The 115,343-nt window shown below is 72.7% G+C and carries 93 protein-coding genes, 2 pseudogenes and 1 riboswitch (1 of these 96 running past the window's edge); of the genes and pseudogenes, 69 read left to right on the top strand and 26 right to left on the bottom strand.

Annotation, left to right across the window (positions count from 1 at the left end):
- Nucleotides 1-881 carry the 3' portion of a signal recognition particle protein gene (gene ffh / locus ACFY9V_RS13940; protein ID WP_391050350.1) on the top strand. The gene continues 679 nt to the left of window position 1, outside the view, so the window shows 881 of its 1,560 coding nt (coding positions 680-1,560); the start codon falls outside the window, past its left edge; it ends in the stop codon at nt 879-881.
- Between the two features lie 72 nt (nt 882-953).
- Nucleotides 954-1,478, top strand: a complete 525-nt coding sequence (locus tag ACFY9V_RS13935) for a GNAT family N-acetyltransferase (protein ID WP_391161455.1) — start codon at nt 954-956, stop codon at nt 1,476-1,478.
- 64 nt (nt 1,479-1,542) lie between these two features.
- Here ACFY9V_RS13935 and ACFY9V_RS13930 read toward each other — a convergent pair whose 3' ends face one another.
- Nucleotides 1,543-2,049 carry a DUF402 domain-containing protein gene (locus ACFY9V_RS13930; protein ID WP_355346374.1) on the bottom strand — a complete coding sequence of 169 codons (507 nt, stop codon included), beginning with the start codon at nt 2,047-2,049 and terminating at the stop codon, nt 1,543-1,545.
- Nucleotides 2,050-2,312: 263 nt separating this feature from the next.
- A complete protein-coding gene (locus ACFY9V_RS13925) occupies nt 2,313-3,188 on the bottom strand; it encodes an SAM-dependent methyltransferase (RefSeq protein ID WP_391161454.1) in 876 nt (291 codons plus the stop codon).
- A gap of 212 nt (nt 3,189-3,400) precedes the next feature.
- On the opposite strand from ACFY9V_RS13925, the gene proS reads away from it, so the two are divergent.
- The 18 genes and pseudogenes from proS to ACFY9V_RS13835 all read left to right on the top strand — a co-directional run bounded on the left by proS (nt 3,401) and on the right by ACFY9V_RS13835 (nt 18,418).
- Nucleotides 3,401-4,813, top strand: a complete 1,413-nt coding sequence (proS, locus tag ACFY9V_RS13920; protein WP_391161453.1) for a proline--tRNA ligase — start codon at nt 3,401-3,403, stop codon at nt 4,811-4,813.
- 198 nt (nt 4,814-5,011) lie between these two features.
- Nucleotides 5,012-5,602: a hypothetical protein gene (locus ACFY9V_RS13915; RefSeq protein WP_188281222.1), complete on the top strand. Its 591-nt coding sequence runs from the start codon at nt 5,012-5,014 to the stop codon at nt 5,600-5,602.
- 149 nt (nt 5,603-5,751) lie between these two features.
- Nucleotides 5,752-6,204, top strand: a complete 453-nt coding sequence (rpsP, locus tag ACFY9V_RS13910; protein ID WP_355346383.1) for a 30S ribosomal protein S16 — start codon at nt 5,752-5,754, stop codon at nt 6,202-6,204.
- A 2-nt stretch (nt 6,205-6,206) separates the two neighbouring features.
- Entirely contained in the window at nt 6,207-6,446 is a 240-nt protein-coding gene (locus tag ACFY9V_RS13905; RefSeq protein ID WP_355346386.1) for an RNA-binding protein, read from the top strand.
- Between the two features lie 114 nt (nt 6,447-6,560).
- Complete coding sequence (gene rimM / locus ACFY9V_RS13900) at nt 6,561-7,202, top strand: ribosome maturation factor RimM (protein WP_391161452.1); 642 nt, start codon at nt 6,561-6,563, stop codon at nt 7,200-7,202.
- Nucleotide 7,203: 1 nt separating this feature from the next.
- Entirely contained in the window at nt 7,204-8,025 is an 822-nt protein-coding gene (trmD, locus tag ACFY9V_RS13895) for a tRNA (guanosine(37)-N1)-methyltransferase TrmD (RefSeq protein ID WP_355346392.1), read from the top strand.
- Between the two features lie 140 nt (nt 8,026-8,165).
- Entirely contained in the window at nt 8,166-8,516 is a 351-nt protein-coding gene (rplS, locus tag ACFY9V_RS13890) for a 50S ribosomal protein L19 (RefSeq protein ID WP_093716565.1), read from the top strand.
- A gap of 32 nt (nt 8,517-8,548) precedes the next feature.
- Entirely contained in the window at nt 8,549-9,310 is a 762-nt protein-coding gene (gene lepB / locus ACFY9V_RS13885) for a signal peptidase I (protein ID WP_355346395.1), read from the top strand.
- Nucleotides 9,303-10,037 (top strand): annotated as a pseudogene (gene lepB / locus ACFY9V_RS13880) (signal peptidase I); the annotation flags it as partial. The gene lepB (ACFY9V_RS13885) and the pseudogene lepB (ACFY9V_RS13880), both read left to right, overlap by 8 nt.
- Before the next feature lie 280 nt (nt 10,038-10,317).
- Nucleotides 10,318-11,460 (top strand): signal peptidase I, encoded by a 1,143-nt coding sequence (gene lepB / locus ACFY9V_RS13875; protein WP_391161451.1) that lies wholly within the window; start codon nt 10,318-10,320, stop codon nt 11,458-11,460.
- Nucleotides 11,461-11,557: 97 nt separating this feature from the next.
- The gene (lepB, locus tag ACFY9V_RS13870) at nt 11,558-12,322 is read left to right on the top strand and encodes a signal peptidase I (RefSeq protein ID WP_355346404.1); all 765 of its coding nucleotides are present in this window, start codon (nt 11,558-11,560) and stop codon (nt 12,320-12,322) included.
- Nucleotides 12,319-12,807 (top strand): NUDIX domain-containing protein, encoded by a 489-nt coding sequence (locus ACFY9V_RS13865; RefSeq protein WP_391161450.1) that lies wholly within the window; start codon nt 12,319-12,321, stop codon nt 12,805-12,807. The genes lepB (ACFY9V_RS13870) and ACFY9V_RS13865 overlap by 4 nt, the downstream gene beginning before the upstream one ends.
- Nucleotides 12,808-12,847: 40 nt before the next feature.
- On the top strand, nt 12,848-13,174 hold the full coding sequence (locus tag ACFY9V_RS13860) for a DUF2469 domain-containing protein (RefSeq protein WP_188281213.1): 327 nt from the start codon (nt 12,848-12,850) through the stop codon (nt 13,172-13,174).
- 41 nt (nt 13,175-13,215) lie between these two features.
- A pseudogene (locus ACFY9V_RS13855) lies at nt 13,216-13,690 on the top strand (YraN family protein).
- Complete coding sequence (locus ACFY9V_RS13850; protein WP_391161449.1) at nt 13,690-15,321, top strand: ATP-binding protein; 1,632 nt, start codon at nt 13,690-13,692, stop codon at nt 15,319-15,321. The pseudogene ACFY9V_RS13855 and the gene ACFY9V_RS13850 overlap by 1 nt, the downstream one beginning before the upstream one ends.
- A 194-nt stretch (nt 15,322-15,515) precedes the next feature.
- A complete protein-coding gene (dprA, locus tag ACFY9V_RS13845) occupies nt 15,516-16,682 on the top strand; it encodes a DNA-processing protein DprA (RefSeq protein ID WP_391161447.1) in 1,167 nt (388 codons plus the stop codon).
- A gap of 281 nt (nt 16,683-16,963) precedes the next feature.
- On the top strand, nt 16,964-17,800 hold the full coding sequence (gene whiG / locus ACFY9V_RS13840; protein WP_355346480.1) for an RNA polymerase sigma factor WhiG: 837 nt from the start codon (nt 16,964-16,966) through the stop codon (nt 17,798-17,800).
- Nucleotides 17,801-17,830: 30 nt separating this feature from the next.
- On the top strand, nt 17,831-18,418 hold the full coding sequence (locus tag ACFY9V_RS13835) for a helix-turn-helix domain-containing protein (protein WP_355346483.1): 588 nt from the start codon (nt 17,831-17,833) through the stop codon (nt 18,416-18,418).
- Here ACFY9V_RS13835 and ACFY9V_RS13830 read toward each other — a convergent pair.
- Nucleotides 18,381-19,088: a peptidoglycan DD-metalloendopeptidase family protein gene (locus ACFY9V_RS13830; protein ID WP_391161445.1), complete on the bottom strand. Its 708-nt coding sequence runs from the start codon at nt 19,086-19,088 to the stop codon at nt 18,381-18,383. The genes ACFY9V_RS13835 and ACFY9V_RS13830 overlap by 38 nt on opposite strands.
- 265 nt (nt 19,089-19,353) lie before the next feature.
- Between ACFY9V_RS13830 and rpsB the strand changes: the two genes are divergently transcribed.
- The 9 genes from rpsB to ACFY9V_RS13785 all read left to right on the top strand — a co-directional run bounded on the left by rpsB (nt 19,354) and on the right by ACFY9V_RS13785 (nt 29,499).
- Nucleotides 19,354-20,292, top strand: coding sequence for a 30S ribosomal protein S2 (rpsB, locus tag ACFY9V_RS13825; protein ID WP_355346489.1), 939 nt, complete (start codon nt 19,354-19,356; stop codon nt 20,290-20,292).
- Nucleotides 20,293-20,465: 173 nt separating this feature from the next.
- On the top strand, nt 20,466-21,302 hold the full coding sequence (gene tsf / locus ACFY9V_RS13820) for a translation elongation factor Ts (protein ID WP_391050340.1): 837 nt from the start codon (nt 20,466-20,468) through the stop codon (nt 21,300-21,302).
- Nucleotides 21,303-21,468: 166 nt separating this feature from the next.
- Nucleotides 21,469-22,227, top strand: coding sequence for a UMP kinase (gene pyrH, locus ACFY9V_RS13815; protein WP_355346495.1), 759 nt, complete (start codon nt 21,469-21,471; stop codon nt 22,225-22,227).
- Nucleotides 22,228-22,372: 145 nt separating this feature from the next.
- Nucleotides 22,373-22,930: a ribosome recycling factor gene (gene frr / locus ACFY9V_RS13810; protein WP_188281238.1), complete on the top strand. Its 558-nt coding sequence runs from the start codon at nt 22,373-22,375 to the stop codon at nt 22,928-22,930.
- Between the two features lie 219 nt (nt 22,931-23,149).
- A complete protein-coding gene (locus ACFY9V_RS13805; protein WP_391161444.1) occupies nt 23,150-24,175 on the top strand; it encodes a phosphatidate cytidylyltransferase in 1,026 nt (341 codons plus the stop codon).
- Between the two features lie 87 nt (nt 24,176-24,262).
- Complete coding sequence (gene rlmN / locus ACFY9V_RS13800; RefSeq protein WP_355346501.1) at nt 24,263-25,369, top strand: 23S rRNA (adenine(2503)-C(2))-methyltransferase RlmN; 1,107 nt, start codon at nt 24,263-24,265, stop codon at nt 25,367-25,369.
- A 91-nt stretch (nt 25,370-25,460) separates the two neighbouring features.
- Nucleotides 25,461-25,572: riboswitch (TPP riboswitch) on the top strand.
- Nucleotides 25,566-26,663 carry a thiamine ABC transporter substrate-binding protein gene (locus ACFY9V_RS13795; RefSeq protein WP_391161443.1) on the top strand — a complete coding sequence of 366 codons (1,098 nt, stop codon included), beginning with the start codon at nt 25,566-25,568 and terminating at the stop codon, nt 26,661-26,663. (Overlaps the previous riboswitch by 7 nt.)
- Before the next feature lie 158 nt (nt 26,664-26,821).
- Nucleotides 26,822-28,459: an iron ABC transporter permease gene (locus tag ACFY9V_RS13790; RefSeq protein ID WP_355346599.1), complete on the top strand. Its 1,638-nt coding sequence runs from the start codon at nt 26,822-26,824 to the stop codon at nt 28,457-28,459.
- The gene (locus ACFY9V_RS13785; protein WP_391161441.1) at nt 28,459-29,499 is read left to right on the top strand and encodes an ATP-binding cassette domain-containing protein; all 1,041 of its coding nucleotides are present in this window, start codon (nt 28,459-28,461) and stop codon (nt 29,497-29,499) included. The genes ACFY9V_RS13790 and ACFY9V_RS13785 overlap by 1 nt, the downstream gene beginning before the upstream one ends.
- A gap of 122 nt (nt 29,500-29,621) precedes the next feature.
- On the opposite strand, the gene ACFY9V_RS13780 is transcribed toward ACFY9V_RS13785, so the two are convergent.
- The 5 genes from ACFY9V_RS13780 to ACFY9V_RS13760 form a co-directional block, all read right to left on the bottom strand.
- Nucleotides 29,622-30,764: an LOG family protein gene (locus ACFY9V_RS13780; protein WP_391161440.1), complete on the bottom strand. Its 1,143-nt coding sequence runs from the start codon at nt 30,762-30,764 to the stop codon at nt 29,622-29,624.
- Between the two features lie 26 nt (nt 30,765-30,790).
- Nucleotides 30,791-31,948 carry a hypothetical protein gene (locus ACFY9V_RS13775; protein WP_391161439.1) on the bottom strand — a complete coding sequence of 386 codons (1,158 nt, stop codon included), beginning with the start codon at nt 31,946-31,948 and terminating at the stop codon, nt 30,791-30,793.
- A gap of 109 nt (nt 31,949-32,057) precedes the next feature.
- Nucleotides 32,058-32,801 carry an ATP-binding cassette domain-containing protein gene (locus ACFY9V_RS13770; protein ID WP_391161438.1) on the bottom strand — a complete coding sequence of 248 codons (744 nt, stop codon included), beginning with the start codon at nt 32,799-32,801 and terminating at the stop codon, nt 32,058-32,060.
- 216 nt (nt 32,802-33,017) lie between these two features.
- A complete protein-coding gene (locus ACFY9V_RS13765) occupies nt 33,018-34,409 on the bottom strand; it encodes an aspartate aminotransferase family protein (RefSeq protein WP_355346519.1) in 1,392 nt (463 codons plus the stop codon).
- Nucleotides 34,410-34,411: 2 nt separating this feature from the next.
- The gene (locus tag ACFY9V_RS13760) at nt 34,412-34,888 is read right to left on the bottom strand and encodes an Lrp/AsnC family transcriptional regulator (protein ID WP_355346522.1); all 477 of its coding nucleotides are present in this window, start codon (nt 34,886-34,888) and stop codon (nt 34,412-34,414) included.
- 192 nt (nt 34,889-35,080) lie between these two features.
- On the opposite strand from ACFY9V_RS13760, the gene ACFY9V_RS13755 reads away from it, so the two are divergent.
- Nucleotides 35,081-36,517: a gamma-aminobutyraldehyde dehydrogenase gene (locus ACFY9V_RS13755; RefSeq protein ID WP_355346525.1), complete on the top strand. Its 1,437-nt coding sequence runs from the start codon at nt 35,081-35,083 to the stop codon at nt 36,515-36,517.
- 48 nt (nt 36,518-36,565) lie between these two features.
- On the opposite strand, the gene ACFY9V_RS13750 is transcribed toward ACFY9V_RS13755, so the two are convergent.
- Nucleotides 36,566-37,258: a glycerophosphodiester phosphodiesterase family protein gene (locus ACFY9V_RS13750; RefSeq protein WP_391161436.1), complete on the bottom strand. Its 693-nt coding sequence runs from the start codon at nt 37,256-37,258 to the stop codon at nt 36,566-36,568.
- Nucleotides 37,249-38,292: an adenosine deaminase gene (locus ACFY9V_RS13745; protein WP_355346531.1), complete on the bottom strand. Its 1,044-nt coding sequence runs from the start codon at nt 38,290-38,292 to the stop codon at nt 37,249-37,251. The genes ACFY9V_RS13750 and ACFY9V_RS13745 overlap by 10 nt, the downstream gene beginning before the upstream one ends.
- A 309-nt stretch (nt 38,293-38,601) precedes the next feature.
- Here ACFY9V_RS13745 and ACFY9V_RS13740 point away from each other — a divergent pair, with 309 nt between their 5' ends.
- From ACFY9V_RS13740 to ACFY9V_RS13705, 8 genes are all read left to right on the top strand, one after another.
- Nucleotides 38,602-40,116, top strand: coding sequence for an aminobutyraldehyde dehydrogenase (locus ACFY9V_RS13740; protein ID WP_391161434.1), 1,515 nt, complete (start codon nt 38,602-38,604; stop codon nt 40,114-40,116).
- 16 nt (nt 40,117-40,132) lie between these two features.
- Nucleotides 40,133-41,365 carry an extracellular solute-binding protein gene (locus ACFY9V_RS13735; RefSeq protein ID WP_391050330.1) on the top strand — a complete coding sequence of 411 codons (1,233 nt, stop codon included), beginning with the start codon at nt 40,133-40,135 and terminating at the stop codon, nt 41,363-41,365.
- 47 nt (nt 41,366-41,412) lie between these two features.
- Entirely contained in the window at nt 41,413-42,576 is a 1,164-nt protein-coding gene (locus ACFY9V_RS13730; protein ID WP_188280859.1) for an ABC transporter ATP-binding protein, read from the top strand.
- Nucleotides 42,573-43,520, top strand: coding sequence for an ABC transporter permease (locus tag ACFY9V_RS13725; RefSeq protein ID WP_355346541.1), 948 nt, complete (start codon nt 42,573-42,575; stop codon nt 43,518-43,520). The genes ACFY9V_RS13730 and ACFY9V_RS13725 overlap by 4 nt, the downstream gene beginning before the upstream one ends.
- On the top strand, nt 43,520-44,320 hold the full coding sequence (locus ACFY9V_RS13720) for an ABC transporter permease (RefSeq protein WP_188280861.1): 801 nt from the start codon (nt 43,520-43,522) through the stop codon (nt 44,318-44,320). Before ACFY9V_RS13725 ends, ACFY9V_RS13720 begins: the two co-directional genes overlap by 1 nt.
- Nucleotides 44,321-44,377: 57 nt before the next feature.
- Nucleotides 44,378-45,772, top strand: a complete 1,395-nt coding sequence (locus tag ACFY9V_RS13715; protein ID WP_391161432.1) for an FAD-dependent oxidoreductase — start codon at nt 44,378-44,380, stop codon at nt 45,770-45,772.
- A gap of 201 nt (nt 45,773-45,973) precedes the next feature.
- Nucleotides 45,974-46,426: a hypothetical protein gene (locus tag ACFY9V_RS13710; RefSeq protein ID WP_355346550.1), complete on the top strand. Its 453-nt coding sequence runs from the start codon at nt 45,974-45,976 to the stop codon at nt 46,424-46,426.
- A gap of 68 nt (nt 46,427-46,494) precedes the next feature.
- Nucleotides 46,495-48,027, top strand: a complete 1,533-nt coding sequence (locus ACFY9V_RS13705; protein WP_391161430.1) for a CoA-acylating methylmalonate-semialdehyde dehydrogenase — start codon at nt 46,495-46,497, stop codon at nt 48,025-48,027.
- Here ACFY9V_RS13705 and ACFY9V_RS13700 read toward each other — a convergent pair.
- Together ACFY9V_RS13700 and gabT are read right to left on the bottom strand one after the other, a co-directional pair.
- Nucleotides 47,999-48,943 (bottom strand): phosphatase PAP2 family protein, encoded by a 945-nt coding sequence (locus ACFY9V_RS13700; RefSeq protein WP_391161429.1) that lies wholly within the window; start codon nt 48,941-48,943, stop codon nt 47,999-48,001. The genes ACFY9V_RS13705 and ACFY9V_RS13700 overlap by 29 nt on opposite strands.
- 158 nt (nt 48,944-49,101) lie before the next feature.
- Nucleotides 49,102-50,433, bottom strand: a complete 1,332-nt coding sequence (gene gabT / locus ACFY9V_RS13695; protein WP_355346559.1) for a 4-aminobutyrate--2-oxoglutarate transaminase — start codon at nt 50,431-50,433, stop codon at nt 49,102-49,104.
- Nucleotides 50,434-50,711: 278 nt separating this feature from the next.
- Between gabT and ACFY9V_RS13690 the strand changes: the two genes are divergently transcribed.
- Nucleotides 50,712-53,054: an ATP/GTP-binding protein gene (locus ACFY9V_RS13690; RefSeq protein ID WP_391161428.1), complete on the top strand. Its 2,343-nt coding sequence runs from the start codon at nt 50,712-50,714 to the stop codon at nt 53,052-53,054.
- 262 nt (nt 53,055-53,316) lie between these two features.
- Nucleotides 53,317-54,864, top strand: a complete 1,548-nt coding sequence (locus ACFY9V_RS13685; protein WP_355346565.1) for a PucR family transcriptional regulator ligand-binding domain-containing protein — start codon at nt 53,317-53,319, stop codon at nt 54,862-54,864.
- 15 nt (nt 54,865-54,879) lie between these two features.
- Here ACFY9V_RS13685 and ACFY9V_RS13680 read toward each other — a convergent pair whose 3' ends face one another.
- Genes ACFY9V_RS13680 through ACFY9V_RS13660 form a run of 5 tightly spaced genes read right to left on the bottom strand, consistent with a single transcriptional unit; the run spans nt 54,880 to nt 64,431 of the window.
- Nucleotides 54,880-60,030, bottom strand: coding sequence for an SAV_2336 N-terminal domain-related protein (locus ACFY9V_RS13680; RefSeq protein ID WP_391161427.1), 5,151 nt, complete (start codon nt 60,028-60,030; stop codon nt 54,880-54,882).
- Between the two features lie 12 nt (nt 60,031-60,042).
- Nucleotides 60,043-61,143 (bottom strand): AAA family ATPase, encoded by a 1,101-nt coding sequence (locus tag ACFY9V_RS13675; protein ID WP_391161426.1) that lies wholly within the window; start codon nt 61,141-61,143, stop codon nt 60,043-60,045.
- Between the two features lie 54 nt (nt 61,144-61,197).
- Nucleotides 61,198-62,925 (bottom strand): hypothetical protein, encoded by a 1,728-nt coding sequence (locus ACFY9V_RS13670; protein ID WP_391161424.1) that lies wholly within the window; start codon nt 62,923-62,925, stop codon nt 61,198-61,200.
- A gap of 4 nt (nt 62,926-62,929) precedes the next feature.
- Complete coding sequence (locus ACFY9V_RS13665) at nt 62,930-63,892, bottom strand: trypsin-like peptidase domain-containing protein (RefSeq protein ID WP_391161423.1); 963 nt, start codon at nt 63,890-63,892, stop codon at nt 62,930-62,932.
- Entirely contained in the window at nt 63,889-64,431 is a 543-nt protein-coding gene (locus ACFY9V_RS13660) for a CU044_2847 family protein (protein WP_391161422.1), read from the bottom strand. Before ACFY9V_RS13660 ends, ACFY9V_RS13665 begins: the two co-directional genes overlap by 4 nt.
- A gap of 495 nt (nt 64,432-64,926) precedes the next feature.
- Here ACFY9V_RS13660 and ACFY9V_RS13655 point away from each other — a divergent pair, with 495 nt between their 5' ends.
- From ACFY9V_RS13655 to ACFY9V_RS13620, 8 genes are all read left to right on the top strand, one after another.
- A complete protein-coding gene (locus ACFY9V_RS13655; RefSeq protein WP_355346583.1) occupies nt 64,927-66,387 on the top strand; it encodes an aldehyde dehydrogenase family protein in 1,461 nt (486 codons plus the stop codon).
- Nucleotides 66,388-66,572: 185 nt separating this feature from the next.
- A complete protein-coding gene (locus ACFY9V_RS13650; RefSeq protein WP_391050318.1) occupies nt 66,573-68,513 on the top strand; it encodes an acyl-CoA dehydrogenase family protein in 1,941 nt (646 codons plus the stop codon).
- 29 nt (nt 68,514-68,542) lie between these two features.
- Nucleotides 68,543-69,853: a 1-deoxy-D-xylulose-5-phosphate reductoisomerase gene (dxr, locus tag ACFY9V_RS13645; protein ID WP_355346589.1), complete on the top strand. Its 1,311-nt coding sequence runs from the start codon at nt 68,543-68,545 to the stop codon at nt 69,851-69,853.
- Nucleotides 69,850-71,166, top strand: a complete 1,317-nt coding sequence (locus tag ACFY9V_RS13640) for a site-2 protease family protein (protein ID WP_355346592.1) — start codon at nt 69,850-69,852, stop codon at nt 71,164-71,166. The genes dxr and ACFY9V_RS13640 overlap by 4 nt, the downstream gene beginning before the upstream one ends.
- A gap of 100 nt (nt 71,167-71,266) precedes the next feature.
- Entirely contained in the window at nt 71,267-72,421 is a 1,155-nt protein-coding gene (ispG, locus tag ACFY9V_RS13635) for a flavodoxin-dependent (E)-4-hydroxy-3-methylbut-2-enyl-diphosphate synthase (RefSeq protein WP_391161421.1), read from the top strand.
- 172 nt (nt 72,422-72,593) lie between these two features.
- The gene (locus tag ACFY9V_RS13630) at nt 72,594-73,439 is read left to right on the top strand and encodes a GNAT family N-acetyltransferase (protein WP_355350332.1); all 846 of its coding nucleotides are present in this window, start codon (nt 72,594-72,596) and stop codon (nt 73,437-73,439) included.
- 43 nt (nt 73,440-73,482) lie between these two features.
- Nucleotides 73,483-74,016 (top strand): GNAT family N-acetyltransferase, encoded by a 534-nt coding sequence (locus ACFY9V_RS13625; protein WP_355350329.1) that lies wholly within the window; start codon nt 73,483-73,485, stop codon nt 74,014-74,016.
- Between the two features lie 99 nt (nt 74,017-74,115).
- The gene (locus ACFY9V_RS13620) at nt 74,116-75,813 is read left to right on the top strand and encodes a proline--tRNA ligase (protein WP_391161420.1); all 1,698 of its coding nucleotides are present in this window, start codon (nt 74,116-74,118) and stop codon (nt 75,811-75,813) included.
- A gap of 239 nt (nt 75,814-76,052) precedes the next feature.
- Here ACFY9V_RS13620 and ACFY9V_RS13615 read toward each other — a convergent pair whose 3' ends face one another.
- The 3 genes from ACFY9V_RS13615 to ACFY9V_RS13605 are packed head-to-tail and all read right to left on the bottom strand — an operon-like array spanning nt 76,053 to nt 78,002.
- The gene (locus ACFY9V_RS13615; RefSeq protein WP_391161419.1) at nt 76,053-76,997 is read right to left on the bottom strand and encodes an aminoglycoside phosphotransferase family protein; all 945 of its coding nucleotides are present in this window, start codon (nt 76,995-76,997) and stop codon (nt 76,053-76,055) included.
- Nucleotides 76,998-77,040: 43 nt separating this feature from the next.
- Nucleotides 77,041-77,460 (bottom strand): ferritin-like domain-containing protein, encoded by a 420-nt coding sequence (locus tag ACFY9V_RS13610; protein WP_355350320.1) that lies wholly within the window; start codon nt 77,458-77,460, stop codon nt 77,041-77,043.
- Complete coding sequence (locus tag ACFY9V_RS13605; protein WP_391161418.1) at nt 77,457-78,002, bottom strand: hypothetical protein; 546 nt, start codon at nt 78,000-78,002, stop codon at nt 77,457-77,459. Before ACFY9V_RS13605 ends, ACFY9V_RS13610 begins: the two co-directional genes overlap by 4 nt.
- A gap of 147 nt (nt 78,003-78,149) precedes the next feature.
- Here ACFY9V_RS13605 and rimP point away from each other — a divergent pair, with 147 nt between their 5' ends.
- From rimP to ACFY9V_RS13540, 13 genes are all read left to right on the top strand, one after another.
- Complete coding sequence (gene rimP / locus ACFY9V_RS13600; protein ID WP_391161417.1) at nt 78,150-78,758, top strand: ribosome maturation factor RimP; 609 nt, start codon at nt 78,150-78,152, stop codon at nt 78,756-78,758.
- A gap of 2 nt (nt 78,759-78,760) precedes the next feature.
- Nucleotides 78,761-79,747 (top strand): transcription termination factor NusA, encoded by a 987-nt coding sequence (gene nusA / locus ACFY9V_RS13595; RefSeq protein ID WP_188279440.1) that lies wholly within the window; start codon nt 78,761-78,763, stop codon nt 79,745-79,747.
- Nucleotides 79,748-79,885: 138 nt separating this feature from the next.
- Nucleotides 79,886-80,164, top strand: a complete 279-nt coding sequence (locus ACFY9V_RS13590; protein ID WP_355350310.1) for a YlxR family protein — start codon at nt 79,886-79,888, stop codon at nt 80,162-80,164.
- A gap of 157 nt (nt 80,165-80,321) precedes the next feature.
- Nucleotides 80,322-83,468, top strand: coding sequence for a translation initiation factor IF-2 (infB, locus tag ACFY9V_RS13585; protein WP_366823806.1), 3,147 nt, complete (start codon nt 80,322-80,324; stop codon nt 83,466-83,468).
- 116 nt (nt 83,469-83,584) lie between these two features.
- Nucleotides 83,585-83,878, top strand: coding sequence for a DUF503 domain-containing protein (locus ACFY9V_RS13580; protein WP_355349778.1), 294 nt, complete (start codon nt 83,585-83,587; stop codon nt 83,876-83,878).
- A 34-nt stretch (nt 83,879-83,912) separates the two neighbouring features.
- The gene (rbfA, locus tag ACFY9V_RS13575) at nt 83,913-84,422 is read left to right on the top strand and encodes a 30S ribosome-binding factor RbfA (protein ID WP_391050311.1); all 510 of its coding nucleotides are present in this window, start codon (nt 83,913-83,915) and stop codon (nt 84,420-84,422) included.
- Entirely contained in the window at nt 84,419-85,357 is a 939-nt protein-coding gene (truB, locus tag ACFY9V_RS13570; RefSeq protein ID WP_391161416.1) for a tRNA pseudouridine(55) synthase TruB, read from the top strand. Before rbfA ends, truB begins: the two co-directional genes overlap by 4 nt.
- Nucleotides 85,358-85,648: 291 nt before the next feature.
- A complete protein-coding gene (locus ACFY9V_RS13565; RefSeq protein ID WP_391161415.1) occupies nt 85,649-89,848 on the top strand; it encodes a serine protease in 4,200 nt (1,399 codons plus the stop codon).
- Nucleotides 89,849-90,165: 317 nt separating this feature from the next.
- Nucleotides 90,166-92,637, top strand: coding sequence for a PEP/pyruvate-binding domain-containing protein (locus ACFY9V_RS13560; RefSeq protein ID WP_391161414.1), 2,472 nt, complete (start codon nt 90,166-90,168; stop codon nt 92,635-92,637).
- Nucleotides 92,634-93,596: a hypothetical protein gene (locus ACFY9V_RS13555; protein ID WP_391161413.1), complete on the top strand. Its 963-nt coding sequence runs from the start codon at nt 92,634-92,636 to the stop codon at nt 93,594-93,596. Before ACFY9V_RS13560 ends, ACFY9V_RS13555 begins: the two co-directional genes overlap by 4 nt.
- Nucleotides 93,597-93,960: 364 nt before the next feature.
- Nucleotides 93,961-94,593 carry a dual specificity protein phosphatase family protein gene (locus ACFY9V_RS13550; RefSeq protein WP_391161412.1) on the top strand — a complete coding sequence of 211 codons (633 nt, stop codon included), beginning with the start codon at nt 93,961-93,963 and terminating at the stop codon, nt 94,591-94,593.
- Between the two features lie 294 nt (nt 94,594-94,887).
- A complete protein-coding gene (locus ACFY9V_RS13545; RefSeq protein WP_391161411.1) occupies nt 94,888-95,895 on the top strand; it encodes a bifunctional riboflavin kinase/FAD synthetase in 1,008 nt (335 codons plus the stop codon).
- Between the two features lie 50 nt (nt 95,896-95,945).
- Nucleotides 95,946-96,278 carry a DUF664 domain-containing protein gene (locus ACFY9V_RS13540; RefSeq protein WP_391161410.1) on the top strand — a complete coding sequence of 111 codons (333 nt, stop codon included), beginning with the start codon at nt 95,946-95,948 and terminating at the stop codon, nt 96,276-96,278.
- Nucleotides 96,279-96,324: 46 nt separating this feature from the next.
- Here ACFY9V_RS13540 and ACFY9V_RS13535 read toward each other — a convergent pair whose 3' ends face one another.
- From ACFY9V_RS13535 to ACFY9V_RS13515, 5 genes are all read right to left on the bottom strand, one after another.
- Entirely contained in the window at nt 96,325-96,945 is a 621-nt protein-coding gene (locus tag ACFY9V_RS13535; protein WP_391161731.1) for a response regulator, read from the bottom strand.
- A 134-nt stretch (nt 96,946-97,079) separates the two neighbouring features.
- Nucleotides 97,080-98,330 (bottom strand): histidine kinase, encoded by a 1,251-nt coding sequence (locus ACFY9V_RS13530; protein ID WP_391161409.1) that lies wholly within the window; start codon nt 98,328-98,330, stop codon nt 97,080-97,082.
- 165 nt (nt 98,331-98,495) lie between these two features.
- Nucleotides 98,496-99,338, bottom strand: coding sequence for an ABC transporter permease subunit (locus ACFY9V_RS13525; RefSeq protein WP_391161407.1), 843 nt, complete (start codon nt 99,336-99,338; stop codon nt 98,496-98,498).
- Complete coding sequence (locus ACFY9V_RS13520; RefSeq protein ID WP_391161405.1) at nt 99,335-100,270, bottom strand: ATP-binding cassette domain-containing protein; 936 nt, start codon at nt 100,268-100,270, stop codon at nt 99,335-99,337. The genes ACFY9V_RS13525 and ACFY9V_RS13520 overlap by 4 nt, the downstream gene beginning before the upstream one ends.
- A gap of 257 nt (nt 100,271-100,527) precedes the next feature.
- A complete protein-coding gene (locus ACFY9V_RS13515; protein WP_391161404.1) occupies nt 100,528-104,379 on the bottom strand; it encodes an SCO5717 family growth-regulating ATPase in 3,852 nt (1,283 codons plus the stop codon).
- A gap of 411 nt (nt 104,380-104,790) precedes the next feature.
- Here ACFY9V_RS13515 and rpsO point away from each other — a divergent pair, with 411 nt between their 5' ends.
- From rpsO to ACFY9V_RS13490, 5 genes are all read left to right on the top strand, one after another.
- Nucleotides 104,791-105,078, top strand: a complete 288-nt coding sequence (gene rpsO, locus ACFY9V_RS13510; RefSeq protein ID WP_033173003.1) for a 30S ribosomal protein S15 — start codon at nt 104,791-104,793, stop codon at nt 105,076-105,078.
- A gap of 346 nt (nt 105,079-105,424) precedes the next feature.
- A complete protein-coding gene (locus ACFY9V_RS13505) occupies nt 105,425-107,644 on the top strand; it encodes a polyribonucleotide nucleotidyltransferase (RefSeq protein ID WP_355349816.1) in 2,220 nt (739 codons plus the stop codon).
- On the top strand, nt 107,641-109,017 hold the full coding sequence (locus tag ACFY9V_RS13500) for an insulinase family protein (RefSeq protein WP_391161402.1): 1,377 nt from the start codon (nt 107,641-107,643) through the stop codon (nt 109,015-109,017). The genes ACFY9V_RS13505 and ACFY9V_RS13500 overlap by 4 nt, the downstream gene beginning before the upstream one ends.
- Before the next feature lie 75 nt (nt 109,018-109,092).
- Nucleotides 109,093-109,872 carry a 4-hydroxy-tetrahydrodipicolinate reductase gene (dapB, locus tag ACFY9V_RS13495; protein ID WP_355349822.1) on the top strand — a complete coding sequence of 260 codons (780 nt, stop codon included), beginning with the start codon at nt 109,093-109,095 and terminating at the stop codon, nt 109,870-109,872.
- Nucleotides 109,873-109,904: 32 nt separating this feature from the next.
- Nucleotides 109,905-110,363, top strand: coding sequence for a hypothetical protein (locus ACFY9V_RS13490; protein WP_391161401.1), 459 nt, complete (start codon nt 109,905-109,907; stop codon nt 110,361-110,363).
- A 90-nt stretch (nt 110,364-110,453) separates the two neighbouring features.
- On the opposite strand, the gene ACFY9V_RS13485 is transcribed toward ACFY9V_RS13490, so the two are convergent.
- Nucleotides 110,454-110,999, bottom strand: a complete 546-nt coding sequence (locus tag ACFY9V_RS13485) for a hypothetical protein (RefSeq protein ID WP_391161399.1) — start codon at nt 110,997-110,999, stop codon at nt 110,454-110,456.
- 257 nt (nt 111,000-111,256) lie between these two features.
- Here ACFY9V_RS13485 and thyX point away from each other — a divergent pair, with 257 nt between their 5' ends.
- From thyX to ACFY9V_RS13470, 3 genes are all read left to right on the top strand, one after another.
- The gene (thyX, locus tag ACFY9V_RS13480) at nt 111,257-112,003 is read left to right on the top strand and encodes an FAD-dependent thymidylate synthase (protein WP_391161397.1); all 747 of its coding nucleotides are present in this window, start codon (nt 111,257-111,259) and stop codon (nt 112,001-112,003) included.
- 188 nt (nt 112,004-112,191) lie between these two features.
- Nucleotides 112,192-113,091, top strand: a complete 900-nt coding sequence (dapA, locus tag ACFY9V_RS13475) for a 4-hydroxy-tetrahydrodipicolinate synthase (RefSeq protein ID WP_355349834.1) — start codon at nt 112,192-112,194, stop codon at nt 113,089-113,091.
- Nucleotides 113,092-113,274: 183 nt separating this feature from the next.
- Nucleotides 113,275-114,960: an RNase J family beta-CASP ribonuclease gene (locus tag ACFY9V_RS13470; protein ID WP_391161396.1), complete on the top strand. Its 1,686-nt coding sequence runs from the start codon at nt 113,275-113,277 to the stop codon at nt 114,958-114,960.
- Nucleotides 114,961-115,343: the final 383 nt, after the last annotated feature.

The raw sequence follows: 115,343 nt of genomic DNA, 5'->3' as shown, positions 1-115,343 counted from the left end.
TCGGCCAGGACGCGGTCAACACCGCGGAGGCGTTCCGCGACGGCGTCGGCTTCGACGGCGTGGTGCTGTCCAAGCTGGACGGCGACGCCCGAGGCGGCGCCGCGCTGTCGATCGCGCACGTCACCGGCAAGCAGATCATGTTCGCGTCGAACGGCGAGAAGCTGGACGACTTCGACGCGTTCCACCCGGACCGGATGGCCTCCCGGATCCTGGGCATGGGCGACATGCTGTCGCTGATCGAGAAGGCCGAGCAGACCTTCAGCCAGGCCGAGGCCGAGAAGATGGCCGCCAAGCTGCAGAGCAGCAAGGGCGGCAAGGACTTCACGCTCGACGACTTCCTGGCCCAGATGGAGCAGGTCCGCAAGATGGGCTCCATCTCCAAGCTGCTCGGCATGCTGCCGGGCATGGGCCAGATCAAGGACCAGATCAACAATCTGGACGAGAAGGACGTCGACCGCACCGCCGCGATCATCAAGTCGATGACGCCCGGCGAGCGGCAGGACCCGCACATCATCAACGGCTCGCGCCGCGCCCGTATCGCCAAGGGCTCCGGCGTCGAGGTCAGCGCGGTCAAGGGCCTGGTGGAGCGGTTCTTCGAGGCGCGCAAGATGATGTCGCGGATGGCCCAGGGCGGCGGTATGCCCGGAATGCCGGGGATGCCCGGCATGGGCGGCGGTCCGGGGCGGCAGAAGAAGCAGCAGAAGCAGGCCAAGGGCAAGCGGCAGTCGGGCAACCCGATGAAGCGCAAGGCGGAGGCCGCGGCTGCCGCCGCCCGCCGCGAGCAGCAGGGCCAGGGGCAGGAGGGCGACAGCCCGTTCGGTCTGCCCCCGGGCGGCGAGAACTTCGAACTGCCCGACGAGTTCAAGAAGTTCATGGGCTGAGCCCGGTGACGGGACCCGGCGGCGTGCGCATCCCGCAGGCGCGCACGCCGTACGGGAGGCGATGATGGGCGCATGCGCGTTTCCATTCGAGAGCCCAGGCCCGCAGACGCCGAAGCCCACCGCGCGGCGGTGCTGCGCTCGGCGGAACACCTCAGACCGTGGAATCCGGTGGACCCGGACGGCTTCCACGAGCTGCTGCGGCAGCAGGGCGGCGAGCTGCGGACCTTCCTCATCGTCAACGACGAGGACGGCGGCCTGGTCGGCAAGTGCAATGTCGCCAACATCGTGCGGGCCCGCTTCCGCAACGCCGCGCTGGGCTACGACAGTTACCTGCCGTACAACGGCACCGGCCGGATGAGCGAGGGGCTGCGGCTGGTGGTGGACCGCTGCTTCACCAGCTATCCGAACGGGCTCGGGCTGCACCGCCTGGAGATCAACGTCCAGCCGGACAACAGCCGTTCGGTCGCGATGGCCAAGCGGCTCGGTTTCCGCCACGAGGGCTTCTCGCCGCGCATGCTCTTCATCAACGACGCGTGGCGCGACCACGAGCGGTTCGCGCTCACCGCCGAGGAGTGGCCGGGCCTGCCGTCCGACTGACGACCGGCCGCCGTACGCGTACCCGTATCCGTATCCGCGGGGGTGCGGTCGCAGGGCCCGGCGCTCAGGCCAGCAGCCCGCGCAGCCCTCCGGCCCGTGCCAGCGCCTCCAGTTCGTCCAGCGCGCGGACGGCCCGCCCCGCGGCCTCGGGGTCGGTGCCCGGCAGGCCGCTCGCCGCGAACTCGTCCTCGTCCAGGCGCAGTACGGCCGTGCCGTCGGCGGACACCCACAGGTCGAGGTCCAGATCCTCGACGGTGAGGCCGTCGGCGGCCACGAGCGCGGGCCTGGCGATGTCGCAGTACCAGCCCTTGAGGCAGCCGCGCCCGTCGCGCACCTCCTTCACGGCGTACCAGCGGTCGCGCCAGTAGGTCTCGGTGAACACGTCGCCGGGCTCGAAGCGGACGAAGCCGAAGTCCCTGGCCTCGGGCGCCGCCCAGTCGGCGCGTACGGTCACGCGTACGCCGTCGTCGTGCAGCACGGTTGCGGGATAGCGGCGCTTCTCGCGGCCGGCCTTCGTCAGACGGACGGTGGTCGGGGCGGCGGCCGGGAGCGGCGGGGGAGTGTCGGGCATGCCGCCGACCCTGTCCGACGCGCGGCGGGGCGGGCCACCGAATTTCCGCGGACCGCCTGGTTCCCCGCGAGCCACCGGATGCCTGCGGACCGCCTGGTTCTGCGCGAGCCACCGGATGCCAGCGGACCACCGGATTCCTACGGCCCCGCGAGGTTTCGGCGGGTGGGCCGGCCGGACCGCGTGCGCCGCTTCGTATACGACGCCGGCGCGGGTTCGGACGCGGACCCGTTATCGGAGCGGGGCAAGATTTTACCTACGCCCGCCTACGCCCGCCTCCGCGCGGCCTGCCCGCCGGGCCGGTCTGCGCCGGGATCACCCGCGTCCGGCGTGCGGACGATCAGATACCGGAAGACGTTCTCCATCCGCACCGAGCCGTCCGGCCGCCGGTACGGGTGCAGCGCCTCGGCGATCTCCTTGTCGACCTGCTGCCGGTCGGTGGCCTCGACCGCCGCGTCGAAGAGCCCGGTGGAGAGCAGACCGCGCACCGCGCTCGGCAGATCCGGGTAGCCGAAGGGGCAGGACACCCGCCCCGAGCCGTCAGGGCGCAGCCCCGCGGCGAGCGCCAGATTCTCCAGGTCGTCCCGGCCGCTGAGCCGTACCTCCCGGGCGGCGGGCCCGCGCGGCTCCGCCAGCCGCGTCGCCACCCGCAGGACCCGCGAGGTCGCGCACCGCTCGGGCGGACCCCAGCCCGCCAGGACGATCGCGGTGTCCGGGTCCGCCGTGGCCGCGGCGGCGCACAGCGACGGCAGCAACTCGGCCGCCGGAGCCGCCGGGTCGAAGGCCGTGACCAGGTCGAAGCCGCCGGTGAGCCGGTGCGGAACACCCGCCGTCAGCCGCGTCCTGCCCCGGGCGCGCGCCGGTCCGCCCCAGGGATGCGCGGGAAGCAGCCGCTCGCGGGCCAGCGCCAGCCGCTGCTCGTCCGTCTCGAAGCCGGTGACGGCCGCGCCCCGGTCCGCCGCCAGCAGCAGCGCGAGCCCCGCGCCGCAGCCGAGGCCCAGTAACCGGGTGTCCGCGCCGACCTCCAGCCGGTCGTACACGCTCTCGTACAGCGGGACGAGCATCCGTTCCTGGATCTCCGCCCAGTCCCGCGCCCTGCTCTCCGCGTCGGACCTGGTTCCGCGATAGAGCGTAGAAGCCATCGACCGCCCCAATCAGATGTGCGCCGTCGTTTTGCCCCCGTGGTGCCGTACCTGCCGCTTGCGTCCCCGAAAGCCAGACAACTGCTGAATCCCGACGCCGTCCAGGGTCCGGAGTGCCCATTTTTGGAACTACCCGCCCAGGCGCCGCACCGGTCCCGGGGCCGACCGGACCGATTCACGCTCGGGGCGGGCGGGGCCGTAACATCTGCGTCATGGCAAAGGCTCCCGTTCTCACCCCCCAGGCGGACGATTTCCCGCGCTGGTACCAGGACCTGATCAGCAAGGCCGAGTTGGCCGACAACGGCCCGGTGCGCGGCACCATGGTCATCCGGCCTTACGGCTACGGCCTGTGGGAGCGGATGCAGCAGGACATGGACGCGCGGATCAAGGAAGCGGGCGCGCAGAACGCGTACTTCCCGCTCTTCATCCCGCAGTCGTACCTGACGCGCGAGGCCGAGCACGTCGAGGGCTTCGCGCCCGAGCTCGCGGTCGTCACGCACGCCGGCGGCAAGGAGCTGGAAGAGCCGATCGTCGTCCGGCCCACGTCCGAGACGATCATCAACGAGTACTTCTCCAAGTGGGTGCAGAGCTACCGCGACCTGCCGCTGCTGATCAACCAGTGGGCGAACGTGGTCCGTTGGGAGCTGCGCCCGCGGCTGTTCCTGCGCACCACCGAATTCCTCTGGCAGGAGGGCCACACCGCCCACGCCACGTACGAGGACGCGCGCGCCTACGCCGCCCGGATCCAGAAGGACGTCTACGCGGACTTCATGGAGAACGTGCTGGCGATGGACGTCGTCCTCGGCCGCAAGACCGCCAAGGAGCGGTTCGCGGGCGCGATCAACACCCTCACCCTGGAAGGGATGATGGGTGACGGCAAGGCGCTCCAGCTCGGCACCAGCCACGAACTGGGGCAGAACTTCGCCAAGGCGTTCGACACGCAGTACCTGTCGAAGGACGGCACGCAGGAGCACGTCTGGCAGACGTCCTGGGGCAGCACGACGCGGATGATCGGCGCCCTGGTGATGACACACGGCGACGACAACGGGCTGCGGGTGCCGCCGAGGCTCGCGCAGACCCAGGTCGTGGTGCTGGCGATCAAGGGCGACGAGGCGGTCGTCGCCAAGGTGCGGGAGATCGGCGAGACGCTGCGCGCGGCCGGGCTGCGCGTGCACGTGGACGACCGTACCGACACCCCCTTCGGCCGCCGCGCGGTCGACTGGGAGCTGAAGGGCGTGCCCGTCCGCGTCGAGATCGGGCCGCGCGACCTGGAGGCGGGCACCGCGATGCTGGCCCGCCGGATTCCCGGCGGCAAGGAGCCGGTCGCGATCGACACCCTGGCCGACCTGCTGCCCAAGGTGCTCGAAGAGGACCAGGCGACGCTGCTGCGCGAGTCCCGCGAGCGCCGGACGTCCCGCACCGTGGACGTCACGACGATCGAGGAGGCCGCCGAGGCCGCCGCCACCGGCTGGGCCCGCATCCCCTGGGCCGACCTCGGCCCCGAGGGCGAGGCCAAGCTGGCTGAGCAGGGCGTTTCCGTACGCTGCCTGGTCGCGCCCGACGGTTCGGTGCCGGATGCCGATGACACCCCGGGCACGCTGGCGATCGTCGCGCGCGCCTACTGAGGCCGCTCGCGTCCGCTGACCGAAAAGCGGCGTGCGTTATATGTGAATCGTCCGTCGATGGGGCGGGTGCGCGGGTTCTCCACAGACCTGCACACCCGCCCTTCGTCATGCGCATCATCCGGAACTGACCGATCAGTGCAAATTATTTACGGTAGCCCGGTATCGGAACACCGGGAGCGCCCGGCTCGTTGTCACGGCGTGAGCACGACACCACCTGTTCTCGCCGCCGAGCTGGCAGTCGCCTGGGCCGATATTCAACGGCACCATCCCGAGCTGCCCGACCTGGCCGCGCCCGAGTCCCTGATCGGAGAGTCGTCGTCCGCCTGCGGCAACGAGCTCTCCTTCGAAAGGCTGCTGCACGAGGCCGTGCACGGGATCGCCGCTGCCCGCGGAATCCGTGACACCTCGCGTGCCGGCCGCTACCACAACCGCCGATTCCTGGCCATCGCCGACGAAATGGGCCTCGATCACGCGGAGGAGCCGCACCCGAGCAGCGGCTTCTCCCTCGTGGTGATGCGCCCGGACACCCGGAAGCGTTACCGGGTCACCATCGACCGGCTACAGCGCGCCCTCAAGGCGCACACCGTGGCCACCACCGCCGACACCGCACGCTCCTTCCGCGGGCCGGCCGCCAGGCACGGCTCGTCGGGCGGCGGGGTACGGGTCAAGGCCGTGTGCGACTGCGGGCGCAATGTCCGGGTCGTCCCGTCGGTGCTGGCCCAGGCGCCCATCATGTGCGGGGCCTGCGGGCAGCCGTTCCGGATCCCGGAGGTCGTCGGGGTCGGCTGAGTGTGGCAGAATGTCCAGTCGAGAACTCGACAGCCGTGCAGGAACCCTCTCTCCTTCGGCTGACGCGTCCACCGGGCGCGACGACTCCCACAACCCCACGTGGAAGTCCGCCGTGCCCAAACACGTCAATTCCAGGAGAACCCACTCCCGTGGCAGTCAAGATCAAGCTGAAGCGTCTGGGCAAGATCCGTTCGCCTCACTACCGCATCGTCGTCGCCGACTCCCGTACCCGCCGTGACGGCCGGGCCATCGAGGAGATCGGCCTGTACCACCCGGTGCAGAACCCCTCGCGCATCGAGGTCGACTCGGACCGCGCGCAGTACTGGCTCTCCGTCGGCGCCCAGCCGACCGAGCCCGTGCTCGCCATCCTGAAGCTCACCGGCGACTGGCAGAAGTACAAGGGCCTCGACGCCCCGGCACCGCTGCTCGTCGCCGAGCCGAAGGCCGACAAGCGCGCCCTCTTCGAGGCCGCCGCCAAGGACAGCGCGGACGAGCCCAAGGGTGAGGCGATCACCCCGAAGGCGAAGAAGTCCGAGAAGTCCGAGAAGAAGGCCGATGACACCGCCGAGGCTCCGGCCGCGGCCGAGTCGACCGAGGCCTGAGCATGCTCGAGGAGGCCCTTGAGCACCTCGTGAAGGGCATCGTCGACAATCCTGACGATGTGCACGTGGGTATGCGCACCCTGCGTCGCGGCAGCGTGCTCGAGGTCCGGGTGCACCCCGACGACCTCGGCAAGGTGATCGGCCGCAACGGCCGTACCGCCCGCGCGCTGCGTACCGTCGTGGGCGCCCTCGGCGGCCGTGGTGTCCGTGTCGACCTCGTCGACGTGGACCAGGTTCGCTGAGCGGGCCGACACAGAGAACACCGGCGCGGGCCGGGGGTGGCAGTCGCCGCTCCCGGCCCGCGCCGCGTTCGTACCCTTTTCATCCCTGTTCCGGAGTCGGAGAGTGAGCCGTACATGCAGTTGGTAGTCGGCAGGATCGGCCGCGCCCACGGCATCAAGGGCGAGGTCAGCGTCGAGGTGCGGACCGACGAGCCGGAGTTGCGGCTCGCGCCCGGGGCCGTCCTCGCCACCGACCCGGCCGCCACGGGCCCGCTGACCATCGCCACCGGACGCGTGCACAGCGGCCGGCTGATGCTGCGCTTCGAGGGCGTCGCCGACCGCACCGCCGCCGAAGCGCTGCGCAATACGCTGCTGATCGCCGAGGTCGACCCGGAGCAGACGCCGGAGGACCCCGAGGAGTTCTACGACCATCAGCTCATCGACCTCGACGTGGTGACGGCCGACGGGCGCGAGGTCGGCCGGATCGCCGAGATCAGCCATCTCCCGTACCAGGACCTGCTGATCGTCCGGCGGCCTGACGGCACCGAGGTGCTCATCCCGTTCGTCGGCGAGATCGTGCCGGAGATCGACCTGGAGGAGCAGCGCGCGGTGATCGACCCGCCGCCGGGGCTGCTGGACGAGGCCGACGCGGAAGTGGCGACGTCCGGCGAGGGCGCGGGCGGCACCACGTCCGGCGGCGCCACGTCCGGCGGCGCCACGGATGACGGCGCCACTGATGCCGACGCCACGTCCGGCGACGACGCGGGCGGCGTGTGACATGCGGATCGACGTCGTCACGATCTTCCCCGAGTACCTGGAGCCGCTGAACGTCTCGCTGGTCGGCAAGGCACGGGCGAGCGGGCGGCTCGACGTGCGGGTGCACGACCTGCGCGGGTGGGCGTACGACCGGCACAACACGGTGGACGACACCCCGTACGGCGGCGGACCCGGCATGGTCATGAAGACCGGCCCCTGGGGCGAGGCGCTCGACCAGACCCTCGCCGACGGCTACGAGGCGGGCGCCCGCCGCCCCGCGCTCGTCGTCCCCACCCCCAGCGGCCGGCCCTTCAGCCAGGCGCTCGCCGTCGAACTCTCCGCCAGCCCCTGGCTGATCTTCACACCCGCCCGCTACGAGGGCATCGACACCCGCGTCACCGACGAGTACGCGACCCGGCTGCCGGTCCACGAGGTCTCCATCGGCGACTACGTGCTGGCCGGCGGCGAGGCGGCGGTCCTGGTGATCACCGAGGCGGTGGCCCGGCTGCTGCCCGGCGTCCTCGGCAACGCCGAGTCGCACCGCGACGACTCCTTCGCGCCGGGACCGATGGCCAATCTGCTGGAGGGCCCGGTCTACACCAAGCCGCCGCAGTGGCGCGGGCGCGGCATCCCCGACGTGCTGCTCAGCGGCCACCACGGCAAGGTCGCGCGCTGGCGGCGGGACGAGGCGCTGCGCCGTACCGTCGCCAACCGGCCCGACCTGGTGGAGCGTTGCGACCCCGCGGCCTTCGACAAGAAGGACCGCGAGATGCTCTCCATCCTCGGCTGGGGGCCCGGCCCCGACGGCCGATTTGGGCCCAGCCCGGAGGCCGTGGAAGAATGAGCCGCTGCTGTCCGTCCGGCGCGCGCCCCTGCCACAGGGGGAACGACGTCCGTCCGACGTGGCGGCACCCCATTTTTTGGCAAATCCGCATCGCGACATTCCGTCGATGACCTGTGGCATCGGCGAGGAAGCAGAATCTCATGCCCAACCTGATCGACAGCGTCAACAGCGCCTCGCTGCGCACCGACGTCCCGGCCTTCCGCCCCGGCGACACCGTCAACGTCCACGTGCGCGTCATCGAGGGCAACCGCTCCCGTGTGCAGCAGTTCAAGGGTGTTGTCATCCGCCGCCAGGGCGCGGGCATCAGCGAGACCTTCACGGTCCGCAAGGTCAGCTTCTCCGTCGGCGTCGAGCGCACGTTCCCCGTGCACACCCCGATCGTCGAGAAGATCGAGGTCGTCACCCGCGGTGACGTCCGTCGCGCGAAGCTGTACTACCTCCGTGAGCTGCGCGGCAAGGCCGCGAAGATCAAGGAGAAGCGCGACAACTGATCCATGGGAAGGCCGGATAAGCTCTGGCCTCGATGGACAGCGAAGCGACACTTCCGGAACGCGACCGTTCCTCTCCCGCCGACGAGGCGGATACGGAGGAGCGGTCGCGTTTCGTCGTGTCAGGACGCGATGCGGCGGGTCCCGGATCCCGGTCCCCGATGCGGGTCCTCGTGCGCGAGGCCGTGCCGCGCTGGTGGGCGGAGTGGCGGCGTACGGTGCTGCTCGCGGTCGGCTGCGTCGTCGCGCTGCTGCTGGTGAGCACGTATGTCGTGCAGCCCTTCCAAGTGCCCAGCGGCTCCATGGAGAACACGCTGCGGGTCGGCGACCGGGTGCTGGTCAACAAGCTGGCGTACCGTTTCGGCGGCCATCCGCGGCGCGGGGACGTGATCGTCTTCGACGGCGACGGATCGTTCACTCAGCAGGGTGGGACGGACTACGTGAAGCGCGTCATCGGCATCGGCGGCGACCGCGTCACCTGCTGCGACAAGCAGGGCAGGCTGCTGGTCAACGGCCGCCCGCTGGACGAGGGCTACCTCTTCCCCGGCGACGCGCCCTCGCGGGTACCTTTCGACATCGTGGTGCCGGACGGAAGGCTGTGGGTGATGGGCGACCACCGCGACGACTCCCGCGACTCACGGGACCACCTCGGGGAACCGGGCGGCGGCACCGTACCGCTCGGCAAGGTGATCGGCCGGGCCGAGTGGATCGGCTGGCCGTTCGGCCACTGGACCCGGCTCAACCGCCCCGCGACCTTCGCCGCCGTCCCCGCACCCGCCGCGGGTCACCATGGGTAACCGCGGGCGGCCCCGCTACGGCCACCACCGCGCCGCCCCGGTGACGGGCGCGGCGGGCTCCGGCGCGGGCGGCGCCCCGGGAAGCGGCACGGGCGACGGCGCGTACGGCGGACCGCCCGGCGGCGGCAGCACCCGTATCGAGCGCCGCAAACTGGCCCGCAAGGTCAAGCGCAAGCGCCGCCGCTCGCTCGCCAGGGAGGTGCCGCTGCTGGTCATGGTGGCCCTGCTGATCGCGCTGGTGCTCAAGACGTTCCTGCTCCAGGCGTTCGTCATCCCGTCCGGGTCGATGGAGCAGACCATCAAGATCGGCGACCGGGTGCTGGTCGACAAGCTCACCCCGTGGTTCGGCGCCGAGCCGCACCGCGGTGACGTCGTGGTCTTCAAGGACCCCGGCGGCTGGCTGCCGCCCGAGGAGCAGAAGAAGCCCGACCCCGTGGTGATCAAGCAGGTGAAACAGTTCTTCACCTACATCGGCCTGCTGCCGTCCGCCGACGAGCAGGACCTGATCAAGCGGGTCATCGGCGTCGGCGGCGACACCGTGAAGTGCTGCGACGCCGACGGGCGCATCACCGTCAACGGCGTGCCCCTCAGTGAGCCGTATCTTTACGCCGGTAATCCACCCTCAATGATGAAATTCACCGTGCACGTACCCCAGGGCAGGCTCTGGGTGATGGGCGACCACCGGTCGGATTCGGCCGACTCGCGGTACCACACGGACAAGCCCGGAGGCGGCACGATTCCGCTGAATCTGGTGGTGGGAAGGGCCTTCGTCATCGCCTGGCCGTTCGGTCACTGGGAGCGACTGAAGGAACCCGGCACGTTCGCGTCCGTCCCCGACGCGCAGGTGGCGGCGACCGTGGCCACAGCCGGGACGGCTAGGGTGGCCCAGGCCAACAACGGCCAAGGAACGAGCCAGACACCGACTCCTGCGGAACTCCCGCTCGTTATGGGAGTGGCGGGCCTGCGCCGGAAACGGGGCAGGCGGCGGACTGGAGTGAGGAGTGGATGTGGGGGACCTGGTGGTCGGCGCACGGTCTGGATCCGGCGAGCCCGAAAAAGGGGATGTCACGGTGCCGTCTGTCGACAAGTCGGAGGCCGATGGCCGAGTCCCCGAGCCCGCGGACAGTACGGAGTACGGCGGCGGGCAGTACCCGGGCGGCGGGTCGTACCCCGGCAGCCACGCCGATGCGGGTCAGGTTCCCGGCCAGGCTCCGGAGGCCCCCGCGGGGCCGGCGGACGGCACGGACCCGCGGGACCCCGCGGCGGGCGGTCCCGCTGACCGCCCCCAGGGCCCCGGCGGCCCCGGGGACCCCGGCTCGGGTGACGAGCCGCCGTCCCACTCCTCGGGCGGCTCCGCGAGCAAGAACCGGTCGTTCTGGAAGGAACTGCCGCTTCTGATCGGCATCGCGCTGGTCCTGGCGCTGCTGATCAAGACCTTCCTGGTGCAGGCGTTCTCCATCCCGTCCGACTCCATGCAGCACACGCTGGAGCGCGGCGACCGTGTCCTGGTCGACAAGCTCACCCCCTGGTTCGGCTCCAAGCCGAGCCGCGGCGAGGTCGTCGTCTTCCACGACCCGGGCGGCTGGCTCGGCGAGAATCCGCCCGCCAGCGGCAACGCGGTGACCAGGGGCGTGCAAAAGGGCCTCAGCTTCATCGGCCTGATGCCGTCCGCCGAGGAGAAGGACCTGATCAAGCGGGTCATCGGCGTCGGCGGCGACACGGTCGAGTGCAACGGCACGGGACCGGTGAAGGTCAACGGCAAGGCGCTGGACGAGCCGTACGTCTTCGCGGGCAACACCCCCTGCACCCCCGACCGGCCGTTCAAGGTCACCGTGCCCAAGGGCCGGATCTGGGTCATGGGCGACCACCGCCAGGACTCCCTCGACTCGCGGTACCACATGACGCTGCCCGGCGGCGGCACCGTGTCCGACAACGAGGTCGTCGGCCGCGCCGTGACGGTGGCCTGGCCGGTCAACCGCTGGGACTGGCTCTCCATCCCCAGCACCTTCAGCCAGCCGGGCATCAACGCGGCGGGCACCGCGGGCCCGGCCGCGGTGGGCCTCCTCGGTGCCGCGCCGCTGGTGCTGATGCGCCGCCGCAAGCTGCTGCGCGCACAGCCGCCGGTCACTGCGGAGACGGAAGAGGACTGACGGACGTACCCGGCCCGCGGCGGCGGGCGCCCGATCGAGCACCGACGGGCGTCCGCGCCTACGGTCCGGGGCGTACCGCCGGGTAGGGTTCCGGTCCATGAGCAGCAGCAGTGCGATACGCAAGGGCGAGGGCCGGTTCGGACGTACGGTGTCCGGGCTGGCCATCGCTCTTGGCTGTGCCCTGTTCCTCGGCGGCTTCGCCTGGGGAGCGGTCGAGTACCGGCCGTACACAGTGCCCACCAATTCCATGCAGCCGACCGTGCAGCCGGGCGACCGGGTGCTGGCCCAGAAGGTCTCCGGCTCCGATGTGCGCCGCGGCGACGTGGTGGTCTTCCAGGACAAGCTCTGGGGCGACCTGCCCGAGGTCAAGCGGGTCGTCGGCGTCGGCGGCGACGTCGTCAAATGCTGCGACACCCAGAGCCGCCTCACGGTGAACGGCACGGCGGTCGACGAAGAGGGCTATCTCGACGGCTCCGACGCCTCCGCCGCGCCCGGTGGCTCCGGCCTTCCCGGCGTTCCCGCCTCCGTGACGAAGTTCAGCACCACGGTGCCGCGCGGCTCGCTCTTCCTGCTCGGTGACAACCGCGCGGTCTCCCAGGACTCCCGTATCCGCCTCAGCGACGCCCAGCACGGCGCGGTCCCCGTGAGCGCCGTCAAGGGCCGCGTGGACGGCACGGTGTGGCCCATGGGGCGGATGGGGACGCTGTCGCCCACGACCGCCTTCAAGGCCGTGCCGGGCGGCGGTACGTCCGCCGAGGGGCCGCTGCGCTGGATCGTCGTCATGGTGGTCGTGGGCGCCGTGCTGATTCTCGGCGGCGCGGCGTACGGACCGGTGGCCGGGCTGCTGAGGCGGCGCAGATGACCGTGGTGCGTCGGCGCGTCGCCCGTGTGGTGCTGCTCGACCCGGCGGACCGGATCCTGCTGCTGAACGGCGTCGATCCGGCCGATCCGGCGGTGGGCTCGTGGTTCACGCCGGGCGGCGGGGTCGAGGGCGGTGAGAGCCTGGAGGAGACGGCGCTGCGCGAGCTCGCCGAGGAGACCGGCATCACCGATGTACGGCTCGGCCCGGTGCTGTGGGAGCGGACCAGCTCCTTCAGCTTCGACGGGCGGCGCTGGGAACAGGACGAGTGGTACCACCTGGGCCGTACCGACACCGTCGACGTCGACACCAGCGGCCAGACGGACCTGGAACGCAGAAGTGTCTCGTCGTTGCGCTGGTGGACCTGCGAGGAACTTTTGCGCACTCGTGAGACGGTGTACCCCATCAGACTCGCTGAGCTGCTGCGTACGCTGCTCGGCGAAGGCCCCCCGCAATCCCCGATCCCCCTGGGGACGGAGCGCGACTGACGCACAATGGGGGGCACGTACGGCTGAAGGGGAACATGCCATGAGCGCCGAGGACCTCGAAAAGTACGAGACCGAGATGGAGCTGAAGCTCTACCGGGAGTACCGCGATGTCGTTGGCCTGTTCAAGTACGTGATCGAGACCGAGCGACGCTTCTACCTCACCAACGACTACGAGATGCAGGTGCACTCGGTCCAGGGTGAGGTCTTCTTCGAGGTCTCGATGGCCGACGCCTGGGTCTGGGACATGTACAGGCCCGCCCGCTTCGTCAAGCAGGTCCGTGTCCTCACGTTCAAGGACGTGAACATCGAGGAGCTGAACAAGGCGGATCTGGATCTGCCGTCGGACGAGTCGGGCTTCAATAGTTGAAGCTGAGGCCCTTTTGAGGGGGCCTTCGCGGGCCCCGGTGCATGGGCGCGGCGCGGGCCACGGTGCGGGGTCGCGGGGAGTTATCCACAGGCTGGGACCAAGATCATCTTCGGCGGTCGAACTCTGTCACAGTGAGTGACGGAGGTGGTACGCATGAACGCACGAGGTGCGCTGGGGCGGTACGGCGAGGGGCTGGCGGCCCGCAGGCTGGAGGACGCGGGACTGACCGTGCTCGACCGGAATTGGCGGTGCGGGCGCGACGGGGAGATCGACATTCTGGCGTCCGAGGGGGACGCCCTGGTGGTGTGCGAGGTGAAGACCCGCCGTGACGGCGGCTTCCAGCACCCCATGGCGGCGCTCGGGGCGCGGCAGATCCACCGGCTGCGGTCGCTCGCCGACCGCTGGGCGGCGGAACACGGCGGCGCGCCACCGGGCGGCGTGAGAATCGACCTGGTCGGCGTCCTCCTGCCCGCCCGCGGCGCGGCCCGCGTCGAGCATGTGCGGGGGGTGGCGTGATGGGCTTCGCCCGTACGTGCTCGGTCGCGCTGATCGGCGTCGAAGGCGTCGTGGTCGAGGTCCAGGCCGACCTCGAACCCGGCGTGGCGGCCTTCGCCCTGGTCGGACTGCCCGACAAGAGCCTCACCGAGAGCCGCGACCGGGTGCGCGCCGCGATCGTGAACAGCGGCGAGGTCTGGCCGCAGAAGAAGCTCACCGTCGGCCTCAGCCCGGCCTCGGTGCCCAAGGGCGGTTCGGGGTTCGATCTCGCCGTGGCGTGTGCGATCCTCGCCGCCAACGACCGCATCGCCCCCGGATCCATCGCCGATCTCATGATGATCGGCGAACTGGGACTCGACGGACGGGTCCGCCCGGTCCGCGGGGTGCTGCCCGCCGTCCTGGCGGCGGCCGACGCCGGATACCGGCACGTCGTGGTGCCGGAGCGCACCACGGCCGAGGCATCCCTGGTCCCCGGCGTCTCCGTCCTCGGCATCCGCACCCTGCGGCAGCTCGTCGCCCTCCTCAACGACGAACTGGCCCCCGAGGAGGACCAGGACCCGGCGCGGGCGGACGGCCGCCCCGACCCGATACTGGCCGGGCTGACCGTGCCGGGCGGCGGCGTCGGGACCGGACTGGCCGGCGGCCTCGGCGACGCCTCGCTCACCGGGCACGGCCCCGACCTGGCCGACGTCGCCGGACAGCGGACCGCCCGCACCGCGCTGGAGGTCGCCGCCGCCGGCGGACACCATCTGTATCTGAAGGGCCCGCCGGGCGCGGGCAAGACGATGCTCGCCGAGCGACTGCCCGGCATCCTGCCGCCGCTCACCCGCCAGGAGTCCCTGGAGGTCACCGCCGTCCACTCGGTGGCGGGCATCCTCCCGCCAGGACGGCCCATGGTCGACGCCCCGCCGTACTGCGCGCCGCACCACTCGGCCACCATGCCCTCGCTGGTCGGCGGCGGCAGCGGACTGCCCCGACCGGGTGCGGTCTCGCTCGCCCATCGCGGGGTGCTGTTCCTTGACGAGGCTCCGGAATTCAGCGTGCGGGCGCTGGAGGCGCTGCGGCAACCGCTCGAATCGGGCCATGTCGTGGTCGCCCGCGCGGCGGGCGTGATGCGGCTCCCGGCCCGCTTCATGCTGGTGCTCGCCGCCAACCCCTGTCCCTGCGGGCGCTACTCGATGCTGGGCGAGGGCTGCGACTGCTCGCCCACCGCCGTCCGCCGCTACCAGGGCAGGCTTTCTGGGCCGCTGCTGGACCGCGTCGACCTGCGCGTCGAAGTGGAATCCGTCAGCAGATCCGACCTCCTCGGCCAGGGCCCCGGCGAATCCACCGCCACCGTCGCCGCCCGGGTCGTCGCCGCCCGCGAGCGTGCCGCGACCCGCTACCGGGACACCCCCTGGAAGCTGAACAGCGAGATCCCCGGCCACGAGATGCGCACCCGCTGGCACGTCGCCCCCGGCGCCCTGCACCCCGCCGAGCGCGACATGGAACGCGGCCTGCTCACCGCCCGCGGCCTCGACCGCGTCCTGCGCGTCGCCTGGTCCCTCGCCGACCTCGCGGGCCACGACCGCCCCCACGTCGACGACGTCTTCCAGGCGCTCCACCTCAGGACCGGTGTCAGCCGCGGGGTGCCCGTAGCGGGAGGCGTGTGATGCGGCGGCGGAGGGGGTCGCCGGGCCCCGATGGGGCCGGGCCGCCGGGGGAGGAGACGGCCACTGGTTCAGCCGCCGAGGGTGGCGCAGGGAGGGTCCGGGGTTCGCAGGCCGCCGATGGCTCTCAGATCGGCCCCGCGGCCGGTGGGGCCGGTCCACCGACGCTGGCGGTGCCCCCGCCGACGGTGCCCGCTTTGGCGGTACCTGCCTTGGCGGCTGCCGTGCCGGAGGCGGAGCGGTTGGCGCGGGTGGCGATCACGCGGATCGCCGATCCCGGGGACGAGGTGGTGGGGCGGGCGCTGCGGGAGAGGGGAGCCGAAGAGGTGCTGCGCGCGCTACGGGAGGGGGAGGCGCTGCCCGGAGCCGGTTTGCGGCGGACCGACGGATACCGGACGCGGTCGGTTCGGGCCGACCCCGAGGGGGATCTGGAGGCCGCACGCCGGGCCGGAGGACGGTTCGTCTGCCCCGAGGACGCCGACTGGCCGGGGCAGTTGGACGACCTCGGGCCGCAGCGCCCGTACGGCCTGTGGGTACGCGGGCAGCCGTCGCTACGGCTGTGGGCGCTGCGCTCGGTGGCCGTGGTCGGCGCACGGGCCTGCACCGACTACGGCGCCCACATGGCGGCGCGGCTCGGCGGGGGACTGGCGCGGGCGGGCTGGGTGGTGGTTTCGGGAGCCGCCTACGGGGTGGACGGTGTGGTGCACCGGGGCGCGCTGCGGGCGGGCGGCGCCACCATCGGCGTGGTGGCCAGCGGCGTCGATGTGCCGTACCCGCCGGGCAACACCCAGTTGATCGGCGAGATCGCCGAACGCGGCCTGCTCGTCGGCGAACTGCCGCCGGGCGACCACCCCACCCGCAGCAGATTCGTGCTGCGGAACCGGGTGATCGCCGCCCTGACCCGCGGCACGGTGGTGGTCGAGGCGCGCTACCGCAGCGGTTCCCTGGTCACCGCGCGGCGGGCCGCCCAGTTGGGGCGGGTGACGATGGGGGTGCCGGGGCCCTGCACGAGCGGTCTGTCGGAAGGGGTGCACGAACTGCTGCGCGGAGACGCCGTGGTGGTGACCGACGCGGCCGAAGTCATCGAGATGGTGGGGGAGATCGGCGCCGACCTCGCACCCGCCCGCCGCGGACCCGTACTGCCGCGCGATCTGCTCGACCCGGCGGCGGCCCGCGTACTGGAAGCGCTCCCCGGTCAAGGGGACGCCCGCGAAGAGGAGATCGCCCTCGCCGTGGGGTCCACCAGCGACGACACGCTGAGACGGCTCTACGAATTGCAGGCCCTCGGCTTCGTCGAACGCGACGACGGGCGGTGGAAGTTGGTCCGTACCGCGCACGACGGCGCGCCGCGTCGGGAGGGTTGACGCCATCGACACACCATCAGGTGACAGGAAACCGCCGTGACCTGGGACGATCGTAGGACCGGCCGTGGGCGGCCCGGCGGCCCACCATGATGACCCGAGGGGCTCCCGCGCGGGCCCCGTACCGGGCGGTATAGCCGGTCCGGTGAGCGCGCACCGGTAGAGGAACGTATCTGCGCATGTCCCATACGGATGATGTAGCAATAAGCGACACTATGGTCACGCTACGCTCGCGGAGGCTCGATTTCCCGCCCACGTCTCGGCAGAACGGCTCAAAACGGCACATGCCCCAGTACACCCCCGGGTCCGAGCGGGCGACGGCGGCGACCGCCCCCCGCACCTCCCCTCGGCCAGCCGCCCCCACGTCGCTCGACGAACTGTGGCGGACCTATAAGTCCACGGGGGACGCCCGGCTGCGGGAGCAGTTGATCCTGCACTACTCGCCGCTGGTGAAGTACGTGGCGGGCCGGGTCAGCGTCGGACTCCCGGCCAACGTCGAGCAGGCCGACTTCGTCTCCTCCGGGGTGTTCGGACTCATCGACGCGATCGAGAAGTTCGACCCGGAACGCGCGATCAAATTCGAGACCTACGCGATCACCCGTATCCGCGGCGCCATGATCGACGAACTGCGCGCGCTCGACTGGATCCCGCGCTCCGTCCGGCAGAAGGCGCGCGCCGTCGAACGCGCCTACGCCACCCTTGAGGCCAAGCTGCGCCGCACTCCGAGCGAGCCCGAGGTGGCGGCGGAGATGGGCGTCGGGATCGAAGACCTGCACGCGGTGTTCAGCGCGCTGTCCCTGGCCAACGTCGTCGCGTTGGAGGACCTCCTGCACGCGGGCGGCGAGGGCGGCGACCGGCTCAGCCTCGTCGACACCCTGGAGGACACCGGCGCCGACAACCCCGTCGAGGTCGCCGAGGACCGTGAGCTGCGCCGACTGCTCGCCCGCGCGGTCAACACCCTTCCCGAACGCGAGAAGACCGTCGTCACCCTCTACTACTACGAGGGCCTGACACTCGCCGAGATCGGCCAGGTACTCGGCGTCACCGAAAGCAGGGTCAGCCAGATCCACACCAAGTCCGTCCTCCAACTACGGGCAAAGCTGGCCGACGTCGGGCGGTGACAGGCGCGGCACAGTGTCTACAGTGGTGGGATGCCCAGGATTCGAGCGGCCTCGGTGGCCGAACACCGGACGATGCAGCGCCAGGCCCTGCTGGACGCCGCGCGTTCGCTGCTGTCCGAGGGCGGCACGGAGGCGCTGACCTTCCCCGCCCTGGCCGAGCGCACCGGACTGGCGCGCTCCTCGGTCTACGAGTACTTCCGCTCCCGCGCCGCGGTGGTCGAAGAGCTGTGCGCCGTGGACTTCCCCGTCTGGGCCGCCGAGGTCGAGGCCGCCATGCAGGCCGCCGACACCGCAGAGGGCCAGATCGAGGCCTACGTACGCAGCCAGCTCGCGCTGGTCGGCGACCGCCGCCACCGCGCCGTCGTCGCGATCTCCGCCGGTGAACTGGACGCGGGCGCCCGCGAGAAGATCCGCGCCGCCCACGGCGGCCTGGTCACGATGGTCGGCGCCGCCCTCGCGGCCCTCGGCCACGCCGAGCCCCGCCTGACCGCCATGCTCCTGCAAGGCGTGGTCGACGCCGCGGTCCGCCGGATCGAACTCGGCGCCGCAGAAGACCCCGTCCACATCACCGAGTCGGCCGTCACGATGGCGCTGCACGGGGTGACCGGCCGCCCCTGACCCGGGCTGCCGCCTCCGCCTTCCGTACCGTCCCGTCCGCCGCCGCGCCGAACACCGGCAGCAGCCGGGAGGGCCCCGCGCGCAGCAGCCACGGCGGCAGCAGGGTCAACGGGTCGAGGTAGACGTCACCCCGCAGGAGGCCCCAGTGGAGGCAACCGGGTGAGCGGTGGACGGCGGAGTCGGTCACCACTCCCAACGGCCCGCCCGCCGCGAGCCGGGTGCCGACCGCGACCGTCCCCCGTACCGGCTCATAGGTGACGCGCAGGCTCGCGTCCGGCCGGTCGAGCCGCAGCACGACGACATCGGTGCCCGCCACCTTCCCCGCGAAGGTCACCTCGCCGGGAGCCGCCGCCCGCACCACGCTCCCCGGCCCCGCGCGTAAGTCGACCCCGCGGTGTCCCGCGGCATAGGGCGTCGCGGGCGGCTCGAAGGCGCGCAGCACCGCCGGCCGCCCCCGTACTCCCGGCCCTGCCACGGGCCAGCAGCGCGCGTCCGAGCCGGCGCCCGCGCACCCCGCGCCGCCCGCCGTCCCCGTGCCGCCGGCCGTCCCCGCGCCGCCCGCCGTACCGGCGCCGCTCGCCGTCCCGGTGCCGCCCGCCGTCCCCGTGCCGCCGGGGAGGGCCGTCAGCAGGGCCGTCATCACCACCGTCAACCACATGTGAAGTGCCATGGCACGAGCATCCCGGATCCGGGCCGCGAAAGATGATCATGGTCCTGGCCTGTGGATAACTCGGGTGTCGCCCGGCACTCCACCGGTCCCGTACACTTTCTCTGGCGATCCGGGTCACCGGGTCGACTTCGCACGCCCCGCCACCCACTCCCCTCATCGGGACGGTGGCCGCGCCCCTCGGTCCCTCGTGGCACGGCGCGTCGGGACGTCAGGCGCGACCGCCGTCCGGCGGTCGCGATAACCGAGTACCTCAAGGAGTACGGCCATGGCCGTCGTCACGATGCGGGAGCTGCTGGAGAGCGGCGTCCACTTCGGGCACCAGACCCGTCGCTGGAACCCGAAGATGAAGCGCTTCATCTTCACCGAGCGCAATGGCATCTACATCATCGACCTGCTCCAGTCGCTGTCGTACATCGACCGCGCCTACGAGTTCGTCAAGGAGACCGTCGCGCACGGCGGCTCCATCATGTTCGTCGGCACCAAGAAGCAGGCGCAGGAAGCCATCGCGGAGCAGGCCTCCCGCGTCGGCATGCCCTACGTCAACCAGCGCTGGCTGGGCGGCATGCTCACCAACTTCTCGACCGTCTACAAGCGCCTCCAGCGCCTGAAGGAGCTCGAGGAGATCGACTTCGACGACGTGGCCGCGTCCGGCCTCACGAAGAAGGAGCTGCTGGTCCTCTCCCGCGAGAAGGACAAGCTGGAGAAGACCCTCGGCGGCATCCGCGAGATGCAGAAGGTGCCGAGCGCCGTCTGGATCGTCGACACCAAGAAGGAGCACATCGCCGTCGGTGAGGCGCGCAAGCTCCGCATCCCGGTCGTCGCGATCCTCGACACCAACTGCGACCCCGACGAGGTCGACTACAAGATCCCGGGCAACGACGACGCGATCCGTTCCGTCACGCTGCTCACCCGTGTGATCGCCGACGCCGTCGCCGAGGGCCTCATCGCCCGCTCCGGTGCCGCCACCGGTGACAAGAAGGCCGAAGGCGTCGCCGAGCCGCTCGCCGAGTGGGAGCGTGACCTGCTCGAGGGCGAGAAGAAGGCCGACGAGGCGCCCGCCGCCGACGCGACCGCCGCCGCTGCCGAGGCGCCCGCCGCCGAGGCCGAGGCTCCGGCCGACGCCGCTCCGGCCGCCGCCGAGACCGCCGAGGCTCCGGCCGACGCCGCCCCGGCCGCCACGGAGGGCGAGTCCGAGCAGGCCTGAGCCTGTTCCGACCCGTACCGACGGCACACCGGCACCACCGGTCAACCGCACAGCAGCAGGACGCGTATCGCGTACGACGCGTACGACGTGAACCACGCGTGACGACGGCGGGGGCCCATGCCCCCGCCGTCCACCCGTAGATCCACCGACCATTCGGGAAGAGACTTAAACCCATGGCGAACTTCACCGCCGCTGACGTCAAGAAGCTCCGCGAGCTGACCGCCGCGGGCATGATGGACTGCAAGAACGCCCTTGTGGAGGCCGAAGGCGACCTGGACAAGGCCGTCGAGATCCTTCGGGTCAAGGGCCAGAAGGGCGTCACCAAGCGCGAGGGCCGCTCGGCCTCCAACGGTGCGGTCGTCTCCCTGATCGCCGCCGACAACTCCGAGGGCGTCCTCGTCGAGCTGAAGTGCGAGACGGACTTCGTCGCCAAGGGCGACAAGTTCGTCGCCGTGGCCGACGCCATCGCCGCCCACGTCGCCGCCAGCAAGCCGGCCGACATCACGGCGCTGCTCGGCTCCGAGATCAAGGACGGCCAGACCGTCCAGGCGTACGTGGACGAGGCGAACGCCACCCTCGGCGAGAAGATCGTGCTCGACCGCTTCGCCCAGTTCTCCGGCACCTACGTGACCTCCTACCTGCACCGCACCAGCCCCGACCTGCCCCCGCAGGTCGGCGTCCTGGTCGAGCTGGACAAGGCCGACGCGCAGGTCGCCAAGGACGTCGCCCAGCACATCGCCGCCTTCGCGCCGACCGCCCTGTCCCGCGACGAGATCCCGGCCGAGACGGTCGAGAACGAGCGTCGCGTCGCCGAGGCCACCGCCCGCGAGGAGGGCAAGCCCGAGGCCGCCCTGGCGCGCATCGTCGAGGGCCGGGTGAACGGCTTCTTCAAGGAGAACGTCGTCCTGGAGCAGGCCTTCGCGAAGGACTCCAAGAAGACCGTCCAGAAGGTGCTGGACGAGGCCGGCGTCACGCTGAAGCGTTTCGCGCGTTTCCGCGTCGGCGTCTGATCGCGCTGGACACGAAAGCAGCGAATGACCGACGGCCCGGCTAGGGTCGTACGCGGTCGGCCGCCCGCCGACCGGCCGCAGATGTGACGAGGAGGCCATTGCCGTACAGGGAACCCACGAGGACCCGCGGCAATGGCCTCCTTCGTACGTGCACGAGGAGATCTCCATGGACAAAGGCGCCGATACGGCCCACCACACCACCGCCCACCGCCGCTATCTGCTGAAGCTGTCCGGCGAGGCGTTCGCCGGGGGAGGCGGTCTCGGAGTCGATCCCGACGTCGTGCACGCCATCGCCCGCGAGATCGCCGCGGTCGTCGCGGACGGCTACGAGATCGCCCTCGTCGTCGGCGGCGGCAACTTCTTCCGCGGCGCCGAACTCCAGCAGCGCGGCATGGACCGGGCCCGCTCGGACTACATGGGCATGCTCGGCACGGTCATGAACTGCCTGGCCCTCCAGGACTTCCTGGAGAAGGAGGGCGTCGAGACCCGCGTGCAGACCGCGATCACCATGGGCCAGGTCGCCGAGCCGTACATCCCGCTGCGGGCCGTACGGCACCTGGAGAAGGGCCGCGTCGTCATCTTCGGCGCCGGTATGGGCATGCCGTACTTCTCCACCGACACCACCGCCGCCCAGCGGGCCCTGGAGATCGACGCGGCGGCCATGCTGATGGGCAAGAACGGGGTCGACGGGGTCTACGACTCCGACCCCAAGCTGAACCCGGACGCGGTGAAGTTCGACGCCCTGGAGTACGGCGAGGTCATCACCCGCGACCTGCGGGTCGCCGACCTCACCGCGATCACCCTCTGCCAGGACAACAAGCTGCCGATCCTCGTCTTCGAGCTGCTCGCCGAAGGGAACATCGCGCGGGCCGTGAAGGGTGAGAAGATCGGCACGCTGGTCAACGACCGGGGCTCCAGGGCTTAATGACCGCCCGAGCGCCGGGTGGTGACACGTCCCGGTTCGCCCGGTCCGGGGATGGACAACAGGCTGCCGGTCGGACACCGTGCAGGAAAGACGCGCGCAGGGGCCCGACCGTCAGGCTCCGCCTTCTGAATACCAGGAGCACATGGTGATTGAAGAGACCCTCCTCGAGGCCGAGGAGAAGATGGAGAAGGCCGTCGTCGTCGCCAAGGAGGACTTCGCGGCGATCCGTACCGGCCGGGCGCACCCCGCGATGTTCAACAAGATCGTGGCCGAGTACTACGGCGCGCCCACCCCGATCAACCAGCTCGCCTCGTTCGCGGTGCCCGAGCCGCGGATGGCGGTGATCACCCCCTTCGACAGCAGCAGTCTGCGCAACATCGAGGAGGCGATCCGCAACTCCGACCTCGGCGTCAACCCGAGCAACGACGGCCGGATCATCCGGGTGGCGTTCCCGCAGCTCACCGAGGAGCGGCGCCGGGAGTACATCAAGGTCGCCAAGACCAAGGGCGAGGACGCCAAGATCTCGATCCGCAGCGTCCGCCGCAAGGCCAAGGAGACCCTCGACAAGCTCGTCAAGGACGGCGAGTCGGGCGAGGACGAGGTGCGCCGCGCGGAGAAGGAGCTGGACGACACGACGTCGAAGTACGTCGCCCAGGTCGACGAGCTGCTCAAGCACAAGGAAGCCGAGCTGCTGGAGGTCTGACCGGGCCGGGCCCCCGGGCCCGCCCCGGAAACACCGCCCCGGACATCTCAGTCCGTCCGGACACGCCCGTCCGGACACGCCCGTCCGGACACGCCCGTCCGGACACGCCCGTCCTGGCACCGTTCCTGACGCCCGTCCGGACACCGGCAGTACGACCGTATGCACGATCCCGCCCTCAGCCCTTCCCGGCCGACACACGACGACGCGAGGCGAAGCTCAGTGAACGACTCTTCCTGGGGCGCTTCGCCACGCGCCGGTCACTGGGGAGCGCCCGAGGACACGGTCACCAACGGCGCGGCCGACGGCTCGATTGCGGATGACACGATCATCTATCCGGCGGGTTCCGCACCCGATTCCGGGCGCGGCAGGAAGACTCCTCCTATGCCAACCGCCCCGGAGCCGACACCGCCGCCGCAGCCCCCCGCGAAGAAGTCCGCAGGGCGGAATCTGCGCGCGGCGATAGGGGTCGGCCTCGGCCTCGGCGCGGTCATCGTCGCCTCGCTCTTCATCGTGAAGGCGGTGTTCGTCGGCGTCGTGGTCGTCGCCGCCGCCGTCGGCGTCTGGGAGCTGACCTCGCGGCTGGCGGAGCGCAAGGGCATCCGCGCCCCGCTGATCCCGATCGCGGCCGGCGGTACGGCGATGATCATCGCCGGGTATCTGCGCGGCGCGGACGGCGCCTGGGTGGCGATGGCCCTCACCGCGCTCGCCATCCTCGTGTGGCGCATGACGGAGCCGCCCGAGAACTACCTGCGCGACGTCACCGCCGGCGTCTTCGCCGCCTTCTACGTGCCCTTCCTGGCCACCTTCGTGGTCATGATGCTCGCCGCCGACGACGGCCCGCGCCGCGTCCTGGTCTTCCTGCTGCTCACCGTGATCAGCGACACCGGCGCCTACGCCGTCGGCTGGCGCTTCGGCAAGCACAGGCTCGCGCCCCGCATCAGCCCCGGCAAGACCCGCGAGGGCCTGCTCGGCGCGATCTCCTTCGCCATGGTCGCGGGCGCCCTGCTCATGCAGTACGTCATCGACGACGGCCGCTGGTGGCAGGGCCTCCTCCTCGGCCTCGCCGCCGCCGTCAGCGCCACCCTCGGCGACCTCGGCGAATCCATGATCAAGCGCGACCTCGGCATCAAGGACATGGGCACCCTCCTGCCGGGCCACGGCGGCATCATGGACCGCCTCGACTCCCTGCTCCCCACCGCCCCCGTCGTCTGGCTCCTCCTGGCCGTCTTCGTCGGCACCGGCTGACCCCCCGGACGGCCCGCCGCCCGAGCGACAGCCCCGGACCAGCGGGCGACCGGCCGACCCATTTCGATCTGCGACACTTGTCAGATCATGCCTGTACCCGGAGAACTCACTTTTGCCGCGCCGCGTGGGGCCAAGAAGCCGCCGCGGCACCTTGCCGACCTCACTCCCGTCGAGCGGCGGGAGGCGGTGGCCGCGCTCGGGGAGAAGCCGTTCCGGGCGAAGCAACTGTCGCAGCACTACTTCGCGCGGTACGCCGACGATCCGGCGGCGTGGACGGACATTCCGGCCGCGGCGCGGGGGAAGCTGGCGGAGGACCTGCTGCCGGAGCTGATGACGGTGGTGCGGCACGCGTCGTGCGACGACGGGGACACCCGTAAGACGCTGTGGAAGCTGTTCGACGGGACGCTCGTCGAGTCGGTGCTGATGCGGTACCCGGACCGGGTCACGATGTGCATCTCCTCGCAGGCGGGCTGCGGCATGAACTGCCCGTTCTGCGCGACCGGGCAGGCCGGTCTCGACCGGAATCTGTCCACCGCCGAGATCGTGCACCAGATCGTCGCGGGCATGAAGAGCCTGCGCGACGGCGAGGTGCCCGGGGGGCCCGCGCGGCTGTCGAACATCGTCTTCATGGGGATGGGCGAGCCGCTGGCCAACTACAAGCGCGTGATCGGCGCGATCCGCCGCCTCACCGACCCCGAGCCGGACGGCCTCGGCCTGTCGCAGCGCGGCATCACCGTCTCCACGGTCGGCCTGGTCCCGGCGATCTACCGGTTCGCCGACGAGGGGCTGAAGTGCCGCCTCGCGGTCTCGCTGCACGCGCCCGACGACGAGCTGCGCGACACCCTGGTGCCGGTCAACACCCGCTGGAAGGTCCGCGAGGTGCTGGACGCGGCCTGGCACTACGCCGAGGTCTCCGGCCGCCGGATCTCCATCGAGTACGCGCTGATCCGGGACATCAACGACCAGGCGTGGCGCGCGGACCGGCTCGGCCGGATGCTGAAGAACCACCGGGTGCACGTCAATCTGATCCCGCTCAACCCCACGCCCGGCTCCAAGTGGACGGCCTCCCGGCCGGAGGACGAGCGGGCGTTCGTCGCCGCGCTCGAGTCCCACGGCGTGCCCGTGACCGTGCGGGACACCCGCGGCCAGGAGATCGACGGCGCGTGCGGCCAGCTCGCGGCCTCGGAGCGCTGAGGCGCCGGGCGCGTTAAGGGCCCGGCGCTGACCAGCCCTTTCGCACCTGCTGCTATCGTGCTCGTGCAATCACACAAGTACGTACAAGTGAACATTCCGACAGGGGAGCGCCTGAGACGGCGCTGAGAGTGCGGCCCACGAGACCGCAGACCCTCGGACCTGATCCGGGTCATACCGGCGTAGGGAGTCTGCACAGATGAACACCATCCGTCGGCGTGCCATCGGCGCGCTCGTCCTGGCCACGGTCGGCGCCACCGCGCTCGCCGCGTGCGGCAGCGACTCGGGCGGCACCAAGACCAGCGGCGGCAGCACGTCCAAGACCGTGACGCTGGTCAGCCACGACTCCTTCGCGGCGTCCGACGCCGTGCTCAAGGACTTCACCAAGGAGACCGGCTACACGGTCAAGGTGCTGCGCGGCGGAGACGCGGGCGCGGCCGTCAACCAGGCGATCCTCACCAAGGACCACCCGCAGGGCGACGTCTTCTTCGGCGTCGACAACACGCTGCTGTCCCGCGCGCTCGACAACGGCCTGTTCACCCCGTACGCGGCCAAGGGCCTCGACCAGGTGCCCGCCGACCTCCAACTCGACGCGGCCAAGCACCGGGTGACGCCCATCGACTCCGGTGACGTCTGCGTCAACTACGACCGGGCGTACTTCACCGCGCACAAGCTGGCCCCGCCCGTCACCTTCGCGGACCTGGTCAAGCCGGAGTACAAGAACCTGCTGGTCACCGAGAACGCCGCGACGTCCTCGCCCGGTCTGGCCTTCCTGCTCGGCAGCGCCGCCGCCTACGGGGACTCCGACTGGCAGTCGTACTGGAAGCAGCTCAAGGCCAACGGCGTCGAGGTCGTGGACGGTTGGGAGCAGGCGTACAACGACCGCTTCTCCGGTTCCTCGGCAGGCAAGAAGGCCAAGGGCGACAAGCCGCTGGTCGTGTCGTACGCGTCCAGCCCGCCCGCCGAGGTCGTGGGCGTCACCCCCGCACCTGCCCAGTCCCCGACCGGGGTCTCCACCGGCACCTGCTTCCGGCAGATCGAATTCGCCGGGCTGCTGCACGGCGCGAAGAACACCGCGGGCGGCCAGGCGCTGATCGACTTCCTGCTGAGCAGGACGTTCCAGGAGGACATGCCCCTCCAGATGTACGTCGACCCGGTGCGCAAGGACGCCGCCGAGCCCGAGGTGTTCACCACATACGGCGCGAAGATCACCGACCCGAAGACGCTGGCGCCCGACAAGATCGCCGCCAAGCGCGACGAGTGGGTCAAGGCATGGTCGTCGATCGTCCTCAAGTGACGCCCGGCGCCGAAAAGACGGACGCGGCCGATACGTCGGGCCACGCCGATACGACGGACACGACCGGCACGTCGGACGCGACCGGCACGGCATCGGCGGTACGCGGCAGGGGCCGGTCGCTCGTACCCGGTCGCGGCACCGCGATCCGACTCGCCCTGATGGCCGTGCCCGCCGCCTTCTTCGGGGTGTTCTTCGCCTACCCCGTGATCTCCATCGTCGGCCGCGGCCTGCACCAGGGCGGCCGGTGGCAGCTCGGCCGGATCGGCGACGTCCTCGGCGACGGCTCCATCCGGCACGTGCTGTGGTTCACCTGCTGGCAGGCCGCCGCGTCCACCGCGCTGACCCTGGCCGTCGCCCTGCCCGGCGCGTATGTCTTCGCGCGGCTCGACTTCCCCGGCAAGCGGCTGCTGCGGGCCGTCGTCACCGTGCCCTTCGTGCTGCCGACCGTGGTCGCCGGTTCGGCCTTCCTCGCGCTGCTCGGCCGCGGCGGCTTCACCGACTCGCTGTGGGGCGTCCGCCTGGACACCACCGTGTGGGCGATCCTCATCGCGCACGTCTTCTTCAACTACGCGGTGGTCGTCCGCACCGTCGGCGGCCTGTGGGCGCAGCTCGACCCGCGCCAGGAAGAGGCCGCGCGGATGCTCGGCGCGAGCCGGCTCGCCGCCTGGCGGCGGGTCACGCTGCCCGCGCTCGGCCCCTCGGTGGCCGCCGCCGGGCTGATGGTGTTCCTGTTCACCTTCACCTCCTTCGGCGTGATCCAGATCCTCGGCGGCCCGCTGTACTCCACCCTCGAAGTGGAGATCTACCGGCAGACCGCGGAACTCCTCGACCTGCCGACCGCCGCCGTGCTGACCCTGCTGCAATTCGCCGCCGTCGCCGCGATCCTCGCCGTGCACGCCTGGACCGTACGCCGCCGGGAGTCCACGCTGCGGCTGGTCGACGCGGCCACCACCGCGCACCGGCCGCGCGGCAGGGGGGAGCGGACGCTGCTCGCCGGAGTGCTCGCCGTCATCGCGCTGCTGATCCTGCTGCCGCTGGGCGTGCTCGTCGCCCGCTCGCTGGACGGCCCCGACGGCTACGGCTTCGCCTTCTACCGCTCGCTCGGCTCCGTCGGCTCGGGCCGGAGCGGCGGCACCTTCACCGTCGCCCCGCTGGAGACGGTCTGGAATTCGCTGCGGTACGCCGCCGTCGCCACCGTCATCGCCTTGACGGTCGGCGGGCTCGCCGCCGCGGCCCTGGTCCGCAGGGCGGGACGGCTGGTCCGCGGCTTCGACGCGCTGCTGATGCTGCCGCTCGGCACCTCCGCCGTCACCGTAGGCTTCGGCTTCCTGATCACCCTCGACAAGCCGCCGCTCGACCTGCGGTCCTCCTGGATCCTGGTGCCGCTCGCCCAGGCGCTGGTCGGTGTGCCGTTCGTCGTACGCGTCATGCTGCCGGTGCTGCGCGCCGTGGACGACCGGTTGCGGGAGGCCGCCGCGGTGCTCGGCGCGTCACCGCTACGGGTCTGGCGCGAGGTCGAACTCCCGCTCGTCGGACGGGCGCTGGCCGTCGCCGCGGGCTTCGCCTTCGCCGTGTCGCTCGGCGAGTTCGGCGCCACCGTCTTCATCGCCCGCCCCGACAGCCCCACTCTCCCGGTCGCCGTCGCCCGCCTGCTCGGCCGCGCGGGCCCGTCCACGTACGGCCAGGCCATGGCACTGAGCACCATCCTCATGCTGGTCTGCGCCGCGTCGCTGCTGGTGCTGGAGAATCTGCGCCCGCGCGGCCGGGGCGCCGACCCCTCACCCGGGGAGTTCTGATGACGCTGCTGCGAGTCGAGGACGCGACCGTACGGTTCGGCGCGCGGGCCGCGCTGGACGCCGTCACGCTGGAGGTGGCCGCGCACGAGACGGTGTGCGTGCTCGGGCCCAGCGGCAGCGGCAAGTCCACGCTGCTGCGGGCCGTCGCCGGACTCCAGCCGCTGGACGGCGGACGGGTGCTGCTCGACGGCGCCGACCAGGCGGGCGTTCCCGCGCACCGGCGCGGCGTCGGCCTGATGTTCCAGGACCACCAGCTCTTTCCGCAGCGCGACGTCGGCGGCAACGTCGCCTTCGGGCCGCGCATGCACAAGGTGCCGCGCGAGCGGCGCGAGGAGCGGGTGCGCGAACTGCTCGACCTCGTCGGGCTGCCCGGCGCGGGCGGGCGCGGCGTCGCCACGCTCTCCGGCGGGGAGCAGCAGCGGGTCGCCCTGGCCCGCGCCCTCGCCCCCGAGCCGCGCCTGCTCATGCTCGACGAGCCGCTGGGACAGCTCGACCGGGCGCTGCGCGAACGGCTCGTGGTGGAGCTGCGCGAACTCTTCCGTCGCCTGGGGACGACGGTCCTGGCCGTCACGCACGACCAGAGCGAGGCGTTCGCCCTCGCGGACCGGGTCGTGGTGATGCGCGACGGGCGCATCGCACAGTCCGGTACGCCGCTGGAGGTCTGGCAGCGGCCGGTGTCGCCCTTCGTGGCCCGCTTCCTCGGCTTCGACAACATCGTGGACGCCAGCGTCGGGGGTGGCGTCGCCGATACGCCGTGGGGGAAGGTGCCGGTGCCCTCCGGCACCCCGCAGGGGCCCTGCCACCTGCTCATCCGGCCCGCCGGGGTGCGCCTCACCGGACCCGGGTCCGGGCTTCGCTGCACTGTCGTCGCCCGCACCTTTCGTGGCGACCACATCACGCTCGTCCTGGCGCCGGAGGCGGGGCCGCGCCTCGAAGCCGGGTGCCCTTGGCGGGCGGCACCCGAGGTCGGCGCCGAGGTCGCCGTGACCTTCGCCCCCGAAGAGGTCGTCCTCCTCGCGGACGCCCCCCACCGCCCCTAGGGCCGGTCCTTCAGGGGCGCGGGGAACCGCGCGAGCAACCCCCCACCGGCCGGTGGTCCGACGACAACCGATCCGCCCCGTTGGGGAAGAAGACCGCTGACCGTCTCGGTCAGAGAGCCGTTCTAGGGGGCGGCCAGCTTGGACAGGGCGGCGGGGACTTCCGCGACGGAGTCGACGAGGGCGAGGAGGGGGGACATGGGGCGGCCGGAGGCGAGGGCGGTCAGGAGGGGCCAGGCGGGGAGAGTGGTGGTCCAGTGGACGCGGTCGACGAGGACGAGGGGAACGGGAACCCCTCGGGAGCAGTAGTAGTCGGGGGTGGCGGCGTCGAAGATCTCCTGGACGGTCCCGGCGGCGCCGGGGAGGAAGACGACCCCGCCGGTGCAGCGCGAGAGCAACCCGTCCTCGCGGGTCGCGTTGGCGAAGAACTTGGCGATGCCGGAGGCGAAGGCGTTCGGCGGCTCGTGGCCGTAGAACCAGGTGGGCAGCCCGTAGGAGGGTCCGCCGTCCGGCCAGCGGTCGCGTACCTCGAAGGCGGTACGGGCCCAGTCGCCGACGGAGGGCGCGAAGGACGGGACGCCGGCCAGGACGGCGAGGGCCTTGCGGAGCATCAGGTCGTCGTAGGGCGCGGCGTAGGCGCCGAAGTTGGCGGCCTCCATCGCGCCGGGGCCGCCGCCGGTGGCGACGGTGTGCCCGGCCCTGGCGAGGTCGCGGCCGAGCCGTGCGGCGCCCGCGTAGGCGTCGGAGCCGCGCTCCATGGCGTGGCCGCCCATGACGCCGACCACGCTGAGGCCGCGCAGGCGCTCGTCGAGGGCGTCGGACACGGCGTCGTCGTGGATCGAGCGCAGCATCGAGGCGAGTATGTCGCCCTCCGCCGCGGCGGAGCGCGCCCAGGCGTGCGTACGGGCGTCCGGCGTCCGCTCGTAACCGTCCTCGTCGAGGCCCGCGTACAGCTCGTCGGGGCTGTAGAGCGCGCCCCGGTACGGGTCGAAGGGCAGGTCGGGGACGGGCGGGAAGACCAGCGCGCCGCCCGCGCGCACATGGGCGAGGGCCTGCGGCTCCATCGGGCAGCCGAGGAAGACGGCCTGCGAGGTGTCGGTGACGAGGAGCGCGAACGTACGGTCGGTCAGGTCGACGGCCTGTACGCGGTATCCGGCGAAGGAACCGCTCAGGGCGACCTGGTCGAATTCGGCCAGCGACTCAACTTCCCTGTCCCGTCCGGGAGTTCGGGGAGTGTCGGGCGCTGCGGGCGGGATGTCGGCGGGCACGTCTGAACGATAGTCCTCGGTGCGGCTCACCGGCCCGGCGGGACGGTGGTGAGTACGGCGACCAGGGCCGTGAGGGGGACGGCGGCGGCCAGCAGGACGCCCGCCCGCAGCGCGACCGCGCCGCGCAGGAGCGCGGGGGAGGCGCCGACCTGGCGCAGGGCGGCCATCGCGGGCTCCCGGCCGCGCCGGGCCTCCAGCAGCGCGGTGCCCGCGGTGGCCAGCACGCACACCACGATCAGGACACCGGCCAGGGCGGTGAGGGGGCCGAGGGGGCGGGCGCCGCCGCGGTGCAGGTCGTACGCGGCCACGGCCGCGGCGGCGGTGGCGCACAGGGCGCCGAGCGGGCGGCCGATCGCACCGGCCTCCTCCTGGAGGGCCCGTCCGGCCAGCAGCCGGAGCGCGCCGGGGCGGAAGGCGGCGAGCAGCCGTCCGCAGGCGTGCACGAGGCCGGGGCCCGCGAGGACCATGCCCGCGGTGGCGACGACCCAGCCGCCGAGCGCGAGCGGCGCGATGGAGCCGAGACCGCCGGGCAGCGGCACCTCGTGGCCGTGCGGCGCGGCCACCTCGGCGGCGAGCCCGACGGCGATCAGGGCGACGCCCCAGGGCAGGCCGCCGGGCGGATCGGCCGCGGAGACCTTGCGGGTCGCGGGGGCGGGCGCGGTGGAGACGGTGCGCGGTGGCCACAACTGGGCCGCGCCGATGACGGCGGCGCTCACCGGGACCAGCGCGAGCAGCGTCAACGCGCCCGCGAGCGGCACCTGTTCGCCGCCGCCGAGGAGGTCGGAGGCGGCGCCGTGGAGGGGCAGCGCGCCCGTCAGGTCGCCGCGCAGGTGCAGAAACGCCAGCAGGGCCACCGCGCTGCCGACCGCGCAGGTCAGGGCGGTCGCCGACGCGGCGAGCAGGGCCACGCCGACCCGGCCGAGGCCCACCGCGGCCAGTCCGGGACGCGGCCATCGCGCGGGCACCGCCCGCCCCGCGGCGACCGCGAACTGCACGGTCACCACGACCGGCAGCGCGCACCACGCCAGCCGCGCGGCGGCGTCGGCCGGCCGGTGCGGGTGCCCGAGGGCGTATCCCAGCGCGGCCAGCAGCAGCAGTCCGGTGGCCGCCGACGCGGCGGCGACCAGCACCCACCGCACCAGCGCGGTGTACCGCGCCCCGCGTACGACACGAAAACTCAGCACGCCCGGCTCCCTTCCGACACGGGCCGCCGCCCCGCACGGGCCATGGCCACGGCACCGGCCCCGCCGAAGCGGGCACCCGTAAGGGCACGGGCGGTGTGGACAGTCGAGGTCATACGGACGCGGCCCGCGTCGTCGTCGTCGCGGTCGGCTCGGAATCCCGCTCCTGCGCGGGCATCGCGGCGTTGACCCGGCCGTCGAGCAGCGGGATCACGCGGTCCGCGAAGGGCGCGATGTCGTGGTCGCAGGCGCTGAGCACGACGGTGATGCCGTGCGAGCGGGCCGCGCTGGTGAGGGTCCGCATCACCAGGGCGCGGTCGGGGCGGTGCAGCGGCGCGCCCGGGTCGTCGGCGAAGACGATCTCCGGGGTGGTGACCAAGGCGCGGGCCACCGCGATCCGCTGCCGCTCGGCCTGGAGGAGTTCGGCCGGGCGCTTGCGGGCGGCGGCCCCGATGTCGAGCCGGTCAAGCCACTCTTGCGCCGCGGCCCTGGCCGCGCGGTACTTGGTGCCGCGCAGCAGCAGCGGCAGCGCCGCGTTCTCCCAGGCCGTCAGCTCGGGCAGCAGTTGCGAGGTGCTGCCGACCCAGCCGAAGCGGTCCCTGCGCAGCTCGTCCCTGGCCGTCTCGGGGAGGGTGTGGACCGGGGCGCTGTTGAACCACACCTCGCCCTCGTCCGGCACCAACTGCCCCGAAAGGCAGCGCAGCAGCGTCGACTTGCCCGCGCCTCGCGGACCCACGACGGCCAGGATCTCGCCCTGCCGTACGCCCAGCGACACACCCAGCAGCGCGGGGGACCCGTCGTGCGCGTGGCGCAGCGAACGGGCCCACAACACGTCATTGTCCGGCGGGGCCACCATGCCGTTACCTCCGCGGTTCGCGAACCAATCCCCTCCGGGGAGGTTAGGCGCCGCCGGCCCCCGCGGCCCGCAGGCACGGCGTACGTCCCCCGCGAGCCGCCCGTCCGGGTGACAAGCCCCCGACGCCTGCCTGACGCAGGCGGGTGCCCCAGTTCCCCGCGCCCCCAAAAGAAGCACGGCGATGGCGTCTCACGCCGCGGGAGCGCGCTGGAAGCGTCAGAGCTTGGTCCACGCCTCGGTCAGGACGCCGCGCAGGATGGCCTCGATGTCGTTGAAGAGGGACTGGTCGGAGGTGAGCGGCGGGGCGAGCTGGACGACGGGGTCGCCGCGGTCGTCGGCGCGGCAGTAGAGGCCGGCGGCGTACAGCTCCTTGGAGAGGAAGCCGTACAGGACGCGCTCGGTCTCCTCGTCGGTGAAGGTCTCCTTGGTGGCCTTGTCCTTGACGAGTTCGATGCCGTAGAAGAAGCCGTTGCCGCGGACGTCGCCCACTATCGGCAGGTCGTTGAGCTTCTTGAGGGTGTCGAAGAACGCGCCCTCGTTGTCCAGGACGTGCTGGTTGAGGCCCTCGCGCTCGAAGATGTCGAGGTTGGCGATGCCGACGGCGGCCGAGACGGGGTGGCCGCCGAAGGTGTACCCGTGGAGGAAGGTGTTGTTGCCCTTGTAGAAGGGCTCGGCGAGCCGGTCGGAGATGATGCAGGCGCCGATGGGGGAGTACCCGGAGGTCATGCCCTTGGCGCAGGTGATCATGTCGGGCACGAAGTCGAACTTGTCGCAGGCGAACATCGTGCCGAGCCGCCCGAAGGCGCAGATGACCTCGTCGGAGACGAGCAGCACGTCGTACTGGTCGCAGATCTCGCGGACGCGCCGGAAGTAGCCGGGGGGCGGCGGGAAGCAGCCGCCCGCGTTCTGCACCGGCTCCAGGAAGACGGCGGCGACGGTGTCGGGGCCCTCGAAGAGGATCTGCTGCTCGATCTGGTCGGCGGCCCAGCGGCCGAACGCCTCGGGGTCGTCACCGTGGATCGGGGCGCGGTAGATGTTGGTGTTGGGCACCTTGCGCGCGCCGGGGACCAGCGGCTCGAAAGGGGCCTTCAGGGCGGGCAGCCCGGTGATCGACAGGGCGCCCTGCGGGGTGCCGTGGTAGGCGACGGCCCGTGAGATCACCTTGTACTTGGTGTGGTTGCCGGTCAGCTTGTGATACTGCTTCGCGAGCTTCCAGGCCGTCTCGACGGCCTCGCCGCCGCCGGTGGTGAAGAAGACCTTGTTGAGGTCGCCGGGCGCGTAGTGCGCGAGCCGCTCGGCCAGTTCGATCGCCTTGGGGTGCGCGTAGCTCCAGATCGGGAAGAAGGCCAGCTCCTGGGCCTGCTTGTACGCGGTCTCGGCCAGCTCGTGCCTGCCGTGACCGGCGTTGACCACGAAGAGCCCCGACAGACCGTCGATGTACCGCTTGCCGTGGTCGTCGTAGATGTACGTGCCCTCGCCGCGCACGATGGTCGGCACGGGGGCGTTCTCGTACGACGACATGCGGGTGAAGTGCATCCACAGGTGGTCGTGGGCGGTCCTGGAGGAGTCCGAGGCAGTCGCGGACGGTGCGGGGTTCGTGGAGGTCATGGCTATCTGGTTCCCCAGGTGTAGGTCTGCTTCCGCAGCTTGAGGTAGACGAAGGTCTCGGTGGAGCGGACGCCGGGCAGTGCCCGGATCCGCTTGTTCACCAGGTCCAGCAGGTGGTCGTCGTCCTCGCAGACGATCTCCACCATCAGGTCGAAGGAACCGGCGGTGATGACGACGTAGTCGACCTCGTCCAGCGCGGTCAGGGTCTCGGCGACCGGGTCGATGTCGCCGTCCACGTTGATGCCGACCATCGCCTGCCGCCGGAAGCCCACGGTGAGCGGGTCGGTGACGGCGACGATCTGCATGACGCCCTGGTCGAGCAGCTTCTGTACGCGCTGCCGCACCGCCGCCTCGGACAGGCCCACGGCCTTGCCGATCGTCGCGTACGGACGGCGTCCGTCCTGCTGGAGCTGTTCGATGATCGCGTTCGACACCGCGTCTATCGACGGCGCTCCGCCGTTCTTGTCCCGAGTGGCCACGCGCCCCACTGTGCAGGAGAGGTCGACGGTCGCGCAAGCCCTTCACGATGAAAATCGTCGCCGACGGCCCTCTGTGGTACCGAATCGGTTGTTGAGGGGGGATGGGTGTGTCGAATACGGCAGTCCTGCGGCTAAGCTGGGGAACGTCTCAGCCCGTGGACACCGGACTCGTACGACCAGGGAGCAAGCGCCGTGACCGAACTCCGTACTCTGCGCAATTACATCGACGGAGAGTTCCGCGACGCCGCGGACGGCCGGACCACCGAGGTGGTCAGCCCGGTGACCGGCGACGCGTACGCCACCGCGCCGCTGTCCGGCGCGGCCGACGTGGACGCGGCGATGGCCGCCGCGGCGGCCGCCTTCCCCGCGTGGCGCGACGCCACCCCGTCGGAGCGGCAGAAGGCGCTGCTGAAGATCGCCGACGCGATCGAGGCGCGCGCCGATGAGCTTATCGCGGTGGAGAGCGAGAACACCGGCAAGCCGATCGGACTGACCGCCAGCGAGGAAATCCCGCCGATGGTGGACCAGATCCGCTTCTTCGCGGGCGCCGCGCGCATGCTCGAAGGCCGCTCGGCCGGTGAGTACATGGACGGCATGACGTCCATCGTGCGGCGCGAGCCGGTCGGCGTCTGCGCGCAGGTCGCGCCCTGGAACTACCCGATGATGATGGCCGTGTGGAAGTTCGCCCCGGCCATCGCGGCGGGCAACACCGTCGTCCTCAAGCCGTCCGACACCACGCCCGCCTCCACCGTGCTGCTCGCCGAGATCCTCGGCGGCATCCTCCCCAAGGGCGTCTTCAACGTCGTCTGCGGCGACCGGGACACCGGCCGGGCGATGGTCGAGCACCCGGTGCCCGCGATGGCCTCCATCACCGGTTCGGTGCGCGCGGGCATCGAGGTCGCCGGATCGGCCGCCAAGGACGTCAAGCGGGTCCACCTCGAACTGGGCGGCAAGGCCCCCGTCGTGGTCTTCGAGGACACCGACATCGCCAAGGCCGTCGAGGACATCGCCGTCGCCGGATTCTTCAACGCCGGGCAGGACTGCACCGCGGCCACCCGCGTCCTGGTCCAGGAGTCGATCCACGCGGAGTTCACCGCGGCCCTCGCCAAGGCCGCCGCCGAGACCAGGACCGGCCTGCCGGACGACGAGGACGTGCTGTACGGGCCGCTGAACAACGCCAACCAGCTCGCCCAGGTCAGCGGCTTCATCGAGCGGCTGCCCGCGCACGCCAAGGTCGAGACCGGCGGCCACCGGGTCGGCGAGCGCGGCTACTTCTACGCGCCGACCGTCGTGTCCGGGCTGCGGCAGGACGACGAGATCATCCAGCGCGAGGTCTTCGGCCCCGTCATCACCGTCCAGTCCTTCACCGACGAGGAGCAGGCCGTCGCCTGGGCCAACGGCGTGGACTACGCGCTGGCCTCCTCGGTGTGGACCAAGGACCACGGGCGCGCCATGCGGATGTCCAAGCGGCTGGACTTCGGCTGCGTGTGGATCAACACCCACATCCCGCTGGTCGCCGAGATGCCGCACGGCGGCTTCAAGCGGTCCGGCTACGGCAAGGACCTGTCGGGCTACGGCTTCGAGGACTACACGCGGATCAAGCACGTGATGACCTCGCTGGACGGCTGAGCCGGCCGTCCGGCCTCCCCCGCGGGCGGGCCCGCGGGGGAGGGGCGGTCAGGCGCGGCGCCGCAGCAGCCGCTGCAAGGCGTCCAGCCGGTTCGTGGTGATCGCGTCCACGCCCAGGTCGAGCAGCCGGGTCATGTTGCGCTGCCAGTCCGCCGTCCACGCGCCGACCAGCAGCCCGTTGTCCGCGGCCCACCGTACGGTCGTGGCGTCGATCAGCCCGAAGCGCAGATTGATCCACCGCGGCTTCAGCTCGTCCAGGAGCGAGCGCGGCGGCGGGGCCACCGTCGTCCAGGTCATGGCGATCTCCGCCGACGCGTCCAGGTCGCGCACCGTCAGCATCGCGCCGAGCCCGCCGCAGTAGTAGACGCGGTCGCCGACGCCCGCCTCCGCCACCGCGGCCACGGTCGCCTTCACCTGGCCGACCGAGGTCAGGTCCAGCATCATCCGGCCGCCGCCGGGGTGCCGCAGCAGCTCGGCGAAGGCGTCCGCCAGGGTGGGCACACGGCCGTCGGTGAGGTCCACGACGTCGTTCAACGACAGGTCGCCGACCGCCTCCGGCACCTTCCACAGCCGCTCCAGCGTCTCGTCGTGCAGCAGCACCGGCACGCCGTCGGCGGTCAGCTTCACGTCGACCTCCACCGCGCCCGCGCCCTTGAGCAGCGCCGACCGCACGGAGGGCAGGGTGTTCTCGCGCTCGTGGTACGGATCGCCCCGGTGGGAGACCGCGACGGTCACCGCCACGCCGCCGTGTACGCGTCGATCTCGGCGGCCAGCGCCCGCTTGCCCGCCGGGTCGAGGAAGGAGACCTCGACGGCGTTCTTGGCGAGCGCCGCGACCCCGGTGTGGTCCAGCTCCAGCAGCCGGGCGGCGACCGCGTACTCGGTGTTGAGGTCGGTGCCGAACATCGGCGGGTCGTCGCTGTTGACCGTCACCAGCACGCCCGCGTCGATCATCTCCCTGATCGGGTGCTGGTCGATCTCGGTGACCGCGCGGGTGGCGATGTTGGAGGTGGGGCAGACCTCCAGCGGGATGCGCTGCTCCGCGAGGTGATCGAGCAGCCGCCGGTCGCGTACCGCGCTGGTGCCGTGGCCGATGCGCTCCGCGCCCAGTTCGTTGATCGCGTCCCAGATCGTCTCGGGGCCCGTCGTCTCGCCCGCGTGCGGCACGCTGTGCAGACCGGCGGCGCGCGCCCGGTCGAAGTACGGCTTGAACTGCGGCCTCGGCACGCCCAGTTCCGGGCCGCCCAGACCGAAGGAGACCAGGCCCTCGGGGCGCAGGTCGAGCGCCAGGTGCGTGGTCTGCTCGGCGGACTCAAGGCCCGCCTCGCCGGGGATGTCGAAGCACCAGCGCAGGGTCACGCCCAGCTCGGACTCCGCGGCCTTGCGCGCGTCCTCGATGGCCTCCATGAACGCCTGCTCGTGGATGCCCCGCCGGGTCGAGCTGAACGGGGTGACGGTCAGCTCCGCGTAGCGGATGTTCTGCCGCGCCATGTCCCTGGCCACCTCGAAGGTGAGCAGCCGTACGTCCTCGGCGTCCCTGATCAGGTCGACCACCGACAGGTAGACCTGGATGAAGTGCGCGAAGTCCTTGAAGGTGAAGAAGTCGGCGAGGGCCGCGGGGTCGGCGGGGACCGCGGAGTCCGGGTGCCGGGCGGCCAGTTCCGCGACGATCCGCGGTGACGCGGACCCGACGTGGTGGACATGCAACTCGGCTTTCGGAAGTCCGGCGATGAAGGTGTCGAGGCCGGAGCCGAAGCCGGGCGCGGTGTCGGGCATGCGGGGGTCCTCCCAGGGGTCCGATCGGTGCGGTTCATCGTAAACGGCACCGGGAAACGGCGCTGGGACGGCGGGCGGCGACGCCGTGACGGCGGGCGGCGACGGCCGACGTCGCACCATGGCCCCCTGACGTCCCCCGGTCACGCCGCCGGGGATCGCCGCGACGGCCGGATTCACACAGAATTCGTCGCGTAACCAAAAGGCAACAACGGAATCACTTGTTGAAGGACAGCTCCTCTGCCAGGATCGGCGATCAATCCAGAGTTTGGCCACGCCGCCAGGAGTGGGCGCGGAGGCGAGGAGAACGTGATGGACCACGTGACGGACGTGGCGAAACGGTTCGCGGGCGGAGCCCAGTACATCGACGGCCGCCCGCGAACCGGCGGCAGCGGCGACACGCACTCCGTCGTGGACCCGGCGACGGGCCGCACGGTGTGGACGTACGCCACCGCGGGACCCGCCGACGTGGACGCCGCCGTCGCCGCCGCGAAGGCCGCGCTGCCCGGCTGGGCGGCCACCGCGCCCGGCGAGCGCTCCGCCGCGCTGCACCGGCTGTCCGCCGCCCTCGACGCGCGCGCCGACGAACTCGCCCGCGCCGAAACCCTCCAGTGCGGCAAGCCGATCAAGCTCAGCACCGAATTCGACGTACCGGGCACCGTGGACAACGCCGCGTTCTTCGCCGGGGCCGCCCGCCACCTGGAGGGCAAGGCGGCAGGCGAGTACAGCCCGGACCACACCTCGTACGTGCGCCGCGAGCCGGTCGGCGTCATCGGTTCCGTCGCCCCCTGGAACTACCCGCTCCAGATGGCCGGGTGGAAGATCCTCCCGGCGGTCGCGGCGGGCAACACCATCGTGCTCAAGCCGTCGGAGCTGACCCCGCTGACCGCCCTGATGTTCGCCGAGGCCGCCACCGAGGCCGGAATCCCGGACGGCGTGCTCAACATCGTCACCGGCACGGGGCAGGGCGCGGGCGAACACCTGGTCACCCACCCCGACGTCGCCATGACGTCCTTCACCGGCTCCACCGCCGTCGGCACCCGGATCGCCCGGCTCACCGCGGGCACCGTCAAGCGCCTGCACCTCGAACTCGGCGGCAAGGCCCCCTTCGTGGTCTTCGCCGACGCCGACCTCGACGCGGCCGTGCACGGCGCGGTCGCCGCCGCCCTGATCAACAGCGGCCAGGACTGCACCGCCGCCACCCGCGCCTACGTCCAGCGCCCGCTGTACGACGCCTTCGTGACCGCCGTCGCCGACCTGATGGCGACCGTACGGCTCGGCGACCCCGCCGACCCGGCCACCGACCTCGGCCCGCTCATCTCCTTCGCGCACCGCGACCGCGTCGCGGCCGTCGTCGAGCGGGCCCGTACGTACGCCACCGTCGTCACCGGCGGCGCGGCGCCCGGCGGCGGGCTCGCGGCGGGCGCGTACTACCGGCCCACGCTGCTCACCGGCGCGCCGCAGCACAGCGAGGCCGTCCAGCAGGAGATCTTCGGCCCGGTACTGGCGGTGCTGCCGTTCGACAGCGACGATCAGGGCCTGGCGTACGCCAACGACACCCCGTACGGCCTGGCCGCCTCCGCCTGGACCCGCGATGTCTACCGGGCCGGGCGGGCCGCGCGGGAGATCACCGCGGGCTGCGTCTGGATCAACGACCACATCCCGATCGTCAGCGAGATGCCGCACGGCGGAGCGAAGTCCTCGGGCTTCGGCAAGGACATGTCCACGTACTCCTTCGAGGAGTACACGCAGGTCAAGCACGTGATGTTCGACAACACCGCGGTGGCGCGCAAGGACTGGCACCGCACCGTCTTCGGAGACCGATAGCGGAAGGGCACCACCCATGGAGCAGTACGAGACCCTGTCCCCGCCGGTGCGCGCGGCGATACTCCGCAGCATGACCGGCGGGCGCGGCGCCCTCGGCCGCCGGACGCTGCTGCGCGCCGCGGGGCTGGGCACCGTCGCCACGGCGGGACTGACGGCGTGCGGCATCCCGGCCGCGGGCCGCAAGGGCGACACCACGGCGTCGACCGACCACTCGGCGCAGGAGAAGGTCGTGAACTTCTCCAACTGGGACCAGTACATCGACGTCACCGACGACGGCAAGCACCGCCCGAGCCTCGACCAGTTCACCAAGGCCACCGGCATCAAGGTCGACTACACCGAGGACATCAACGACAACGTCGAGTTCTTCGGCAAGATCAAGCCGCAACTGTCCGCCGGCCAGGACACCGGCCGCGACCTGATGGTGCTCACCGACTGGCTCGCGGGCCGGATGATCCGGCTCGGCTGGGTCCAGAAGCTCGACCCCTCGAACCTGCCGCACGCCTTCGCCAACCTGGAACAGCGCTTCCGCAGCCCCGACTGGGACCCCGGCCGCGCCTACTCCTACCCCTGGGCCGGCATCCCCACCTGCATCGCCTACAACAAGAAGGTCACCAAGGGCCGCAAGGTCACCTCGGTGTCGCAACTGCTGGACGACCCCGCGCTCAAGGGCAAGGCCGCCATGCTCTCCGAGATGCGCGACACCGTCGGGATGACGCTGCTCGACATGGGCAAGAAGCCGGAGACCGTCACCGACGACGAGTACGACGCCGCGCTCAACCGCATCCAGGGCGCGGTGGACAAGGGGCAGATCCGCAAGTTCACCGGCGGCGAGTACACCGACGGCCTCAGCAAGGGCGACATCGCCGCCTGTATCGCCTGGGCCGGTGACCTGGTGCAGCTCAGGCTCGACGACCCGAACATCGAGTACTCCTTCCCGGCCGCCGGTTACATGACCTCCACGGACAATCTGCTGATCCCCGCCAAGGCGCGGCACAAGACCAACGCCGAGCGGCTGATCGACTGGTACTACCAGCCGCGGATCGCGGCCGAACTGGCCGCCTACACCACCTATGTGTCACCGGTGATGGGCGTCCGCGAGGAACTGGCCAAGATCGACCCGTCGCTCGCCACCAACCCGCTGATCATCCCGAACGCCCAGATGAACGCCACGTCGCACGCCTTCCGCTCGCTCAGCGAGGACGAGGACACCCGGTACGAGGCGAAGTTCTCCAAGCTCACCGGCGCCTGACCGGCGCTCCAGCAGCCCGCACTCCCCGACGACTTCCGGGACACCTCATGACGACCCCCAAGACCCCGGCCGACGACGCCGTCAGCCTCACCGGGATCAGCAAGACCTACGGCTCCTTCACCGCCGTCCACCCGCTGGACCTCGCCGTGCCCGCCGGTTCCTTCTTCGCTCTGCTCGGCGCCTCCGGATGCGGCAAGACCACCACCTTGCGCATGATCGCGGGCCTGGAGGACCCCTCCTCCGGCTCCGTACGCCTCGGCGGCCAGGACGTCACCGCCCTGCCGCCGTACAAGCGCCCGGTCAACACCGTCTTCCAGAACTACGCGCTCTTCCCGCACCTCGACGTCTACGAGAACGTCGCCTTCGGGCTGCGCCGCCGCGGCATCAAATCCGTCAAGAAGCAGGTCGGCGACATGCTGGACCTCGTCCAGCTCGGCGCGCTCGCCCGCCGCAAGCCGCACCAGCTCTCCGGCGGCCAGCAGCAGCGTGTCGCCGTGGCCCGCGCGCTGATCAACCAGCCGCAGGTGCTGCTGCTCGACGAACCGCTCGGCGCGCTCGACCTCAAGCTGCGCCGCCAGATGCAGCTCGAACTCAAGCGCATCCAGACCGAGGTGGGCATCACCTTCATCCACGTCACCCACGACCAGGAGGAGGCCATGACGATGGCCGACACCGTCGCGGTGATGAACGCCGGACGCGTCGAGCAGATGGGCGCGCCCGCCGACCTCTACGAGAACCCCGCCTCCACCTTCGTCGCCAACTTCCTCGGCACCTCCAACCTCATCGAGACCGAGGTGACCGGCGTCAGCGGCGGCGAACTCCAGCTCACCGCCGCCGGACAGAAGCTGACCCTGCCCGCCGCCCGATGTCGCGTCGACGTGACGACCGGCGGCCGGGTGCTGGCCGGGGTCCGCCCCGAGAAGATCACCCTGGCGCACAGCGACGACGAGCACGAGATAGCCGAGAGCCGCAACCGGGTGCGCGGCCGGATCGTCGACTCCAGCTTCATCGGCGTCTCCACGCAGTACGTCATCGACAGCCCGGTCTGCCCGGAGCTGGAGGTCTTCGTGCCCAACGTGGAACGCGACGGCCGCCTGGTGCCCGGCGCGCCCGTCGTCCTGCACTGGAACCCCGAGCACACCTTCGGCCTCGACGCCGACCAGGACATCGACGCCGGTACCGACACCGACGAGGGGGAGGCCGCCGCATGAGCGCAGCGACCGCGCCCGTCACCGGGCCGCCGGCGCCGGCCGAGGCGGCCCCGCTGCCCGCCGCCCTGAAGAGGGCCGCCCGCAGACGGCGGCGCATCCCGTATCTGCTGCTGCTCGCGGGCGTCGCCTGGCTGCTGGTCTTCTTCGTGGCCCCGATGGTCTACCAGGCGTCGACCTCGGTGCAGACCGGCTCGCTCGACGACGGCTTCAAGGTGACCTGGCACTTCGCCACGTACTGGGACGCCTTCCACGAGTACTGGCCGCAGTTCGTGAAGTCGCTGGTCTACTCCGGCATCGCCACCGTGCTGTGCCTGGGCATCGGCTACCCGCTGGCGTACACCATCGCCTTCCGGGCCGGACGCTGGCGCAATCTGGTGCTGATCCTGGTGATCGCGCCCTTCTTCACCAGCTTCCTGATCCGCACCCTGGCGTGGGAGACGATCCTCGCCGACCAGAGCCCGCTGGTGTCGTTCCTGAACCACATCCACCTGCTGGACGTCACGTCCGCGCTCGGCATCACCGAGGGCAACCGGGTGATGGCCACCCCGCTGGCAGTGGTCTGCGGCCTGACGTACAACTTCCTGCCGTTCATGATCCTGCCGCTCTACACGTCCCTGGAGCGGGTCGACGGCAAGCTGCACGAGGCGGCGGGCGACCTGTACGCGACCCCGTTCACCACCTTCCGCAAGGTGACCTTCCCGCTGTCCATGCCGGGCGTGGTGGCCGGCACCCTGCTCACCTTCATCCCGGCCTCCGGCGACTACATCAACGCCGAGTTGCTGGGCTCCACCAACCAGAAGATGATCGGCAGCGTCATCCAGTCGCAGTTCCTGCGGGTGCTGGACTACCCGACGGCCGCCGCCCTGTCGTTCATCCTCATGGCGGTCATCCTGGCGATCGTCATGGTCTACGTCCGCCGCGCGGGAACGGAGGAACTGGTCTGATGCGTCCGATCCGCTGGCTGCGCAAGAACCTCGTGGTGATCGCCGGGGTGCTCACCCTGACGTACCTGATCGTGCCCAACCTCGTGGTGCTGCTCTTCTCCTTCAACAAGCCCAACGGCCGCTACAACTACACCTGGACGCGGTTCTCCACCGACGCCTGGCAGCACCCCTGCGACGTCGCGGGCATGTGCGACTCCCTCACGCTCAGCCTGAAGCTGGCCGTCTACTCGACCATCGGCGCCACCGTGCTCGGCACGATGACCGCCTTCGCGCTGGCCCGCTACCGCTTCAGGGGCCGCGCCACCACCAACATGCTGATCTTCCTGCCGATGGCGATGCCCGAGGTCGTGATGGGCGCCTCGCTGGGCACCCTCTTCCTCAACATGCGCATCCAGTTCGGCTTCTGGACCATCCTCATCGCGCACATCATGTTCTGCCTGAGCTTCGTCGTCGTCGCCGTCAAGGCCCGCGTGATGAGCATGGACCCCCGTCTGGAGCAGGCCGCGCAGGATCTCTACGCCACCCCGACGCAGACGTTCCTGCGGATCACGCTGCCGCTGGCCGCGCCCGGTATCGCGGCGGGCGCCCTGCTGTCCTTCGCGCTCTCCTTCGACGATTACATCATCACCAGCTTCAACGCGGGCAACACCGTCACCTTCCCGATGTTCGTGTGGGGCTCCGCGCAGCGCGGCACACCGGTCCAGGTCAATGTGATCGGTACGGCGATGTTCGTCATCGCGGTGCTGCTCGTACTGGCCGGGCAGCTTCTCGGCAGCAGCCGCAGGAGGGCGCGCACCTGACCCGTACCGCCCCCGTATTCCGGACGCAGACCCGCGCATCACGAAGGTGTGAGAACCATGGACGCAGCCCGCTCGCTCGCCGAGGCCGAGCCCCGACCGTACTGGCTGGACGACCCCGGCAGGCCGCAGGCGCACCCCGCGCTCACCGGCCACGACAGCTGCGATCTGCTGGTGGTCGGGGGCGGTTACAGCGGGCTGTGGACCGCGCTGCTGGCCAAGGAGCGCGATCCGCAGCGGGACGTGGTGCTGGTCGAGGGGGACAGGATCGGGTGGGCCGCCTCCGGGCGCAACGGCGGCTTCTGCGCCGCGAGCCTCACCCACGGCGCCGCCAACGGACTCGCCCGCTGGCCCGACGAATTCGACGCGCTCCAGCGGCTGGGCGACCGCAATCTCGACGCCATCGAGGAGGCCGTCGCCCGCTACGGCCTGGACTGCGACTTCGAGCGGACCGGCGAGATCGACGTGGCCACCGAGCCGCACCAGTACGACGAACTGCGCGAGGCCGCCCAGGAAGGCGCCGAGCACGGCCTGGACGCGGAACTCCTGGACCGCGACCAGGTCCGCGCCGAAGTCGACTCGCCCACCTTCCTCGGCGGCCTGTACAACCGGCGCGGCGTCGCCATGCTGCACCCCGCCAAGCTCGCCTGGGGCCTGGCCCGCGCCGCCGCCGACGCGGGCGTACGGATCTACGAGCGCACCCCGGCCCGCGACCTGGCCGGCTATGGCACGGCGCTGGGGGTGCGCACCCCGTACGGCAGGGTGACCGCCCGCCAGGTGGCGCTCGGCACCAACGTCTTCCCGTCACTGGTCCGCCGGGCCCGCCCGTACACCGTGCCGGTCTACGACTACGCGCTGATGACGGAGCCGCTGACCGAACAGCGGCTCGCGGCGATCGGCTGGCAGGGCCGCCAGGGACTGAGCGACAGCGCCAACCACTTCCACTACTTCCGGCTCAGCGCGGACAACCGCATCCTGTGGGGCGGCTACGACGCGGTCTATCCGCGCGGCGGCCGGATGCGCGCGGAGTACGACCAGCGGCCCGAGACCTTCCTGAAGCTGGCGGAGCACTTCCGCACCTGCTTCCCGCAGTTGGAGGACGTCCGCTTCACCCACGCCTGGGGCGGCGCGATCGACACCTGCTCGCGCTTCTCCGCCTTCTTCGGCACCGCGTACGGCGGCCGGGTCGCCTACGCGGCCGGGTACACCGGGCTGGGCGTGGGCGCCACCCGCTTCGGCGCCGACGTGATGCTGGACCTGCTGGCGGGGGAGGAGACCGAGCGGACCCGCCTGGAGATGGTCCGCAAAAAGCCGCTGCCGTTCCCGCCGGAGCCGCTGGCCACCGTCGGGATCGGCATCACCCAGTGGTCGCTGGCCCGCGCCGACCGGTCGGGAGGGCGGCGCAATCTGTGGCTGAAGGCGATGGACCGCGCCGGGCTCGGCTTCGACAGCTAGGGCCTGATCCGCCGGACAGGCCCTGGGGCCGCCCGGCGCGGACCCGCGGTGGTCCCCCGGCGCACAACCGGCATACGGCGTGAGCCACTTCACTACCAATGAGTAGCGAAACCCGCGTAATGATCGGCCCCCAACCCGCTCTCTTCCATGACAGCGACCGTCCACAGCGGTCGTCGGGCGGAAGAGACGGAGGAGCCGGTCATGGTCAGCACCGGTGCGAAGAGCGCGGTCGAGTGGCTGGTGTCGGTGGCGGTGGATCCGGTGAGCTGCCGGTGGGAGTGGGAGCGCAACCCCCTCGGGGTCACGCTGCTGCCCGCCGGGAAACTGTGGGACGTCCTGATCCTCACCGGGGATCTCGGCTACCCCACCCTGGACGTCCTGACCCGGCTCGTGGAGCGGCCGGGCCCGGTGCTCGCCGACTTCGGCGACTCCCGGATGGGGTTCTTCGTACCGCCGGGCACGGCGGCGCGCTGGCTGGCCACCGGCGTACGGACGGCGGGCCGCGGCACCTGGATCGTCGTGCCGTATCCGGGCCGGGCGACCGGCGGGGTGCGGTGGCTGGTGCCGCCGGACGGCAGCGGACACCTCACCGACCCGGTGCTGCTCGAACTGGCCATGCACGAGGCCGCCGCCCAGATCGCGGGCGGCGGCTGAAGGACGCACCGCGGAGCGAGCCCACCGCGCGGTGCTTGTGACCACCTCCCCGGCCTGGGGAGACTGACATGAGACAACGACGGAAGGGTCAGCCCGTGACGACCAAGCACATCACCCACTGGATCGCAGGCAAGGGCTGGACCGGCGGCGCGGAACGGCACGCAGACGTGTACGACCCGGCGACCGGCGCGATCACCGGGCAGGTGGACCTCGCGTCCGCCGACGTCGTGGACGCGGCGGTCGACGCCGCCCTCGACGCGTTCCAGCAGTGGCGGCACACCTCGATCGCCAAGCGCACCGGCGTCCTCTTCGCCTTCCGCGAACTGCTCAACGCCCGCCGCGACGAACTGGCCTCGATCATCGTCGCCGAGCACGGCAAGGTGCACTCCGACGCCCTCGGCGAGGTCGCCCGCGGCATCGAGGTCGTGGAGTACGCGTGCGGCATCCCGCAACTGATCAAGGGCGGCTTCACCGAGCAGGCGTCCACCGGCATCGACGTCTATTCGATCCGCCAGCCGCTCGGCCCGGTCGCGATCATCTCGCCGTTCAACTTCCCCGCCATGGTGCCGATGTGGTTCTTCCCGCTGGCCATCGCCGCGGGCAACACCGTCGTCGTCAAGCCGTCGGAGAAGGACCCCTCCGCCGCCAACTTCATGGCCGGGCTCTGGCAGGAGGCGGGCCTGCCCGACGGCGTCTTCAACGTCGTGCACGGCGACAAGCCCGCCGTCGACCGCCTGCTGGAACACCCCGACATCAAGGCCGTCTCCTTCGTCGGCTCCACCCCCATCGCCCGCTACGTGTACGAGACCGGCACCCGGCACGGCAAGCGCGTGCAGGCCCTCGGCGGCGCCAAGAACCACATGCTGGTGCTGCCCGACGCGGACCTGGACCTGGCCGCCGACGCCGCCGTCAACGCGGGTTTCGGCGCCGCGGGCGAACGCTGCATGGCGGTCTCCGTGCTGGTCGCCGTCGACCCGGTCGGCGACGGCCTGGTCGAGCGGATCAAGCAGCGCGTCGCGGGTCTGACCGTGGGACCCGGCTGCGCCGCCAGCTCCGAGATGGGCCCGCTGGTCACCGGCGTGCACCGCGACAAGGTGACCGCGTATCTGGACTCCGGCGTCGCGGACGGCGCGGAACTGGCCGTCGACGGCCGCAAGCACCCGATCTCGGGCGCGGAGACCGCCGACGGCTTCTGGCTCGGCCCCACCCTCTTCGACCGCGTCACGCCCGGCATGTCCGTCTACGACGACGAGATCTTCGGCCCGGTGCTCTCCGTCGTCCGCGTCGCCTCGTACGAGGAGGGCCTGGCGCTGATCAACGCCAACCCGTACGGCAACGGGACCGCGCTGTTCACCAACGACGGCGGCGCCGCGCGGCGCTTCCAGCACGAGGTCGAGGTCGGCATGGTCGGCATCAACGTGCCGATCCCGGTGCCGGTCGCGTACTACTCCTTCGGCGGCTGGAAGTCCTCGCTCTTCGGCGACACCCACGCCTACGGCGAGGACGGGGTCCGCTTCTTCACCCGCGGCAAGGCCGTCACGCAGCGCTGGCTCGACCCTTCGCACGGGGGCATCAATCTGGGCTTCCCGACGAATAGCTGACCGTCGGTCCGTCGGCGTCCGGACCGTCGGCGTCCGGACCGTCGGCGTCCGGTCCGCCGACGCCCGGACGGTCGGCGCTCGAACCGTCGGCGTCCGGTTCGCCGGCTTCCGGCGCGTGGCTGAACAGCCCGGCCGCCGCCACCCACGCCACCAGCGTGACCGTCAGGAACCAGCTCGCCAGCACGTCCAGCGGCCAGTGGTAGTCGCACCACACCAGTGCGACGCCCACGGCCGCCTGGAGGGCGAGGGTGAAAACGGTCAGCGCGGTCCTGGCCGCGGGGCGGCGCACATACGGCAGCAGGAGCAGCAGGGCCAGGCCGTACGCGACGGCGGAGGTCGCGGCGTGACCGGAGGGGAAGTAGCCGTAGCCGTCGAGCCGGGGCAGGAGGCGGCCGGGCGCGGGCCGGTGCACCGCGGACTTGACCGTGTCGACGACGACCGGCAGCAGCGCCATGGCCACGCAGGCGGCCAGCGGCGGCAGCCACCAGCGGACGACGGCCGCCCGCCGCCCGAGCACCGCGGCGGCCACGACCGCGACGAGCAGGACCGGCACGGCCACCTCGATGTCGCCGAAGTCGCTCACGACCTGCGCGGTGCCGTGCACGCCCGGATGCGCGGCGGACGCCCGCCGGAACCAGCCGAGTACGGTCCAGTCGCGGCCGACCAGCCGCCCGCCGGTCTCGACCTGCCAGGTGAGCAGGGAGAACAGGGCGGCGCCGACGGCGCTCAGCAGCAGGAGAAAAGTCAGCCGCCCCGGAACAGGGGGGAGAGTTCCGGGGCGGCCAGGGCGACCGCCGTGCCGCTCGTCCCGGGGGGTGTGGGACGAACGGCCGACCGATCGGCGAGGAGTGCCGGGGCCTACGGTCCCGGCGGTGTCGTGCGCGAGGGCACTGCTGAGCCGGTGTTGGGGATACACCGGCGCGGTGTCGCCCGTGGTGATCTCCTTCGGAGACCGCCCCGAGCGGGGTGTTCTGCTCAGACCGTACGTCACCGGGAGGGCCACAAGGCCAGGGATCACCCCTCCGCCATCAGGCCCGCACACGTTCTTCACGTCCCCCCATTCCTTACCGCCGGTCACACCCCGGCGAAGGCCCCCTCGATGATGTCGAGGCCCTCGTTGAGCAGATCCTCCCCGATAACCAGCGGCGGGAGGAAACGCAACACGTTGCCGTAGGTGCCACAAGTGAGGACAACCAGGCCCGCACTGTGACACGCGCGGGCGATCGCGCCGGTCAGCGCCGCGTCCGGGGTCGTGGTGCCCGGCTCGACCAGTTCCACCGCGATCATCGCGCCGCGCCCGCGGACCTCGCCGATCGCCGGGAACTTCTCCTGGAGCGCGGTCAGCCGCGCCTTCATCACCTCGCCGATCCGCCGCGCCTTCGCCGCGAGGTCCAGCTCCTTCATCGTCTCGATCGCGCCCAGGGCCGCCGCGCACGCCACCGGGTTGCCGCCGTAGGTGCCGCCGAGGCCGCCCGCGTGCGCCGCGTCCATGATCTCCGCGCGGCCGGTCACCGCCGCCAGCGGCAGACCGCCCGCGATGCCCTTCGCCGTCGTGATCAGATCCGGCACCACGCCCTCGTCCTCGCACGCGAACCACTGACCGGTACGGCAGAAGCCGGTCTGGATCTCGTCCGCGACGAACACGATCCCGTTGTCCTTCGCAAACTGCGCGATCCGCGGCAGGAAGCCCTTGGCGGGCTCGATGAAGCCGCCCTCGCCCGCGATCGGCTCGATCACGATCGCCGCCACGTGCTCCGCGCCGATCTGCTTGGTGATCATGTCGATCGCCTGCGCCGCCGCCTCCTCCGCCGCGTGCTCCGGCCCGGTCAGCCACCGGAAGCCGTACGCCAGCGGCACCCGGTACACCTCGGGCGCGAACGGCCCGAAGCCCTCCTTGTACGGCATGTTCTTCGCGGTCAGCGCCATCGTCAGATTCGTCCGGCCGTGATAGCCGTGGTCGAACACCACGACCGCCGGGCGCTTGGTGTACGAACGCGCGATCTTCACCGCGTTCTCCACCGCCTCCGCGCCCGAGTTGAACAGCGCCGTCTTCTTCGCGTGGCTGCCGGGCGTCAGCTCGTTCAGCGCCTCGGCGACCTCCACGTACCCCTCGTACGGCGTCACCATGAAGCAGGTGTGCGTGAAGTCGGCGAGCTGCGCCGTGGCCCGCCGCACCACGGCCTCCGCGCTGTTGCCCACCGACGTGACCGCGATCCCGGAGCCGAAGTCGATCAGCCGGTTCCCGTCCACGTCCTCCACCACGCCGCCCCCGGCGCGCGTCACGTACACCGGCAGCGTCACCCCCACCCCGTTCGCGACCGCGGCGCTCTTGCGCGCCGACAGCTCCTGCGACTTCGGGCCGGGAATGCTGGTGACCAGCTTGCGTTCCTGCGGAAGTGCGGTCATGGCGGGTGCTCTCCTCAAGCCGGGCGGCGGTGTCTGTGCGGTGTCTCTTCGGATCTCTTCGGACTTTTCAGCTCTTCCCGCAGGCTAGGCCGCGTCCCGGCCCGCCCGCATACGCCGATAGGTAACACTGCCCACCGACGATTCGCCGTAACGGCCAGTGCGCGCGCCGCGGCGTGCCACCGCCCGCCACCGGCAAGATCCTTTTACGGCGGTAGCCGCTCGACTACATTGAGCGCATCGTCGGCGACGAGGGGCGAGGGGCACGCACCATGGATGCCATGGATCACGAGGGCGCGCACGGGTACGGCCACCGGCCCGAGGTGCCGCCCCGGCCCGCCGGGACACCGGCGCGCCCGGCCGCCGCGCCCCCCGTGCCCAAACAGGCACCGCCGATGTCCGAGACCGAGCGCTGGCTGCGCACCCCCCGGATCTCCGACGCGCCCGGCGTGTACGCCTACGGACACGTGCCCAACGAAGCCGACCGGGTCCCCGACGGCCGCGTCCTCGGCCGCGCCGCACTCGCCCTCCTCGCCGGAATCCTCATCTGGTCCCTGCGCAACAACGGCTTCCTGCCCTGGTGGCAGTTCCCGCTCAAGATCCTGACCCCGCACAGCTGGTCCTTCAGCGGCCACCAGTCCCGCCCCGAGGTCTTCACCCAGAACCTCTACAGCGTGCTGTCGGCCGCCGTGATCGTCTGGATCACCGGCAGGCTCGGCAACTGGGGCGAGGCGGCCCGCCGCTTCCTGAACACCCCCGCGCGCCGCGGCTGGTTCGCGCTCGCCGCGGGCGCCCTGGTGTGGCAACTGAGCTGGACGGGCTACGTGCCCCTCCTCGACACGGTGCTCGACCTCTTCCCGTACTCGTGGATAAGCGGTGGCGGCAACCCCAACCGGGCCGCCGCGGTCACCTACGCCATCTACGCCCTCGTCGCCGCGCTGATCGCCTGGCCCTGCGCCACATTCGGCGGCTGGTTCGGCATCCCCGGCTGGCAGCCCGACGACACCGCGGGAACGCGCCCCGCCGCCCCCTCGTACACCCGCACCGGCGCCGACCCGTTCGGGGAGACCCCCGCGGACTGGCCGGAACTGCGCGCGGCCGGGCGCTCCGACGCGGCCGACCGGCTGGCGCGGGATGTGGGCCTGGGCCGGATGAACGACGTGGACTGCGTCCGCGTCCGGCACGCGTGGGACGAGACCCGGCAGCGCCCCCGCGAGGTCCTGGCGTTCACCGACGAGGTCCGGCGCCTCGGCGGCGGCGCCTGCCTCCACCCGTCGGGCGAGCGCGACCTGCCCGCCCGCACCGCCCCGCACGACCTGCTCGGCGGCCAGGTCAGGATCGGCCGCGGCGTCGAGGACGACCGCAACGGCTTCCAGTACCGCGGCTCCGGCATGGCCCTCGACCCCGCACTGCTCGGTACGGGACTGCTCGTCGTCGGCCCGCCCGGCGCCGACAGGACCCGCCGCGTCATGCGCCCGGCGGCCGAGTCGCTCTGCCTCCAGGCGCTCACCGGCACCGCCGCCGTGGTCGTCGTGGCCGGCGCGGACACCGACCTCGGACCGCACGAGGCGTACGACGTCGTCATCGCGCCCGGCGACCCGGCCTCCCGCTACAGCCTCGACCTGTACGGCGGCACCACCGACCCCGACATGGCCGCCTGGCTGCTCGCCGAAGCCCTCGTCGACGGCCCCGAGGCCGAACAACGCCGAGCCGTCGCCGCCCTCGGCCAGCTCCTCGGCCCCTACGCCGCCGCGCACGGCCGTTTCCCCCCGGTGCCGGTGCTCCGCGAACTGCTGGACGGCGCCCCCGAGGCGTACGAGGACCTGCGCCGCGCCGTGGACGCGGCGGGCGCGCCCGCGCTGCTGCGCGAACTCGACGCCAGGCAGCGGCAGTCCGCCCGCACCGGGGACATCGGCGGCGACCTCGCCAACCGGATCGCGCTGCTCGACCGGCCCGCCTTCGCCGGCTCCTTCGGCGCCCCCGACCGGGCCCGGCCGTTCTCGATGGAAGCGCTCGTCCACCCCATCCGGGTGCGGATCGAACTGCCCGAACGCGGCCACGCCGAAGCCTCCCGGATCCTCGTCCGGCTGCTGCTCGCCCAGTTCACCGCCGCCGTCCGCGCCCAGCGCACCTGGACCCGGTTCGTCTGCCTGATCGTCGACGACATCGGCCAGGCCGTCACCGCGGAGACCGTCCGCGCGCTGGCGGCCCTGCCGTCCACCACGGCGGGCATGGTCCTCGGCCTGCGCACTCTGGCCGACGTGCCCGAGCACCTGCGCGGCCCGCTCGTCGCCGCCGCGGGCTGCCGGATGTCCCTGGCCGGGGTCACGCCGTGGGACGGCAAGTTCTTCGCCGAGTCCTGGGGCACCACGCGGGTGGAGACCCGCGAGGTCACCCGCGCCGACCAGTCGGGCGGCATGGCGCAGCGCGTCAACCGCGTGGCACGCCGGATGATCACCGGCCGGGTCGTCACCGCCGACGCCGTCACCGTCCGCGAGGTCGAGCGCGAACGCTGGTCGGCCTCCGACCTCGCCCACACCGTGCCCGCCGGGCAGGCCGTCGTCTCGCTCACGACCACCGCGGGGGAGAGCGCCCCGCCGGTCCTGGTGGACCTGCGGGGGTAGCACCGAGGGCGTGCGGGCCCGGCACCGGGGGCGGCGGATGGCGTGCGGCCCGGGCGCCGGTGGCACCGGCAGGGCGTGCGGGCCCGGTTGGGTCGGGCGGCGGCGGGGCGTGCGGGTCCGGTCGGGTCGGGCGGCGGCGGCGGGGCGTGCGTGTCCGGTATTGGCGGCTGGCGTCAGGGCAGCGCTGGACGGTGCGGCACAATTGGGGGTGGCGACCGCTCCCGGTCGGCCAAAAATCGGCCTTCTCCCGTACCAGGCACCTATGCCCCTCACGCTCGCGTCCCTCGCCCACCACTCGGTCCTCAAGCTCACCGTCCTCGCCGGAGGCGACCGGCTGGGGGACACCGAAGTGCGCTGGGTCCACACCAGCGAGCTGGACGACCCGGGACCGTACCTGGAGGGCGGCGAACTGCTGCTCACCACCGGCCTGAAACTGCCCGTGGACGACGCGGAGCACATACGCGCGTACGTGACGCGGCTGGCGGCGGCCGGAGTCGTCGGCCTCGGCTTCGGCGTCGGGGTCGGCCACGACGCCGTGCCGCCCGCCCTGGTGGCCGCGGCGGAGACCGCCCGGCTGCCGCTGTTCGAGGTGCCGCGCAAGACCCCGTTCATCGCCATCAGCAAAGCCGTCTCCGCGGCCGTCGCCGCCGACCAGTACAAGGCCGTCACGGCGGGCTTCGAGGCCCAGCGCGAACTGACCCGCGCCGCCCTCGCCCCCGACGGCACCGCCGCGCTCCTCAGCCGCCTCGCCCAGCACCTCGACGGCTGGGCCGCGCTCTACGACGCTTCAGGCGCCGTCCTGGCCGCGGCCCCCGACTGGGCGGGCCGCAGGGCGGCCCGGCTCGCGGGCGAGATCGACCGGCTGCGCGACACGCCCGCCCCGGCCAGCGCCGCCGTCGCGGGACCCGCGGGCAGCGAGGACCGCGTCGAACTCCAGTCGCTGGGCACCGGCCGCCGCCCCCGCGGCTTCCTCGCCGTCGGCACCGAGGAACGCCTCGACACCGCCGCGCGCTACGTCGTCCACGCCGCCGTCGCCCTGCTCACCCTCTCCCTCGAACAGTCCCGCACCCTCCAGGACGCCGAACAGCGCCTGGCCGCGGCCCTGTTGCGGATGCTGCTCGCCGGGGAGCCCGGCCACGCCCGCAGCGTCGCGGGCAAGCTCTACGGCACCCTCCTCGACCACCCGGTCCGCGTGCTCATCGCCGAACCGGCCGAGGCCCACGCCACCGCGGGCGCCGACGCCGTCACCCTCCTCGGCGAACGCGCCGAGGCCGTCGCCTCCCGCTCCGGCGACGCACTCCTCGCCGTCCGCGAGGGCCCCCGGCTGATCGTGCTCGCCGCCGAGGAGTCCATGGCCCTGTCCACCGCCGCCGACCTCGCCGAGGCCGAGGACGCGCTGGCCGCGGGACTGTCCGCGCCCGTACTCCCCGCCGAGGTCCCCGAGGCCCACCGCCAGGCCGAACGCGCCCTCGCCGTCGCCCTGCGCCGCGGCCGCAACCTCGTCGAGCACGGCGAGGTCGGCGCGGGCTCCGTCCTGCCCCTCCTCGCCGACGACGCCGTCCGCGCCTTCTCCGAAGGTCTGCTGCGGCCGCTGCGCGACCACGACGCCACCTCCCGCGGCGACCTCGTCGCCTCCCTGCACGCCTGGCTCTCCCACCACGGCCAATGGGACGCCGCCGCCGCCGACCTGGGCGTCCACCGCCACACGCTCCGCTACCGCATGCGGCGCGTCGAGGAAATCCTGGGCCGCTCGCTGGACGATCCGGACGTGCGGATGGAGCTGTGGCTGGCGCTGAAGACCGGGCCGTGAGGCGCTGGCCCGCGGTCAGCCCTGCCGGTTGTCGGCCAGCAGCCGCGCGGCCATGCTCTGCGCCTGCCGCTCGGCGTCCCGCGCGTCCGAACGCCGCCTCGCCAGCAGGGACTTGGCCCGCAGCGCGGTCACCCGGTCCTGGTGCGGGCGGTCGGCGAAGAGGCTGTCCAGCAGCGACTCGGCGGCGGACAGGTGCCCCTCGGCCCGCGACCGGTCACCCGCCAGTTCACGGGCGCGGGCCAGCAGCAGTTCCAGGCGCGGCAGCAGCGGGCACCGGGAGCCGTAGACGTCCACGGTGGCGTCGCGCGCGCGCAGCAGTTGGACCGCCGCCGCCTGGACGTCCCCGGCCGCCAGCAGCACATGGCCCTCCGCCGTCCTGAACCGCGCGTAGAGATGCGGCCGTTCGACGTTCGCGCGCTCCACGAAGGGCCGCATCGCATCGATGTGCCGTTGGGCCCGGGTGATGGCCCGATACCACCGGTCGTCGCTGTACGGTTCCCGTTCGGCCCACTGCGAGCCGGACGCGTACTGCGCGAGGCTTGTCGCGAGCAATTCGGTGAGGGCCAGGTACAGATCGAAGTGCTCGCGTGTCGCGGCCGTGGCCAGAGACGCGAGGTCGGCCTCGGTGCCGCTGTCGGCGGCGCCGAGGCGCAACCGCAGGAGTGCCTCCTCGGCCAGCGGCACAGCGGCACCGATGGCGGACGATGACACTTCGTCCCTGGCGGCCGCGATCGAGGCGTCGAGGAACGAGTCCCGGCAGCTGTCGAGGAGTTCCGCCGTCATGTCGTCCCTGCGACCTGCCCAGGACGACGGCTCCGGCGACCGGCCGTACGACCGGGACGCCCGGCTGAGGTCGCCGGTCACGAACCCGTGCCTCAGGAGACCCTGGCCGACAAGGCGCCGACCACGCCGAGACACCGTCGGCTCCAGCCTCAGGAATTCCTCCTTCGCCGAATCCAACGAGCCACACCACAGCGCGAGTTCGGCTCTGGCCAGCGCGGCCTCCTCCTTCGCGGAAGGCGAACCGCGCCCGGCGCCGGGAGCCGCCTCGATCTCGGTGCAGCGCTCCAGCGCCTGCCGCACCAGGCCGCGCGCCATCCGTGCCCGCAGGGAGATGATCCGCCAACTCTGGCGCTCGTTGGGGATGAACAGCGACCTCGACAGGGGCCTGTCGTCGCCCAGCGCGATCAGGGCCAGCCGTTCGGCCTCCGCCGCGGAGCCGTGCAGCAGCTGATACCGGCTCCAGTTCACGAGCAGCGTGAGGATGGGGTCGGTGGTGGGGAGCACCTGGTCCTCGCGGGTATCCATGACCCGCCCGACCAACTCGCCGAACGGCGGCCCACTTTCATACGCGGCCCAGGTCGCGGGATCGGGGGTCGGCTCCGGGTAGAAGCGGGACAGGGTCCCGACCAGCGCGCGCCGGAAGCGCGCGGCGTCCTGGCGGGTCACCCGGGCCCGCACGGCGGTACGGGCCGACTCGGTCAGCCGCAGCGCCGTCCCGTCGACCTCGGCCAGATTGCCTTCCACCAACCGTGCGGTGTCGACGGGGAGTTCGGAGGACGGACCGCGTCCCTCCGGCCACGACGCCCACAGCGCGGACACCGTGGCTCCTGTGACGCCGTCGCCGGTGTCGAGGAAGTCCAGCAGCCACAGAGTGAGCAGCAGGTCGGGGCTGAGGGGAAGCACCGGAGAGAACGGACCGGCGTCGGCCGCCTCCCGCGCCGTGAAACCCGCCGTCACCGACGCCACGTCCCAGATCCGCGCGCGGCCGAAGGACGAGGCCGTGGCCAACAGGGGCCTGCCGTAAGTGCCGTTGAAGGCGGCGACGGCCACCACACGGCTGGTGTCCCCGGTGGCGACGGTGCCGACCGGCTGAGCGGACGCGGTGTCCCAGAGCGTGACCGTGCCCTCGGCGTCGATCGCCGCGACCAGGTCGGGCCGGCCGTGGACGTGGACGGTGGTGAGCGCCTCCACCTGTCCGAGCCGTGCGGGCAGGTCGCTGTCGACCTCCTCGCCGCTGGCGGCGTCCCTGACGTGGACGGTGCGGTTCTCCGGCGGGTGGTCCCCGGTCACGTGGAGGCAGAGCGGCCGTGCGCCGGGGCCGGTGAAGAAGGTGAGGGCGCGGACGCGGCCCACCAGGGGGGTGAGGGCCGAGCCGAATTCGGTGCCGGTTCCGGGGTCCCAGCAGCGCAGGGCGACGTCAGGGCCCGCCGTGACCAGGACGAGCCGTCCTTCCGCGTCGGTGAAGGTCGTCAGGAGGTGCGCCCCGGACGACGGGCCGGCGACGAGCGTGCGCGTCCGTGTGCCCGCAAGGAGGTCCCAGAGGGAGACGGCGCCGCCGATCCCCGCGACGGCGGCCTGCGGACGGCCGTTGGCGTCGGGGAAGACGGTGAGCGTCTGCACGGCGTCGGGGCCGCCCTCCAGCGGTACGCCCGGGCCCGCGCTCCCGGCCGCGTCCCACAGGTGCGCGCCCTGGCCGTAACCGGCCGCCACCAGCCACACGCTGCCGCCCCAGACGTATCCGGCGAGGCCCCGGTCGCCCTTGGCGGTGGCCCACTCGTAGAGCGGCAGGACCGGTTCGTCGGGGCTGCCGAACAGGCGGCCGAACTCGGCCCGTACGTCGATCGCCTGGAGCGCGCCGGGGTTGGTCGGCATGCGCTGGGCCAGTTCGTAGAGCCTGCTCGGGGTGGAGCGGTCCAGCGCCAGCAGGTCGGGCTCGATGTTCGCGGTGAGGTGGTCCATGATCTCGGCGCGGGTCAGCTCGCCGAGGGTGACGACGGTGCCCAGGCTCGACGGGTCGCGAACGCCGTCGAGGGAGGCCACGGTGAACAGCACGGAGCCCCGGCCGTACGGGGGAAGGCATCCCTCCAGCGCCTCGCGCAGGCCCTCGCCGTAGGACCGGACCCGGTCGAAGATCAGCAGCCAGTCGCGGTGTGCGCCCAGGCGTGCCCACAGGTCCGTGGGGGGCGCGGAGCGGTGCTCCCGGTCCGGGGTGAGCGCGGACTCCAGCGCGGTCAGCCCTTCGCGCAGGCTCTGCCGGGTCCGTGCGTCGATCCGGTGGACGAAGCTGTGCCGGGGCCCGTACTTGCGGACGTACTCCTGCACCAGGCGGGTGCGGCCCGACCCGTTCGCGCCGACGACGACGGCCACCGAGGGCATGCTCCAGCCGCGGTCCGCCGTGCGGTCGGCGGGGGAGGGTCGCAACGTCCTTTTCAGGGTGTCCAGTTCGGGGGCGCGGCCGATCATCCGCTCGGGATCGGGCGGGGTGGTGACCGGCGGGACGGGGAGGAGGTGTTCGGGGTGCGGGACGGTGGAGGCGTGCGGCGTCGCTGCCGCCCCCTCGTGCGGCCCGGCGTCGAGCACGTCCAGGGCGCGTCCCTCGGCCGCTGCCGTCAACTGCCGTGCCAGCGCCCGGTGCTGGCCGCCCGCGCCGCTGAGGACGGCGGCGGCGACCTCGGCGAAGGGGAGGCTGCGTTCGGGCAGGAGCCGGCCGGAGGCGCCGTTCTCGGGGGCCGCCGCGGGGGCCGAGGCGGCGTCGACGGCCAGGGAGGCCAGCGCCCGGAAGTCCAGGGTGCCGCCGAAGGTCGCGGCGACGCGGCCGGAGACGCGCGCGAGGACGTCGTCCAGGACGTGCAGGGATTCGGTACGGGTCAGCTCGGCGAGCAGCGCGTCGCGGACGCCGGGGGCGAAGTCGTAGACGACCTCGTCGGGGTCGGTGGGCGGTGCGGGCGCGGCAGCGTCATCGGGGGCCGGGCCGCGGCGCTCGATCAGGCCGGAGAGGAAGAGTTCGGCGAGGTCGGTCTGGCCCGAGCCGGGGACGGTGGCCTGCTGGACGAGCCGCATGACGGGCAGGCTCAGCGGGGCCGCCGCGAGGTGGCAGGCGAGGCGGAAGGCGTCGGGGGAGCAGCCGGAACGGAAGCGGGCGACGCGCTCCGCGGGGCCCGGCGGCTCCGAGGGGGCGGCGGCGCGCGCGGGCCGGGGCGCGCCGTGTACGGGCGCCGCCAGCATCGGGGACCAGCCGGGCACGCGGCCCGCGACCAGACCGGCCCAGGGTGCCAGCCAGGAGCCGTCCACCTCCATCACCGGCAGCCAGCGCACGCCGTGCGGGCGGGCGCCGCGCGGCAGGCCGGGCACGGCGGCGGCCGTCCGTACCTCGGCGACCGGCCGCGCCGCGTCGGGCACCCGCAATTCGACGGGCGCCGTACGCAGCGCGGTGCGGTGCCACAGCCTGCGCGGCAGGACCTGGAGCGCGGCCACCGGGCGTTCCCGGCCCGCGCGGGCCAGGAATTCGGGCAGCTCGTCGCCGTACCAGGCGGGGCCGACGCCGTCGGTCAGCACGAGCAGCAGCGCCCGGCCGGCGGGGTCCTCCAGGGCGCGGCTCCAGCGTGGGCCCGCGGGACCCGCCGGGGCCGCCGGGCGGGCGGACTTGCGGCGGCGGAAGGGGGACAGGCGCGGCGCGGGGCCGTCGGTCGACAGCGACCAGCACCGTACGTCGCCGAAGGCGCCGTGCCGCTCCAGCACCGTGCACAGCTCGGTGGCCAGGCGGTGCCAGACCGCCATCGTGGCGCCGGTGTCGATCAACAGGTCGACGGAGAAACGGCGTTCGCTCGCCGGCCGCCAGACCGGCAGCAGATACTCCGCCTCGCCGGTCGCCTGGGCGGTGGCCTCCTCGTCGAGGACCGCGGGTCCCGGCGCGGGCACGGACTGGCGCAGCGGGCGCAGGGCGCGGGCGAGGTCCAGGGAACCGCTGAGCGCGGGCGGCTGGGTGACCCGCACGACATGCGCGGCGGGGCCGCCGGGCGCGGGCGCGGCCTTGGTGAGCGAGTGCAGGCCGACGCGCAGGGCGGGGGTGGCGGGCGCGGCCGGTGGGCGGCGCGGTCCGGGTACGGGGTCCGGTGCGCGCTCCCGCTCCGCCGGTTCGGAGCCCGGCCGTACGGGGTCCGGTTCCGGTGCGACCGCCCGCGGCGGCTCCTCCGGGCCGCCGCCGTCCACCTCGTCGGCCCCGTCTTCCGCCGTCAGTCCGGCCAGCCGTGCCAGCCACACCACGTCGGCCATTTCGACAGCCGTGGGGCCGTCCTCGTGGCCGCCGAGGAGCCCGGCCAGTACGGCCCTGAGCCCGTCGGGGTGCTCGGGTGGCCGCGGCGGTGGCGGTGGCGGTGGGGGCATGGCGGGCGCGGGTCAGGACTCGTTGAGGGGGCGGAGGAGGACGCTCTCGATGAACTCGCGGTCCTGCCGGCCCGACCACAGGCCGCGGTCGGCCATCAACAGAGCGTTCAGGAGCTGGTCGTTGGCAAGCTCCGCGCCCTCCTCGCGCTGGCGGCGCAGGAACTCGGCGATGACCGCGGCGCGTTCGGCCGCCGCGCCGGGGGCGCCGGGTCCCAGGTGCGCGGTGACCATCGCGGCGAGCCGGTCCGCGTCCGGCGGCTGGATCTCCAGCCGGACGCAGCGACGCAGGAACGCGGCCGGGAACTCCCGCTCGGCGTTGCTCGTCAAGACGGTGAAGGGGAACTGAGCACAGCGCACCGTCCCGCCAGTGACGGTGGCCGTCCGCGCACCGTCCGCGGTCATGACTTCCTGATCACCCGGCCCCAGCCGGGCGAGTTCCGGAATCCCGAATTCGCCTTCCTCGAAGACGTTCAGCAGGTCATTGGGCAGATCGAGATCACTCTTGTCGATCTCGTCGATGAGCAGCACCCGCGGGTGCCGCCAGGGCAGCAGCGCCGTGCCGAGGGGACCGAGCCGCAGATAGCGGCCGACGGGCGGCGGCTCCTCCCTGCCGGTGCCGCCCCCGGTGCCGTCGGTCCCCGCGCCGCCCGTGCTCCCCGCCGGACCGCGTCCCATGCCCGCGTCGTGCAGACGGCCGATCGCGTCGTACGCGTACAGGCCGTCGCGCAAGGTGGCGCGGCTGGTGATCGGCCAGCGCAGCACGGGACCGAGGCGCAGTTCGTGGGCGACCGCGTAGGCGAGTGTCGACTTGCCGACTCCCGGCTTGCCCGTGATGAGCAGGGGGCGGCGCAGGTGCAGGGCCAGGTTGACGAGCTGCACCTCGCGCCGGTCGGCCTGATAGGCGACGGCCTGGCGGTCGCGGCCGAGCCGCCGGGCGGTCGCGCCGTCCGCGCCCGGTCCCGTGCCGTCGGCGGGCGGCGGGGGCAGTTCGCCGGGGTCGCCGTACTCGGTGCCGAAGGCCCGCCAGGCGGGGGCCTCCGGCAGGCCGTCGATGCCGTCGTGCGGGGTGCCGGTACCCCGGTACACCCACCAGTCGTCGCCGTTCGCCGTCACCGCACCGCTCCTTGTCCTCTGCGTCCTGTGCGTCCTGTGCGCGTCGTCCGCATGTCAGGCCATCCCCGCGTACGGCGTGTCCTGGTCGGCGTCCACGCTGTCCGGGTCGTCCCAGAGCAGCGTGATGTTGTTCCGCACGTCGTCGGCGCCCGCCGTCCTGCCGTACTTGCGGCAGCGGTGCACGGTCTCCGGCAGGTCGAGCAGCCGGGCCGGGGGGTGGGCGCGCAGCGCCGTCACCAGCTCGCGCGGGTCGCCGGGGTCGCGCCGCCACAGCATGACGGGCACGCCCTCGGTGTACAGCGCGTCCTTCACGGCCGCGAGCAGGTGCGCCGAGAGCCGGTCGTACGGCACGGTCAGGCCGAGGCAGGCCAACTCGGGCTGCCGTACGAGGGATTCGGTCAGCTCAGTCGCGGCGGACCGCCCGTGCAGCCGGGGCCAGGAGATCCTGCCGAGCGCGTCGTCCGCCGGGTCCGCCTCCCGAGCCCCGGTTCCGGCCGTGTCGCCGTTCCCGCCGCCGTGCGGGGCCGCCGCCGCTCGCTGCGGGTCCCGGCGCAGGTGCTGCCAGCGCTGCCGCCACGCGCCGATGACCCAGGAGTCGGTGTACCGCTCCAGGGACCGTACGACGACGGGGTGGTGCTGGCCGAGCGGGGTACGGGTCGGCCCGGCCGACCACAGCTCGGCGCTGTAGCCCAACAGGGCCTCGGGCAGCAGGAATTCGACCCGGACACCGCCGCCCGCGCCGCGGACCTCGCGGGCCAGTTCCGTCCACGCCGACATCCGCGCGCTGCCCGCGCCGGTCAGCTCGCTGCGGCGGAAGGGCTCGCTGGGCGGCAGCGCCGCCACCCGGCGCAGCGGGCCGCCGTGCACGGCCTGCCGGTAGTAGGCGCCGCGCAGTTCGTAGCTGCCGTCCTCGACATGCTCGGGGCCCGCGGCCTCGACGCGGATCTGCACGATCAGCCGGTCGGCGGCCTCCGGGCTCTGCGCTCCGCCGCCGGCCGTCCCGGTGTCCCCGGCCCGGCCGCCGCCCAGCGCGCCGAGCAGCTCGCGCAGCGCCGCCCAACGGGCGTACGCGGCAAGGTCGGTGTCGGCCGTGACGGAGCCGAGGAAGCGCAGCAGCGGTACCGCCCGGCCCGCGTCGCCGCCGGGGCCGCCGCCCCGTAGGTCGGACAGGCGCACCAGGATCTCCGGCAGGGTCTCGCGGCCGGTGAGCAGCGCGGTGCCGGGCGCGCCGTGCGGGACATGGCGCGCGAGCTGGGCGGGGGAGGGGAGATGCGGGAGGTCCGCGCGCAGCGCGGTGAGGACGGCGAGCGAGGCGTCGGGCGGCAGGGGCGCCGCGCCGGTCAGGCCCAGGACGGCCAACTCCAGCCACGGCAGGGCCTTGTCGTACGGCGCCTGACCGCGCAGCGCCGCCCGCAGCGCGTCCAGTGCCGCGTCGGGGTCGGGGCGGGTCTCGATCGCGCCGACGAGATTGCGCAGGTGGGCGCGGGCGACGAACTCCTCGCGGACGTCGAGCCGGAAGCGGGCCCGGCGCGCGCCCCGCGCGCCGCCCGGACCGTACGGCCGCGGCTCGTGGCGCTCCGCCGCCTCGTCCATCCGCTGGAGCAGGTCGAGCCGGTCGCCGTGCCGGGACAACTGCGGGAAGTCCTCCAGCAGTTCACCCAGCAGCTCGGCCGCGCCGACCGGCCACGGACCCCCGTCGGCCGCCGGACCGGGACCGTCCCCGGCCCTGCCCACCTTGCCCAGCAGGCGCTTCGCCGTCCACTTCCCCTCCACGGAACCCATCGCGCTACGCGTCCCCCCAGCCGCCGATCGCCCGCCCGACCAGGTCGCGCAGCCGCTCCAGGGCCCGGTCGTCCGGCACGATCTCCTCCATCGCCGTGAACAGGGCGCGCCACGCGGCCCCCTCGTCCCGGAACCGGCGGCAGCTCAGCACCAGCCGGAAGAGGTGGTCCCGGCGGCCCGGCCGCTCCTCCACCTCGAAGGAGTACGGCAGGCCGAGGTGGTCGCCCATCCGGTCGAGCAGGTCGTAGCGGTTGTCCGCGCGTCCCAGAGAGGGGAACGCCAGCAGGGCGTCGACCAGTTCCATGTCGGTGGGCGGCGGGCCGGGCGCGGCGGCCGTCGCGGCGGAGCCGGCCGGGGCGTCGGCGATACCGAGGAGGCCGCGCAGGGCCGAGACCGGGGTGCACCAGCCGCCCCGGTCGTCCTGGTACGAGCGGCTGCCCTTCACCACACCGACCACGAGACCGGCCCGGTCGAGCAGCATGCTGCCGCTGAAGCCCTCGCGGACGCCGTCGCCCAGCACCCGGAAGAAGTCGCCTGATCTGGCTCCTGTGCGCAGCGCGAGCGAGTCCGGCTGGACACCGGGGGAGGGGGTGAACTCCGAGTAGCCGAGCGCCGTCACCTCGGTGCCCGGCTCGGGGTCGCTGGCCGCGAGCGACGCGACGGGGTGCCCGGACCACCCGGCCACGGTCAGCAGCGCCAAGTCCGGATACGGGTGGAAGCGCCCGCCGTCGCTGTGCGGAGGCACCGCCCGTACGCCGTCCGCCGCCACGGGACCACCGCCGGACGGGTGACGTACGACGATTCCGGCCGCTCCGGCCACCACGTGCGCGGCGGTGACGACGAGCCCGTCCCGTACGAGGAAGCCGCTGCCCCGGAAGGTCCCGCCGATCTCCAGCCACACCGCGCGTAAGTGCGCCTCGCCGCCCAGCGGCCCGGCGCCCCACCAGGCGACGGCCCCAGCGCTCACGGCTGTCCGCCGGACCCGGAGCCCGTGTCCCCGGCCGGGCCGGTCCCGTCCGCGGCGGCTCCGACCATCGCCGTGACGGCCGCCCCAGCCGCTTCAGCCGCCCCAGCCGCCACGGCCGCCTCGGCCGCTTCCGCGCGGGCTCTGCGCGCCGCCAGGTCCCAGGAGAGCCGTACGGTCAGGCTGGCCTCGCTGCCCGCCTCCGCGATGATCCCGAAGAGCTGGCCGGACTTCACGGCCAGATTGAGGCCGAATTCGACCTCGAAGGCGTCGGGGGAACCGGCGGCGCCGCCCTCCGTCACCGTTTCGGCCGCCCAGCGGCCGACACTGCGGACGGTGTCGCGCACCTGGCCGAGGCTCAGGGCGACGGCCGAGCCCAGCGCGGCGGCGCGGCGGCCGACGTCGACACCGACGTCGCCGTACGCGTCGGCGCCGCCCGCGCCGGAGGCGGCCTCACCGGGCTGCCGGAAGGTGAGGTCGCCGATGACCTCGGCCTCCACCGTCGAGCCGTCGCCCAGGTCGATCGTCACGGTCTCCGTCATGGCGTTCCCTCCCCGTCCCGCCAGCAGGATAGAGGCGCCCGAGGGCACGCCGTGCGGCTTTCCCCACCTGCCCCCCGACCGAAGCCGCTGCCGCCGACCGGCCGTACCCCGGCCGTACCCCGGCCCTCCTGAGGCCGTACCCGACGCCGTCCGCCCGCGCGGCCCCTGGCCGGAGCCTCACCAGCCGCCGCCGGAAGGCTTCCGGTCACCCCGCCGGGCCACTGCCGAACGCGGCCGGTCCCCGTGAGCCCTGCCCCTGCCGCCCCCGGCCCTGGCGCCCCACCGGACGCCGTCCGGTACGCCCCGTCCGGCCGCCGCCGGGCCCCGGCGGTACCCGGAAGACCGGCCCCCTCGCAGCGCCGGGCCATTCCGGCCATTACGGCGCGCGTCAGTGGGCACGTACTACGTCGTGGACAACGTGCGGTGTCCGCGGGCGCGCCTACCGTGAGAGACGGGACGGCAGCACAATCGAACTTCTGAAGGGCGGGACCCACCGTGACAACGACAGGCGCAGCCGCGTACGCGTTCTGGCTGGCGGGCCGTGAGGCCACCGGTACGGACACCTTCGATGTGACCAGCCCGTGGGACGGCGCGGCGGTCGGCCGGGTGAGTGTGCCGACGGACGCGCAGGTCGAGGAGGCGGTGGCGGCGGCAGCGGCGGCGCAGGACGCGTTCTCGGCGACGCCCGCCCATGTGCGCGCGGCGGCGCTCGACCACGTGTCGAAGCGGCTCGCGGAGCGGTCGGAGGAGGTCGCCCGGCTGATCACGGCGGAGAACGGCAAGCCGATGAAATGGTCGCGCGGCGAGGTCGGCCGCGCCGTGTCCGTCTTCCGCTGGGCCGCGGAGGAGGCCCGCCGCTTCAACAGCGGCGAGGCGCAGCGGCTGGACACCGACGCCGGCGGCGTCGGGCGGCTCGCGCTGACCCGCCGCTTCAGCCGCGGCCCGGTGCTGGGCATCGCGCCGTTCAACTTCCCGCTCAACCTGGTGGCCCACAAGATCGCCCCGGCCATCGCGGTCGGCACGCCGATCATCCTCAAGCCCGCCCCCGCGACCCCGCTGTCCGCGCTGCTGCTCGGCGAACTCCTCGCCGAGACCACCGGCCTGCCCGAGGGCGCCTGGAGCGTGCTGCCGGTGGCGAACGACCGGATGTCCTCGCTGGTCCAGGACCCGCGGCTGCCGGTGATCTCCTTCACCGGCTCCGACACCGTCGGCTACCAGATCATGGACTCCGTGCCGCGCAAGCACGTCACCCTCGAACTCGGCGGCAACGCCGCCGCCGTCGTCCTCGCCGACTGGTCGTCCGAGGCCGACCTGGACTGGGCGGCGAGCCGGATCGCCACCTTCGCCAACTACCAGGCGGGCCAGTCCTGCATCTCGGTGCAGCGCGTCATCGCCGACACCGCCGTCTACGACGCGCTCGCCGAGAAGATCGTCGCCAAGGTGCGCGCGCAGGCGGTCGGCGACCCCGCCGACGACGCGACCGACGTCGGTCCGCTGGTCAGCGAGGCCGCCGCCGAGCGCGTCGCCTCCTGGGTCGACGACGCCGTCGGCAAGGGCGCCAAGCTGTTGACCGGCGGGGTGCGGGACGGCGCGAGCTACGCCCCGACCGTCCTGGCCGACCTGCCCGCCGACGCCGTCCTCGCCTCGGCCGAGGCATTCGGCCCCGTCCTGTCGCTGCACCGGGTGAACGGCACCGACGAGGCTTTCGCCGCCGTCAACGACTCCCGCTTCGGCCTCCAGAGCGGCGTGTTCACCCACGACCTCCAGGCCGCCTTCCGCGCCCACCGCGAACTGGAGGTCGGCGGCGTCATCATCGGCGACGCGCCCTCCTACCGCGCCGACCAGATGCCGTACGGCGGTGTGAAGGACTCCGGCACCGGGCGCGAAGGCGTCAAGTACGCGATGGACGACTACACGTACGAGCGCGTGCTCGTCCTCACCGGCCTGGACCTTTAAACACAGGACCTCCAGACACGGAACCTCCAGGCGCGGGACCGCTAGACACGGGACCTCCAGGCACCGGACTCCGAGCCCCGAGGGATTCGGCCGACCTCGCGCCGCGGATGGTCGGGTCGGCCGGATTCGGGTAGTACGGACAAGTAGCACCGGTTGGTAACCGGCTACCCGGAGGTGACGCAACCGTGTCCGCACCCACCGCACGCAAGGTCTCGGAGCGCGAAGCACGTCAGGTGGCGGAGGCCGCCAGAGAACAGGACTGGCGCAAGCCCAGCTTCGCCAAGGAACTGTTCCTCGGCCGCTTCCGCCTCGACCTGATCCACCCCCACCCGCTGCCCGCGGCCGAGGCGGTGGAGAAGGGCGAGGCGTTCCTCGACCTGCTCAAGGGCTTCTGCGAGACGAAGGTCGACGGCGCCAGGATCGAGCGCGAGGCGCGGATTCCCGACGAGACGATCGCGGGCCTGAAGGAAATCGGCGCCTTCGGGATGAAGATCGACACCGCGTACGGCGGCCTCGGCCTCACCCAGGTGTACTACAACAAGGCGCTGGCCCTCGCCGGTTCCGCGAGCCCCGCGATCGGCGCGCTGCTGTCGGCCCATCAGTCGATCGGCGTACCGCAGCCGCTGAAGATGTTCGGCACGCGGGAGCAGAAGGAGAAGTTCCTGCCGCGCTGCGCCCGTACCGACATCAGCGCCTTCCTGCTCACCGAGCCCGACGTCGGCTCCGACCCGGCGCGGCTGGCCACCAGCGCGGTCCGCGACGGCGACGACTACGTACTCGACGGCGTGAAGCTGTGGACCACCAACGGCGTCATCGCGGACCTGCTCGTCGTCATGGCCCGGGTGCCGAAGCCGGACGGCGGCGCCGACACCTACGAGGACCACAGGGGCGGCATCACCGCCTTCGTCGTGGAGGCCGACTCCGCGGGCATCACCGTGGAGAACCGCAACGCCTTCATGGGCCTGCGCGGTCTGGAGAACGGCGTCACCCGCTTCCACCAGGTCCGGGTCCCGGCAGCGAACCGGATCGGCGCCGAGGGCGCGGGCCTGAAGATCGCGCTGACCACCCTGAACACCGGCCGCCTGTCGCTGCCCGCCATGTGCGCGGGCGCGGGCAAGTGGTGCCTGAAGATCGCCCGCGAGTGGTCGGCCGCCCGTGAGCAGTGGGGCAAGCCGATCGCCGAGCACGAGGCCGTCGGCGCGAAGATCGCGTACATCGCCGCCACCACCTTCGCGCTCGAAGCCGTACTGGACCTGTCGTCCCAGATGGCGGACGAGGACCGCAACGACATCCGGATCGAGGCCGCGCTGGCCAAGCTCTTCGGCTCGGAGGCCGCCTGGCTGATGGCCGACGAACTGGTGCAGATCCGCGGCGGGCGCGGCTTCGAGACCGCCGACTCGCTGGCCGCCCGCGGCGAGCGCGCCGTCCCGGCCGAGCAGATGCTCCGTGACCTGCGGATCAACCGGATCTTCGAGGGCTCCACCGAGATCATGCACCTGCTGATCGCCCGCGAGGCCGTCGACGCCCACCTGTCCGTGGCGGGCGACCTCATCGACCCCGACACCACCCTGGGCGACAAGGCCAAGGCGGGCGCCAAGGCCGGCGGCTTCTACGCCCGCTGGCTGCCCAAACTGGTCGCGGGCCCGGGCCAGCTCCCGCACGCGTACGCCGAATTCGGGCCGCTCGCCGGACACCTGCGGTACGTGGAGCGCAGCGCGCGCAAGCTGGCCCGCTGCACCTTCTACGCGATGTCGCGCTGGCAGGGCCGGATGGAGACCAAGCAGAACTTCCTCGCCCGGATCGTCGACATCGGCGCGGAACTCTTCGCGATGAGCGCCGCCTGCGTCCGCGCCCAGCACCTTGCCGCGACCGGCGACCACGGCCGGGAGGCCCGCCGTCTGGCCGACGCCTTCTGCCACCAGTCGCGCATCCGCACCGAGGAGCTGTTCGCCCGGCTGTGGACCAACACCGACAGCACCGACCGCCGCCTCACCCGCTCCGTGCTCAACGGCGACCTCACCTGGCTGGAAGCCGGAATCGTCGACGCCAGCCGCGAGGGCCCGTGGATCGCGGAGGCCGAGCCCGGCCCGTCGCGGGCGGACAACGTCCGCCGACCGGTGCACTGACAGCCGCCACGGCAGGACAGAATGGCCCCATGACGGACGCTCTCGCAGACCCGCACTACCGCCCGTACACGACCGGAGAGGCGGCGGCCGGCGGCCGACGGGACATCGTGATCCTCGGCTCGACCGGCTCTGTCGGCACCCAGGCCATCGACGTGGTGCTCCGCAACCCGGACCGCTTCCGCGTCGTGGCCATCTCCGCAGCGGGCAGCCGCGCGGAACTGCTCGCCGAACAGGCGCACCAGCTTCAGGTGCATACGGTCGCGGTCGCGGACGAGGCCGCCGTGGAGCCGCTGCGACAGGCCCTGACCAGGCACTTCGGTCCCGGCAACGGGCCGGAGCTGCTGGTCGGCCCGGAAGCCGCCACCCAGGCCGCGACCCTGGAGTGCCACGCGGTGCTCAACGGCATCACCGGCTCGATCGGCCTGCGGCCCACGCTGGCGGCGCTGGAGGCCGACCGGGTGCTGATCCTCGCCAACAAGGAGTCGCTGATCGTCGGCGGCCCCCTGGTGAAGGCCGTCGCGAAGCCCGGCCAGATCGTGCCCGTCGACTCCGAGCACTCCGCGCTCTTCCAGGCGATGCTCGGCGGCAGCCGCGCCGAGGTCCGCAAGCTCGTCGTCACCGCCTCCGGCGGCCCCTTCCGCGGCCGTACCCGCGAGGAGCTGGCCGACGTCAAGCCCGCCGACGCCCTCGCGCACCCCACCTGGGACATGGGCCCGGTGATCACCATCAACTCCGCGACCCTGGTCAACAAGGGCCTTGAGGTCATCGAGGCGCACCTGCTCTACGACATCCCGTTCGAGCGGATCGAGGTCGTCGTCCACCCCCAGTCCTACATTCACTCGATGGTGGAATTCGTGGACGGATCGACGCTCGCCCAGGCCAGCCCGCCCGACATGCGGATGCCGATCGCGCTGGGTCTCGGCTGGCCGGACCGGGTCCCGGACGCCGCGCCCGCCTTCGACTGGTCGAAAGCCTCGACATGGGAATTCTTCCCGCTCGACGACGACGCGTTCCCGTCCGTCGCATTGGCGCGACATGTGGGTAGCCTCGGAGGCACCGCGCCCGCGGTGTTCAACGCGGCCAACGAGGAGTGCGTCGACGCCTTCCTCGCCGGCCGGCTGCCGTTCACCGGGATCGTGGACACCGTCGCGAAGGTCGTCGAGGAACACGGCGTGCCCGGGACGGGAACTCGACTGACCGTCGAGGACGTCCTCGAAGCGGAGGCGTGGGCCCGTGCCCGTGCCAGGGAACTCGCGAACGTGAACGGGAACAACGGGAGTGCGGACGTGAACGGGAACGTGAACACGAGCGCGTCGACATCGGAGGCAGCAGGCGTATGACCGCTCTCATGACGGTCCTCGGCATAGTGGTCTTCGCCGTGGGCCTGATGGTCTCCATCGCCTGGCACGAGCTGGGCCACCTCTCCACGGCCAAGCTCTTCAAGATCCGCGTGCCGCAGTACATGGTCGGCTTCGGCCCGACGATCTGGTCCCGGCACAAGGGCGAGACCGAGTACGGCTTCAAGGCCGTGCCGCTCGGCGGCTACATCCGCATGATCGGGATGTTCCCGCCGGGGGCGGACGGCAAGGTCTCCGCCCGGTCGACCTCGCCGTGGCGCAGCATGATCGAGGACGCCCGCTCGGCGGCGTACGAGGAGCTCCAGCCCGGCGACGAGACGCGGATGTTCTACACGCGCAAGCCGTGGAAGCGCGTCATCGTGATGTTCGCCGGACCGTTCATGAACCTGATCCTGGCCGTCGCGCTGTTCCTCGGCGTGTTCATGGGCTTCGGCATCAGCATGCGCACCACCGTGGTCAGCCAGGTCAGCGACTGTGTGATCTCGCAGGCGGACACCGCCAAGCGCGACGTGAACAACCCGTGCCTGCCCTCCGATCCCGTCGCGCCCGCCAAGACCGCGGGCTTCAAGGCCGGCGACAAGATCGTGGAGTTCAACGGCCACCCGGTCGGCGACTGGAACGCCCTGTCCAAGGACATCCGCGACGGCATCGGCCCGGCCAGCGTCATCGTGGTCCGCGACGGACAGCGGCTCACCCTGCACCCCACGATCACCACCAACACCGTCGCCAAGACCGACAGCGACGGCAACTACGTGGACGGCACGGTCAAGGCGGGCTTCCTCGGCTTCAGCCCGGCCAGCCACATCCAGCCGCTGGGCTTCACCGATTCCGTGAACCACATGGGCGACATGGCCAAACAGGGCGTGAATTCTCTGATCAGCCTGCCCAAGCGGATTCCCGACCTGTGGAACGCGGCCTTCAACGGCGCGCAGCGCAAGCCGGACTCCCCGATGGGCGTCGTCGGCGCCGCCCGCGTCGGCGGCGAGGTCTTCGCGCTCCAGGAGCCCGCCATCAACCGCGTCATGACCATGGTCATGCTCGTCGGCGGCTTCAACCTCTCGCTGTTCCTGTTCAACATGCTCCCGCTGCTGCCGCTGGACGGCGGCCACATCGCGGGCGCGCTGTGGGAGTCCGTCCGGCGCAAGGCCGCCAAGGTCTTCCGCAAGCCGGACCCCGGCCCCTTCGACGTCGCCAAGCTCATGCCGATCGCCTATGTCGTGGCCGGAATCTTTGTGTCCTTCACCTTGCTTGTCCTGATCGCCGACGTGGTCAACCCCGTCAAACTGAGTTCGTAATGGGATGAGGGGCGTGTGGGTCGTGGGCGGGGTGCCGTAACCTCGGTTATCGGAGCCCGCCCACGCGGGACCTCGATCCACACCTTGGGGATGCCACGCAATGACCGCGATTTCGCTCGGGATGCCAGATGTTCCGATCAAGCTCGCCGAACGCCGCAAGAGCCGTCAGATCCAGGTCGGGTCGGTCCCGGTGGGCGGGGACGCGCCTGTTTCCGTCCAGTCGATGACGACGACCCGTACCTCTGACATCGGTGCCACTCTTCAGCAGATCGCTGAGCTGACGGCTTCGGGCTGTCAGATCGTGCGGGTGGCGTGTCCGACGCAGGATGACGCCGACGCGTTGGCGACGATCGCGAAGAAGTCGCAGATTCCGGTGATCGCGGACATTCATTTTCAGCCGAAGTACGTGTTCGCGGCGATCGATGCCGGGTGTGCGGCGGTTCGGGTGAATCCGGGGAACATCAAGCAGTTCGACGACAAGGTCAAGGAGATCGCGCGGGCGGCTTCGGACGCGGGGACGCCGATCCGGATCGGTGTGAACGCGGGGTCGCTGGACGCGCGGCTGCTGAGGAAGTACGGGAAGGCGACGCCTGAGGCGCTGGTGGAGTCCGCGCTGTGGGAGGCGTCGCTGTTCGAGGAGCACGGTTTCCGGGACATCAAGATCTCGGTGAAGCACAACGACCCGGTCGTGATGGTCAACGCCTACCGGCTGCTTGCCGCGCAGTCGGACTATCCGCTGCATCTGGGTGTGACGGAGGCGGGTCCGGCGTTCCAGGGGACGATCAAGTCCGCTGTGGCGTTCGGTGCGCTGCTGTCGGAGGGTATCGGGGACACGATCCGGGTGTCGTTGTCGGCTCCTCCGGCGGAGGAGGTCAAGGTCGGTATCCAGATTCTGGAGTCGTTGAATCTGCGGCAGCGGCGGCTGGAGATCGTGTCGTGTCCGTCGTGCGGGCGTGCGCAGGTGGATGTGTACAAGCTCGCGGACCAGGTGTCGGCGGGTCTTGACGGTATGGAGGTCCCGCTGCGGGTCGCGGTGATGGGCTGTGTCGTCAACGGTCCGGGTGAGGCCCGTGAGGCCGACCTCGGTGTCGCGTCGGGCAATGGCAAGGGTCAGATCTTCGTCAAGGGTGAGGTCATCAAGACCGTGCCGGAGTCGAAGATCGTCGAGACGCTGATCGAAGAGGCGATGAAACTCGCCGAGCAGATGGAGGCCGACGGCACCATGTCAGGCGAACCGCAGGTGAGCGTCTCCTGACTGCCGAGCAGCCCGCGCGACCGGCCGCCGGGCCACGCCCGAACCCCGCGCCCGCCGCCCACCGGTGGCCGGACGCGGGGCGCGGCACGGCCCCGCGCGGTAAAGTGCGCAGATCATCCCAAGCCTGCTGCTCAAGCCAAGCCTGCTGCGGCCCGTACGGTGAGGCACCCACGTGTTGACCACATCGACTGCCAAGGTCCTCGAACCGGGCGATCTCGACGCCGCCCTCGCCGTACTCAACCGCGACCCGGTGGCCAACGCCTTCGTCACCTCCCGGGTCAATGTCGCCGGGCTCGACCCCTGGCGGCTCGGCGGCGAGATGTGGGGCTGGTACAGCGGCGGCAGACTCACCTCGCTCTGTTACGCGGGCGCCAACCTCGTACCGCTGTGCGCCACCCCCGAGGCCATCCGCGCCTTCGCCGAGCGCGCCCGCCGGGCCGGCCGCCGCTGCTCCTCGATCGTCGGCCCCGCGGAACCCACCGCCGACCTGTGGGCGCTCCTCGAACCCCACTGGGGCCCGGCCCGCGAGATCCGCTCCCACCAGCCTCTGATGACCACCCGCGCGCTGCCCGCCGACATCACGCCCGACCCGCTGGTCCGCCGCGTCCGGCGCGACGAGATGGACGTGATCATGCCCGCGTGCGTGGCCATGTTCACCGAGGAGGTCGGCGTCTCCCCGCTCGCGGGCGACGGCGGCCTGCTCTACCAGGCCCGCGTCGCCGAACTGGTCTCCACCGGACGGGCCTTCGCCCGCATCGAGGACGGCCGAGTCGTCTTCAAGGCCGAGATCGGCGCCGTCACCCGGCACACCTGCCAGATCCAGGGCGTCTGGGTCGCCCCCGAACACCGCGGCAAGGGCCTGTCGGAGACCGGCATGGCCGCCGTCCTGCACTACGCCCTGCGCGATGTCGCCCCGGTCGCCAGCCTCTACGTCAACGACTTCAACGCCCCCGCGCGGGCCGCCTACCAGCGGGTCGGATTCTCCGAAGTCGGCGCGTTCATGAGTGTGTTGTTCTGACCGCGCTCGAAGGCCGCGGGCGCTGGGGGTAGTGTCCCGGCCCATGGAGAACGTGGTGGTCGGACCTGTCGACCTCGGCGCGCGGGTCGACGAAGCCCTCGCCGTACAGGCGCTCGCCTTCGGGCTCGGCCCCGGCGAGGTCGCCATCCGGCGGCAGATCGTGCTCCGGCACCTCAACTACCCCGGTGCGCGGGCCCTCGGCGCGCAGACCGACGACGGACGGCTGGTCGGCTTCGTCTACGGGCTGCCCAACGACCGCGGCCACTGGTGGTCGAGCGTCGTCCAGCCGTACCTGCGGCAGCGCGGCACCGACGGCTGGCTCGACGACTCCTTCGTCATCACCGAACTGCACGTGCTGCCCGACTTCCAGGGCCACCGGGTCGGCCGCCGCCTGATCACCGAGATCACCGACACCGCCACCGAGCCGCGCAGCATCCTCTCCGCGATCGACGGCGACAGCCCCGCCCGCCGCCTCTACCACGCCCTCGGGTACCAGGACCTGGCCCGCCCGGTGCACTTCCCGAGCGCCGCCCGCCCCTACGCCGTGATGGGCGCGCCGCTGCCGCTGCTGCGGTAGAGCGCGGCGCGGGGCGGGCGCGCGTGGGGGAAAAGGGTTGTGCGGGCGCCCGGCGGCCCGGTTACCCTCGCCGCACCCCCGACCTTCACGGAGAACGCCATGGTCCTGCGCATGTCCCGGCTGATGCTCAAGACGCTGCGCGACGCCCCGGCCGACGCGGAGACCGCCAGCCACAAGCTGCTGGTCCGCGCCGGATACGTGCGCCGCTCGTCCGCCGGGATGTGGACCTGGCTGCCGCTCGGCAAACGCGTCCTGGACAACGTCGCCCGCGTCGTACGCGAGGAGATGGAGGCGATCGGCGGCCAGGAGGTGCTGCTGCCCGCGCTCCTGCCCCGCGAGCAGTACGCGGCCACCGGGCGCGCCGACGAGTACGGCGACCTGCTCTTCCGGCTCACCGACCGCAAGGGCGCCGATTATGTGCTCGGCCCCACCCACGAGGAGGTCTTCACGCAGATCGTGAAGGACCAGTGCACGTCCTACAAGGACCTGCCCCTGACCCTCTTCCAGATCCAGACCAAGTACCGCGACGAGGCCAGGCCCCGCTCGGGCGTGCTGCGCGGCCGCGAGTTCCAGATGAAGGACGCGTACTCCTTCGACACCGACGACGAAGGGCTCGCCGCGTCGTACCGGCTGCACCGGCAGGCGTACCTCCGGATCTTCGAACGCCTCGGCTTCGACTTCCGCGTCGTCTCCGCCGTCTCCGGCGCCATGGGCGGCTCCGCCTCCGAGGAGTTCCTGGCGCCCGCCGCCGCGGGCGAGGACACCTTCGCGGACTGCCCCGCCTGCGACTACGCCGCCAATACGGAGGCGGTCACCTTCACTGCCGCGCCCGGTGACGCGGCTGCCGCTGAGCACGGCCCCGTCGAGGAGCTGGACACCCCCGACACCCCCACCATCGAATCGCTCGCCGCCCGTCTCGGCGTGCCCGCCTCCGCCACACTCAAGAACCTGCTGGTCACGGTGGACGGCGAGATCACCGCGGTCGGCGTCCCCGGCGACCGCGAGGTGGACCTCGGCAAGCTCGCGGAACACCTCGCGCCCGCAGCCGTCGCACTCGTCACCGCCGAGGACTTCGCCGACCGGCCCGATCTCGTACGCGGCTACGTCGGCCCCCAGGGCCTGGGCGTCCGCTACCTCGCCGATCCCCGGATCGCCCCCGGCACCGCGTGGGTCACCGGCGCCAACAAGCCCGGCAGGCACGCCGCCAACGTCGTCTGCGGCCGGGACTTCACCGTCGACCGCTACCTCGACGTGGTCACCGTCCGCGCCGGTGACCCCTGCCCCCGGTGCGGCACCGGGCTCCGCCTCGACCGGGCCATCGAGATCGGCCACATCTTCCAGCTCGGCCGCAAATACTCCGACGTCTTCCAGCTCGACGTCCTCGGGCGCGACGGCAAGCCCGTGCGCGTCACCATGGGCTGCTACGGCATCGGCGTCTCGCGCGCCGTCGCCGCCCTCGCCGAACAGACCGCCGACGACGCGGGGCTGTGCTGGCCCGCCGAGGTCGCCCCCGCCGACGTCCACGTCATCGCCGCGGGCAAGGCCGAACAGACCGCTCTCGCGGAGGAGGCCGCCGCCGCGCTGCACGCCGCGGGACTGCGGGTCCTCCTCGACGACCGGCCCTCCCTCTCGCCCGGCGTCAAATTCACCGACGCCGAGCTCATCGGCGTCCCCACCCTCCTCATCGCGGGCCGCCGCGCCCGCGACGCCGTCGTCGAACTCAAGGACCGCCGCACCGGCACCCGCCGAGAGCTCCCCCTCCCCGAAGCCCTCGCCCTCCTCACCACCCCCCACTGACGGCTCGCCGCCGTGGCTGATCGCGCGGTGACGGCTCGACCCCGCCGTGCGGTCGGCGCGCCGCCGCCGTGGCTGGTCGCGCAGTTCCCCGCGCCCCTTCGGGGCTCGATCCCGTCGTGCGGACGGCGGTCGCGCGGGTCCCCGCGTCCCTGGAAAGGCGGCTCCTTGCGGGATCAGACCCACCCCCCGACTCAGCCCGTCCGGCGATTGAGGACTTTCGGGGAGGGGAGGGGCGGGGGCTAGAGCCAGGAGGCGAATTCGAGGAGGAGCTCGGCGGCTTCGCGGTCGCCGACGGAGAGGTACCAGACGCCGGCCTCGACGGCACGGAAGAGGGCCCAGCCGCGAAGGCGCTCGGGCTCGACCTCAAGAGAGGCGGCGAGCTTGGCGAGCCGCCGCCGGGCCGCGGCCCGGGAACCGGGCTGGGCGGCCAGGGTCGGAAGCCGGTCACGGACCAGCCACGCGAGATCGTAGGCCCGCTCACCGACCAGCGGCTTCGGGTCGATGGCCAGCCACGCCATCCGCTCCCCGGCCAGCACATTGCCGTGGTGATAATCCCCGTGCAGCAGCACCTCCTCGGCGCCCGAGGCGACCAGCTCCGCGTGCACCGACAGCGCCTCGTCGACGAGCCCGACCGCTTCGGCCGCCCAAGGCCGCTCCCGCCGCTCGCGCAGCAGCGCCACCAACGCACCGGTGTAGTCGGCGACCGACGTGAAGGGATGCCCCTCGGCCGGCGGCACCCAGAGCCGCTGAAGAACCCCGGCGGCCTCCAGCATCGCCTTGGGCTCGGCAAGCGACCGCAGCGACACATCTGCCTGAAGCCGCTCCAGCAGCATCGCCCCCTCGCCGGGATCGGCGTCGAGGAGGCGTACGGCGCCCCGCCCGTCCCAGTGCGCGAGCGCCGCGTGCTCGTGCTCGGTCTCCCGCGTGACCATGCCGACCTTCAGCACCGCCGGCACCCCGTCCGCAGTGCGGACCAGCACGATCATGCTGATCTGGCCCCCGGCCGCGAAGACCCGCTCGACGGTCAGCCCCCACCGCTCCAGGTACCGCGCCACCCGGTCGGGGAGTTCGGCCAGCCACACCCGGCCCGCCTCGCCCTCCCAGGCCCCGACGGTGCGGACCAGCCGCTCCGGCGGCTCCAGCCGTACGCCTTCCGGCCCCCCGTGGTGCGCTGCTGAAGCCATCCCTGTGCGTTCCCTCCGTGTCGTGTGCGGCGGGGAACGGTGATCAGCTCCGTTCCGCCAACCCCGGGAAGGCTACGCTGCCGCCGCGCCACCGCACGGCACGCACCGCCGCCTCGCGCATGGCGCCCGCCGCGTCCCGCCTGATGTCCCCGATCGCGGACCGCACCACGTCGCCGTAGGCGCCCGCCACCCGCTCCTCCAGATACGCCGCCAGCCGCAGCGCCGCCGCCGCGTCCGCCACCGGGAACGGCAGCTGGTAACCCGCCGCCGCCGTCACCGGCACCCCGCCCAGATCGCGCACCGTACGTCCCAGCACGTCCCGCCGCGCGCGGTGCGCGTCGTACGCCTGCCGCGCCTCGGGCCGGCGGCTCCCGCCGACCAGGCCGCCCACGACGCCGTAGCCGTACACCGCCGCGTGCTCGGCGGCCAGCGCCGCCTGCGCCGCGTCCAGCACCGCGCTCATCGCACCGCCCCCTTCGTCCCGAGCAGCGCCACGTGCCCGGCGCCCGCCGCCGCCACCGACGCGAACAGCCGGGCCGTCTCGCCCGGCACATTGAGCAGCGCCGTCGCCCGGCTGTCGGCGAGCCGCCGCTCCTCGTCCGCCAGGGACTTCAGGGCCGCGGACGGCGAGGAGGCCGGGGGAGCGGACGGCGAGGAGGCGGGGGTCGCGGCGGACGTCGCGCCGGGGGACGGCGAGCCGGTCGGTACGGGCGCCGCCCGGCCGCCGAACGCGCCCACGTGCAGGGCCACTTCGGCCCGCAGCGGCGCCAGCCGACCGGCGAGCGCCGGATACGCGGCAGCCACCGCGTCGTACCGCGCCAGCAACGCCGCGCTGTCGCGGACCGCCTGGCGCAGCGCCAGCTCGCCCGGTTCGGGCAGCGTGGCCTTGTGTCCGGCCCCGTCCGAGCCCGCTGTTCCACCACCTCCGGAACACCCGGCACTGACGGCAACGGCCGCCACCGCCACCACACTCCGCCTGCTGAGCCGAGGCACGTCCGGGATCATTGGGCGAGTGTAAGGGTGCGCGGGAGGGCGCTCGGCGCCGCCTCCCGGCGGCCCGCGATGGCGCGGCGACGTGTGGAAACTCGGGTAATCTCTCCTTTACACGCGACCTTCCACCACAACAGCACACGCGGCCGAGGAGTCACCCGGATGAGCACCACCCAGAGCGAGAGGCTGCGCGGGCTGCTTGAGCCGCTCGTCGTGAGGACGGGACTGGATCTGGAAGAGGTCACGGTGACGGCCGCGGGCAAGCGGCGGCAGTTGCTGGTCGTCGTGGACTCGGACGAGGGCGTGCAGCTCGACGCGGTCGCGGCGCTGAGCCGGGAGATCTCGCAGGCGCTGGACGCCTCGGACGCGATGGGCGACGCGGAGTACGTCCTGGAGGTCACCTCGCCGGGCACCGACCGGCCGCTGACCGAGCCCCGGCACTTCCGGCGCAACAGCGGCCGGCTGGTGAAGCTCCAACTCAAGGAGCGCGGCGAGCTGATCGCGCGGATCATGACGGTGGACGACGCGGGTCTCGACCTGGAGGTCCCCGGCGTCAAGGGCCGCAAGCCCAAGGCCGCCCGCGCGGACTTCGCCGAGATCGAGAAGGCCCGCGTGGAGGTCGAGTTCAACCGCAAGAACGCGGCCGGTGACGACGTGCACGAGGACGACGGCGTACAGGACGACGCGGACGACGTCGTGCACGACGAAGACGAAGACGTACACGACGTACACGAAGACGACGAGAACGACGAGAACGACGAGGAGGCGTAGCCGTGGACATCGACATGAAGGCCCTGCGGGGTCTGGTGCAGGAGAGGCAGATCTCGTTCGACCTGCTGGTCGAGGCGATCGAGTCGGCGCTCCTCATCGCGTACCACCGCGAGCCCGGCAGCCACCGCAAGGCCCGCGTGGAGCTGGACCGCACCAGCGGACACGTGACCGTATGGGCGAAGGAGGACCCGGAGGAGGTCGCCGAGGACGCCGAGCCGCGCGAGTTCGACGACACCCCGACCGGCTTCGGCCGGATCGCCGCGTCGACCGCCAAACAGGTGATCCTCCAGCGGCTGCGCGACGCCGAGGACGACATCACCTTCGGGGAGTACGCGGGCCGCGAGGGCGACATCGTCTCCGGCCTGGTCCAGCAGGGCAAGGACCCGAAGAACGTGCTGGTCGACATCGGCAAGCTGGAGGCGATCCTGCCGGTCCAGGAGCAGGTGCCCGGCGAGGACTACCGGCACGGCACCCGGCTGCGGGCGTACGTGGTCCGGGTCGCCAAGGGCGTACGCGGCCCGTCGGTGACCCTGTCGCGGACCCACCCCAACCTGGTGAAGAAGCTCTTCGCTATGGAGGTCCCGGAGATCGCGGACGGCTCGGTGCTGATCGAGGCCATCGCCCGCGAGGCCGGACACCGTACGAAGATCGCGGTCCGCTCGACCCGCTCGGGGCTGAACGCCAAGGGCGCCTGCATCGGCCCGATGGGCGCGCGGGTACGGGCCGTGATGGCCGAGCTGAACAGCGAGAAGATCGACATCGTCGACTGGTCGGACGACCCGGCCGAGATGGTGGCGAACGCGCTGTCCCCGGCCCGCGTCTCCAAGGTCGAGGTGGTCGACGCCGGTGCCAGGTCGGCGCGGGTGACCGTGCCCGACTACCAGCTCTCGCTCGCCATCGGCAAGGAGGGGCAGAACGCCCGCCTGGCCGCCCGGCTGACCGGCTGGCGGATCGACATCCGCCCGGACACCGAGCAGCCGCAGAGCTGAGGGCCGGGCCCGGAACACGGACCGAAAGCGGTCGGCGGCGGGCGATGCATGCCCTCCGCCGACGGCGGGCAGGAAACGAACAACCGTGCGTCGGCACACTCGAAGGAGTGAGGTCGGTGCGGGGAGGTAGACTAAAGAGTGTCTGGTCGGACGCGAACCCCAGCATGCCCGGAGCGAAGTTGCATCGGCTGCCGGGAGCGTGCGGCCAAGAGCGAGCTGCTGCGTGTGGCGGTGGACGGTGACACCTGTGTTCCCGATCATCGCGGTACGCTGCCCGGTCGGGGTGCGTATCTGCACCCCGCCCTTGCCTGTCTGGACCTGGCGGTCCGCCGCCGGGCGTTCAACCGGGCCTTCAAAGGCCCGGTGACGCCCGACACCGCGGAGTTGCGCCGGTTCGTCGAGCAGGCAGCCCCGTAAGAAGTAGGAAGAACGGCACGGGTCACCGTGCGGTCAGGTACCTCGCGAGATGGAAGTAGGTCGAGATTGCGATGAGCACTCGATGAGTACGCGATGAGTACGCCCATGAAGTAGCGACGGTCCGGCGGACGATCACCCCGGACCTAAAAGGAGCGAAGTGGCTAAGGTCCGGGTATACGAACTCGCCAAGGAGATGGGAGTCGAGAGCAAGGTCGTCATGGCCAAGCTCCAAGAACTCGGCGAATTCGTCCGTTCGGCGTCCTCGACGATCGAGGCGCCGGTAGTCCGCAAGTTGACTGACGCTTTCCAGGGGCCCGGTGGCAACACCAAGTCCGCTGCGAAGCCCGCGGCGCCGCGCAAGAGCGCGCCCGCCGCCAAGCCGGCCGCGCCCACCCCGGGTGCGCCGGCCCGTCCCGCTGCCCCGGCGCCGAAGCCGGCCGCCGGCGGCCCCGTGACCCCGGCCGCGCCCGCGGCCCCGGTCGCCCCGAGCGCCGGCCCGGCCGCCGGTGCCGGTACCGCACCGACCCCCGCGGGCTCCGGCCCGCGCCCGGGTCCGAAGCCGGCCCCCGCCGCGCCCGCCCCGAAGCCCGCTCCGGCGGCTCCGGTGCCCGCGGCGGAGTTCCAGGCACCCCCGTCGGCGCCCGCGGCCCCGGCCGCGCCGCGCAGCGGTGGTGCCACCCCCGGCCCGCGCCCGGCGCGCCCGGCCCCCGCCCAGAGCGGCGGCACCGGCCAGCGCGACACCCGTGACGGCGGGGCCCGCCCCGCGCGTCCCGCCGGTCCCGGCCAGGGCGGTGCCCGCCCCGGCGGCGCCCGTCCCGCGGGCCCGCGTCCCGGCAACAACCCCTTCACGTCCGGCGGCTCCACCGGAATGCAGCGCCCCGGCGGCGCCCCGCGTCCCGGCGGCGACCGGCGTGACGACCGTCCCGCCCGCCCCGGCGGCCAGGGAGCCCCGGGCGGCATGCCGCGTCCCGGCGGCGCCCCGCGCCCCGGTGGTCAGGCCGGCGGTCCCGGCGGACAGCGTCCGTCCCCCGGCGGCATGCCCCGCCCGCAGTCCTCGGGCCCCCGCCCGAACCCCGGCATGATGCCGCAGCGGCCCGCGCCCTCCCCGGGCGGGCGTCCCGGCGGTGGCCCCGGCGGCCGTAGCGGTGGTCCCGGCGGCCGTCCCGGCGGCGGCGGTCCCGGCGCGCGTCCCGGTGGCGGCGGCGGTTTCGCCGGCCGTCCGGCGGGTCCCGGCGGCGGCGGTCGTCCCGGTGGCGGCGGTGGCGGCTTCGGCGGCCCGCGCCCCGGTGGCGGTGCTCCCGGCGGTGGCGGCGGCTTCGGTCCCCGTCCCGGCGGCTTCGGCGGGCGTCCCGGCGGTCCGGGCGGCCGTGGCGGCACGCAGGGCGCGTTCGGTCGCGGCCCCGGCGGCCGTCCGGCGCGCGGCCGTAAGAGCAAGCGTCAGCGGCGCCAGGAGTACGAGGCCATGCAGGCCCCGTCCGTGGGCGGCGTGCTGCTGCCCCGCGGCAACGGCCAGACCGTGCGCCTGTCGCGCGGTGCCTCGCTCACCGACTTCGCCGAGAAGATCAACGCCAACCCGGCGTCGCTCGTTCAGGTGATGCTCAACCTCGGTGAGATGGTCACGGCGACCCAGTCGGTCTCCGACTCCACGCTGGAACTGCTCGCCGGCGAGATGAACTACGTGCTGGAGATCGTCAGCCCGGAGGAGGAGGACCGCGAGCTGCTCGAGTCGTTCTCCATCGAGTTCGGTGAGGACGAGGGCGGCGAGGAGATGCTCGTCTCCCGCCCGCCGGTCGTGACCGTCATGGGTCACGTCGACCACGGTAAGACCAGGCTTCTCGACGCGATCCGCAAGACCAACGTGGTCGCGGGCGAGGCCGGTGGCATCACCCAGCACATCGGTGCCTACCAGGTCGCCACCGAGGTCAACGGCGAAGAGCGCGCCATCACCTTCATCGACACCCCGGGCCACGAGGCGTTCACCGCCATGCGTGCCCGCGGCGCCAAGTCCACCGACATCGCGATCCTGGTGGTCGCGGCCAACGACGGTGTGATGCCGCAGACGATCGAGGCGCTGAACCACGCCAAGGCGGCCGACGTGCCGATCGTGGTCGCGGTCAACAAGATCGACGTCGAGGGTGCCGACCCGACCAAGGTGCGCGGACAGCTCACCGAGTTCGGTCTGGTGGCCGAGGAGTACGGCGGCGACACGATGTTCGTCGACATCTCCGCGAAGCAGGGTCTCAACATCGACTCTCTGCTGGAGGCCGTGGTCCTGACCGCGGACGCCTCGCTCGACCTGCGTGCCAACCCGGAGCAGGACGCGCAGGGCATCGCGATCGAGGCGCACCTCGACCGCGGCCGCGGCGCCGTGGCGACCGTCCTGGTCCAGCGCGGCACGCTGCGGGTCGGCGACACCATGGTGGTCGGCGACGCGTACGGCCGAGTCCGCGCGATGCTCGACGACAAGGGCGAGAACGTGGAGGAGGCGACCCCGTCGACCCCCGTCCTCGTGCTCGGTCTCACCAACGTGCCCGGCGCGGGCGACAACTTCCTCGTCGTGGACGAGGACCGCACCGCCCGCCAGATCGCCGAGAAGCGGGCCGCGCGCGAGCGCAACGTCCGCTTCGCCCGCAAGGGTGTCCGGTTCTCCCTGGAGAACCTGGACGAGGCGCTCAAGGCCGGTCTGGTCCAGGAGCTCAACCTCATCATCAAGGGCGACGCGTCCGGTTCGGTGGAGGCTCTCGAGTCCTCGCTGCTCCAGCTCGACGTCGGCGACGAGGTCGACATCCGGGTCCTGCACCGCGGTGTGGGTGCGGTCACCGAGTCGGACATCGACCTGGCGACCGGCTCCGACGCCATCGTCATCGGCTTCAACGTCCGTGCGGCCGGCCGTGCCGCGCAGATGGCGGAGCGCGAGGGTGTCGACGTCCGCTACTACTCGGTGATCTACCAGGCCATCGAGGAGATCGAGGCGGCCCTCAAGGGCATGCTCAAGCCGGAGTACGAGGAGGTCGAGCTGGGCACCGCGGAGATCCGCGAGGTCTTCCGCTCCTCCAAGCTCGGCAACATCGCCGGTGTGCTGGTCCGCTCCGGCGAGGTCAAGCGCAACACCAAGGCCCGTCTGCTCCGCGACGGCAAGGTCATCGCGGAGAACCTCAACATCGACGGCCTGCGCCGCTTCAAGGACGACGTCACCGAGATTCGTGAGGGTTACGAGGGCGGTATCAACCTCGGCAACTACAACGACATCAAGATCGACGACGTCATCGCGACGTACGAGATGCGCGAGAAGCCGCGCGGCTGACGCGGCTGCCCGGCCGTGCGGTACGCCGTACGGCCGGGCGACGGTCCGGGGCCGGGGCCGGTCGGCGGGAGAAATCCCGTCGATCGGCCCCGGCCGTCGGCTGTAACGTCGTACCCATGTACGCAGGCACGCTGTGCTTCGACCTGCTCCTGGGTGACGTACGGTCCCTGAAGGAGAAGCGGTCCCTCGTCCGTCCGATCGTCGCCGAGCTGCACCGCAAATTCGCGGTGAGCGTGGCGGAGACCGGCGACCAGGACCTCTATCGCAGGGCCGAAATAGGAATCGCGGTGGTGTCGGGAGACCTCGGACACCTCAAGGACGTACTCGACCGGTGCGAACGCTGGATGATCGCCCGTCCCGAAGTGGAACTGCTGTCCGCACGGCAGCGTATCCACGGCGACGACGAGTGAGCAGAACGCCCAAGGACACAGAGAGAAGAAGACGATGACCGACACCGCGCGGGCGCGAAAGCTGGCCGACCGCATCCGGGTCGTGGTCGCGGAGACCCTGCAACGGCGGATCAAGGATCCGCGGCTGGGGTACGTGACGATCACCGATACCCGGGTCACCGGCGACCTGCGGGAGGCGACCGTCTTCTACACGGTCTACGGAGACGACGAGGAGCGGGCGGCCTCCGCCGCGGCCCTGGAGAGCGCCAAGGGTGTGCTGCGCTCCGAGGTCGGACGGCAGACCGGGGTGCGGTTCACCCCGAGCCTGGCCTTCGTCGCCGACGCCCTGCCCGACAACGCCAAGACCATCGACGACCTGCTCGCCAAGGCCCGCGCGGCCGACGAGGAGGTCCGCAAGTCCGCCACCGACGCGCAGTACGCGGGCGAGGCGGACCCGTACCGCAAGCCGTCCGACGACGAGCTGGACGACGACGACCTCGACGTCCCGGCCGCCGCCGACCCGGACACCCGGCCCGACTCCGAGGGCGGTCCGGCAAGCGCATGACACATACCGGCTCTGAGCGACCGGAGGCGAGCCGGGCGCGGAAGGGGGCCCCGTCCGGGCTTGTCGTCGTCGACAAGCCCGGCGGGCTCACCTCGCACGGGGTGGTGTCGCGGATGCGGCGGCTGGCGGGGACCCGGCGGGTCGGGCACGCGGGCACGCTGGACCCGATGGCGACCGGGGTGCTGATCCTCGGCGTCGAGAAGGCCACCCGGCTGCTCGGCCACCTCGCGCTCACCGAGAAGGAGTACGTCGCCACGATCCGGCTCGGCCGGACGACGGTGACGGACGACGCCGAGGGCGAGATCACCGCCGTCGCCGACGCCACCGGGGTCACCAGGGAGAGCGTCGACGCCGGGATCGCCGCGCTGACCGGCCCGATCCAGCAGGTCCCCTCCAAGGTCAGCGCGATCAAGGTGAACGGCGTGCGGTCGTACACCCGGGTCAGGGAGGGCGAGGAGTTCGAACTGGCCGCCCGGCCGGTGACGGTCCACTCCTTCACCGTCCGGGACATGCGGCGGGTCGACGAGCCCGAGGACGCCGTCGGCGCCGTCGACCTCGACGTGACCGTCGTCTGCTCCTCCGGCACCTACATCCGGGCCCTCGCCCGCGACCTGGGCGCAGGGCTCGGCGTCGGCGGCCACCTGACCGCGCTGCGCCGCACCCGCGTCGGCCCGTACGGGCTGGACACCGCGCGCACGCTGGAGCAGTTGGAGGAGTCCTGCACGGTCGTGCCGATCGAGCAGGCGGCCGACGCGGCCTTCCCGCGCTGGGACGTGGACGCCGACCAGGCCCGGCTGCTGGCCAACGGCGTCCGCATCAAGGCCCCGGCGCTGCCCGACGGGCCGACCGCCGTCTTCGGCCCCGACGGCCGCTTCCTGGCCCTGGTGGAGGAGAAGGACGGCCAGGTGAAGATCGTGGCGGTCTTCCCGGAATAGCCGTCCGTCCCCCCTGCGCCCGTGCCCGGCCCGGTGTGACCGGGCCGGGCTCTGGACACCGTGGAGCGCGGCCGTCTGTCCCCTGAGCGGCCCCGCTCCACGATCCCCCTCGGTCCCCCCTCACGTCTCCCTATCCATCCGGAACCCGGAAATCACCCCAATGGGCGGGCGCTCGGAGTGAAGCGAGGGAGCACAGGGGGGCGCTTTTCCTCCGCGATCTAGGCGGGAGATCATCGGGCACCTACCGTCGAAGCGGGACGAAACGGGGCGCGGCGGTGGGGGAGGTGCCCGATGGCGGTACGCGGGGCCGACGTGGACGACGCGTTGGTGCGGGTCTGTGACCTGGCGGGACGGCCACGCGGGACGGGTTTCCTCGCGGACGCCGACGGCACGATGGTGACCAGTCACGAGGCGGTCGACGGGCTCGCCCGGCTGGTGCTGCACGCGCCGGGGGACCAGGTGTGCCTGGTCGAGGCGGAAGCGATCACCGTACTGCCCGAAGCCGGGCTCGCGCTGGTCGCCACCGAGGGGCTGAATCTGCCGCCGCTGCCGATCGCGCCCCGCGGCCCGGCCCACCCCGAGCGACGGGTACGGCTGAAGGTCCCGCAGTGGACCGACGGCGTCGTCCTCGGCACCGCGTCCGTCACGTACACCGCCACCGACCGCTTCCACCTGCTGGAGGAGGTCTACGAACTGGGCCTCGGCGCCACCGACATGAGCCGGGTCGCGCCCCAGTCCTCCGGCGCGCCGCTGATCGACGCGGCGACCGGCGCGGTACTCGCCGTCGCGGTCACCGCGCTGCACGCGGGACACCGGGCGGCCGGTTTCGCCGTACCGCTGCGGGCCGGGCCCGGCACGCCGGAACCGCTGGCCGCGCTGCTGGCCAGGAACGCGGCGACGGTGCCCGCCTACGGTCCGCACCTCAACCTCGCGGGCGCGCTCCAGCTCACGGGTACGTCGGTCGGCTCCGCGGCCGGGCCCGGCCAGTGGCGGGAGCCGGTCGCCAGGCCCGAAGTCGCCGACGCGCTACGGGACTTCCTAGCGCCGCGGGGCGAGACCGCGCCGCTGGTGCTCGGCCTGGTCGGCGACCCCGGCAGCGGGCGCAGCACCGAACTGGCCGCGCTGGCGGCCCGCCGGGCGCGCGGCGCGGAACCCGCGCCGACCGTCTGGCTGCGCGGCGCCGAACTGCGGCCGGGCGACGGCGGGATCAAGGACGCCGTCGAACGCTCGCTGCGGACCGCCGCCCGGATCGTGTGCGCCGCCGCCGGGCGCGGCGGCGCTGTGGGCGGCGCCCCGCCGTTCGCCTCGCCCGACGCCGTCGCGGCGCTCGCGCGGGCCGCGGGACGGCCGCTGCTCGTCCTGCTCGACGCGCCCGAGGAGATGCCCCCGGTCCTCGCGCACGCGCTCGCCGACTGGACGGCGGGCACGGCGAGTTGGCTGCGCGCGGGCGGGGTGCGGCTGATCGTCGGCTGCCGCCCGGAGTTCTGGGAACAGGCCGGGTCGCTGCTGCCCGCGGGAATGGCGTACGCGCCGCCGCCCGCCCCGTACGTCGCCGTCCGCGCGCTGCCGCCCTGCCTGCGGCTCGGCGACCTGACCGACGTCCAGGCGGTCCGCGCGCGGACCCGCCACGGCCTGGCGCCGGACGCCCTGCGGCCCGCCGACGCCGCGCACCCGCTGGCGCTGCGCCTGCTCTCCGAGATCCAGGCGTCGCTGCCCGGCGGCACCGCCACGGACGGCGCCGCGCCGACCCGCGCCGAGATCTTCGCCGCCCACCTGGACCTGGTGTGCCTGCGGATCGCGGTCCGGCTGGCCGCGAGCGCCGAGCGGCCGGTACGCGGCAACGGCGTACGGCGGCTGGCCACGCGGGTGGCCGGGCAGGTGCACGAGGCGGCGCGGCGCTGTCTGGGGCCGGGGCAGGGGGAGTTGGACCGCGAGTCCTTCGAAGACCTCTTCCCGTGGCGTACGGGGTGGGCGTCCGCCGTCCTCACCGAGGGGCTGCTGGTGCCCGCGGGCGCCGGATACCGCTTCGCGCACGAGGAGGTCGCCGACTGGCTCCAGGGCCTCCACCTCGACCTGGACGCGGCCCTGCACGCCCTGGTCCACCGCTGGTTCGCGGCACCGGCGGGCGGCACGGAGGCGCCGGTACGGCTGCCGCAGCGGCCCGCCGCCGTCCACGCGGGCGAGCCGCCCGTCCCGCCCGCCCCGGCCGTCGCCCCGCCCTCGGGGCCGCGCTCCCTCCCCGTCCCGCGCCACCGCCTCGGCCCGGTCCTCCAGGCCATGCTCGCCACCGACCCCGACACCCTGACCCGCCATCTGCGCCACCTCATCCACCGCCTCGACCACCAGGCCATCGCCCCCACCCGCCATGTCAGCGCCCCGGACCCGGACCCGGCCGCGCCGCCGCGCCGCCCGGCCCCCGTGCGCCGACCCGCGTGGGACGCCTGCACGGACGCCTATCTCGACACCGAGACGGTCCCGAACCCCCGCTCCCGTCGGCGCCCCCGCCCGACACCCGCGGGTCCGTGCCAGGGAGGCGGGGGCGGCGGAGGCGAGGGGGTGCCGGACGGGGGTACGGGCGGGGGCGTTGGCGGCGGGCCGGTGGGGTTGCTCGCCGGGCGTGCGGGAGCGCCGGGCGGGGGAGCGGGCGTGGTGCCCGCTGGCGGTGCGGGAGGCGGTGCGGGGGTGCCGGGCGGCGGTCCTGCGGGGTGGTCGGTGGCGTGCGGCGGGTGGCCGAGTGGCGGCGGCGGTACGGGCGGGGCCGGGGCTGGTGTCGGCGGGCAGCGGGCCTCCGGCGGCGGTCCTGCGACGGTCGGTTCGGGGCAGCGGCTGGACGGCGGAGACAGCGCGCCGGGTCGGGGGCCGTGCGGGGGGCCGGACGAGGGCGGGGGCGCGGCCACCGGGGGTGCGCCGTGGGGCCACTCCTCGTGCGAAGGCGGAGGACCGTCGTACGCGAGCGGGCCGCGGGCCCGGCGCGGTGACGGGGTGTCGGCGCGGCGGGGGGATGCCGTGTGGTGGGCCGCGCATCTGGTGGCGGAGGTGCTGACGCGGCTCGGGGACGCGCGGAACTACCGGGGCGTGCTGCGGCTGTTGGCCGAACGGGTCGCGGTGCGGTCGGTGGAGCGCGGAGGGTTCACGCCCGAAGGGCTCGGCGGGCTGGGCGAGTTCGGCCCGGCGTTCTGGCGGCGGGTGCCGTTGCCGCTGGGGGAACGGCTCGAACTGCTGCGGCTGCTGCTGCCCGCCGACCGGCCGCCCGTACCCGGTGAACCGGCCGACCCCGAGACCCGCTTCCTGCCCGCCGTCGCGGAGCTGCTGCGGGAGGCGCCGGCCGAGGCCCTGGCGGCGGTGTGCGGGTGGTTCGACGACGACCGGCCGCTCCAGACGGCGCCGGGCGCGGACGGCCCCCGGCTGACCGTCGCGTCCGCCGCGCAGGCGCTGCTGCACACCCACCGGCGGCTCGCCGTGGACGAGTTGACCGAGGCGCTGGTGGCCGCAGGGCACCCCGGCGCCGACGAAGTGCTCGCCGCGCTCGCCGAGGACGAGCCGTCCGCCGTGTGCAGGGCCGTCGACCGGTGGGCGCACGACCCGCGCCCCGACCGCCATGTCGCGGCAGCCTCGTACGGCCGCCGCGCCGCCGCGTTCGTACGCTCGGAGGCCGACCGGGAACTGCTGCGGTACGCGGCCCTCGCGATCCTGGCCCGCCCCGGCGACTGCACCCTGCACGGCGCCGCGCTCGGCCTGCTGGTACGGGATTCGGTGACACGTTCCCGCCATCTCGACGCGGCGCTGCGGCACTTCGCGGCGGGCGATCCCCATCTGCCCGCGGGCGCACTGGCGGCAGCCCTCGGCACGCACCCCGAACCCGTACTCGCCGCCTTCCAGACCCGGCTGCGCGCCCCCTACCCGGACGGGGGAGCCGCCGAGGTGCTGGACGAACTGGCCGGGGTCACCTCGCCCGCCCTCGCCCGGCGCGCCGCCGCCCTGGCCCAGGACCATCTGCTGCACCACCCGGACGGCGCGGCCGACGTGGCCCGCTTCCTGGACCGGCGGCTGGAACAGGGCCCCGGCGTCCGGGCCGTCCTGCTGCCGCTGGCCGCCGCGCTCATGACCGACCACCCGCCGGACGTCCGCCGCGCACTCCTCCCGGTTTTCGCCGCCCCCGGCACCCACCTGTCCCGGCCGCTGCGCCAGGAACTCCTCGACATGGCGCTCGCGGCGGAACGCGACCCCGGCGTCCTGGACGCCCTGCTCGCCGCCGCGGCGGACGGCTGCCACCGCAGGCCGACCGTCCTCACCCGCGACCTGGTCCACCGCGTCGGCCTGCTCCTCGGCCGTACGCCGGAGGGCGCCGCGCAGTTCGACCGCCGGGTCGTCGAACTGGCCGCTTCCTGGCCCGACTTCGGCCGCCTGGTGCGCGAATGGCTCAAGACGGGCGGCACATGGGACGCGGTGATCGGCCCGAGCGCGAGACGCCGCCTGGAGGCGGCGGCCTGACGGGACCGGCCGGGGATCTCCGTGGCGGCCACCTCGGATCGTCGGCCCATGACCGCCCGTGACCCTCTGGCGTTGGTGGGGGACAGCCCGTCAGCCCGTCAGCGCGTCAACTGCCCGGTGACCGGCCGCTGTCAGGGCGGCCGGAAACCGCCGTTTCGAGGGTAGGCGGTCACCTATGAGGCGTTCCTCACGTCACGTTGGTGGATGGGGAAGGTCTCCAGGGTGAAGGGACGTTGTAGTCGAGGAGGCGCGTCCGCCGCGGGCCACGAGCCCGGCGGTGCACGCGTACCCGGGCGGCAGCCGCGGAAGGAGCGCAGATGCGCGTCGACGCTGAAGAGCTGGCAGTGGTGCCCTTGGAATCACCCTTGGCCCACGAGGCCGCGCTGGCCGGGGCCAAGGCGGCGAATCTGGCCCGGGCGGCGGCGCGGGGGCTGCCGGTGCTCCCCGGCTTCGCCCTCGTCCCGGCCGCCCGCGCGCCCGGTGCCCCGGCCGGGACGGCGGCTCTGCGCCGCGCCTGGCAGGAGCTGGGCGGACCGGACGGCGCCGCGCTGGTGGTCCGTTCCTCCTCCGCGCACGAGGACACCGCCGAGTCGTCCATGGCGGGCCGCTTCGAGTCCGTCCTCGACGTACGCGGCTGGGACGCCTTCACCGACGCGGTGCGGGCGGTGCTGGACTCCGCCGCGCGCGTGCCGTCGCCGCCCTGGCCGTCCGCGGAGGACATCTCTGGAACTGGACCCGGAGCCGGACCCGGAGCCGGACCCGGAGCCGGACCCGGAGCCGGATTAGGAAGCGCGCCAGGACAGGGGCCCGGTCCTGGGCCAGGACCGGACGCCGACGACGCGGCCGAACCCGCAGTCCTCCCCGGAGACATGGCCGTCCTGGTCCAGCCCATGCTGCGGGCCGCCGCGGGCGGCGTCATGTTCGGCGCGGACCCCGTCGAGGGCCGCTACGACCGCGTCCTGATCAGCGCGGTCCCCGGCGGCCCCGACCGCCTCGTGGACGGCAGCACGCAGGGCGTCCGCTACCAACTGACCCGCCGCGGACGGCTGTTGCGCACCGAACCCGCGCCCTCGGGGCACGGCCGGGTGATCCGGCTGCTCGCACGGCCGCTGCCCGGCCGTCGGGAGCGGCGGCCGGAGCCGGGGACCGTCACCGCGCGGGAGCGGCAGCCGCTCACCCGGCGGCAGTTGGTCCGGCTCGTGCGGCTGGCCCGGCGCGCCGAGCGCGTGTACGGCGGGCCGCAGGACACCGAGTTCGGCTTCGCGGACGACGGGCGGCTGTGGCTGTTCCAGGCGCGGCCGATCACCGCGATGGCGGCCCGACCGCCGCGCGGGGCACGGCTGTTGGGGCCGGGACCGGTGAGCGAGACGCTGCCCGGTGTGCTCCAGCCGCTGGAGGAGGACCTGTGGCTGGCGCCGATGGCGCACGGGCTGACGCTGGCCCTGGACATCGCGGGCGCCGCGTCCCGGCGGCGGCTGCGCAAGCTGCCGGTGGCCCGTACCGTCGAGGGCCGCGCCGCCGCTGACCTGCGGCTGCTCGGCGTGACACCGCCCGCGCACCCGGTGCTGCACTTCATCAACCCGGCCCCCGGCGCCCGCCGCGCCGCCGCGGCCTGGCGGGTCGGACGGCTGCGCGGCGCGCTGCCGCTGCTCGCGCAGGACCTGATGGCCGACGTCGACCGGCAGCTGCACGACTTCAGAGCGCCCCGGAAGATGCTCAGCGGCGAGCTGCTGAACGCTGTCTCCTGGGGACGCAACGCCCTGTCCGCCCTGCACGCCCAGGAGTCCCTGGCGGGCGCGCTGCTGGACACCGGCACCGGTACGGGCGGCGGTACGGGTGCCGCCGCGAGCGCCGGCGCGGGCGGCGGGACGACGGCGGCGGGCGAGGCGCTGGCCGTACTGGCCGAGGGCCGCGGCCGGGGCGCCACCGACGCGGAGCTGATCGCCCACCACCCCGTCCTGCTCACCCTGCTGCCGCCCACCCTCGGCGAGCACGGCCCGCTGCCCGAGCACGTCGGCTGGAACGGAGTCCCGCGCGGTGTCGGCTTCCTGAGCGTCCGTGAGGGGCTGCGGCTGCGCATCCGCTGGGTGCAGGAGATGCAGGCCGCGATGGTCCGCGAGATCGGCACCCGGATGGACGCGTACTGCCTGGTCGGCGAGCGGCGCAAGATCGCGCTGCTGCGCTGGGACGAACTGCTGGGCGTCGGCGCGGGCCGCGGCCGTCCGGCCGACCTGGCCGAGCGCACCCCGCGCCCCGAGACCCCGCCGCTGCCCGCCGCCTTCCGGCTCGCCGACGGCGCACCGCAGGCGGTGAGCCTGGCCCGCGGCCGTACCGGTCGGGGACAGGGCGAGGGCCAGGGCGCGGGCGGCGGTCAGGGCGCGGGGACCGCCTGGGACGGCGCGGGCGTACGGCCGCCGGACGCCGTGCTCGTCGTCCGCTCGCTCGACCCGGCGCTCGCGCCGCTGCTGCCGGGCCTGTCGGGCCTGGTCGCCGAGACCGGCAGCGTCCTGTCGCACCTGGCGGTGCTGGCCCGCGAGTACCACGTGCCGACCGTCGTGGGCGTCACCGACGCCGTCGGCCGGTTCGCCCCCGGCTCCGGGCTCGCCGTGGACGGCGGTACGGGGGCGGTGGAGCGGACGGGCGGCGGTACGGGGGCGGCGGAGTCCACGGGCGGCGCGTCCGACGCACCGGGCGCGGAGCCGGACGGGTCCGACGACGCCCCCGCCCCCAGGGACGGGCGCGCCGCGCTCGAGGCGCGGGACGAACCGCGCAAGGGGGCCGTCGCGTGAAGTACGTCAGCTACCTCTTCGGCGGCCTGTCCACCCTCGCCGCGGGCATCTACCTGGTGATCTACCTCTACCGCTGGGAGTGGCAGCGCGCCGTTATCTGCGGGGTGCTGCTCCTCGCCGTCCAGGGCTTCCTCGTCTGCGTGATCCTGCTCGGCCGGATGGGCCGTCTGGAACGGCGGCTGAGCGACGCGGACGCCCGGATGGAGGAAGTACGGCAGCGCCTCGAACACGCCAGGGAGACCTCCGCGCACCCCTTCCGCTGGCTCGGCAACGGCAATGGCAACGGCAACGGCGGTGCGAGCGGCGGCGGTTACGGGGACAGCCGCGACGGCGTCGACGGCGGCAACCGTACGTTCGTCTTCGTACCGATCCTCATGGTCACCGGCGCCGCGCTGTCCGGTGTCGCCTGGGTGATCCAGCGGATCGCGGCGGTCACCGCGCGGCCGGGCGCGGAACGGCGGCTCGCGGGCCGCCTCGCGCCGCTCGCCGCCCCCTCGGGCGGCGTGCACGGCGTCATCACCCAACTGGAGGACAACCCGGCGGTGCCGCCCGCGCGCCGACTGCGCCCGCTGCTGACCGGATTCGGCGCGGCCGCCGGGGTCGTGCTGCTGGTCTACCTCGTCTATGTGCTGTCGGAGGCCACCGAGACCCGCGAGGAGTCCAGGCCCGACGCGGCGGCAAGCACCGTGGTCTTCCGGATCGACGTGCACGGCACCGACGACGCCAGGGCGCGTGAACTGGCCGCCCGCGACCTGTGGGAGGGCTGCCGCCGCTCCACCTCCTCGCTCAACCCCGACGCCAGCCTCGGGCGGCTCGCCGACGGCGTCTTCGCGGGGGTCATCCGGCCCGCGCTCAGTCCGCACGACATGATGCGGCTGCGCGGCTGCCTCTCGGACGCGAGCGTGAACCGGGCCCACGCCAAGGTCCTGGGCACGGGACAGGCGGGAGTCCCGCACTGACCCGCCCTCGGCGCGCCCCCGGCAGGGGGCCCGCGTACCGGATTCGGGCACTGGCCCCGGAAGCAGCGGCTAGCCTGACGGGACGGCCGCTGCCCTCGGGGAGGGACGGCGGCACCTGTCCCCAGGTTTCCGCTCCCCAGGTGGTGAACCCCGCTTGTCCGAATCGGCCGCTCTCCCGATCCCGGTCCCTGCCCCGACGTCGTTACGGCGGCCCGTACGCGATCCCGTACGCGATTCCGTACGTGATTCCGTCCGCGGCCCGGCGCGCGGTCCCGGAACCGACCACGAACCCGATCCCGCGGGCGACTTCGGGCCCGGCTCCCTACCGCCCGCCGCCCCCGGCGCCCGGATCTGGGCGCGGCGGGTGACGAAAGTGCTGCTCGGCTGTCTGCTCGGCTACGGCGTGCTGTGGGCCGCCTCCGCGGGCGGCATGCTCGCGGTCTCCGCGTGGGCGCGGCACGGCGCCTCGGCCGGTTCCGGCGAGCGGACGGCGGGCATCAACCACTTCCTGGCCGTCGACCCGCACGTGTGGCGCGGGTCCGCGCCGACCGCCGCGGGCTACCGGGCGTTGGCCGACCGGGGCATCCGTACCGTCGTCGACCTCAGGGCGGAGGATCTGGCGCCCGCGGAACTGGCCCTGCCTTCCGCCGCGGGACTGCACGCCGTCCGGCTGCCGATCCGCGACGGCCAGACCCCCACGGAGCGGCAGGTCGACACGTTCCTGCGGATCGTGAGGACCTCGCAGGGACCGGTCTTCGTGCACTGCGGCGCGGGCGTCGGCCGTACGGGCTCGATGGCCGCCGCGTATCTGGTCCGCACCGGACAGGCCGACAGGCGCCAGGCCGCGCTGCGCACCCTCGCGGTCGGCCCGCCCTCCATCGAGCAGGTCTATTACGTGCTCAACGTGTCGCGCGACGACACCGACCAGCCGCCGCTGCTCGTCCAGGGCGTGAGCCGGTTCCTGGACGCGCCGCGCCGCATCATGGCCTCGCTGTAGACCGCGCCGGCCGCGGACCGGGCCAGGCGTGCGCCGCGCTCGCCGCGGACCGTGCCCGCGCCCGCTCCGCCGGAGCCGTCGCGGAACCGATAAAGTCACGCCCGTGTCGGAGGTCGGCGAGCGGGCGGGATGTCGCGGTCCACATCACATTCGAACGGGCGCCGCAGGTGGGAAGGGCCGACGCCGTACGCGCGGACCGTGCCGATGGGCACGGCATCGCGGCGGCATGGCAGGCTTGGACCCGCAGGACAAGACAACACGGTCAGTGATTCGGCGAAGAAGCGGAGCGTCAAGGTGCAGCGCTGGCGGGGCTTGGACGACGTTCCCGGTGACTGGGGACGCAGCGTCGTCACCATCGGCTCGTACGACGGCGTCCACCGCGGTCACCAGCTCATCATGGGCCGCGCCGTGGAGCGCGCCCGTGAACTGGGGCTGCCCTCGGTCGTCGTGACCTTCGACCCGCACCCCAGCGAAGTCGTACGGCCCGGCAGCCACCCGCCGCTGCTGTCCGCCCACCACCGGCGCGCCGAACTGGTCGCGGACCTCGGCGTGGACGCGCTGCTGATCATCCCCTTCACCAGCGAGTTCTCGAAGCTGACGCCGAGCGAATTCGTCAAGACCGTGCTGGTCGAGGGGCTGCACGCCAAGCACGTGGTCGAGGGCCCCAACTTCCGCTTCGGGCACAAGGCGGCGGGCGACGTCGAATTCCTCTCCGCGCTCGGGCTGAAGTACGACTACGAGCTGGAGGTCGTCGACCTCTTCGTGCGCGGTGAGGCGGGCGGCGGCGAGCCGTTCTCCTCCACCCTGACCCGGCGGCTGGTCGGCGAGGGCGACGTCGAGGGCGCCGCCGAGATCCTGGGCCGCCCGCACCGCGTCGAGGGCGTCGTCGTCCGGGGCGCGCAGCGCGGACGCGAACTGGGCTACCCCACCGCCAACGTCGAGACCCTGCCGCACACCGCCATCCCCGCCGACGGGGTCTACGCGGGCTGGCTGCACGTCGACGGCGAGGCCATGCCCGCCGCGATCTCGGTCGGCACCAACCCGACCTTCGACGGCACCGCGCGCACGGTCGAGGCGTACGCGATCGACCGCGTCGGCCTCGACCTGTACGGGCTGCACGTGGCGGTGGACTTCCTCGCCTATCTGCGCGGGATGGAGAAGTTCGACACCATCGACGCGCTGCTGGAGCGGATGGCCGACGACGTGAAGCGGGCCAGGGACCTGGTGGACGCCGCCGACTCGGCCGCCGCCACGCCCCCGCCCACGTCCGCGCCGACCGAGCCGTCGCCCGCCGCCGAATAGCCTCGGGCCAGGCCGTTCCACAGCCGCTCTGTCAGTGGTCGCTGCCAGACTTGGCGCATGTCCGAGCAGTACGTACCGTTCTTCGCGGGCTGAGCCTGCACGGCCTCGTACGGCACCTCGCGGGCATCGAGCGGTGGTGGATACGCCAGCACTTCGCGGGCGAGGACCTGCCGATGCTCAACTACTCGGACGAGGACCCCGACCAGGGCTTCGACCGGCTCGACGGGGACGTGGAGGCGGCCTTCGCGGCCTGGCGGGTCGAGCGCAACCGGGCCAGGACCATCGTCGCCGAGGCGCCCTCGCATACGCCCGGCACAACGGGCACGCCGACCTGCTCAGGGAGCGGATCGACGGCGCGACGGGCCTGTGAGACAGCCACCTGACAGCGTTCGGGCGGGAGCGCGGGGGAGCGCGGGTCAGCGCCGGGCCTCAGGTGGGGCGGATCAGCCGGGTCTCGTAGGCGAAGACGACGGCCTGCACACGGTCGCGCAGCTCCAACTTGACCAGAATCCGGCTCAGATGGGTCTTCACCGTCGCCTCCGCCAGGTGCAGCGTGCCCGCGATCTCCGTGTTGGACAGGCCGCGGCCGACCTCCACCAGCACCTCCCGCTCGCGGGCGGTCAGCCGGTTCAGCCGCCCGTCGCCCTCGGAGCCGCCGGACGCCGAGGGGAGCTGGTGCGCGAAGTTCTCCAGCAGGCGGCGCGTGATGCGCGGTGCCACCACCGCGTCGCCCGCGGCCACCGAGCGGATGGCGCCCAGCAGTTCCTCGGGCAGCGCGTTCTTCAGCAGGAAGCCGGACGCGCCCGCCTTCAGCCCGGCGAAGGCGTATTCGTCCAGGTCGAAGGTGGTCAGGATCAGCACCTTGGAATCCGGGCAGCGCCGTACGATCCGCGTGGTGGCCTCGATGCCGTCCGTGCCGGGCATCCGGACGTCCATCAGCACCACGTCGGGCCGCAGCGACTCCGTGAGCCGTACCGCCTCCGCGCCGTCGCCCGCCTCGCCGACCGGCCGCATGTCGGACTGCGCGTCCAGCACCATCGTGAACGCCATCCGCAGCAACGGCTCGTCGTCCACGAGCAGCACCCTGATCACCCGCCCGCCCCCGTCCTCGTCGGCTCCGCTGTCGTCGGCTCCGCGCCCGTCGTTTTCGCTCCCGCCGGGCGCGGGCTCCGCCGCCCCGCCGGTCATATCGGCTCCGGGGCGCCGAGGACGAGCACCGCCGCGACCCGCCAGCCGCCACCGGGCAGCGGCCCCGCGACCAGCGAACCGCCGTACGCCGCCGCCCGCTCCCGCATGCCGGGTATGCCGTGCCCCGCCGAGGCCGCCGCACCCTCGGCGATCGCGCCGCCGTGCGCGGTGCCGGCCGCCGCGGGGTGCGTGCCCGGGCCGTCGTCGGTGACGGTCACGGTCAGCGCGTCGGGGGCGCAGCCGATCCGCACCTCCGCGCTGGTCCCGGCGGGCGCGTGCTTGAGCGTGTTCGTCAACGCCTCCTGGACCAGCCGGTAGACGGTGAGCTGCGCCGCCACGGGCACCGGGCCCGGATCGCCCGCCACGGACAGCACCGTCGGCAGCCCCGCCGCCCGTACCTGGTCCACCAGCGATTCGAGCTGCGCGATGCCCGGCATCGGATGCCGCAGCGCGTCCGGCTCGTCCGCCCGCAGCACCCCCAGGAAGCGCCGCATGTCCGTGATCGCCTGCCGCCCGGTCGCCGACACCTGCCGCATCGCGGTCGTCGCCCGCTCGGGGGTGCGCTGCTGCGCGAAGACCGCACCGTCCGCGAGCGCCACCATCACCGACAGATTGTGCGTCACGATGTCGTGCATCTCCCGTGCGATCCTGGCCCGTTCGTCGGCCACTGCCAACTGCGCCCGCTGGTCGCGCTCCCGCTCCAGCCGCACCGCCCGGTCCTCCAGGAAGGCCAGACGGTCACGGCGGCTGCGCATGTTCACACCGAAGACCGCCGCCGCGACGGCCATCGCCGACAGCGAGACGAAGGTCCCCGCGCTCCGGTCGTGCATCGCCCAGCTCACCGTGGCCAGGACGACCCCGACCTCCAGCACGCCGAAGGCCATCATCAGCCGCCGCCGGTCGCAGTACGCGGCCACCGTGTAGAGCGCCACCAGCAGCGCCACGTCGGCCGGGACCTGGAAGTCCAGCAGCCACTGCACGAAGGCCGTCGCCGCGATGCAGGCGAAGACCGCGAGCGGCGCCCGCCGCCGCCACACCAACGGCGCCGTGAGCCCCGCCCCCAGCGCCAGGAACGGCACCGGATCGTCCCGCAGCGGCGCCCGCGCCAGCATGCTGAGACCCACGTAGAGCGTGGCGGCGAACAGCCCGTCCACCACCATCGGGGGCAGCCGCCGTCCCACCCGCCGCCGGGCCCGCCCGGCCAGCACCCGCCACGCGGGGGCCGGTCCGGTAGCAGCCGATCGCATGGGCGACATGCCGGTGCCCATGGGACCAGTGCTCAAGGGGACCGTCGCGCCGGGGTCCGCGGACGCCGGTCCCGGCTGCCGCGGGGCGTTCCCCCGGGCAGCCGGGTCCTGTGCCGTCGCGGTGGACGGCAGCGGGTACGTCATCGCGTCCTCGTCACGCCGTCGTCACGCGTCGCGCCGCTTGAGCAGCACCGCCGCGCCCGCGAGCGCCACCGCCGCGTAGAGACAGAACACCAGGAACCCCGTCCAGGGCGCGAGGCTCGTGGCGTCCTGGTGCAGCGAGATCAGCGACTGTCCCGCGTTGCTCGGCAGGTACTTGTTGATGTGGTCGGCCCACGAGGTGGGCAGCGCCTCGGCGAGCACCGGCAGGACGAGCAGCAGGCCGAAGACGGTGGCGATACCGCCCGCCGTGTTGCGGACCAGGGCGCCTATCGCGACGCCCAGCAGCCCCACGACCGTCAGGTACAGGCCCGCGCCCAGCACCATCCGGGTCACGCCGGGGTCGCTCAGCGAGGTGCCGATGTGCCGGGAGGACAGCAGCGCCTGACCGACCAGGAAGGCGATCAGCGCGCCCGCCGTCATCACCACCCAGGTCACCGCCGCGTACAGCCCGGCCTTCGCCCACAGCACCGGCAGCCGCCGCGGCACCGCGGACAGCGACGCCCTGATCATGCCGGTCGCGTACTCACCGGTGATCATCAGGACACCGAGCACACCGACCGCGAGCTGCGCGAGGAAGAAGCCGCGCAGACTGGTCAGCGCGGGCTCGAAGTCGGCCCGCTCGTGCGGCGACATGTGCGGCCAGCGGTTCGCGGTGACCGCGCAGAACAGCGCGCCGAAACCGATCAGCGCGACCATGCCCGCGATCAGCGTGTAGAAGGTGGACCGCAGCGTCCGCAGCTTGATCCACTCGGAGTGCAGCACGCGGGCGAGGGTGACCTCGCCGCGCGGCGCGGTCCGCCGCGCCTCGGGAGTCTCCGGCGCCTTGTCGATGGTGGCAGTGCTCATGCCGCCTGTCCTTCCCGCTCGCGCACGGGCGCCGGTGCCTGGTACTCCACGGCGTCCCTGGTCAGTTCCATGAACGCCTCTTCCAACGACGCCTGCTGCGGCGTCAGTTCGGCCAGCGCGACGCCCTGGTCGGCCGCGATCCGGCCGATCCGGTCACTGCTGAGCCCGGTCACCTCCAGCACACCGCGCTCCACCGACGCCACCGACACATCGGGGCCCGCCAGCAGCTTCCGCAGCCGCTCCGCCTCGTCGGTCCGCACCCGCACCGACGTCCCCGCCGCGGCCCGCACGAATTCCGCCACCGACGTGTCGGCGATCAGCCGCCCCCGCCCGATGACGATCAAGTGCTCGGCGGTCAGCGCCATTTCGGACATCAGGTGGGAGGAGAGCAGGACCGTACGCCCCTCCGCCGCCTGGTCCTTGAGGAGATTGCGGATCCAGAGGATGCCCTCCGGGTCCAGGCCGTTGACCGGCTCGTCCAGCACCAGCGTCGCCGGGTCGCCCAGCAGCGCGCTCGCGATGCCGAGGCGCTGCCCCATGCCGAGCGAGAAACCACCGACCCGCTTGCGGGCCACCTCGCCCAGACCCACGATGTCGATCACCTCGTCCACCCGGCGGCGCGGAATCCCCGTGGTGGCGGCCAGCGACAACAGATGGTTGTACGCGCTCCTGCCGGTGTGGATGGCGCGCGCCTCCAGCATCGCGCCCACCTCGTGCAGCGGCGCGCGGTGCTCCGCGTACTGCTTGCCGTTGACGGTGACACCGCCCGACGTCGGCGCGTCCAGGCCCAGGATCATCCGCATCGTGGTCGATTTCCCCGCGCCGTTGGGGCCGAGGAATCCGGTCACCACGCCGGGCCGGACGGTGAAACTCAGGTCGGACACGGCGGTGCGCTCGCCGTACCGTTTGGTCAGGGCGTGGGCTTCGATCATCGGATCGTCCTCGGCGGTGCGTCAGCGGGAAGGGATGATTCCATCCTTGTTCTCCGCGCCCGCCGCGGCGACGGTCCACGGGCGGATTCCGGCCCCGCCCGCGTGCGCCTCCGGGGGGACGCCCCGTACACCAACTGTTGTACGCGCCGCCCGGCCGCCGCTGCGGCCGGGGACGACAAGGGCCGCCACCAGCGACAACGCGTGGTGGCGGCCCCTGTGTCCGCGCTGTGCGCCCGTGCGGGCCCGCCTGCCCCCGGCTACTGCGGGGCGGGCGGCGGCGGGTAGCCGTACCCCGGCGGGAGCTGCGGCGCCTGCGGGTTCTGCGGATCCTGCGGCGGCCCGCCGTACGGCTGCTCGCCCTGCGGCGGCGCGGGCTGCTGCGGCCACCCCTGCTGCGGCTGCGGGGCCTGGGGCTGCGGCGACTGCGGCTGGAAGGGCGCGGGCGCCGCCTGCTGGCCCGGCGGGTACGGCTGCGGAGCCTGCGGCGGACCGCCGTACGCACCGGGCTGGCCGGGCTGGCCGGGCTGGCCGGGCTGTCCCGGCTGACCCGCCTGACCCGGCGCCGGGTAACCGCCGTGCTGCGGTGCCGGATAGCCGCCCTGCTGCGGTTGCTGGGGCTGCTGCGGCGGAGGGTAACCGCCCTGCTGCGGCGGTGGCGGCGCGGGGAAACCGCCCTGCGGAGCGGCGTAGGGGCCGTAGCCGGGACCGGCCTGGCCGCCGCCCTGGACCGGCATCGGCGGCGCCTGGTGCGGCGGCGGGTTGACCCCGTCGGCCGTCCACAGCCCCTGCGCCTGCTGGGCCCGCGTGAAGTCCTCCGCGACCATCGCCGACAGGTTGAAGTACGCCTCGCGGGTCTTGGGCCGCATCATGTCGAGGTCGACCTCCGCGCCCGCGGCGAGGTGTTCGTCGAAGGGCACCACCTGGACACCGCGGCAGCGGGTCTGGAAGTGCGCCACGATGTCGTCGACCTTGATCATCTTGCCGGTCTCCCTAACCCCCGAGATGACCGTGATGCTCCGCGACACCAACTCCGCGTACCCGTGCGCCGACAGCCAGTCCAACGTGGTGCTCGCGCTGGACGCGCCGTCCACCGACGGCGTCGACACGATGATCAACTGGTCGGCCAGGTCGAGGACTCCGCGCATCGCGCTGTACAGCAGACCGGTGCCGGAGTCCGTGAGGATCACCGGGTACTGGCGGCCCAGCACGTCTATCGCCCGCCGGTAGTCCTCGTCGCTGAACGCCGTCGAGACCGCCGGGTCCACGTCGTTCGCGATGATCTCGAGCCCCGACGTCGCCTGCGAGGTGAACCGGCGGATGTCCATATAGCTGTTGAGGTACGGGATCGCCTGTACGAGGTCGCGGATCGTCGCCCCCGTCTCGCGCCGCACCCGGCGGCCGAGGGTGCCCGCGTCCGGGTTGGCGTCGATCGCCAGGATCTTGTCCTGCCGCTCGGAGGCCAGCGTCGAGCCCAGCGCGGTCGTCGTGGTCGTCTTGCCCACGCCGCCCTTGAGGCTGATCACCGCGATCCGGTAGCACGACAGCACCGGCGTACGGATCAGCTCCAGCTTCCGCTGCCGCTCCGCCTCCTCCTTCTTGCCGCCGATCTTGAACCGCGACGGCTGCGCGTTCGCGCCCGCGCGCTTCGCCTTCGGCGGATTGCGCAGCAGCCGGTCCGACGACAGCTCCACGGCCGCCGTGTAACCGAGCGGCGTGCCGCCCTGCGTCGTGGGCTGCCGCTGGTCGGGCGTGACGGTGGGCCAGCCGCCCATCCGCGGGTCGGCCGGTGCCTGCGGCTGCGGCTGCGGAGGCGGAGGCTGCGGGGCCTGCTGCTGACCCTGCGGGTCGGGCCGCGCGGGCTGGTGCGGCTGCCCCGGCTGCGGGAAGCCGTAACCGCCCTGCTGCGGCAGCGGCTGAAGCGGCGCCGCCTGGTCCTGGCCCGGCTGCGCGTGCTGCGGGAAACCGTAACCGCTGCCCTGCGCGGGACCCGCGCCCTGCTGCGGCGCCACCGGCTCGTGCGGCAGTCCCGACGGTACGGGGCCCGCCGTGTACGGCTGCGGCCCGCCCTGCGGGGGCGCTCCGAAGCCGGTCGGCGCGGGCAGATTCCGCTCCGGGGTGTCCTGCGGCACCGCGTCGTTCGGCTCGGGCACCGCGTCCTGCGGCTCCGGTGCCTGCGGCGGCTGGACCTGAGCGGGCGCCGGGACCGGGGCGTGCGGCGCCGCGGGCGGCGGGAAGCCGTACCCCTGGCCCTGCGGCGCGTCCGGCGTCCCCGCGACCGGCGCGGGCGGCTGCGCTTGAGGCTGAGACTGAGGGTGCGGCTGCGGCTGCGGCTGGGCGTAGCCGGTCGGCGGCACGGGCTGGCCCGGCTGCTGGACCGGACCCGGCTGCGCGGCGGCCGGGGGCTCCTGACGGGCAGGGAGATTCACCGGCTGCCCGGTCGGCGGCGGGAAGCTGTGCAACGGCGCCGCCGCCGCAGGACCCGAATTCCCCTGCTGCGCGGGCGCCGCGGGCGGGAAGCCGTAACCCTGTTGGGGTGCGGGCGGGTTGGGCCCGCCGGGGTGCAGCGGTGCTGCCGGTGGCGCGGCGGGCTCGCCGGTCGGCGGGGGGAAGCCGTAACCCTGTTGGGGTGCGGGCGGGTTGGGCCCGCCGGGGTGCAGCGGTGCTGCCGGTGGCGCGGCGGGCTCGCCGGTCGGCGGGGGGAAGCCGTAACCCTGTTGGGGTGCGGGCGGGTTGGGCCCGCCGGGGTGCAGCGGCGCTGCCGGTGGCGCGGCGGGCTCGCCGGTCGGCGGCGGGAAACCGTAACCCTGTTGCGGGGCAGGGGGGTTGGGGCCGCCGGGGTGCAAGGGGGCGGCCGGAGGTGCCGCCGGAGCGTTGGCCGCCGGGGGATTGCCGTAACCCTGTTGGGGTGCGGGCGGGTTGGGGCCGCCCGGGTGCAGGGGCGCGGCGGGGGCGTCGGCGGCGGGCGGGAAACCGTGACCCTGTCGCGGGGCGGCCGGGGAGCTGTCCGGGGCGGGGTGCGAGGGCTCGGCGCGCTCGAAGTCCGGGGGGAGCGGCGGTACGGGGCCGCGCGGTGCGCCGGGCGCCCACGGGAGGGCGTCCGCCGCGCCGGGCAGCGGCACCCAGACCGGGGCACGAGGCGCGGCCGGGGCCTCCTCGGCCTCGGGTTCCGACGGTGCCGACGGCTTCGCGGCAGCGGCAGCGGGCGCGGCGGGCTTGGCCTCCGCAGGCTCGTCATCGGCGGCGGACGAGGACGTAGAAGACGTAGAAGAGGACGTAGGAGAGGAGACGGCCGGCTCCGGCGGCTTCCGCTTGCCGGCCTCGCGCTCCTCCACCTCGCGCCGCAACGCGGCAGCGGAGAAGCGCACCGTGGCGTCGGGCGCGCCGTCCTCGCGGCCCCCGAAGGCGGGGAATCCCGAACCACCGGGCGTACCGGACCCCGACGCGGAAGCCCGTACCGGCTCCGGCTCGGACGTGGCCGCGGCCTCCGCCGCAGGCGCGGACTCGGGCTCCCGCTTCGCCGCACCTTCCGAGCGGTCCGAGCGGTCCGAGCGGTCCGAGCCGTCCGGACCCGCCGACGCGCGCGCGGGCTCGCCCGCCGACTCGGCCGACGCGGCGCGCGGGACCGGGATCGACGGTACGGCCGCGGCCGACCAGGACGGTTCGGCCGCCGACGCCGAAGGACCGGGCGTGGGCAGGGGCAGCGACGGCACGGCGGCGGCGGACCACGACGACTCCGACGACTCCGACGAACCCGCCGCGTCACCCGTCAGCCCCGCCCCCGGCTCGGAGCCGGGAACAGAAGCAGGGGAGGAACCTGCGGCACCCGTATCCGAGCGCCGGTCCGACCGCGCGCCCGTCTGCGGACCCGAGCCCGTGAAGGACCCCGAATCCGTGACAGGAACGGAACCGGAATCGGCGCCCGCGCCGGAATCCGAGCCGCTGTCCGCCGCCTCATCGGCGTCGTCGGCGTCCGCGGAGCCGCCCGCGTCCCCCATGTACCAGGCGGGCGCCGCGTCGCCCAGGCTGAACTCACCCGTGTAGTCGGCGTCGCCCCGGTCCTCGACAGGGCCGGCCCCGCCCACGCGGCTGTCGTCCCGATCGCTGCTCACAATGCCTCCTGGTCTGCTGCTTCACCGTGTCCCCGCGACGAGTCCGGCCCGTAAAAAGCCGGTCGTCGGCGCGGGACACCGTCGCGGGACCGCACCGCTGCGCGCATACCCACGCATCCCATGTCCGATCCCCCTCCCCGTCAGGGGCAAGACTAATCGTCGGTAGCCTTCCGATGTCAGGCCCGCCCTCATGGGTGAGTGCCCCTCGCACACCACCCTCACGCGCCGGGCGGCGTCCCCGCCCGCGCCCGGAGATGACCCGCGGGTAAGCGGACCGCCGCAGGCTGGTACTCTGGGTGACGGTCACGTGTGTGTACACACCCCGTGATCCCGCGCCTCGCGAGTCAACGAAGCATCCCCCGCGATGAATACCGGGGGCGCTCGGAGGCCACTGATACCTGAGGAGTCCGTATGTCGCTCGACGTCGAGACGAAGAAGCAGATCATCGCCGAGTTCGGTACCAAGGAGGGCGACACGGGCTCCCCCGAGGTCCAGGTCGCTCTGCTCTCGCGCCGTATCTCGGACCTGACCGAGCACCTCAAGACCCACAAGCACGACCACCACTCGCGTCGTGGTCTGCTGATCCTGGTCGGCCAGCGCCGCCGTCTGCTGCAGTACCTGGCCAAGAAGGACATCACGCGCTTCCGTGAGCTCCGCGAGCGCCTCGGCATCCGTGCCGGCGCCGCGGGCGTTCGCTAAGACGCCGTGGAGGGGGAGCGGTACCCGCGAGTCGGGGCCGCTCCCCCTTTGCCGTATACGCGATACGCGCCGTGTACGGCAAAGCATCGCCGTAGTGGCCATATACGCGCCGAGCGACGAAGCGCGCACATGAAGTGCGTGATGTCTCCGTCGTCTGGTGCAATGGTTATCAAGTATGAGGAGGAGCGTCCTCCTGATCGCCGAACAGCCGGTCCTCGGTAGTGGCCTCCGGAAGACACACGCCCCGGAGGCTTCGATCGAAGACCGGCACCGGTAACAGGACGCCCCTCCACCGATGGCCCGCCAGGGAAACGCCCTGCGGGCATGGACGAGGAGAATCCCCATAGTGGAGAACGAGACCCACTACGCCGAAGCCGTTATCGACAACGGCACGTTCGGCACCCGCACCATCCGCTTCGAGACGGGCCGCCTGGCCCGTCAGGCCGCCGGCTCCGCCGTGGCCTACCTGGACGACGACACCATGGTGCTGTCGGCCACCAGCGCCTCGAAGCAGCCCAAGGAGCACTTCGACTTCTTCCCCCTCACGGTGGACGTCGAGGAGCGCATGTACGCGGCCGGCCGGATCCCCGGTTCCTTCTTCCGCCGCGAGGGCCGCCCCTCCGAGGACGCGATCCTCACCTGCCGGCTGATCGACCGCCCGCTGCGCCCGTCCTTCGTCAAGGGCCTGCGCAACGAGATCCAGGTCGTCTGCACGGTCATGGCGCTCAACCCCGACCACCTGTACGACGTGGTCGCGATCAACGCCGCCTCCTGCTCCACGCAGCTCGCGGGCCTGCCCTTCTCCGGCCCGATCGGCGGCGTCCGCGTCGCCCTCATTAAGGGCCAGTGGGTCGCGTTCCCGACCCACAGCGAGCTCGAGGACGCCGTCTTCGACATGGTCGTCGCGGGCCGCACCCTCGAGGACGGCGACGTCGCGATCATGATGGTGGAGGCCGAGGCCACCGCCAAGACGATCCAGCTCGTCGCGGGCGGCGCCGAGGCGCCGACCGAGGAGATCGTGGCCGCGGGCCTCGAAGCCGCCAAGCCGTTCATCCGGACGCTCTGCAAGGCGCAGTCCGAGCTGGCCGCCAAGGCCGCCAAGCCCACCGGCGAGTTCCCGATCTTCCTGGACTACCAGGAGGACGTGTTCGAGGCCCTGGAGTCCGCCGTCACCGGCGAGCTGGCCCAGGCGCTCACCATCCCCGGCAAGCAGGCCCGTGAGGCCGAGCTGGACCGCGTCAAGGGTCTGGCCGCCGAGAAGCTCCTCCCGCAGTTCGAGGGCCGCGAGAAGGAGATCTCCGCCGCGTACCGCTCGCTGACCAAGAAGCTGGTCCGCCAGCGCGTCATCAAGGACAAGGTCCGCATCGACGGCCGCGGCGTCACGGACATCCGTACGCTGGCCGCCGAGGTCGAGGCCATCCCGCGCGTGCACGGCTCCGCGCTGTTCGAGCGTGGCGAGACCCAGATCCTGGGCGTCACCACCCTCAACATGCTCCGCATGGAGCAGCAGCTCGACACCCTGGCGCCCGAGACCCGCAAGCGCTACATGCACAACTACAACTTCCCGCCGTACTCGGTCGGCGAGACCGGCCGCGTGGGCTCGCCCAAGCGCCGCGAGATCGGCCACGGCGCGCTCGCCGAGCGCGCCCTGATCCCGGTCCTGCCGACCCGCGAGGAGTTCCCCTACGCGATCCGTCAGGTCTCCGAGGCGCTCGGCTCCAACGGCTCCACGTCGATGGGCTCGGTCTGCGCCTCCACCATGTCGCTGCTGAACGCCGGTGTGCCGCTCAAGGCCCCCGTCGCCGGTATCGCCATGGGCCTGATCTCGCAGGAGATCGACGGCGAGACGCACTACGTGGCGCTCACCGACATCCTCGGCGCCGAGGACGCGTTCGGCGACATGGACTTCAAGGTCGCCGGCACGAAGAACTTCGTGACCGCGCTCCAGCTCGACACCAAGCTCGACGGCATCCCCGCCTCCGTGCTGGCCGCCGCGCTGAAGCAGGCCCGTGACGCCCGCCTCCACATCCTCGATGTGATGAACGAGGCCATCGACGTCCCGGACGAGATGTCCCCCAACGCCCCGCGGATCATCAGCATCAAGATCCCCGTGGACAAGATCGGCGAGGTCATCGGCCCCAAGGGCAAGATGATCAACCAGATCCAGGAGGACACCGGCGCCGACATCTCCATCGAGGACGACGGCACGGTGCTGATCGGCGCCACCGAGGGCTCGCAGGCCGAGGCGGCCCGCGCGGTGATCAACCAGATCGCCAACCCGACGATGCCCGAGGTCGGCGAGCGCTACCTGGGCACGGTCGTGAAGACGACCACCTTCGGCGCGTTCGTCTCGCTGATGCCCGGCAAGGACGGCCTGCTGCACATCTCGCAGATCCGTAAGCTCGCCGGCGGCAAGCGCGTCGAGAACGTCGAGGACGTTCTCGGTGTGGGCGCCAAGGTGCAGGTCGAGATCGCCGAGATCGACCAGCGCGGCAAGCTCTCGCTGATCCCGGTCATCGAGGGCGAAGACGACGCCGAGGACGCGAAGGACGAGTCGGAGAAGTGACGACCCGCTCCACCGCAGTGACGGCCCGCCCCTCCACCAAGGGGCGGGCCGTCCGCACGCGGACCCTCCTCCCGGGCACCGACGGCATCGGCACCGTACGGCGCAGCGTCCTGCCCGGCGGGCTGCGCGTCGTCACCGAGACGCTGCCCACCGTCCGTTCCGCCACCTTCGGCATCTGGGCGGCCGTCGGCTCCCGCGACGAGACCCCGGTGCTCAACGGCGCCACCCACTACCTGGAGCACCTGCTCTTCAAGGGCACGGAGCGCCGCAGCGCACTGGACATCTCCGCGGCCGTGGACGCGGTCGGCGGCGAGATGAACGCCTTCACGTCCAAGGAGTACACCTGCTACTACGCGCGGGTGCTCGACACCGATCTGCCGCTGGCCATCGACGTGGTCTGCGACATGCTCACCGGGTCGCTGATCCGCCAGGAGGACATCGACGCCGAACGCGGCGTCATCCTGGAGGAGATCGCGATGACCGAGGACGACCCCGGCGACCAGGTGCACGACCTGTTCACCACCGCGATGCTCGGCGACACCCCGCTCGGCCGCCCCGTCCTCGGCACCGTCGAGACCATCAACGCGCTCACCCGCGACCAGGTCGCCCGCTTCTACAAGCGGCACTACGACCCCACGCGGCTCGTCGTCGCCGCCGCGGGCAACGTCGACCACGCGGCCGTCGTCCGCCAAGTCCGCCGCGCCTTCGAGAACGCGGGCGCCCTGCACGACCCGGACGCCGTCCCGATGGCGCCGCGCTCCGGCAGCCGCACGCTCCGCGCCGCGGGCCACCTCGAACTGCTCGACCGGCGCACCGAGCAGGCCCATGTCGTCCTCGGCATGCCCGGCCTGTCGCGCAACGACGACCGGCGCTGGGCGCTCAGCGTGCTCAACACCGCGCTCGGCGGCGGCATGAGCTCCCGGCTCTTCCAGGAAGTGCGCGAGAAGCGCGGCCTGGCCTACTCGGTGTACTCCTACACCTCGTCCTTCGCGGACTGCGGCCTCTTCGGCGTCTACGCGGGCTGCCAGCCGCGCCGGGTGCCGGAAGTGCTCAAGATCTGCCGGGACGAGCTGCACCAGGTCGCGGAACACGGCCTGACCGACGAGGAGATCGGCCGTGCGATCGGCCAGCTCTCCGGCTCCACGGTGCTCGGTCTCGAGGACACCGGCGCGCTGATGAACCGGCTCGGCAAGAGCGAGCTGTGCTGGGGCGAGCAGTTGTCCGTCGACGACCTGCTCGGCCGGATCGCCGCGGTGACCCCGGACGACGTACGCGCGGTGGCCCGCGATGTACTGGGCCAGCGGCCGTCGCTGGCCGTCATAGGGCCGCTCAAGGAGAAGCAGAGCGCGCGCCTGCGCGAGGCGCTCGCGTAGCGGACCGGCTCGCGGGAGCCGCGGCGCGCGTGCCGTCAACCGATGTGAGATGCGAAGGACGAGGACAGGACAACGATGAGCAAGCTCCGTGTGGCCGTCATCGGCGCCAAGGGCCGGATCGGATCAGAGGCGGCACGCGCGGTCGAGGCGGCCGACGACCTCGACCTCGTCGCGGCGATCGACCGCGACGACCGGCTGGAGACACTGACCGAGTCCGGTACGCAGGTCGCCGTCGACCTGACGCACCCCGACGCCGTCATGGGCAATCTGGAGTTCTGCGTCGGCCACGGCATCCACGCCGTGGTCGGCACCACCGGCTGGACCCCGCAACGGCTCGACACCCTGCGCGGCCGGCTCGCCGCCTCGCCCGCCACCGGGGTGCTCATCGCGCCGAACTTCTCCATCGGCGCCGTCCTCACCATGCGCTTCGCCCAGCAGGCCGCCCGCTGGTTCGAGAGCGTCGAGGTCATCGAACTGCACCACAACCGGAAGGCGGACGCCCCCAGCGGCACCGCCACCCGTACCGCGCAGCTCATCGCCGCCGCCCGCGCGGAGGCGGGCCGCGCCCCGCAGGAGGACCCCACCACCCACGCCCTGGACGGCGCCCGCGGCGCGGACGTCGACGGCGTCCCGGTGCACTCGGTACGGCTGCGCGGCCTGCTCGCCCACCAGGAAGTGCTCTTCGGCGACACCGGCGAGACCCTCACCATCCGGCACGACTCGCTGCACCACAGCAGCTTCATGCCGGGCATCCTGCTCGCGGCCCGTACCGTGCCCGGTGTCCCCGGCCTCACCTTCGGCCTGGAACACTTCCTCTCGGACGACCACCGCGCGCTTCAGCCGGACGAGGGCTGACGCGGAGGACCGAACCGGAGGACGGAACCGAAATGCGCGCCAAACTCAGCTACGCCGCGTCCGCGGTCGTGCTGGTCTTCTACTTCGTGCTGGTCGGCGACCGCGGGGTGCTGCTCATCGCGGACGGCCGCCCGGTCACCGTCGTCTTCGGCGTCGCCGTGCTCGTCCTGCCGCTGATCGGCGCCTGGTTCCTCTGGCACACCACCCAGTTCGCCCGCCACGCCGGACGGCTCGGCCGCGAACTGGAGGCCGAGGGCGGCCTGCCCGTGGACGAACTGGTCCGTACGCCCAGCGGCCGGATCGACCGCGACTCGGCCGACGCGGTGTTCGCCAAGCGGCAGGCCGAGACGGAGGCCGCGCCGGACGACTGGCGCAACTGGTTCCGGCTCGCCGTCGCGTACTTCGACGCACGCGACACCCCGCGGGCCCGCAAGGCGATGCAGCGGGCCATCGCGCTGCACGACGGGCGCGAGGTGCGCGAGCGGGTCTAGGCGGGCCGCGACCGGGCGCGACTCCTCATACGGGTGTGCCCGGTCGAATTCATCCGGCCGTGCACCCGGGAGGGTGAAGCTGAGCGCGGCTCAGCGCAGTTCGGCGGCCCAGCCCTCGATGGCGTCGGCGGCGAGGTCGAACGCCTCGACCCGGCCGAGGAAGTCCGCGTTGTGGTCGGTCAGCATCGGCCGCAGCGGACGGCCGCCGCGCCGGGTGATCACCAGCGCCTGACCCTGCACACTGCGCGGCAGCCCCAGCACCCGCACCGGCTGCTGCGCCGTGCGCACCGAGACCACCTGGCTCCACGACACCGTCGAGGTGGAGAAGAACTCCACCTGACGCAGGCCCTTCCCGCTCACCCACACCCCCACGCGCAGCAGCCGCAGGGTGACCGCGATGATCACGAACGCCGAGAGCAGGCACGTGACGCCGCCCTGCCCGCTTCCCGCGGCGACCATGATCAGCGCGGCGAACAGCAGGTACGAGGCGAAGACCAGCAGCAGCGCCGCGGTAGCGACCCGCCACGGTCCTGGACGGTAGGGCCGCATCCAGCGGTCCTGCTCGGCGTGCGGCAGCGCACGTCCGGGCGTGAACTCATCGACGAAGGCGGTGGTGGAATTGTGGGGGAGGGACACGCGGGGAATCCTCTTCGGGTCTCCGGCAGCTTCCGGCACGAGCGGGCTATGACGGGTGAGGCTAGCCGCCGTGCGGCGCCGCGGCTACCTCGGGTCGTCCGATCGGCCCTGGCCCGCCCGACGAACGCTGTCATACGGAGCGAATAGGCTGGCGCCGCACGGCAGAACAGCCGCCCGACCGCACACCGGCTCAACCGCACACCGGCTCAACCGCACACCAGCTCAACCGCACAGCCGCCAAGCAGGAAGGACCTCGGGTGCCGACCGAGACCACCACCGGGACCACCGTCCCCGTCCAGTTCCGCGACGACGTGACCGTCGACCTCGTCAAGCACAGCGCCTCTGACGGCGACGTCCTGTGGGCGGCCCGGGTCTCCACCGCCGGAGAGCAGTCCCTCGAAGAGCTGACCAAGGACCCCGAGCGCTCCAAGGGCCTGATCAACTACCTGATGCGCGACCGCCACGGCAGCCCCTTCGAGCACAACTCCATGACCTTCTACATCAGCGCCCCGATCTTCGTCTTCCGCGAGTTCATGCGCCACCGCGTCGGCTGGTCGTACAACGAGGAGTCCGGGCGTTACCGCGAGTTGCAGCCGGTGTTCTACGTGCCGGGGCCCGAGCGGAAGCTGGTGCAGCAGGGGCGGCCGGGGAAGTACGAGTTCGTGCACGGCACCGCGGAGCAGCACGAGGCGGTGCGGGGGGCGATGGAGGAGTCGTACGCGCATTCGTACGCGGCGTACCAGGAGATGCTGGCGGCCGGGGTGGCCAGGGAAGTGGCGCGGGCGACGCTGCCGGTCGGGTTGTTCTCGTCGATGTACGCGACGTGCAACGCGCGCTCGCTGATGCACTTCCTGGGGCTGCGGACGCAGCACGAACTGGCGGCCACGCCGTCGTTCCCGCAGCGGGAGATCGAGATGGTGGGGGAGCGGATGGAGGCCGCGTGGGCGGGTCTGATGCCGCTGACACACGCGGCGTTCAACGCGAACGGCCGGGTGGCACCGTAACGGCCGGAACCGATCGGCGCGACCGCAGTCAAATGTCCGAAGTGTTCAGATTGCAGGCATTCGTGAAGTTCATCTAGGCTGCTGAAACGGACTCCGGCGTTGCTTGAACCCCCGAGCAGGCACCGCCGGAGTCCTTTGCGCAGGTCCCGAGGCTGCATGCCCGTACACACACCGAGTAGCGTGGACCCATGGCTCCGACCTCCACCCCCACGGCCCCCTTCGGGCGGGTCCTGACCGCAATGGTCACGCCGTTCACCGCGGACGGCGCCCTCGATCTCGACGGCGCGCAACGGCTCGCCGCCCACCTCGTGGACGCCGGGAACGACGGTCTCGTCGTCAACGGCACGACCGGGGAGTCGCCCACCACGAGCGACACGGAGAAAGCCCGGCTCGTACGGGCCGTCGTGGAAGCCGTCGGAGACCGCGCCTTCGTCGTCGCCGGAGCCGGCACCAACGACACCCGGCACAGCACGGAACTGGCCCGCCAGGCGGAGAGCGCCGGCGCCCACGCCCTGCTCGCGGTGACGCCGTACTACAACAAGCCCCCGCAGGAGGGCCTGTACCGGCACTTCACCGCCATCGCCGACGCCACCGGGCTGCCCGTCATGCTCTACGACATCCCCGGCCGCAGCGGCGTCCCCATCGACACCGAGACCATCGTCCGGCTGGCCGAACACCCCCGGATCGTCGCCAACAAGGACGCCAAGGGCGACCTCGGCGCCGCGAGCTGGGCGATGTCCCGCAGCGGCCTGGCCTGGTACTCGGGCGACGACATGCTCAATCTGCCGCTGCTCTCCATCGGCGCCGCCGGCTTCGTCTCCGTCGTCGGCCACCTGGTCTCCGCCGAACTGCGCGCGCTCCTCGACGCGTACACCAGCGGCGACGTCACCAAGGCCGCCGAGATCCACCAGCGACTGCTGCCGGTCTACACCGGCATGTTCCGCGCCCAGGGCGTCATCACCACCAAGACCGCCCTCGCGCTGCGCGGACTGCCCGCCGGTCCCCTCCGGCTTCCCCTCGTGGAGCTGGACCAGGCCGCCACCGAACAGCTCAGGAGGGATCTCGCCGCAGGCGGGGTAGACCTCTGACCACAGACTTCACAACTTAATAGGTCCGAACACGCACAACCGCACAACCGAACGACTGCACAACCGCACAGCCGAAAGACCGCACAGCCGACGATGCGCACTGCCGCATACGCACGGAAAACACGATGTCACGCGCGCCGCGACCCAGGAGGGTCCGGCGGCGCGCGTGGTAGGGAGAGACTTTTGAGCCATCCGCACCCCGAACTCGGCCCCCCGCGGACCCTGCCCGACGGCGGCCTCCGGATCACCCCGCTCGGCGGCCTCGGAGAAATCGGCCGCAATATGACGGTCTTCGAATTCGGCGGCAAGCTGCTGATCGTCGACTGCGGAGTGCTCTTCCCCGAGGAAGAGCAGCCCGGCGTCGACCTGATCCTGCCGGACTTCACCTCCATCAGGGACCGCCTCGACGACGTCGTCGGCGTCATCCTGACCCACGGCCACGAGGACCACATCGGCGCCGTCCCCTTCCTCCTGCGGGAGAAGGACGACATCCCGCTGATCGGCTCCAAGCTGACCCTCGCCCTGATCGAGGCCAAGCTCCAGGAGCACCGCATCCGGCCGTACGTGCTGGAGGTCAAGGAGGGCGAGCGCGAGCGCATCGGCCCCTTCGACTGCGAATTCGTCGCCGTCAACCACTCCATCCCGGACGCGCTGGCCGTCGCCATCCGCACTCCGGCGGGCCTGGTCGTCGTCACGGGCGACTTCAAGATGGACCAGCTCCCGCTGGACGGCCGCCTGACCGACCTGCCGACCTTCGCGCGGCTCGGCGAGGAAGGCATCGACCTGCTCCTCGCCGACTCCACCAACGCCGAGGTCCCCGGCTTCGTCGCACCCGAGCGGGACATCTCGCAGGTGCTCAGGCAGACCTTCGCCAAGGCGGACAAGCGGATCATCGTGGCGAGCTTCGCCAGCCACGTCCACCGCATCCAGCAGGTCCTGGACGCCGCGCACGAACGCGGCCGCAAGGTGGCCTTCGTCGGCCGCTCGATGGTCAGGAACATGGGCATCGCCCGCGACCTGGGCTACCTCAAGGTGCCCAGCGGTCTCGTCGTGGACGTCAAGGTCCTCGACGACCTGCCCGACGAGAAGGTCGTCCTCGTCTGCACCGGCTCCCAGGGCGAGCCCATGGCCGCCCTGTCCCGGATGGCGAACCGCGACCACCAGATCCGGATCGTCGAGGGCGACACCGTCATCCTCGCGTCCTCCCTCATCCCGGGCAACGAGAACGCGGTCTACCGCGTGATCAACGGCCTCACCCGATGGGGTGCCAACGTTGTCCACAAGGGCAACGCCAAGGTCCACGTCTCCGGCCACGCCTCGGCCGGCGAACTGCTGTACTTCTACAACATCTGCAAGCCGCGCAATCTGATGCCGATCCACGGCGAATGGCGACACCTGCGCGCCAACGCCGATCTCGGCCAGCTCACCGGCATCCCCAAGAACCGCTGCGTCATCGCGGAGGACGGCGTGGTCGTCGATCTCATCGACGGCGTCGCCAAAATCGCGGGCAAGGTCCAGGCCGGTTACGTGTACGTCGACGGTCTCTCCGTCGGCGACATCACGGAGTCGTCGCTGAAGGACCGCCGCATCCTCGGGGAAGAAGGCATCGTCTCGGTCTTCGTGGTGGTCGACTCGACCACCGGCAAGATCGTCGGCGGCCCGAACATCCATGCCCGCGGTTCGGGTATCGAGGACGACGCATTCGCCGCCGTCATCCCCAAGATCGAGGAGGGGCTGTCCCGTTCGGCCTCCGACGGGGTGATGGAAGCACGCCAGATCCAGCAGCTCATCCGCCGCTCGGTCGGCAAATGGGTCTCCGACACCTACCGTCGGCGACCGATGATCCTCCCTGTGGTGGTTGAGGTCTGACGCCTCGTCAACCGCTCGACCAGGAGCGGGCCCCCGGATTTGCATCCGGGGGCCCGCTCCAGTACGTTGGCACAACCGCCTCGACGAGACCCGCGGAAACGTGTGTGCTCGGAACGGGGTTGGTAATTCCGACCGAATAGCTTCTGCTAAAGTCGGAGACACGACGAAGGGAAAGCCCGGAGGGCCGGTGAAACGGTCTGAAGGAAGCTTCCGTTCCTTGAGAACTCAACAGCGTGCCAAAAGTCAACGCCAGATATGTTGATACCCCGTCTCGCTTCGGCGAGATGAGGTTCCTTTGAAGAACAAAAACACAGCGAGGACGCTGTGCGCGACGGGGATTATTCCTCCCGGTCGCGCCGCTCTTGCGTGTTGTTCCGGGATAT

The organism is Streptomyces sp. NPDC008317 (assembly GCF_042955955.1).
Classification (GTDB): domain Bacteria; phylum Actinomycetota; class Actinomycetes; order Streptomycetales; family Streptomycetaceae; genus Actinacidiphila.
Note: the sequence above shows the minus strand (reverse complement) of the source record. Positions and strands in the feature narration are given on the sequence as shown.

What these genes read in the sequence shown, in the direction of transcription:
- ACFY9V_RS13860 (WP_188281213.1), top strand. Translation starts at nt 12,848, where the DNA reads ATGAGCGCCGAGGACCTCGAAAAGTACGAGACCGAGATGGAGCTGAAG.
- ACFY9V_RS13790 (WP_355346599.1), top strand. Translation starts at nt 26,822, where the DNA reads ATGGCCGTGCCCGCCGCCTTCTTCGGGGTGTTCTTCGCCTACCCCGTG.
- ACFY9V_RS13850 (WP_391161449.1), top strand. Translation starts at nt 13,690, where the DNA reads ATGGGCTTCGCCCGTACGTGCTCGGTCGCGCTGATCGGCGTCGAAGGC.
- ACFY9V_RS13710 (WP_355346550.1), top strand. Translation starts at nt 45,974, where the DNA reads ATGGTCAGCACCGGTGCGAAGAGCGCGGTCGAGTGGCTGGTGTCGGTG.
- ACFY9V_RS13525 (WP_391161407.1), bottom strand. Translation starts at nt 99,338, where the DNA reads ATGAGCACTGCCACCATCGACAAGGCGCCGGAGACTCCCGAGGCGCGG.
- ACFY9V_RS13730 (WP_188280859.1), top strand. Translation starts at nt 41,413, where the DNA reads ATGACGACCCCCAAGACCCCGGCCGACGACGCCGTCAGCCTCACCGGG.
- rimP (WP_391161417.1), top strand. Translation starts at nt 78,150, where the DNA reads ATGAGCACCACCCAGAGCGAGAGGCTGCGCGGGCTGCTTGAGCCGCTC.
- dapB (WP_355349822.1), top strand. Translation starts at nt 109,093, where the DNA reads ATGAGCAAGCTCCGTGTGGCCGTCATCGGCGCCAAGGGCCGGATCGGA.
- proS (WP_391161453.1), top strand. Translation starts at nt 3,401, where the DNA reads ATGGCAAAGGCTCCCGTTCTCACCCCCCAGGCGGACGATTTCCCGCGC.
- ACFY9V_RS13620 (WP_391161420.1), top strand. Translation starts at nt 74,116, where the DNA reads ATGGTCCTGCGCATGTCCCGGCTGATGCTCAAGACGCTGCGCGACGCC.
- lepB (WP_355346395.1), top strand. Translation starts at nt 8,549, where the DNA reads ATGGACAGCGAAGCGACACTTCCGGAACGCGACCGTTCCTCTCCCGCC.
- ACFY9V_RS13715 (WP_391161432.1), top strand. Translation starts at nt 44,378, where the DNA reads ATGGACGCAGCCCGCTCGCTCGCCGAGGCCGAGCCCCGACCGTACTGG.
- ACFY9V_RS13830 (WP_391161445.1), bottom strand. Translation starts at nt 19,088, where the DNA reads ATGGCACTTCACATGTGGTTGACGGTGGTGATGACGGCCCTGCTGACG.
- rpsO (WP_033173003.1), top strand. Translation starts at nt 104,791, where the DNA reads ATGTCGCTCGACGTCGAGACGAAGAAGCAGATCATCGCCGAGTTCGGT.
- ACFY9V_RS13725 (WP_355346541.1), top strand. Translation starts at nt 42,573, where the DNA reads ATGAGCGCAGCGACCGCGCCCGTCACCGGGCCGCCGGCGCCGGCCGAG.
- ACFY9V_RS13925 (WP_391161454.1), bottom strand. Translation starts at nt 3,188, where the DNA reads ATGGCTTCTACGCTCTATCGCGGAACCAGGTCCGACGCGGAGAGCAGG.
- gabT (WP_355346559.1), bottom strand. Translation starts at nt 50,433, where the DNA reads ATGACCGCACTTCCGCAGGAACGCAAGCTGGTCACCAGCATTCCCGGC.
- rbfA (WP_391050311.1), top strand. Translation starts at nt 83,913, where the DNA reads ATGACCGACACCGCGCGGGCGCGAAAGCTGGCCGACCGCATCCGGGTC.
- ACFY9V_RS13535 (WP_391161731.1), bottom strand. Translation starts at nt 96,945, where the DNA reads ATGGCGTTCACGATGGTGCTGGACGCGCAGTCCGACATGCGGCCGGTC.
- ACFY9V_RS13865 (WP_391161450.1), top strand. Translation starts at nt 12,319, where the DNA reads ATGACCGTGGTGCGTCGGCGCGTCGCCCGTGTGGTGCTGCTCGACCCG.
- rlmN (WP_355346501.1), top strand. Translation starts at nt 24,263, where the DNA reads ATGCCTGTACCCGGAGAACTCACTTTTGCCGCGCCGCGTGGGGCCAAG.
- ACFY9V_RS13660 (WP_391161422.1), bottom strand. Translation starts at nt 64,431, where the DNA reads ATGACGGAGACCGTGACGATCGACCTGGGCGACGGCTCGACGGTGGAG.
- pyrH (WP_355346495.1), top strand. Translation starts at nt 21,469, where the DNA reads ATGGACAAAGGCGCCGATACGGCCCACCACACCACCGCCCACCGCCGC.
- whiG (WP_355346480.1), top strand. Translation starts at nt 16,964, where the DNA reads ATGCCCCAGTACACCCCCGGGTCCGAGCGGGCGACGGCGGCGACCGCC.
- ACFY9V_RS13530 (WP_391161409.1), bottom strand. Translation starts at nt 98,330, where the DNA reads ATGCGATCGGCTGCTACCGGACCGGCCCCCGCGTGGCGGGTGCTGGCC.
- dapA (WP_355349834.1), top strand. Translation starts at nt 112,192, where the DNA reads ATGGCTCCGACCTCCACCCCCACGGCCCCCTTCGGGCGGGTCCTGACC.
- ACFY9V_RS13785 (WP_391161441.1), top strand. Translation starts at nt 28,459, where the DNA reads ATGACGCTGCTGCGAGTCGAGGACGCGACCGTACGGTTCGGCGCGCGG.
- dxr (WP_355346589.1), top strand. Translation starts at nt 68,543, where the DNA reads ATGACGGACGCTCTCGCAGACCCGCACTACCGCCCGTACACGACCGGA.
- rimM (WP_391161452.1), top strand. Translation starts at nt 6,561, where the DNA reads ATGCAGTTGGTAGTCGGCAGGATCGGCCGCGCCCACGGCATCAAGGGC.
- ACFY9V_RS13615 (WP_391161419.1), bottom strand. Translation starts at nt 76,997, where the DNA reads ATGGCTTCAGCAGCGCACCACGGGGGGCCGGAAGGCGTACGGCTGGAG.
- ACFY9V_RS13670 (WP_391161424.1), bottom strand. Translation starts at nt 62,925, where the DNA reads ATGGGTTCCGTGGAGGGGAAGTGGACGGCGAAGCGCCTGCTGGGCAAG.
- ACFY9V_RS13735 (WP_391050330.1), top strand. Translation starts at nt 40,133, where the DNA reads ATGGAGCAGTACGAGACCCTGTCCCCGCCGGTGCGCGCGGCGATACTC.
- ACFY9V_RS13490 (WP_391161401.1), top strand. Translation starts at nt 109,905, where the DNA reads ATGCGCGCCAAACTCAGCTACGCCGCGTCCGCGGTCGTGCTGGTCTTC.
- ACFY9V_RS13610 (WP_355350320.1), bottom strand. Translation starts at nt 77,460, where the DNA reads ATGAGCGCGGTGCTGGACGCGGCGCAGGCGGCGCTGGCCGCCGAGCAC.
- ACFY9V_RS13640 (WP_355346592.1), top strand. Translation starts at nt 69,850, where the DNA reads ATGACCGCTCTCATGACGGTCCTCGGCATAGTGGTCTTCGCCGTGGGC.
- ACFY9V_RS13935 (WP_391161455.1), top strand. Translation starts at nt 954, where the DNA reads ATGCGCGTTTCCATTCGAGAGCCCAGGCCCGCAGACGCCGAAGCCCAC.
- ACFY9V_RS13905 (WP_355346386.1), top strand. Translation starts at nt 6,207, where the DNA reads ATGCTCGAGGAGGCCCTTGAGCACCTCGTGAAGGGCATCGTCGACAAT.
- ACFY9V_RS13705 (WP_391161430.1), top strand. Translation starts at nt 46,495, where the DNA reads ATGAGACAACGACGGAAGGGTCAGCCCGTGACGACCAAGCACATCACC.
- ACFY9V_RS13680 (WP_391161427.1), bottom strand. Translation starts at nt 60,030, where the DNA reads ATGCCCCCACCGCCACCGCCACCGCCGCGGCCACCCGAGCACCCCGAC.
- rpsB (WP_355346489.1), top strand. Translation starts at nt 19,354, where the DNA reads ATGGCCGTCGTCACGATGCGGGAGCTGCTGGAGAGCGGCGTCCACTTC.
- truB (WP_391161416.1), top strand. Translation starts at nt 84,419, where the DNA reads ATGACACATACCGGCTCTGAGCGACCGGAGGCGAGCCGGGCGCGGAAG.
- ACFY9V_RS13740 (WP_391161434.1), top strand. Translation starts at nt 38,602, where the DNA reads ATGGACCACGTGACGGACGTGGCGAAACGGTTCGCGGGCGGAGCCCAG.
- ACFY9V_RS13520 (WP_391161405.1), bottom strand. Translation starts at nt 100,270, where the DNA reads ATGATCGAAGCCCACGCCCTGACCAAACGGTACGGCGAGCGCACCGCC.
- ispG (WP_391161421.1), top strand. Translation starts at nt 71,267, where the DNA reads ATGACCGCGATTTCGCTCGGGATGCCAGATGTTCCGATCAAGCTCGCC.
- ACFY9V_RS13765 (WP_355346519.1), bottom strand. Translation starts at nt 34,409, where the DNA reads ATGACCTCCACGAACCCCGCACCGTCCGCGACTGCCTCGGACTCCTCC.
- trmD (WP_355346392.1), top strand. Translation starts at nt 7,204, where the DNA reads ATGCGGATCGACGTCGTCACGATCTTCCCCGAGTACCTGGAGCCGCTG.
- ACFY9V_RS13560 (WP_391161414.1), top strand. Translation starts at nt 90,166, where the DNA reads ATGCGCGTCGACGCTGAAGAGCTGGCAGTGGTGCCCTTGGAATCACCC.
- rplS (WP_093716565.1), top strand. Translation starts at nt 8,166, where the DNA reads ATGCCCAACCTGATCGACAGCGTCAACAGCGCCTCGCTGCGCACCGAC.
- ACFY9V_RS13565 (WP_391161415.1), top strand. Translation starts at nt 85,649, where the DNA reads ATGGCGGTACGCGGGGCCGACGTGGACGACGCGTTGGTGCGGGTCTGT.
- ACFY9V_RS13720 (WP_188280861.1), top strand. Translation starts at nt 43,520, where the DNA reads ATGCGTCCGATCCGCTGGCTGCGCAAGAACCTCGTGGTGATCGCCGGG.
- ACFY9V_RS13795 (WP_391161443.1), top strand. Translation starts at nt 25,566, where the DNA reads ATGAACACCATCCGTCGGCGTGCCATCGGCGCGCTCGTCCTGGCCACG.
- ACFY9V_RS13690 (WP_391161428.1), top strand. Translation starts at nt 50,712, where the DNA reads ATGGATCACGAGGGCGCGCACGGGTACGGCCACCGGCCCGAGGTGCCG.
- ACFY9V_RS13625 (WP_355350329.1), top strand. Translation starts at nt 73,483, where the DNA reads ATGGAGAACGTGGTGGTCGGACCTGTCGACCTCGGCGCGCGGGTCGAC.
- lepB (WP_355346404.1), top strand. Translation starts at nt 11,558, where the DNA reads ATGAGCAGCAGCAGTGCGATACGCAAGGGCGAGGGCCGGTTCGGACGT.
- ACFY9V_RS13930 (WP_355346374.1), bottom strand. Translation starts at nt 2,049, where the DNA reads ATGCCCGACACTCCCCCGCCGCTCCCGGCCGCCGCCCCGACCACCGTC.
- ACFY9V_RS13770 (WP_391161438.1), bottom strand. Translation starts at nt 32,801, where the DNA reads ATGGTGGCCCCGCCGGACAATGACGTGTTGTGGGCCCGTTCGCTGCGC.
- ACFY9V_RS13605 (WP_391161418.1), bottom strand. Translation starts at nt 78,002, where the DNA reads ATGATCCCGGACGTGCCTCGGCTCAGCAGGCGGAGTGTGGTGGCGGTG.
- ACFY9V_RS13745 (WP_355346531.1), bottom strand. Translation starts at nt 38,292, where the DNA reads ATGCCCGACACCGCGCCCGGCTTCGGCTCCGGCCTCGACACCTTCATC.
- ACFY9V_RS13580 (WP_355349778.1), top strand. Translation starts at nt 83,585, where the DNA reads ATGTACGCAGGCACGCTGTGCTTCGACCTGCTCCTGGGTGACGTACGG.
- ACFY9V_RS13685 (WP_355346565.1), top strand. Translation starts at nt 53,317, where the DNA reads ATGCCCCTCACGCTCGCGTCCCTCGCCCACCACTCGGTCCTCAAGCTC.
- ACFY9V_RS13835 (WP_355346483.1), top strand. Translation starts at nt 17,831, where the DNA reads ATGCCCAGGATTCGAGCGGCCTCGGTGGCCGAACACCGGACGATGCAG.
- tsf (WP_391050340.1), top strand. Translation starts at nt 20,466, where the DNA reads ATGGCGAACTTCACCGCCGCTGACGTCAAGAAGCTCCGCGAGCTGACC.